We start from the raw sequence: 114,104 nt of genomic DNA on the forward strand, positions 1-114,104 counted from the left end.
CCCGACGTCGAAGGGAGCCATCAGAATCTTCCGAAGCCTTTCTTTACGGAACGCGATTCTGACTATGCTGCCGTACAAAAAAGGAAGCAAGGCTGCGAAGAAGGTGGTTGGTCCTACCAATGCCACCGGCGGATCCTGGTGGAGAACTATAACTACAATCAGAAAAGTCAGCGTGCCCAGGAGGGCCAACCAAGTTACTGCAATTACGAACAGGGCCGCGATGATGGGAGCACTACTCCCGACAAGCTGCATTACAGCAGTCTTGCGCACCCATGGCGTGGGGCGGGGTCCGCATTTCGTTTCTTGGCCCTCGTGGCGGCCGCGATCAGGCGACCGTACCGGGCTGGAGCCTAAATCATCAAACGCCGAGTAGATCCAGCTTGCCCGGAGATCTGCTGCTGCACCAGCTGGCGCCGGATAGGTCCCGGATTCATTCTCCAAGTCCTCCGAACGTCGGTAATCTTCCGGGAGAGTGCTGGCGAGTTGCTTGGCCCTCTTCGCGGTTTCAATCCACAGCCACACGCCGGTGCCGAGGGCGAGAACCAGCGGCATCGCTGTGAAGATTACAGCGGAGATTGACGCAACCGACATGACCGCTTTAGGCACCCAAATAACCGAAGCGCCATCGTCAGGGTTGGCTGGGCCAAATCCGTACTCAACCCTTCCGAGTCCCCATGCCAGAAGTAACATAAGAGAGAGAAGAATCGCGTTAGCAAGGCCGATCGCAACCACGTTTAAGACGACGGGGGCCGCCCAGGGGAAGACATCGAGCTTGGCTCTTGCTCTGTCTCTCATGGCGCCCGCACCCGCCCCTGTAGTTTCACTCTTCAGCTGCTGTTGGCGCCACCGGGAGGCACATGCCCAGGTCTGCTGGAGGATCAACGGGACTAGAAGCGCCAGTGTAAGCCCCCACCCCACGTTGACGGACGTCACGATGCCGGGCAGCACGCCCGGCTGCTGAGCGGACACTGGCACAAGGCCGCTTGATCCGGGGTCAGCAAAGTCCACGGGCAAAGAGATGGCTGTTGTGATTGCGACGATCAGGGCCACCAGGGCTGAGACGAGCAGTCCCCGGGCAAGGTGCTCATGCGCATCATCTGCCTTAAGCACTACTAGCACGGCGGCAACGATCAATATCGAGAGGAGGGTGGTGTACTCGGCCCACACAGATGCGGACCTCAGCAGGGACCGATCCAGGTCAGCGACACACCAGCTCAGAGTCGCCGCGGACACAGCAATGCCTGCTGCCAGATGCAGGTCGGACAGGTGCCTATGCCAGCGCAGCCCCGACCAGAATTCGCTGTGGCGCAGTCCCCCCCTCTGGGCTGCAGCACATCGCTTCGACGGAACGGGATCGGACCTGCCCTTTGTCGGCGGCTGCTCTTTGGTCGGTCGCTCGATTTTTGTCGGCGGCTCGATTTGTTCATAGCGTTGCCGGGAAATACGGGCCAGGAAGAAAAAAAGAATTCCCACAGCGATCGGCGGAACGATGCCCGCCGCTAGCCGCCACCCGGGGTGTCCGTAGGGGGCCAGCACCTCCAGCGCACTCGCGACCCAGAGCTTGCTCCTACACTGAAGTTGTCCGAGGCACTGATACGCGAGCGTGTCCAAGCTAACCATCGTCACCATAACCGCGATGCTGACCGTCAGTGCCAGGGCCGCCAACCTCGCGCACCAACGGAACGCCCCGGTCGAGGGCTCTCGGTCAGCCTCGTCGACGTCAGACGTGACAAGCCGCCGTGCCGTCCACCCGGCCATGTTGGAAAGCATCGCCGGCATAAGCAGCGTCCACAATACTCGAAGCGGTGAGCGAGAGGTCAAGCCGCCCCACGAGTACGCCTCACGATGGCGCCCGTGGGCATCAGTCGTCCGATAAAACCCTGCAATACGGTCACCTGCGACCCTCGTTGGACTAAGGTCACCCAGAAGCTCCTCCGGCCGAGTGCCTCCCACGCCGTGAACGCGAATCTCCGTCAGGCCCGCTAGCTCTACCGGGACCGCAGCCAAGCCACCTGAGTCGTCTATACCGCTCATCACACCGCCTATGTCTTAGCCCGCCCATTGGGTTCAGGCTTTACCAATTCACTGCTTCTCTTTCGTCCGCTTCGAGGTCTCCCCTGAAGCGCTGTGAGCTTCACCCGAGCCATCACCCTGCACACTCAGCTAATTGACGTTTGTAGGAACGCGGCATGTTTCCATAAAAGCTGCCTCGTGGGTGCCCATCAGCAACCCTTGAAGAAGGAAGGATCCAATCGAAAAACCGTTGAAGTTTCCACGTCCACTCCGAAGGGGCAAGGCCCAATGTTGAAAGGAAAAGAGAAAGGACCTATTCCCGGCAGGGATGAAGTTGAGTGAGAACGTCCACCGGACACTTTTCGTCACCCATTCCGCTCACGAAGCCGTTACATGCCGCACCTGAGACGTGACTGCATTTGCCATTCACAGCGTGCAGGCGAAACGGGCCGAATATACCCATGTGGCCAGCCCGACATTACTGACAGGTCCGGATAAGGAGGCTTGGACCGTTATGTTCGCCCCGGGCTGGGCGAGACTACATGTCGATTCAGTTCGCCAAGCCCAACTGGCACTCACGTGACTGGGTCGAGCCTTGGAACTAGGCGCATCCAACTATGAAGGACCGCTGGTCTGCTTTTTTCCGATTTAAGTCTCCGCCTCCATGTGCCCCCATAGCTAAAGCCGCCCCAATATCTAAACTTAATTCGAGCACCGGATCGATGATGGCGTCGAGGGCTCTTCCCCAACTCTCCACACACTGGGTGGACTCATCCACAGTAAAATGGATCCTCAGGTAACTCAGTAGTGCCACAAGCCTCTGTCTGCGTTGCCTCTTGCATTTCTGCGCGGAGCACGACTTGCCTTTTAAGTGCTTCCCATCATCAGCCTAGAGATAGTGCTGGGCTGCGCTTGTCCATTGGCTTCATGACAGGCGACGCGTTTGTCATTCATGATGCAATGCCTGGAGCGTTGACGTCTGGCAATGCCGTTTTGTGCAGAGAAGAGGTGGTGGTGATGCTCCGCGACGTCAGTTCACTGTGCAAAACCATATAGTGCCGGGGGGCTAGTTAACGGACACAGCCCGCGGGACTTTCGTTCACTCCTTGACCTAGCGAACTAGTGCGCCTGTGAGGATGTCGACCATGCCTACGGCTTGGGACCGATTTTCGCACGATGGTACCTAGGTGGTTAGCGCTGCAGATCCAGGTCCTATGCTGCGGTCAGGTGACGCCATACGCACCTTCAGGGCAGACTTAGTCTCATGGCTGATTCTGAGGCAGTGACAACCCAGCGTTCGACGGTTCAGGAGTGGACGCTGGCGTTGGCGGAATCAGTAGGCTCCCCCGGCGGTGGAGCCGGGGCCGGGCTGATGCTTGCCATAGCCGCATCGCTGACATCGATGGTGGCCGGATACACCGACGCCGATGAGCAGCAACGTGCTGAACTCGACAATGTTCATTCCCGGGCCCGTTCGCTGCGGGAGGCTGCTCTGCAGTTGGCCGACGACGACGCCTCGGCATCCAAAGCTTTCGGGGCCGCCTTCCGGCTCGAACCCGGGCCCGAACGCGAGGACGCTATTCAGAAAGCCTCCGTCGAAGCTGCAAAATCCTCCGCCTTGCTCGGCGGACGCGCCATCGATGCCATCGGGGACCTGGAGTGGCTCGCAATCCACGGAAACGCAGCGCTTATCGCCGATGTGGTCGTCGCCTTCGGGGCCCTAAGAGCAGCACTGACAGGAGCCCGCACCAACGTCAGTTACGACCTGTCCACGCTGACCTCGGCCGGCGCCACACTCGAACAGATCCGCCGCGAGCACCAAGACTTGTGGGCGACGGTCAAGCACCTCAACGCCGCCCTTGACCGGATCGACAAGATCACGGCCGACATAGACCACCGGGCAGCCCCCACCGACGCCCACTGACCGGCCGCCCACCGCCGACGCCCGCCGCCGGGCGCCCCGGCCCGCCCGAGCATGTTCGGGCCTTTCGCCCGAAGTTGTTGCTGGTCAGAACACTCTTGTCCCGCTGGGCGTGATCACTCCGTCGACGGGCCGGTCGTGGCTCTCCCGCGGGACCTCATCAAGGAACTCCTCGTCGTAGATGACTGCGAATACCGCAGGGGGCTCTTCCAGAGAAGCCAGGGCCCGGTCAAAGTACCCGCGGCCCCATCCCATCCGCATGCCTGAACGGTCAACCGCGGCAGCAGGGACAAGCAGCAAATCGACGCTTTGGAAGACACTGGCTGGCACCGCCTCACCGACCATCTCCGAAATGCCGAACAACCCAACCTGCTCAGGTCCGCCCGTCGCAGGCACCCAGTCCAGCAGCCCGTCCCGTCTACTCACCGGAACGAGAACGCGCACGCCGTTCGCGGCGGCCCACGCCAGGAACGGCCGAGTGTTCGGTTCGTCTCCACCGGAGAGGTAGCAGCCCACCAAGACAGGGGCCCGGTGACGAACCAGGGCAATCAGCTGCTCCGTCAGACCAGCCTCCGCCGACCCCTGCTCCCCGACCGACCGGGCCCCGCGACGGAGACGAACCTCCGAGCGCAGTTTGGCCTTTGCATCCCTTACTGAATCATCCGAAGTCATGTTCTGACGATAGCTTCAACCGTCCCGGCTGTGTTGCCCCAGCTGCTGTCCTGCACGTTCCGCACGCGGCCAAGGCAGGCGGCCGCTCCGCAGGACACCCAGGTCAGCACACCAGCACCCACTCGGTTGTCCTCTTCTCACTCCCGCCTGAGGAGGACGTCGAGGATCTCACCGACCGCGACTTCGTCCAGACCTTCCCGGCGGATCGGCTGGTTCGGATGCAGCTCGTACGAGTTGCGGCTCCCGACCCGGCGGCGGGTCAGGTAACCGCCCTCGACCAAATCCGCCACGAGTCGGTGCGCCGCCCGCTCCTGGACCCCCACGCTTTCGGCGATCTCACGGATCCGGATGCCGGGGTGGCGCGCGACGCAGTAAAGCGCGTGCATGTGATTAGTTAGAAAGCCCCATTCAGCCATGTCTCCATAATAGCTGTCCTATACGACATGTCCCTATTGACCTGCTTGGTATAACAGCCTACCGTTTCGGGTATCGGCACAGAATGACCCACCGCCGATAGAGTCGCGGACCTGGCCGAACTGGAGAGACCCCGCCCGCCGCTGTAAAACCCACGCCCCCAGTTGGGGCGCCGGTTTTCAGCTCAAGGAAGGGCTTCTCATGGCACAACTGACTTCGTACCCGCTCGTTCTCGACGCCGAGCGTTCCCCGCGCCTGAGCCGTTGGCTGTGGCTCGTCAAATGGCTGCTGATCATCCCTCACATCTTTGTTTTGTTCTTCCTGTGGATCGTTTTCGTGGTGTTGTCGGTGGTGGCGTTCTTCGCGATCCTGTTCACCGGACGATATCCACGGGCAATATTCGACTTCAACGTCGGCGTGCTGCGCTGGACGTGGCGGGTCAGCTTCTACTCCTACAGTGCGCTGGGCACCGACGAATATCCGCCGTTCACACTGGCCGACGACCCTGGCTACCCGGCACGGCTGTCCGTTGATTACCCGCAGTCGCTTTCACGCGGACTCGTGCTGGTGAAATGGTGGCTGCTCGCGCTCCCTCACTACCTGATCGTCGGTGTGTTCACGGGAGCCGCCTTCGGCGGCTATAACCAGGTGCGTGATGGCAACGCCTGGGCGTACGGCAGCGGACTGATCGGCCTGCTGGTCTGCATCGCCGGTATTGTCCTGCTCTTCGCCGGCCGCTACCCCCGCGGCGTGTTCGACCTCCTCATGGGTATGAACCGCTGGGTGTTCCGCGTCACCGCCTACGCAGCGCTCATGACCGATCAATACCCACCGCTCCGGCTCGATATGGGCGGCAGCGAACCACCGCCCAGCGCAGACGCCCCCATCATGGTCGGGCCGAACCCGCTGCCGACGACCTAAAACCGCCCAGACAAGATCGACGTGGCGGGCACCGACAGGCCAGCAATTCGCAGCTTCACGAACCGCTTCGAACCTGAATGAACGCGGCTCCCGTCCATACTTTTCTCGTCCCCACCCCCTCCCCGGGCAGCCCGAGTCATCACAGCCCGGGAGCCACCCAGCTTTGAAGGAGTACGTCATGACGGCCAATATCCATATCAACCCGCCAGTCCGAGGACCCGACCAGCGGCGCGGAATGCAGCCGATGAGGCGGATCTCGCTGGCCGCCGGCATCCTGTACGTACTCACGTTTGTCTCCATCCCCACCCTCGCGCTCTACAAGGCGGTGAAGGATGACGCCGGCGCCTTCGTCCTGGGCGCCGGCAGCACTACGGGGGTGCAGTGGGGAGCCCTGTCCGAGGTCATCGTCGGCCTGGCCGGCATAGGCACCGCCGTAGTGCTCTATCCCGTGGCCAAGCGGGTCAGCCAAACCGCAGCCCTGGGATTCGTGGCCGCCCGCCTCGTGGAAACCTGCCTCACCTTCGTCAGCGTCGTCAGCCTGCTCACGATCCTCACCCTGCGGAACGACGTTGCCGGCACCGCCGGCACGGACTCCGCCTCACTGGTCACAATGAGCCATGGCCTCATCGCAACCTACAACTGGACATTCCTGCTCTCCCAAAGCCTCATGCCTGTGGCCTGCGACCTGCTTTTGGGCTACGTACTCTACCGCTCCGCCCTCGTGCCGCGAATCCTGCCGATCATCGCATTCATCGGCGCCCCGCTGCTCCTAGCCTCCGATGTCGCGATCTACTTCGGCGCCTACGGCGCAGTGTCCCCGATCGCCGTTTTTGCCGCACTGCCCGTCGCCGTGTTCGAACTGTCTCTGGGCATCTATCTGATTACCAAGGGCTTCAAACCAACGCCTCTGACCGCGGGCCACACATGGACCGGCAACGATTACCCCGAAACTCGGGCATCGGCTCAACCGTAACCACCGCACCGGAAGACCCCATACCCGGCCTCGAATTCCGTCAGTGAACGGACGCAGTCACAGCTAATGGCCAATGGACTAAATGCCTCCCCGTCACGCCGTGGCCTGCAATGGAATCCATGCCGCCCGGCACGAATCTTCTCAACTGGACCAACTCATCTTTGAGGGATCACGACATGACCACCAACACCCACACCACTCCGGGTTCCCGGGCTGAGCGAGGCCTGCCGGCGACAGCCTGGATCATCGGGACGTTGTTCCTTGCGGGTTTCCTGACATATGGAGTCGGCAACGCTATCGCCACCACCAGTGCAGGGTCTGCCGACCAAAGCTCCCGGGGCTTCCTCGTCCTGGGCGCATCGCTCATGCTCATCAATTCAGCAGTCGTCATCTGCATCGGCGTCTTAATGCGCCCGATCCTGCAACCGCACAACAAGGCCGTGGCTCTCGGGTACCTGGCCACCAGGGTCTTCGAGGGCCTCGGCCTGGCCACAGGAGTTGGCTGCCTGCTGCTGCTGAACGGCTTCGCCGCGGTTACCGGCAATTTCATCGCCTACAACATCGCCATGGCCGGACTAGGAATCGGCAGCCTCTTCTTCTGCGCGTTACTCTTCCGCTCCGGCCTGACTCCACGATTCCTGGCGGTGTGGGGCTTTGCCGGGTACGCGTTCTTTGCTGCCGGCTCGCTGCTGGAGATCTCCGGGCTCAAAGGTGCCGGCCTCGTCGGGGCGGTTCCCGGTGGCCTTTTCGAAGTGACCTTCGGCATCTGGTTGATCATCCGCGGCTTCCGTCCCAACGTGGTAATCAACGGTGGACGTGAGTTGCAGGAGCGCACCTCGTGAACGCCTACCGGACCCGCAACGGTCCCGTGACGCAGTATCTACCCGCCCCTGGAGGAATGATCGCCTACGACATCCAAGGGGAGGGACCCCTCGTGGTCCTCGTTCCCGGAATGGGTGACCTTCGGGCCACCTACCGGTTTCTTGCACCCGGCCTCGTGCGCGCCGGTTACAGGGTTGCTTCCATGGATCTACGGGGGCACGGGGACAGCGATACCTCCTTCGATACCTACGGTGATGGCGAAACGGCGGCGGACATCACCTTGTTGCTCAACACGCTAGGAGCTTCAGCTGTCATTATCGGCAATTCCATGGGCGCGGGCGCCGCCGTGATCGTAGCGGCGGAGACCCCGAACCTCGTGAACGGACTGGTCCTCGTGGGACCGTTCGTGCGCCAGCCAGCCTCTAGCACCGCGCTCTCTAGGCTGTTCCTGCGCCTGTTGATGGCACCCCCATGGGCCGCGGCGGCGTGGAAGGCCTATCTGCCTAAACTCTACGCAGGCAGACGACCGGACGACTTCCCTGCCTACCGGGACAGCATGATAGCGGCCATCAAACGCCCAGGCCATACCCGAGCATTCAGCCTGACCACACGCACCAATCACGTTCGAGCGGGCGAGAGCCTGCCTGCCGTCATTTCGCCCGCACTAGTCCTCATGGGAGAGAAGGACCCCGACTTCCCTGACCCAAAGGGTGAGGCTGACTGGATCAGTTCGACCCTGGGCGGCACCACCGTGATGATCGACGACGCCGGCCACTACCCGCAGTCACAGCAACCGGACCTTACGTCGGCGGCCATCATTCAATTCCTCCGACCTCGATGAGGCCGCTTTGGGAGTTATGGGAGCACCGAACAGGGCCAGGCCTCGTATGGTCCTGGTAAGAAATTCAAGTGCTCATTCGGCACCTTCGAAAGGAAAGACCGTGAACGCGTCCAAAGGTCTGGCAAGGATTGCTGGGGCTCTGTACCTCGCCGTCGCCATCCTCTCCGGCTTCGCCATCGGAATCGTGCGCCCAACGGTGTACGCAGCCGGTGATGCAGCGGCCACCACCCATAACATCGCAGCGAACGAAGGCCTGTTCCGCCTGGGGTTCCTGGCAGACCTGACACAATCAGCCTGCATGCTCCTCGTCGCAATGACCCTGTGCCTGCTGTTCCAGCACGTCAACAAGAATGTTGCCCGGTCAATCGTGGTATTCGCAGCGGTCAGTGCCGCCATCCAATGCCTGAACCTGGCACCGTACCTTGCAGCACTGAGCCTTGCCACCGACCCCTCCTATGCAACCGCATTCGGCCCCAACGGGGCCGACGCCCTGGTCCTGCTCCTACTGGACCTGCAACATTCCGGATTCCTAATCGCACAAGTCTTCTTCGGCCTCTGGCTCCTGCCGATGGGCTACCTCGCGTTCAAGTCAGGGATGTTCCCCAAGGTCCTGGGCGTAATGCTGATCATCGCGTGCTTCACCTACCTTGCCCATCTGCCCTTCGTATTCCTTTGGCCCGAGGCCGGGAATATGCTCACCCCGTTCGTGGCCATTCCAGCAACACTTGCCGAAGCCTGGATGGTCCTATACCTGCTGATCAGAGGTGTGAAAACACCAAACCAGAACTCTCCGGTTCCGGCCGGGGTTTGAGCCGTGGAGCCGGGACCCAACCCCGGGTTCCATCCCTTGAATCCACTCCCCCCAAAAACCTGCGCAATCCGGCCCTGCCCGGCCAAAGAAGGCCGCACGGTAAAGCCGTCGATGACGGCGCAAAGCCATCCACAAGAGGAACCCGGGCGAGCGCTTGAGCCTGCCAGAGCGCTTTGGGCTGACACCGTGGGCGTGAGCGAGTCCGGGCCACGTCATGAGGGGGAACAATTGCTGTGTAGAGGAGTTCTTCGCAGCCGGAAACGTGAAGCGGTGCCTGCCGCCGGAGCCGCGGGCACATTTTCCAGACCGAAGGCATAACGGCAGGCGATGCCGGCCGGCAACCCCACGCAGTGTCCCACCAGCAGAATCTTCAGGATCCGCTGGCGGCAGTCCATTGCGTCCGGCAGGCAACGTTGCCAGACTGCTGGTAGGAGCACCGGGAATCGAGGGCGGCCATCGTTGGCCGCATACGGTTTTAGGGGGCGAGGTTTTGTCATGAGCGGACGGGCAAGACCCGGGCGGCGTGTCACTGCAGTGCTGCTGCTCTCTTCCTTACCCCTGGCCATCGCCGGGTGCGCCTCAACAGGCATCACCAGGAGCCTCTCAACCCCGGTTGGGGATGCCCGCTCCGCTGTTAACGCCTCGCTTGTTGTTTTAGGGCAGGAGTCGGCGGGGCGTACAACGAAGGCTGCGCTCAAGGTCACGCTCAAGGACGAACTGGACCAGATCAACTCTGCCTACGCCAAGGCTGCAGCGCTTTCGGCGAACAGCCGGGACGATGTCCGGATCCAGCAGGACATGCTCGCACTGCTCCAAGACACAGCCACAACGGTCCTGTCGGTGCAGCAGGGAGCGGACGCCTCGGATGCTGACTCGTTGCAGCGTTCAGCGGAGAAGCTGCAGGGCCAGGCAAAAGCACTGGATGCGGCAGTGCAGTCGCTAAAGGCGGCATCATGAAGCGGCTTTTGGGGCTCGCACTGGGCATCCTCACCGCCATCGGTGGCTTTGTCGACATCGGGGACTTAGTTGTCAATTCCGTTGTCGGCTCGCGTTTTGGGCTGGGTTTGGTCTGGGTGGTGCTGGTCGGGGTCGTCGAAATCTGTCTCTTTGCCCAGATGTCGGGGAAGGTGGCCGCGGTGAGCGGCCGCGCCTCGTTTGAGATCATCCGCGAGCGGCTCGGCGCCCGCGCGTCACTGGCTAACCTTGCCGCGTCCTTCCTGATCAACCTGATGACCGTCACCGCCGAAATCGGGGGCATTGCCCTGGCACTTCAACTCGCCAGCAGCGTGAACTATCTGCTGTGGGTGCCCTTGGCCGTTTTCGCAGTCTGGATAGTGGTCTGGCGGGTCAAATTCAAGATCATGGAGAACATCACGGGCCTGCTGGGTTTGTGCCTGGTCATTTTCGCCGTCGCCCTGTTTCTGCTCCACCCGGACTGGCCGGACCTCGGTCAGCAGGTTCTTGGCATCTCGTCCCCCGGCTCGGAACAGCCCGCTACGTACTGGTACTACGCGGTGGGACTTTTCGGCGCCGCCATGACACCGTACGAAGTATTCTTCTTCTCCTCCGGCGCCGTCGAGGAAGGGTGGGGAACCAAGGACCTCTCACAGTCACGGCTGAACGTGCTGCTTGGCTTTCCCCTCGGCGGCCTGCTCTCGATCAGCATCGCCGCAGCCGCAACCGTGGTACTCCTCCCGGCAGGAATCCAGGTCACCTCCCTCTCCGAGGTGGTACTTCCCATCACAGAGGCGGGCGGCAAGCTTGCTCTGGCGGTGGTACTCCTCGGTATCACCGCGGCGGTCTTCGGAGCGGCCCTTGAAACTACTCTGTCCAGCGGTTACATGGTGGCGCAATTCTTCGGCTGGTCGTGGGGCAAGTTCCGCAGGCCGGTCCGGGCCGCCCGTTTCCATCTGCTGATGATCGCCGTGTTGCTTGCAGGCGTGGCAGTGCTCTTCACCGGCGTCGATCCGGTGCAGGTCACCGAGTACTCCGTCATCTTCTCGGCGATCGCCTTGCCGCTGACCTACATTCCGATCCTGATCATTGCCAACGACCCTGAATACATGGGCCAGGAACACGTGAACGGCAGGGCGCTCAACGCTGCGGCGACGGTCTATCTCGTCATCATCCTGGCGGCATCCATCGCCGCTATTCCCCTGATGATCATGTCCGGGGCCGGGCAATGAACCGCGAAGGGCCGGACGTCTTCGACGCGCGTCTGCACCTGCTCGACCGGCAGGTCGTCGACGTAGACGGTGTGCCTGTGGTGACGGTGGCCGACGTCGAACTCACCGAGCTTCCGGCGGGCAAGGTCCCGCAAGGAACGCCGGCGCCGCGGATCACCGCGCTGCTGTCCGGGCCTTCGCTGGCCACCCGGATCTTCGGCGGAAAATCGCCGGAGCGTCTGCTGCACCGCATTGAGTGGCGGCACCTGCGCCGGCTCGGGACTGCCCTTGAGCTGGACATTCCGGGCGAGGATCTCGATGCCACCTGGGCGGAGCGGTGGGTCAGGGACCGTATCATCCGTAAAATCCCTGGAGGCTCCCATGATCCTCAGTGACATCCTCGGGTCCTCGGTGTATGACCAAGGAGGCCGCCGGGTGGGTTTCGTCGTCGACGCCCGTTTCAGCATGAGCGCAGATCCAGGGAACGGCGGCACCACTGCCACCCTCCAGGGATTCATCGTCAGCCCGCATTCGAAATCCTCAACATGGGGGTATGAGCGCCGGCAAGTAAACGCGCCGTGGCCGATCGGTGCGATCGCGGCATGGCTGCACCGCGGCTCCTTCCTGCTCCGCTGGGAGGATGTGGCACTCCTCAGCGACCGCCGGCTGCAGGTCAGGGAAGGCGCACGGCACGAGGATGCGTCCCTGCATGGAAACAGTGGCCGGGGGCCCCGGGAAAAGGGCCGCGAAAACGGGCGAGGCGCGAAGGACGGGCAGTGATCCCGGGCACGCACTCTTCAGCTGGCCCTTCCGTTCCTGTGGCTCGGGCCGGTCGCCGCGATCTCGTTGATCGAAACGCCGCTCAAGTTCAACGCACCCGGAATCACTGTGCCGGTGGCCGTTGGCATGGGCCGTCTTGTCTTCAGGGCCCTAAACCGAGTGGAACTGGCACTGGCGGGCCAGAACGCGGTCACGTGAGCACACCGTTCGGCAGCACGGCGTGAACGCCCCAGACCTGGTTCGCGACCTGGGTCACCCGCAGATCAACGACAGTGCTCGCGAGAGCGAGTGCCGTGGGCTTGTCCACCGAGTAGATCTGGGTCATCCACATCACCATGGCGTCCAGCGCATCACCCGTCGCGAGGTTGAGGTCTTCGTTGAAACCGAAGGTGATTTTGCCGCCCGGGGACTCGGCGTGGAGCGTCGCGAGCGGCCGGTCCTGCGCGATCTCGACGATGGCCTCGGTGCGCATGGGGCATTCGATGGCTGTGCCGCCGGCCTCACCGTCGCCCTGGGCCGCGTGACCGTCGCCGAGGTAGAGCAGCGCTTCCGGCACCTCGACCGGGATGTAGAGGGTGGAACCGGCGACGAGCTCGCGGCAGTCGATGTTGCCGGCGTTCGCGCCGCGCGGAGGGATGGTCGAATGCTCGCCCTCTTCTGCCGGGGCGAGTCCCATCACCCCGAGGAACGGCGCGAGCGGACGACGGAAGCCGCGGCTCTCCGTGGCCGTACCGAGCTCGGAGTCGAGGTCCCACAGCAGCCACGACGGCGCGTCCGTGCCGATGTCGAGCCGCTTTGTGATCGGGGATTCGCGGGCACCGGCGACGGTCCACCCCCAGTCCCCCGGGCGCAGATCGACGAGGTGCAGCGCGAGCATGTCGCCCGGCATCGCTCCCCGGATCGCGACGGGTCCGGTGAGGCAGTGCCCACGCCGCTCGGCGAACATGCGGGGTTGTTGCTCCCCCGGAGCCGTCTGCCGGGACAGGTAGCCCGACGCGTCCAGGGAGCCTACGACTATCGTGTCCCCCGGATCGACGACGAGAACCGGGCTGTGAGCGCGTGAGTACGAGTCGACGGTGGTTTCGGGCGCGGCGTGGAGCTCGTGGATCGCCAATCGTTTCCTTCTGCATTGCTCGATTGTCGTCAGTTCGACACGGACGTGAGGCGGCCACGCTGATTCTCTTGGAAAGACCAATCAAGCCTTTGCGTTTGTCCCCGTAGTGGGGATTCTAAGCCCCGGGAATCGGTGAGGGCTCTGGCACGCGCGGGTAGTTCTACGCGCACTGACAACAGGACGAACGACGGGGGGACCTCCCGCCGTCGTCCGTTCTAGCTCGACACGTCCTTTTCGATTTCCTCAGCGAGGTCGTCTACCGCTTCGGGCCGCAGGTCGATGCCTGCATCCTCGAGGCGTTCCTCGACCACGTGGCTTACGTCATCTTGGACGTGGCCCAGACGGATCTCATCACGGACGTCTTCGGCGATGCTTTCCACAGTCTCCGCGCTATCAACCTCCTCCACGCTGTCATCATCATGAGGGGCCTCCGGGGTATCAGCTGAATCGGACATACCTCATCGTTGCCGGTCCGCCGCTGGGCGGTCAAGAACCCATTCAGGACAGGCGTGCCAGCTGTTGCTGGCCCCTTGAAGGAGTGGATATGACGGGATGGGACGCCAGCAAGGGCAGAGATACTCAGTAATGTAGCGCGCAGGCCAGTACGGGCAGCCATCCAAGCGCTCCCGGCCATGAGGGGGTACAGCGACACCGCTGTCCAAGTGCAGAGAAGAAGCCGCCAGACCGCAACAGCTACCAACAAAAATAGGCCCCCAACAGGGGCCCATCAGAGAAAATTGTCCAACACTCAGAGGCTCGAAAGCCCCTGACCTGCGGAAACACTGTGCCCGAGGTGGGACTCGAACCGGGTTCCAGGCCCTGAAAAGCCGCCCCTCCCCCGAAAACCTCCGCGATCCGGCCCAGTCCGGCACCAGTACGACCCGATCCGGAGCCTAACGTGTGCACATTGTGCACACCCTCAATTGTTGCTTGGTTCGGCTCCAAGCGGGCGGCCTAAGCGTGCCATCCGGGTGCCATATTCGTATTTCCCGCCCGATTTCACTCCGGCATCAGAGATAGCGGAGCCCTACGCCCCCGAACCAATAACGCTCATGATGGGGACCCCGCCTCATAAGCCGTCGGCCCGGTCAGAATCCATACACGTGCACTGGCCCGCTTGTCGAGAAGTCTACAAAACCGAGGACGGTCCAGTTCCTGATCAGGAGCAACATCCAGCAGAGCAGGGCAGACCCAAGCTGAAACCCAGAGAACTCGATATCCGGGTTTGCGGCGCAATCGCCGCTTCCCGGCTTTCCGTAAGCCCGGGTCGCTCCCCAAATGTGCACATCGTGAGTGTGCTCCGGACCGGACCCGTGGGACCGGTCCGGAGCAGCACATTCTGTTTATCCGACGAGCGGAGTGGCAGACCGCCCCGCGGGTTAGGCGGAAACCCGCTCCGCAATGCTGGGCTGGGCCTCGCGGACCGCGGGCACGCCGTCGCCGTCCTGGCCGTACAGCCAGTCGTTGTACTGGAAGTCGTTGTCCTTCCGGCTCTTGAAGAGCAGGTTGCGCAGGGTCCGTGCCAGTCCGGAGACGTGCCAGGATTCGCCCCAGACGCGGGCGGTGCGCTGGACCCGGGCGGTGCGGCCGGCGCGGGCGTCGTTGAACTCCCTGATGGCACCGTCCCAAGCGTCCGGGTTCACGCCGTCTTCGCTGAAGACCGTGCCCAGGGTGGCGTCCTGCAGCGCGGCGGCGTCTTCGAGTGCCTGGCAGGCGCCCTGGGCGAGGTACTGGAGCATCGGGTGCGCGGCGTCGCCCATCAGCACCATCCGGCCGGCGACCCAGTTTTCGATCGGGTCACGGTCGTACATGGGCCAGCGGATGCCGGTGGCCAGGTTCTTCAGTGCTTCCTGGACGGCCGGGACGCAGTCCCGGTAAGCGGCCTCGAGCTCGTCCACTCCCCCGTACTGCTCTTCGCCGCGCTCGAAGGAGGGGGACTTGAAGACGGCGACGGTGTTCAGCAGCTCGCCCTTGCGCAGCGGGTACTGCACCAGGTGGCAGTCCGGGCCGAGGTAGACGATGACGTCCTCGAGGTCGGCCTTCGGGGTGTCTTCGGTGATCGGGACGGTGCCGCGGTAGGCGACGTAGGCCGAGGAGACGGGCTCGTCATTGGTCACGAGCGGGCGCAGGGTGGAGCGGAGTCCGTCGGCGCCGATCACGACGTCGGCCTCGTAATCCACTCCCGCGGCGGTGTGGGCCACGCCGCGGCCGTTGACGGTTTCGACGCTCTCGACCATCACGTCGTTGACGAGCTTGACGCCGGCGGCTTCGCAGCCTTCGAGCAGGACCCGGTGCAGGTCGCTGCGGTGGATGACGACGTACGGTGCGCCGTAGCGTTCCGCGAATTCCCCGCCGAGGGTCTGGCGGGTGAGTTCCTCGCCGGTGACGGCGTCGCGGAACACGAGGTGCTTGGGCTGGACACCGATTTCCAGGGCCTTTTCCAGTAGGCCCCAGCGCTTCAGGACGCGGGAGGCGTTGGGGGCCATCTGCAGCCCGGCGCCGACCTCGCCGAATTCGGGGGCCCGCTCCACGAGGGTGACGTTGGCGCCGTTTTCACGCAGCGCGAGGGCTCCGGCCAGTCCGGCCATTCCGCCTCCGATGACCAGGACATCGGTGGACGGACCATTGGTGGACAGGACGTGCTCAGACATTGCTTGCTCCTTGCGGGATCGAAAGTTCGGATTTGAGTTTGAGGCCGACGACGACCAGCAGGACCGCGGCAGTGGCGGCTGCGCCGGCGAAGGCGAGGAAATTGGAATTGACGCCCAGCCCGGCGGCCAGCAGGAGGCCCCCGACCTGGGGTGCGGCGACGGCCCCGATGCGGCCCGTCCCCAAGGCCCAGCCCAGCGCGGTGCCGCGCAGGTGTCCGGGGTAGTGGCTGGCGACCGCGGCGATGATCAGGCACTGCGTGCCGTGGGTTCCGACGCCGGCGAGGACGAGCATGACGTAGACGACGGTGACGGACGGGCCGGTCACCAGGACAACGAGTGCACCGGCGGCGACGGCGGCCGCGGCGATCGCCGTCGGAATCGGACCGAAGCGGGTCCCGGCCCAGGCCGTGAGGACCGAGCCGGCCACCGCCCCGAGGTTGAGGGCCAGGGCGAAGGTCAGGGCGGAGCCCAGGTTGTAGCCGGCCAGCTGCATCAGGTTCGGCAGCCAGGTGCCCAGGCCGTACCAGGCGAAGAGCGTGGCGATGGTGGCCAACGCGAACAGCGTGCTAATCCCCAGGTACGGAGCGCGGAGCAAGGATGAGAAGCCGGTCGGGTCCCTGACTATCCGGCCCTTATCGACACCATTTCCGGCGACCATATCAGCGCCAGTCGCCCGGGCGAGGGTTTCCGGCAGGTATTTCAGCCCCAGCGGCACCACAACCAGCAACGCCACCGCGGCGACCAGGAACATCGATTCCCAGCCGAAGGCGGGGATCAGCTGGATCCCGACGAGGGCGGCGATGGATCCGCCGATCGGCACGCCGGACATCATAAGCGTGGCGATCGTGGACCGCCACTTGGTGGGGACCAGTTCCGCCACGAGGGCGTTGGCCGACGGCACCAGGCCGCCAAGACCAATGCCGGCCAGCAGCCGAAGGGCGCCGAAGACGGGGGCGTTGGGGGCGAAGGCGCAGAGGATGGTGAAGACCGAGAAGACGATCGCACAGCCGAGGATGGTGCGGCGGCGGCCCCAGGAATCGGCCATTCGGCCAGCGAAGATCGCGCCGATCATCATGCCGACGAAGGCCATCGAACCGATGGTGCCCGCGGTGGCCTTGCTCAGGCCCCAACCGGTCTCGGACATCAGGGAGGACTGGACGGTGCCATAAACGATCAGGTCGTAGCCGTCGAAGACGACGAGGAGCCAGCAGACGAGCACGGCAGCCGCCGAGGCCTTGGAGAACCGGGAGGCAGGACCGTCAGCTGCGGTAGGGCCGGGAGACCCCGGCGCGGACCGTTGCGGCGCTGCAACAGAGGATGTGTGATTCATGCCACCACTGTCCTAGCCACACAAAGTGAACCACAATACAATTCTGATGTGCAGAACAAGCCATCGTCTCCCTCCGCCCGGAAGCCCGTGCAGAAACGGCCTACCTATTCCATCGAGGCCGTCGACAATGCCCTGCAGCTCCTGCAGCTGCTGCGCGACGGCGGAGCCCTGCGGCTCAAGGACGCCGCCGCGGAGCTCGGCGTCGCCCCTTCCACAGCCCACCGGCTACTGGCAATGCTGGTGTACCGGGGGTTCGCCGTACAGGATGAAAGCCGCCGCTATGTCCCGGGGCCGGCGATGGGCGTCGGGCCCGCGGGGCTGTCCTGGACCAGGCTGCTGCGCACGCTGGCGCAGCCGCACATGGAGCTGCTCTCGGCACGGCTGGACGAAACCGTGAACCTGATGGTGCGGGTAGGCACGAAAGTCCGGTTCCTCGCCACGGTGGAGGGCAACAGCGTCCTGCGCGTGGGTGACAGGCAGGGGACGGTCATGCCAGCCGACAAGACGTCCGGCGGGAAGGCCATGCTTGCCGAACTGGAGCCGGCCATGATCGAGCAGCTGTTCCGCAGCAACAACGCCGAGATCGGCGGGGACAACATTCCGGCCACGGAGTACCCGGCCTTCTTGCGCGAGCTGGAATCCATCCGCAGCAACGGCTTCGCCGCCAATTTCGAGGGCACCGAGGAGGGGGTCAGCGCGCTCGGCATGGCCCTGCACAACCGGCACGGGCACGTCGTTGGTGCGCTCAGCGTTGCCACTCCGGCGACCCGGTTCCGGCGGGTGTTCGACGCCGGACTGGTAGCCGCACTGGGGGAAACTCGCCGGCAGCTGGAGATCGACATCGCAGCCAATCCGGCGGATCCGGACTAGGCACCCGCCGTAGCAATTCTGACAAGCAGAATATGTTGGAGGTCACACTGCCGGCTCCGTATGGTCGAACTACGCCAACGAACTGTTCCGACCTACCGAGGAGGCCCACGTGTCCATCAGCGCAGAGAACACGACCCACGAATCAGTGGCCGCAGCGCACACCGCTCCTGAGCCCACGCCCGAAGAGGCTGTGCAACTGCAGGAGCTGTACCGCGATTTTGACCGGGAGAACCTGATCCCGCTCTGGACCGAGATCGCGGATCTGATGCCGATGGTCCCGTCCCCGAAGGCGGTCCCCCATGTCTGGCGGTGGAGCGATCTGTACCCGCTGGCCGCCCGCGCGGGCGACCTCGTCCCGGTGGGCCGCGGCGGTGAGCGCCGCGCCATTGCGCTCGCCAACCCGGGCCTGGGCAACACCCCGTATGCGACCCCCACGTTGTGGGCGGCCATCCAGTACCTCGGCGCCCGGGAAACCGCGCCGGAGCACCGGCACTCGCAGAACGCTTTCCGCTTCGTCGTCGAGGGCGAAGGCGTCTGGACCGTCGTGAACGGCGACCCGGTGCGGATGTCCCGCGGCGACTTCCTGCTGACGCCGGGCTGGAACTTCCACGGCCACCACAACGACACCGATGAGCCGATGGCCTGGATCGACGGCCTGGACATCCCATTCGTGCACTACGCCGACGCCGGTTTCTTCGAGTTCGGCACCGAGCGCGTCACCGATGAGGCCACCCCGGGCATCTCCCGCTCGGAGCGGCTCTGGGCCCACCCGGGCCTGCGCCCGCTCTCCGGCCTGGACGACACCACGAGTTCGCCCATCGCGGCCTACCGCTGGGAGTACACCGACCGTGCCCTGCGCGAGCAGCTGCTGCTGGAGGACGAGGGCCACCCGGCCACCGTCTCCCAGGGCCACGCGGCCGTGCGCTACACCAACCCCACCACCGGCGGCGACGTGATGCCGACCATCCGGGCTGAATTCCACCGGCTCCGCGCCGGTGCCACCACCGAAGCGGTCCGCGAGGTCGGCTCCAGTGTCTGGCAGGTCTTCGAGGGCCGCGGCTCCGTGGTCCTCGACGGCGAAACCCGGACCCTGGAAAAGGGCGACCTGTTTGTTGTCCCGTCCTGGGCGGCCTGGTCCTTGCAGGCCGAGAGCGAGTTCGATCTCTTCCGCTTCAGCGACGCCCCCATTTTCGAACGCCTGAACTTCAACCGCACCTACATCGAAGGACGCAAGAACGCATGAAACTCCTGACCCTCCGCATCGGAAACGGCTCGACCAAGGCTGTCCGCCAGGACGGCGACACCCTGACCGAGATCGACGGCTTCGCCAACGTCGGTGAGTTGCTGCGCTCGGCAGACTGGGAAGCAACCGCGAAGGCCGCTTCCGGCGCCACCCACCCGCTCGAGGGCGCGGACCTCGACGCCGTCGTCCCCTCCCCCGGAAAGATCATCTGCGTGGGCCACAACTACCGCAACCACATCAAGGAAATGGGCCGGGAAGTCCCGGAGTTCCCCACCCTGTTCGCCAAGTACGCGGAGTCCCTGATCGGCCCGAACGACGACCTGGCCCTCCCGCAGGAATCCGATACCGTTGACTGGGAGTCCGAGCTCGCCGTCGTGATCGGCAAGAAGGGCCGCCGGATTTCCGAAGCCGACGCCGCCGACCACATCGCCGGCTACGCCGTGCTCAACGACGTGTCCATGCGCGACTACCAGTTCCGCACCATCCAGTGGCTGCAGGGCAAGACCTGGGAGAAGTCCACCCCGTTCGGCCCTGCCCTGGTGACCAAGGACGAGTTCAGCGGCGGCCTGATGACCACCGAGGTCGACGGCGAGGTCCAGCAGCAGACTCCCACCAACGACGTCGTCTTCACCCCCGAGTTCCTGGTCTCCTACATCTCCACCATCATCACTCTGAACCCCGGCGACGTGATTGCCACCGGCACCCCGGGAGGTGTGGGCCACGCCCAGGACCCGAAGCGGTACCTGCAGGAGGGCCAGCTCCTGGTCACCACCATCGAGGGCCTGGGGCAGCTGAAGAACCGCGTGGTCAAGGAAGCCTGATGGCTGCCCGCCACGACCAGACGCGCGACCCGGAGCTGCTGGCGGCGCTGCTGCAGGCGCGCCGGGGCACGGCGTTCTTCGCCCGCAAGCTCAACGAGCTCTCCGACGCGGACCTCGACGGCGACTCGCTGCTACCGGGCTGGACCCGCCGCCACATCACGGCGCACATCGGCTACAACGCCCGGGCCATCGCCCGGCTCATCGAGTGGGCGGCCACCGGGGTGGAAACCCCGATGTATCCCTCCACGGACGTCCGGGACCACGAGATCGATTTCGGGGCCACGCTGAGCCCGATCGCGCTGCGGCACCTGTTCGACCACTCCGCGGTGCACCTGAACGTCGAGTGGCGGGACCTGCCCGAGGACGCCTGGCACCACAAAGTCCGCACCATCCAGGGCCGGGAAGTCCCCGCCACGGAAACGGTCTGGATGCGCAGCCGCGAAGTCTGGATGCATGCCGTGGACCTGGACAACGGGGCCGCCTTCCGTGACATTCCGGTTCCCGTCCTCGAACGCCTGCTCAAGAACATCACCGGCGCGTGGAAGACCCGCGGCACCGATGCGGGCCTCGCGGTCAAGGTCACCGACCGCGACCTCACCCTTGGGGAGACGACGTCGGAGTCCCCGACCGTGGTCTCCGGACCGCTGGCAGCCGTCGTCGAATGGGCCGCCGGCCGCGGCCACGGCGGCGTCACCGCCACAGGCCCCGGCACCTCCAACGGCACGGTCCCGGCCGCGCCGAAATGGATCTGAGCCGGCACTTCTAAAAATTGCTAAACCTCGTTGAACCGGAATAGCCCCCTCGCGGAGGGGGCTATTCCGGTTCAATCAGACGTCGTTAGCGGCTGTTCAGCCTTCGTCGCAGAGCAGGTGGTACCAGCTGTCGGCCAGTACCTCCAACGCGTGTTCGCGGTTTGGCTCCAACTTCCGCCGCGTCCAGAGCGTGGCTACGTAGTCGAGCGACGTGAAAGCGAGGGTTCCGCGGATGTGGCGCGTCTCCTCGGTGAATCGTCCGGCGAGCTGCATGCCTCGGACCAGGTCGGAAATGACCTCCTCGTGCCAGTTTTCGACCATGGTGCGGACCTCACGGTCGACGGCGGCGGCCTCGTCGAGGACATCGAGATAGGGGCGGAAGACCGGCCAGAGCGCCGCCCTGGATTCCAACCAGGCAAGAATGCCCGGCAGCTCGCCGGCACGCACCACCTCTACGAGGTCGGCGGCGGTGGAGCCGCTCTCTGGGCCGTCCGCCCGGTCAAGCACCGAGTTGACGCGCGCCATGAAGTCCTTCATCAGGTCACTGCGCGAGGGGTAGTAGGCGTAGAAGGTTACCCTGGTGGTGCCGGCCGCCGCCGCGATCTCATCGATGGTGGTCGCGGCGTAGCCCTTCTCGGTGAAGAGCTCAAGCGCCCGTTCCACGATCATGTCGCGGGTGAGCTTCTTCTGGGCTTCTCGCAACGACGACATGGACCAATCCTAGCGGGGGCGGGCGTCAAACCCGGGCGGGCACGGCCGGCCGCAGCGCCGCCGGACCCGCGTCGGCCAGCCGGCGCAGTTTCGGGATGGGAATCCGGTAGTTCACCGCGGCTGCGGTCCCCGAACCGTCCTGGTTGTCCCAGCGCAGGAGTGCCGACCCGTGTTCCAGGCCGGACTCACTGTAGTCGGGGGCACCCGCCACCGGGGTGAAGCCGACGGCTTTGAGCGACAACCCGAAGCCTTCGGTCCAGAAGTAGGGCTGGAAATTGAACTCGGGTGCGGCGTCGCCCTGCAGCAGTCCGACGGCGGCGACCTTGGCCTGGTCGATGGCACTCGTCCACAGGGGAACGCGCTGAACGCCGCGAAGGGTGGGGAAGAACGCCACGTCGCCGGCTGCCACGATTTCCGGCCGCAGCCGGCCGCGCGAGTCCACGCGCAGCGACCCCTCGCTGAGCAGGCTTGAGCCTGCCAGCCACTCAGTGTTCGGCTCATCGCCGACGGCGGTCACCACGAGATCCGCTTCGAGTTCCCTGCCGTCGGCCAGGGCAACCCTTGCCCCGGCGCCGTGATCGACCAGACGGGCCTTTCCGCCGCGCACCACCCGCAGGCCGCCCAGGATGGCGGCAGTGGTGAACATATCGGCCAGATAGCCGCCGAGCTGTTGCGACAATGGCCTGGCATCGGCGACGAGGGTGACCTCGCAGCCCGAGTACAGGCAACCGGACGCGACCTCCATACCGAGCGGCCCTCCCCCGATCACGATAACCGAGGGGCGCGTGGCGACACGTTCCTTGAGACGGACCGCGTCCTCAATGGTGCGAAGGGTGAACTCCGGGGAGCCACCGTCCGGGCCCGTTCCTGCTGTTCCTGGCGCGCCGGCGAGGCGCCTGGCACGGGAACCGGAGGCGATGACCAGGCCGTCATACGGCAGGTCGCCGCCTCCGTCCAGGAGAACCCGCCGGGCCCCGACGTCCAGGCCCATGGCGCTCACGCCGAGCAGCGCGGTTGCTTCATGGGTCGGCTCGGGGAGCTCGTGCGCGTGGAGGGCATCATCATTCTTCCCATCAACACCATGGAGCAGCGCCTTGGACAGGGCCGGGCGGCTGTAGGGATGGTGGGGCTCGGCCCCAACGACAGTGAGTTCACCGTCGAAGCCGGCCGAGCGCAGCGAGTCGCAGGCCGTCTGCCCTGCAATGCCGTTGCCGACCACCACAATCCTGCGCATCATCAGGCCGCGGCCAGACGCAGTGCGGCGACCGGACAGACCCGCACCGCCGCTTTGGCGGCGTCGAGCTCGGCCCCGTCCACCTCAGCGACATCAATGACCAGTTCGCCGTCGTCGTCGAGGTGCATCAGCTTCGGTGCGGCTTCCTCGCACAGACCGTGTCCCTCGCAGCGCGGCCGGTCCAGTTCGATCTTCATGCTGCCACGACCCTTTCCACCTGGAGCAGTTCGAAGCTCCGGGTGATGTTGCTTGGCTCCCGGACTTCCTCGGTGACCGTCAGCGTCTTCACCCTGCGGGCAAGTGCCTCGATGATCGCATGTGCTTCAAGTTTTGCCAGGCCCTGTCCGGCGCAGCCGTGCGGTCCGTAGCCGAAGGAGAGGTGGTCCACCGGGTTGCGCAGGACGTCGAAGACGTCCGGGTTCTCATAATGCCGCGGGTCCCTGTTGCCGGCGCCAAAGAGGATGCCCACCTGGGCTCCGGCCGGAATGGTGACTCCGTCGATTTCGACGTCGCGGGTCGCCTTGCGGCCCCAGATGTGGACCGGCGACCAGTAACGCAACACCTCGGCAAAGGCCGCGGGGACAAGTTCCGGGTTCTTCCTGACCCGTTCGAACTGCTGGGGGTGGTGCCCGAAGAGCGCAATAGTATTTCCGATCGCGGCGATGGTGGTGTCCACGCCGGCGCCGAGGTACTGGTGGATGATGTGCCCGGCGGTGCCTGCGGGAATCTCTCCCCGGGTCTCCGCGTCGAAGATGCCGCGGCCGATGGAGCCGGGGGCGAGGTCTTCGGCAGTGACGGATGAGCACCAGCCGTAGAGCTCGCCGGCGATCGGGAAACTTTCCTGGGTGCGCTGGTTCAGCGGCCCGATGACCTGCATGGCGGCTTGGCCCCAGCGGAGCATGTTCTCTTTGACGTGGCCCTGGAACCCGATCAGGTCGGCCACGATTTCGATCGGGAAGGCGCGGGCCAGGGAATCGATGGCTTCGAAGCTGCCGCTGGCGGCCAGCTCGGCAACCAGCGCGTCAGCCTTTTCGTCGATGACGACTTTCAGTCCGCGGAGGGCGCGGGGGGTGAGGTTCTGCGACAGCGTCGCACGCAGCTGGGTGTGGAGGGGCGGGTCGGACGCCAGCGAAGTACCCTGCAGCGCCTCATTCACCATGGGGTTGAAGCCGATGCTGGTGGAGGAGAACGTTTCCGGGTCCCCGAGGGCGTCGCGGATGGCGTCATAGCGGGTCAGGACGTAAAGGTCATTCTTGGGCAGGTGGACCACCGCGGCCTGCTCACGGAGTGACGCGTAGGTGGGGTACGGGTCGACCAGGATGTCGTCATCCCAGATGTCGATGTCGGATTCGATGGGTGCGGTCACGGTGTTCTCCCTGTTGATTGATCGGTTGCGTTGAATGGTCGGTTTCCGGGCCGCCGGACTCAGACGGCGGCCTCGGCGTTGGCTTCGGTGGTTTCAGCGATCGCGTCGGGCGTCGGCGCCGAGGACCGGGCGGAAATGAAGAGGGTGAGCAAGGCGGAAAAGGTCGCCGCGATGCCCGCGGCAAGGTAAACAGTCTGGAAGCCCTGGCCCAGGGAGACACCCGCGGCGCCCTGGATCTGCTGCTTCGCAGTACCGAGGGCCTGGACCATGCCATCGACAGCCTGGGCGGGTGCGCCGCCTGCGGCAGCCTGGCCGGAGAACTGCGCGATCACGCCGTCCCAGCCGGAAAGGAAGCCTAGCGGGGGGACGTTCGACAACCCGGTGACAGCCTCGGCGGGCAACCCTGCCCCGCCGAGGATCCCAGCGAGGGGACCGGCGAAGACGCTGGCGCCGACCCCGAACGCGATGGCTGAGCCGATCACCGGTCCCAGTGCGAAACCGAGGTCGCGCAGGAGGTTGGTCGTGGCGGACGCCATGCCGATGTGGTGCGGCGGGACGGTATTGATGGCAACGGCGGTGATGGATCCGACCGTGAGCGCGAACCCGATGCCCAACAGCAGGAGCGGGGTAATGAACGCCGTCCACGGAGTTCCGCCGAAGGCCTCGGGGGCACCCAGGGCGAACGTCGAGAGCCAGAAGGCGGAGACGGCCATGAAACCGAAGCCGGCGGTCAGCACCCAGCGCGGGGCGACATGGTGGATCAGCCAGCCCACCACCGGGATGAACGCGAAGGCCGGGCCCTGGATGAAGACAAACAGCACGCCGACCTTCCAGGCTTCGGCGAGGGCGAGCCCGCCGACCGCGACGCTGGTGCTGAAGCAGACCGCAAGGAAAGCGAACATACCGGTGACCGCAACGATGCCGGTGATGGAGTAGGCGCTGTTACGGAACAGCGACAGGTGGATCAGCGGCTGCGGGGTACGCATCTCGATGACGACGAAGGCCGCCAGTAGAAGGCCGCCGACGACATAGCTGGCGATCACCTCGGCGCTGCCGAAACCGGCGTCGACCGCCTGCACGGTGGCGAAAAGGACAGCGATCAGGCCCAGCGCAAGCGTCACCTGGCCGGGCAGGTCCATCTTGCGTCCCTCGGCGGCTGCCGAATCCTTCGCACGGACCGCAACGATGAGGACGGCGACGGCGATCGCGGCTGCGACGTAATAGGCGACGCGCCAACCACTGAAAGCGTTAGGCGCGCCTGGCCCGGCGCCCGGAACGGTGAAGGCCGCGGCCGTCAGGCCTGCCAGGGTGGGCGAGATGACCGCACCCAGCGAGAGGAACCCGGCCCACGTTGCGATCACTTTCGCCCGGGCGCGGTGGTCCGGGGTGATCGCCGCGATCATGGACAGCGAAATCGGGAACAGAATGCCGGCCCCGATGCCGCCAACCGCCTGCGCCGCGATCATCATTTCGGTGCTGGACGCCAGTGCCGCCAGGACGGAGCCGACGACGCTGACCACGGCGCCTGCGTACAGCAGCTTCTTGCGCCCGAGCATGTCGCCCAGAAGTCCCCAGCTGAGCTCAAACACCACGATGCCCATCATGAACATGCCTGCAATCCAGGTCAGCCCGGCGCCGGAGGTGTGGAATTCGACGGCGAAGGTGCCGTTGAGGGCGCCCGGCAGGGCGTTGGTGATCTGGGCCAACGCGACCGCGCTGTAAGCGGCGACGAACGTGGCCCGCACCGAGCCGCGGCTCGAGACGGAGGGGGTCTGACTCATCGATGAAACTCCTTTGTTTCAAAAGTTGGTGTGGCGCTCACCACAGTTTGGAGTCCATCTTTACAAACTGTCAAGATCACATACGCAACGTTGGCTTCATAAACACTTCCGGTGGAATTCGGCTTGACTTACGTTCCGACTACTTCCTTGACACAATGTAAAGCGTTGTGTGATGCTGACTACACCGCAACGGAGCGACGGTTGGTTAGGCTCCGCGGCGCTCCTGCACTCAGCACCCGAACTTCAAGGGAGAAGCCACGTGAGTTACCCCACACCCTCCGGCTCCGGCAAGGCGATTGATGCCAACGTCGAGCAAACCGTCAACACGGTCCTGGGTCCCGTCCCCGCTTCGGAATTGGGCGTTGTTGCGGTCCATGAGGCGCTGCTGTCCGTACTTCCCGGCGCCCAGTACGCCCCGGACATCTCCATGGACCGGGCAGATATCTTCGAGGCCCTGGCTCGCAAGCTCACCGACTTCCGCAACCACGGCGGCGGCACCATCGTCGACAGCACCGGCATGTTCCACGGCCGCGATCTCAAGCTCTACGAGGCGCTGTCCCGCTCTACCGGCGTCCACATCATCGCCTCCACCGGACTAGGCCCCGAGGAAGAACTCGGCGGATATTTCCTGACCCCGCAGACCAACCCGCCCACCCCGTGGCCAGCCGAAAGGTTCAGCGAACTCTTCGGCACAGAGGTCAGCGAGGGGATGGTGGTCCCCCGCGTGGAGCGCCGCGCCGCTGCCGGCATGGTCGCCACCATCGCGGACCGCGCCGGCATGACTCCGACCGAGGAGAGCCTCTTCCGCGGCTCCGCCCGCGCCGCGAAGAACACCGGCGTCGCGGTCTCCATCCGCTTCGGCGCCGATGCCCTGCACGACCTGGACATCGTTCTGGATGAGCAGCTCGGGGCTGACCGGGTCCTCGTCGGCGACCTGGACCGCAGTGACGCCAAAGGCGCCGCGCTCGAGGTGGCCGCCCGGGGAGCCTTCGTCGGCATCGACCATGTCGGCCTGAACGAGAGTGCGGATTACCTCATCGACCACGAGCGCGCCGACCTGGTGCTTGAACTCGTCAAGGCCGGCCATGCCGACCGGATCATCCTTTCGGGCAACTCGATCGGCGTGGCCAAGGGCCTGCCGGAGTACAACCTGCCCTACAGCCACGTCCTGGCCACGTTCGTGCCGCTCCTCAAGACCCGTGGCCTAAGCGACGACGACGCCCGGCGGATCCTTGTGGACAACCCGCGCCAGCTGCTGACCGTGTGCTAAGCACGCGTCCGCCACCAGACAACAACCTTTCGAACCCCTGAGGTGAACGCATGAGCAAGGTCAATACAGTGCTGGGAACCATCCCGGCCGAAGAACTGGAAATCGTGGCCGTCCACGAACACATCGGCTACGGCATGCCGGGATCCGAACTGGACACCAAGTGGTGGAAGTCCCCGGAGCAGGCCTATGAAGAGACCGTGCCGAAGCTGCGGAAGTTCCGCGAATACGGCGGCGGCACCTTCGTGGACGCCACGGGCATCTGCAACGGCCGCGACGTCGACTACTACAAGTCCCTGTCGCAGAAGACGGGTGTTCACATCGTGGCGTGCACCGGCTTCGTCGGCGGCGACACCGCCCTGCCGCACTTCTCCCGGGCCACCGTGGACTACCTAGCGAAGGTGTTCATCCACGAGATCACCGTCGGCATCGGCAACACCGGCGCCAAGGCCGGCGTCATCAAGGTCGGCGTCAGCCGCGGCGGCCGGATGACGGACCTGGACAAGCGCATTTACCGGGCCGCGGCGCGCGCCGCCGTCGTGACCGGCGCTCCAATCCTGACCCACCTGGCCATCGACCCCGAACCGGCCGTGACCATCTTCAAGGAAGAGGGCCTGTCGCTGGACCGGGTGCTGTTCGGCCACGCCGACGACGGCCTGAACGCGCCGATCACTCCCCACGACTGGATTTACGAACAGGGCGGCCGGATCGGCTTCGACACGTTCGGGTACGACCTGGAACTTCCGGACCCGCCTTTTTGGGGCCGCAAGCGGGCCGAACGCATGCAGCACTTCGTCAACCTGGTCAACAAGGGCTACGCAGACAAGCTCCTCGTCTCGGCAGACGCCAACTGCAGCCCGCTGGGCTGGCCCGGCGTCAAAGGCCACACGATCAACTACATCTTCGAGGACATGATCCCCGACATGCGGGCGGCCGGCATCGACGACGCCACCCTCAAGCTGCTGCTTGAGGACAACCCGTCCGACTTCCTGTCACTGCACACCTGAGCCGCGCACACGCCAGCACAACTTACCCGTTCCAGCAGGCATGGTCCGGGCCACGAGAGACTTAAGAAAGAGATGAAACCATGAAGGCTGAAGAGCTCAAGAACCTCAAGATTGCCATCGTCGGCGCAGGCTACGGCGGCGCTGCGGCGGCCAAGGCCCTGAGCCTGCTCGGCGCGGACGTCACGGTCTACGAGCAGGCTCCCGCGATGGGGGAAGTGGGCGCCGGCATCGGCCTGCGCCCCGCCACGATGGCCCGGTTCCGGCAGTGGGGGATCTTCGACGCCGTCGCCAAAGTCAGTTCACCGAGCGACTACTTCGAAATCCTCACGGCCACCGGCGACCCGATCATGAAGGACAGCTGGCCGGAGTTCGGCGAAGAGAAGCACACGTACCTCATCCACCGCCGCGACTTCATCGAGGCCCTGCTCGGTGTGCTTCCCGAGGGCATGGTGCAGCTCGGCCACAGGTTGGAGACCATCCAGGACAAGGGCGGCCGCTCCGTCCTGACCTTTGCCAACGGCGAGACGGTCGAGGCCGACCTGGTGATCGGTGCCGACGGCATCAAGTCCACAGTGCGGGAGCAGCTCTTCAGCGACAAGGGCCCGGTGTTCTCCGGCGAGCACGCCTACCGGGTGGTGATCTCCGCCGACGACGCCCACGGCATGGTCGTGGACGACAACCTGCGGATGTACATCGGCAAGGGCACCAAGGTCTACCTGCTGCCGCTGCGGCACCGCAACCAGATGTCCTTTGACATCACTGCGCTGAACCCGGACGGGACCTGGGCCCCGGTGATCACGAAGGAAGAACTCCTGAAGACCGTGGACGGATTCGATGAGCGGATCGTGGCGATTGCCCGCGACCTGGACATGGACACCGTGAACATCCGTGCGGTCTACGACATCGACCCCGTGGACACCTGGCACACCGACTCAGTGGTCCTGATGGGCGATGCGGCGCATTCCATGCTGCACCACCAGGGCCAGGGCGCGAACTCGGCCATCGAGGACGCCGGAGCGCTGGCCGAGGCGCTCGCCCAAGCCGTTTCGGTGAAGGAGGCGCTGGCCTTGTTCCAGGCGACCCGCAAGCCGGTGACCGACGAGCTGCAGCGTATCTCCCGCCAAGGGTGGAGCGAGGAAGAGGTCAATGACGTCTTCCCGGGTCAGAAGCCCGCGTCCCAGCAGCCCGTCCAGGTGGAGGCCTAAACCCCATGACCATTCATCCCGAAATCGCCAAGATCCTCAGTACCTTGCCCGCACCCGACGGCTCTCCGCTGAATCCCGAGGCCATGCGGGCCGGCGAGGCCGCGCAGATCCCGCCGGTCGAGGACCGCCTTCCCTTGCACTCGGTCGAGGACGCGACGGCAGCAACGCCCGCAGGAGAGGTGCCCATCCGCATCTACACGCCGGTGGAGGCGGACGCCTATGGCTTCCTCGTCTACTTCCACGGCGGCGCCTTCTTCCTGGGCAGCCTCGACACCCACGATCACGTGGCGCGTTCCTTGGCCAAGGAAACCGGCTTCAAAGTTCTTTCGGTCGGCTACCGGCTGGCCCCGGAGGCTGCCTTCCCGGCCGGCCTTGAGGACTGCTACGGCGTCGTCCGCTGGGCTGCGGAGCACGGTGAAACCCTGAAGTGGGACGGGAAGAACCTCGCCGTCGCCGGTGACAGTTCGGGCGGCAACTTCGCAGCAGCCGTCGCCGGCAAAGCCCACGACGACGGATTCGACGCCATCACCCACCAGATCCTGTTCTACCCGTCCCTGGACCTGGACTTCGACGTCGACCGCTACGCCTCACTGCGGGAGAACGCCGAGGGCTACGGGCTGGAAACGGCTGGCCTGCTGCCGTTCAACTCCTCTCTACCTGGACAGCGGCGCGGATCCCGCCGATCCGCAGGTCTCCCCCATCAAGCGCCAGGACGTTTCCGGCCTGCCGCCGGCCCTGATCGTGACCGCCGAGCACGATCCACTGCGTGACGAAGGCGAGCTGTACGCCCGGCGGCTCAACGACGCCGGCGTGGAAGCGCTGGTGCGCCGGTACGCAGGCGCCAACCACGGCTTCGTCCAGAACTTCTCCTGGATCCCGGAGTTCTACGATGTGTTCGAAGAGGCGGCCGGGTTCCTGGGCAGGGACGCAGCCAGCAGGGGCGCAGCCAGCGGGGGCTCAGCACAATGACCAAACCGGTCGCCGTCCACCCCCTGGTCTCGCCCTGGGGGCGGTTCGGTCTCTACAGCTTCTTCATCGACGCCCCCGAACCCGCGATCGTCGATACGGGCATCGCGTCCTCCCCCGCCGAAGGCATGGCCCCAGCCCTGGCGGCAATTGGCCGACGGATCGAGGACGTCCGCTGGATCCTGCTGACCCACGGACACATCGACCACATCGGCGGCGCATATGCGCTGTGGGAGCTAACCGGACGCCGCGCACGGGTGGTCATCCACGAGGCCGACGCCCCGCTGCTACGCTCCCGCCGCGCCCACGTGGACGAATACCTCGCCGGACGGGGACAGTACCTGCACGACCCCGACGGCGAAGCGAAGCTGACAGCCGCCACGAACGCCGTAATTTCGGGCGAGCTGGAGCCGGACCTGTTGATGCGCGGCGGGGAGACCATTTCCCTTGGCGGCGACGTCACCATCTCGGTCCACTCGATCCCGGGACACACCCCCGGATCCGTGGCATACGTCCTCGACGGGCAAAACGACGTCTTCGTCGGCGACACCGTCCAGGTCCACGGTGCCGCTAACGGATTCCCCGGCTTCGTGGACCCGGCCGGCTACCGCTCCAGCCTGCAGTACCTCAGCGAGGAAATACGGCCGCGGCACCTCTATTTGGGCCACCCGTACCGACGTGCGGACGGCACACCATACGGTGTGGAGCTCGACGCAGGGCAGGCCCGCGAAGCGCTGCAGGGCAGCCTGGCGATCGAGGCCCGGGTCCGCGAGGCGGCCTGCAGCTGCCTGGCCGACGGGCTTCAGGAGACGAATTCGCCGTACTCCCCGTTCGCCCTTGCGGCAGCGGAGCTCGGCTACGAGTCAGACCCCACCCTGGAGCCGTCCCCCTTTTTCACAACGCTCCACGGCTACCGCACGGCATCGGACCAGACGAAAGAAAATGAGGAGATCAACACTCATGGATGACTTCCAGCTACTGAACGCCGGCGGCGAAAAGATCGCCGTGCGCAAAGACCTCCGGGTTCCGATGCGCGACGGCGTCGAGCTCGCCGCGGACGCCTACCAGGGCCCCGAGGACAAGCCCCGCCCTGCCCTGGTGGCCTTGAGCCCCTACGGCAAGGAACTGCAGGCCCTCGCCCTGACCACCCCGCCGCAGCGGCGCCCCAGCCCGATGTGGGACGGCTGCATCGAGGCCGGCGATATTGCCCGCATCGTCAAGGAGGACTACGTCCACGTCATCGGCGACCTGCGCGGCTCCGGCCATTCCGGCGGGGAGCACATCGGCAACTACAACGCCGGCGGCGTTTCGCTGGGCGAGGATGCGTACGACTTCATTGAGTGGGTCGCCGCGCAGCCCTGGTGCGACGGGAACGTCGGCATGGTGGGCATCTCCTACTTCGGGTCCATGCAGGTGCTGGCCGCGGCCGAGCGGCCGCCGCACCTGAAGGCGATCTTCGTCTCCGGCGGACACTACGACTTCTACGAGACGACCTACCACGGCGGCATCATGTGGTTCATGCCGCGCGCCGCACGCGAGGGCCGCGGCGGCGACTCCGGCTGGGCCTTCACCGATAACGTCAAGTCCCGCATGATCGAGAAGCACTCCCCCGCGGAGCTCAAAGAACTCGTCGCGAAGCGCCTTGAGGATCCCGACGTCGCCGCCTGGCCCAACCTCGTCCACGTGCTGCACTACCCGAAGAACCACGAAGCCTGGTTCGACATCGTTCTGAACGAACTCGACGGTGACTGGTACGAAGAGCGCAACCCGATCACGGTGGCCCCGAACATCGACATCCCGGTCTGGCTGCAGATCGACCAGGGCCGCGGCTGGACCATGGACGGCACGATCGAGCTGTTCAAGGAGCTGAAGGGGCCCAAGAAGCTGGACATCGGCCCATACCCGCCGATGCAGTCGCGGCCCTTCATCGAGGAGCACGACAAGATGTTCCGGTGGTATGACTACTGGATCAAGGGCGTCGACAACGGCGTGATGGATGAGCCTGCCGTCAGCGTCTTTGTGGAAGGTTCCCGCGAGCTGGTGACCGCCGGGCAGTGGCCGCCCAAGGACGTTGAGTACAGGCCGCTGTACCTGCACCCGCGGCACAAGCTGTCGACCGAGCCGGAGTTGATGGGGTCGGAATACGCCGTGCCGGATGGTTTCTACCAGGCGCCGCTAACCGTTACGGACAAGGTGGAGATCCTCAGCTGGTCCACGCCTCCGTTCGAGGAGGACACGGAGATGATCGGCACCGGAGCCGCGCACATCTTCGCGGAGATTGACCAGCCGGACACCAACTTCATCCTGCGCCTCTGGGACTATGCTCCCAACGGCAAGCGCCAGCTCATCACCAGCGGGTACCTCAAGGCCTCGCACCGTGAGCTTGACGAGCGCAGCACCGAGGGCAGTCCGGTCCATCCGCACACCCGCTCCGTTCCGGTGGAACCGGGGGTGATCGAGGAATACGTGCTGCGCCTCTACCCGTTCGCGAACACCTTCAAGCCGGGCCACACACTCACCGTTGAGCTGTCGAACGATGAGCCGCTGGCCGACGAGCACAACGCGCTGCTGCCGCCGGACGCGTTCCACCTGCCGGTGGGCCGCCCGGTCACGCACAAGATCTACCGGGACGCGGTCCACCCGTCCCGTCTGGTGCTGCCCTTCACCACAAAACGGTCGAGTAGCTGAAGCCGCCCACTCTAACGAGAAGTTGACAAGACATGACCCTTCGAACGCACCGAATTGTTCCACCTGCCCCAAGCCGGGAAGACCGCTCACACCATTCGCGGGAGCCCGGGCCGATAGCCGGGGAAACGCCGAGCAAATTGGCAATTGCCGTCGACATAGATGAAATTGTTGCCTCGCCCTGGATTGGCCTCCACCATAGGCACGAGTTCCTGCTGCACCACCGGCACGAACACTTAGTAAAAGCAAACGTAAGCCGTTGCTGAACCGGAAAGTCGGTACGGCGCTGTTCCCCCGGTTCTGTCAACAATGAAGGCTCCGCCCGCGCTGTGAACTGCTCCCCGGAAGTTGGACTGAGAAATTCAGTTCCGACTTCCGGGGAGCATTTTTATGCACGCATCTAGTTCGTTATCCGAGGATCAGCGCGAGGCCGCTGTAGCGTGGTTTGAGAAGGGCATCGCGGATAGTGCGGCAGCGAGGTTACTGGGCGTGCCTCGTGGACCGGTAAAGCTTCTCTATCGGCGGTGGAGGATCCATGGTCGAGGAGCGCTGGTGGCCAAGCCTACGAGACAGGCGTACTCGTTCGAATTCAAGCTCGCATTGGTCGAACGGTTCATCGCGGGTGAGACTGCCCCGGACCTCGCGGCGGAGGTGGGCTTGTCCTCTCCCGGGTTACTGAAAACGTGGGTGCGCGTGTATCGCCGCGAGGGTGCGGACGCCTTGCGCCCCAAGCCGAAAGGCAGACCCAACGCGCCCCACGCTCCACAGCCGGCGGAGATACCGGAGCTGGAACGGTTGCGGCGGGAGAACGAACGGCTGCGGGCGGAAGTGGCCTACCTGGGAAAATTGCGGGCCTTGAGGGCGCAGGAACGACGGTGAGGGTCCAGACCGTCATCGCCCTCAAGGCTGACTTCCCCCTCCCGGTTCTGCTGCAGGTTGCCCGTCTTGCCCGGTCCACGTTCTTCTATCACCAGGCCCGCCTCCAAGCCCCTGACCCGCAGGAGGCTATCAAGACTGCGGTGACGGCGTTTTTCGCGAAGAACCGTGGCCGGTACGGGCACCGCCGCATCCACACCGAGCTGGTCAAGCAAGGGTGGACGGTCGCGAAGAAGACCGTGCTGAAGCTCATGCGTTCGCTGCGGCTGGTCTGCAAGGTCAGGCGAAAGAGGCGCTACAACTCTTATCAGGGCGGGCAGGGCGCGGTTGCCCCGAACGTGCTGAACCGCGAGTTCGAAGCCACTGCTCCGAATGAAAAGTGGGTGACGGATGTGACCGAGTTCAGCGTTGGCGACCGGAAGCTCTACCTCTCACCGGTCATGGACCTCTTCGACCGGCAGATCATCTCTTACGCGGTGGGCCTTTCCCCGAATCTGGACCTCACCAACACATCACTCCGCAAGGCGCTGGCAACGCTCGAGTGCGAGCAGACACCGCTCGTGCATTCGGACCAGGGTTTCCAGTACCAGCATGTCTCGTGGCGGAACCTTCTGCAGGGCGCCGGCGCAATCCAGTCGATGTCACGCAAGGGCAACTGCTACGACAACGCGGTGATGGAGAACTTCTTCGGACACCTCAAGGAAGAGTTCTTCCACCGCGTCCGGTTCATCAGCACCGACGCCCTGGCAGCGGGACTGCACGAGTACATCCACTGGTACAACACCGACAGGATCTCGACAAACCTAGAGGGCCTGAGTCCGGTGCAATACCGGGCTCAGGCCCTCGCAGCCTAGGCTCTTACTTAGCCAGTCCAACTTTCAGGGACCAGTTCAGCTGCGGACGGAGCCTTCATTGGTACTGTGAGGACGACCTGCACGTCCGACCCTGGAGCCACCGCACGCATGAGGCTCCTACTTTGGGGTGCAGTTCATGTTCAGCGACCTGGGGCCGCTTCAACGACGGGTCAACGATGACCGGCCAGGGCTTCGGCGGACTCCTCGAGCACAGTCCCGATGTTGTGGTGTTTCGGCTCGCGTATGGCGCCAATGACCAATGCGGCGATGACCGAGCAGAAGGCTGCGGCGACCCATAGTCCTATGTGCATCCCATCGATGAAAGCCCCGTTAACGCCGGGGAACCCCTCAAAAACAACTCCGGCCGATGCCCCTTCGATTGCGTCGGCTGGAAGGCTGGTCTTAGCCACGGCGGGGATCACCTGGCCGGCAACGATTGCGGACAAAATGGCGGTACCGATAGCGCCACCAACCTGTATGCAGGTCGTCTGGAAACCGCTGGCCACACCGGCCAGGTGCACCGGCGCGCCGCCCACGATGAGGTCCGCCCCTGATGGAATGGCGAAGCCGGAACCGAACGCGATGATCACGAACGGCACCGCCATCATCCAGTAAGGCGTGTCGACACCGACCAGCGTCAGCAGCGCCAGGCCCGCAGCCATCAAGCCAAGGCCCATGGCGGCGACCCTGCGGGGGCCGATCTTCGCCGTGAGCAACGCCCCGATGGGCGCGGACGGAATCGCAAAAAAGCTCATCGGCAGCATCATCAAGCCAGCCGTAGCGGTGCTATTGCCCAGGGAGTTCATCAGGAACAGAGTCAGCAGGAACGTGACGCCAAGGATCGAGAAGAAGTTGGCAACAAACACGAGACCACCAACACTGACGCCGGCCGACCTGAAGAGGGCCAGTGGGAGGAGCGGGCTAGCCACACGGCTCTCGACGATCACAAACAGGGCAAACAGCACGACAGCAGCGACGAACACGCCGATCGTTGGGGCACTCCCCCAGCCCCAACCCTGAGCCTGAACCACGGCGAAGACGACAGCAAAGAGCGCTCCCGCCAGCAGAACGATACCGAGTAGGTCGATGCGGCCTCCCTTTTCCATGGCCGTTTCACGGACAACCAGAGCTGCCATCACGACACCCGCAATAGCAATGGGGACATTGATATAGAAGACCCACTGCCAGCCGGCGCTCTGTACCAGCATGCCGCTTACGAGCGGGCCGCCAGCGATGGATACAGACGAGACGCCACCCCAGATGCCTACCGCCATGCCGAACTTTTCCCTCGAGAACGTTGACCTAAGCAGAGCGATGGTCTGCGGCATGAGTAGCGCTGCGCTCACGCCCTGCAGAGCACGAAATACCAGCACGCCTTCGATGCTTCCGATGAGGCCGATCGCAACACTGGTGATACCGAACAGGATGACACCCAGAATGTAGACCTTCTTGCGCCCGAATCGGTCGCCGAGCTTGCCAGCCGGTATAAGGCAGACGGCAAGCGCGAGAAGGTACGCGTTAATGACCCACTGCAAATCGCCGAAGGTGGCATGGAGGTCGGCCTGAATTGCAGGGTTGGCGATGTGAACGACAGTGGAGTCGAGCCCGACCATGAAGAGGCCGAAGCACACGGCTATCAGGGTCAGCGCAGGTTTGCCCTTGGCTCGAAAAGGCGGAGTACCGGTTTCGAGGGGGGCGGATACAGATGCCACAGAAACACTTCTTTCCTAGAGGAGATACATATGGTTATACAAGTATAACTACGCTCGAAGAAAACTCGATCCAGAACGAGGGAACTATGAGGGTGCTGCGGCGGGAAGTGCCTGCCGGCCTACTCCGGCTCGGCGAGAACTGCAGCGAGCCGCCGCAGCGCCGGAAGACAGGCGGCAATCTGCCCACGCTCTTCGGGCGTCAGCCGCGCACTGGCCGCCTCAAGAGCGTCGGCCCAGGCACCCTCCATCAGCACTTTGATCCGCTGCGACTCCGCAGTGGGATGAAGGGAAACGTAACGCTTGTCAGCGGCATCGCGGATCCGCGTGACCAGGCCCGCGGCCACCAGTTCACGGAGCTGGACGCTGACGTTGCTGAATTGCCTCCCCAGGCGGGCTGCCACCTCCGCGACAGTGATGCCCGGGTGATTCTCGATCACTCGGAGGATTTCCAGCAGGCCGTTGGATAGCGGCCGGACACCGGTTTCATTGTGCGACTTCCGTCGGACGTCGGAGGAGATGTCGATGATAGAGACAGCCACATCCCGAAGGGCGGCGACGTCTGCCGCCCGGGACGACCGGTCCACACTTTCCATTTCATAAGCATAGGCGTGTGAATTGGCCGCAGCGGTCGCGTAGCAAACCGCGCAGCCCTTGACTGTCGCTTTACGCCATGTAAGTGTTATATACGAAGTGACGGACACAACATGCGGGGCGTCGTGCGGCGCCCCAGCCCGCGCGTCCTCCCTACCCGCTTCCGCGTCTCCCCGGAACGCTCATCGCGTGCCCGCTAGGGCCCTTACCTCTTGGACGACATCCCATGGCAACAATCGATCTTCGGGACTTCATTGGCGAAGCCCGCTTCAATCGCTTCCAGGCGGGCATGCTTTTCTGGGCCTGCTTCATCATTACCTTCGACATGTATGACCTGGTGGTCTACGGATCGGTCCTACCGGTCCTGATGAAACAATGGTCCCTGGGCCCGGTGCAGGCAGGGGCCATCGGAAGCTACGGGCCTGTTGGCATGATGGCCGGCGCCATCCTCTTCGGGATTCTGGCTGACCGTTTCGGCCGTAAGAAGATCCTGACCGCAAGCATCATCCTTTTCAGCGTCGCCACCGCCCTCAGCGGCTTCGCGCCCGGACCGACAGAGTTCTCGGTCCTCCGGGCGCTGGGCGGCCTCGGGATCGGCGGCATCCTGCCGACCGTCATTGCCATGTTGACCGATTACGCGCCGAGGAAGCGCGCCAACACCATGGTGGCAGTGGTGATGTGCTTCTTCTCGGTGGGCGGAATCCTCGCAGCCTTCGTCGCCATGCTCCTCCTGCCCGCGTTCGGCTGGCAGAGTACCTATTGGGTTGCCGTGCTTCCCCTGCTTTTCCTGCCGTTCATGATGAAATACTTCCTCGACTCCCCCGCCATGCTCCTGCAGAAGGGCAACGTCGGGGAGCTTCGGTCCGCGCTGTCGAAAATCAGCGGCCAGGCCGCACTCCCCGCTGCAGTGGAATTCACCGGGCTGCAGGAGCGGGAACCCGGCAGCCCCATCGGCGCGCTGTTCACGAATCGCCGTGGGCTGGGGACCCTCATGATCTGGGTCGCCTTCTTCATGTGCCTGCTGATGGTCAACGGACTGACCACCTGGCTTCCCAAGCTGATGGTCGAGGCCGGGTACGCGCTGAACTCAAGCCTTACCTTCACGATCGTCCTCAATGTGGGTGGCATCGTCGGCACCCTGGTCCTAGGGAGGCTCGCGGACGCCTGGGGCGTCAAACGGGTACTCGTCCCCATGTTCGTGATTGCCGCCGCGTCGCTGGCCCTCCTGGGCTTCGGCAACAACATGACGGTGCTTCTTCTCCTCGTGGCCATTACCGGCGCCTGCACCATGGGGGCACAGAATATCTCCTATTCATTTGTGTCCCAGTACTACCCGTCCTTCATGCGTTCGACGGCCATCGGGCTCGCCTCCGGTGTCGGTCGGATGGGCGCCATCGTGGGGCCGACATTCGGCGGCATTCTGCTAACCCTCAAGCTGCCGGTGGCAATGAACTTCCTGTTCTTCGCCATCCCGGGCGTCATCGCCGCCCTGGCCTTCCTGTTCGTTCCGCTCGCAGCCAAGGCAGGCGGCCGCTCCGCAGGACACCCAGATCAGCACACCAGCAACGGTGCGCCGGTCCCGGCAGACGCGGCGTCCGCTTCCCCGTAACGGCCTGACGGCCTCGGGCCGCCCCTCCATATCGGGGCGGGGCGGCCCGACCAGCCCAACTGAGGGGCAGCGGCTGGAAGGGCTAAAGGCGGCACACATCGGATCTAAATTGGGTGCGCTGACGGTCGTTGCTACACGCTTCATAGGGAGTTAAGACGACCGTGCCTATGTCGGCGAGAGCCGTCTGAGGAAGGTTGACTGGACCGTCCCGTGGTCAGCTGGCGATCGCCTTGCCTACCTGGCTTTTCGGCCGTAGCTGCCGTTCTGCTGTATCCCATGCCGACTGGCCAAGCTTCAGCGAGGTAGCGAGGGTCACTCTTGCTTTCGCATCTCGGGGTTCAGCCAGCGGCCGTAAAGCATATCGGTCATCCGATTATTGGAGCCGTAATGGCTGTGACCTGCGGAAACACTGTGCCCGAGGTGGGACTCGAACCCACACACCTTTCGATACCGCATTTTGAGTGCGGCGCGTCTGCCAATTCCGCCACTCGGGCGCGGAGACACCGGTTGTCATAATCGCCTGCCCCACGGTGCTGTGAGCAACGCGATCGCTTCCGGTGCGCGAAATTACTCTACATGCAGATAGGCTGAATTCCAGAATCGCGCCAGTGACGCCGCATCGATCCCAACCGGCCCCCAGTACACCAGCGGACGAACCTTTGATGGTCCAGTTCCCGCCGTACCTTTGCAAGGAGTTCCCGTGTCAGAACAGACGGAGTCAACCCAAACGTCCCAGCCGGCGCGCCGCGTCGTGGTCGCCGAGGATGAGACGCTCATCCGCCTGGACATCATCGAGATCCTGCGCGGCGAAGGCTACGACGTCGTCGGCGAAGCGGACAACGGCGAGAAGGCGGTGCAGCTCGCGGAGGAGCTGAAGCCGGACCTGGTTCTGATGGACGTGAAGATGCCCGTCATGGACGGCATCTCCGCCGCCGAGAAAATCGTCAAGGCCCGCATCGCCCCGGTGGTGCTGCTGACCGCTTTCAGCCAGAAAGAGCTCGTCGAGCGCGCCCGCGACGCCGGCGCCATGGCGTACGTCGTCAAGCCGTTCACGCCGGCCGACCTGATCCCCGCCCTGGAGATCGCCCTGTCCCGCCACGAGGAAATCAAAGCCCTCGAAAGCGAGGTCAGCGACCTGCAGGAGCAGTTCGCCACGCGAAAGCTGGTGGAGCGCGCCAAGAGCCTGCTGACCACCAAGATGGGCCTGACCGAGCCGGAAGCCTTCCGCTGGATCCAGAAAACGTCCATGGACCGCCGCCTGAGCATGCGCGAGGTCGCCGAGACGATCATCAACCAGGTCAACTAAGCACCTAAGCAACCAAAAAGGGAGGGTTCCCGCCGCTGGCTACCAGCGGCAGGAACCCTCCCTTTGCCTTGGTGGAAGAGGAACTAGTTCTTGCTGTTCTTCTTTTTCTTTTCCGGCCACGGGCCCAGCTTGTCCTTGGTGACGCCGTTGCCGCCCTGGCTGCCGGCGTCGGCGAGGTCGCCGACCCGGTGGACCTTGAGCATGTTGGTGGAACCGGCCTTTCCGGGAGGCGAACCGGCGGCGATGACCACCATGTCACCGTCCGAGACCAGATCCATCTCGAGCAGGTTGCGGTCCACCTGCGCGGTCATGGCATCGGTGTGGCCCACCATCGGGACCAGCATCGGCTGGATGCCCCAGGTCAGCGCGAGCTGGTTCCAGACGTGCTCCACCGGCGTGAAGGCGAACACCGGACGGGTCGGCCGCAGACGCGACAGGCGGCGGGCGGAGTCACCGGACTGGGTAAAGGTACAGATGTACTTCGCATCCAGCTGGTCGGCAATTTCGACGGCGGCACGGGTGATGGCGCCGCCGCGGGTCTTGGGTTTGGTGCCCAGCGGGGGGACGCGCTCCAGGCCGTGGACCTCGGTGGATTCGATGATCCGGGCCATGGTCTTGACGGTCTCGATCGGGAACTTGCCCACGCTGGTCTCACCGGAGAGCATAACCGCGTCCGCACCGTCGAGCACGGCGTTCGCGCAGTCGGAAGCCTCGGCGCGCGTCGGGCGCGGGTTGTCGATCATCGATTCCAGCACCTGGGTGGCGACGATGACCGGCTTGGCCCAGCGGCGGGCGAGCTCGACGGCACGCTTCTGCACGATCGGCACTTCCTCCAGCGGCAGCTCCACGCCGAGGTCGCCGCGGGCGACCATGATGGCGTCGAAGGCGTCGATGATTTCGGGGAGCTGTTCCACGGCCTGCGGCTTTTCGATCTTGGCGATCACCGGCACGCGCCGGCCCTCTTCGTCCATGATCTCGTGGACGCGCTTGATGTCCGAGGCGTCGCGGACGAAGGAAAGGGCGACCATATCGACGCCGCGGCGCATGGCCCAGCGCAGGTCGTCCTCGTCCTTTTCGCTCAGCGCCGGCACGTTGACGGCCACGCCGGGCAGGTTGATGCCCTTGTTATTCGATACGTAGCCGCCCACGATGACCTGCGCGACGACCTTGACGTCGTCGACGTCGATGGCGCGCAGGGCAACCTTGCCGTCGTCGATCAGCAGCGCGTCGCCGGGCTTGACGTCCTCGGTGAGGCTCTTGAGTGTCGTGGAGCAAATGTCCTTGGTGCCCGGGACATCCTCCGTGGTGATCGTGAAGGTGTCACCGACGGCGAGCAGGTGCGGCCCGTCGACGAAGCGGCCGAGGCGGATCTTCGGACCCTGCAGGTCGGCCATGATCGCCACGGCCTTGCCAAGCTGCCCGGCGGCCTTACGCACGTTCTCATACGTGTTGTCGTGGACCGAGTAATCCCCGTGGCTCATGTTCATCCGGGCCACGTCGACGCCGGCTTCCAGCACGGCGAGCGTGTTCTCGAAGCTCGCGATCGCCGGTCCGAAAGTGGCCACAATTTTAGCGCGTCTCATATACCTACCCTAGTTGTCTCTTGGTTGTTTAAGTTGTCGCGGGCGGAAGAACGGCCGGCGTCGGTCCCGGGTCCGAAAATGGGCCCGGGACGGAGCTACAGGACCGCGATTGCCCGGTCGGTCGGCGCAACGGGCGCCGGAAGAATGGTGCTTCCCATCAGGAACTTGTCCACCGCTGCGGCGCACGCGCGGCCCTCGGCGATCGCCCAGACGATCAGGGACTGCCCGCGGCCGGCGTCCCCGGCAACGAAGACGCCCTCGGTGTTGGTCATGTAGTAGCCGTCCCGGGCCACGTTGCCGCGGCCGTCGAATTCGGCGTGCACCTGCTCGGTGATGCCAGCCGGCTCCGCGCCGGTGAAGCCCAGGGCCAGGAAGACCAGATCGGCCGGAATGATCCGCTCGGTGCCGGCCTTGGGGACGCGCTTGCCGTCCACGAACTCGGTCTCGGCGACCTTCACCCCGGTCAGCTTGCCGTCCTCGCCGACGAACTCGACGGTGGAGGCCAGGTAGGTCCGTTCGCCGCCTTCCTCGTGCGCGCTGGCCACCTCGAACAGGGTGGGGAACGTCGGCCACGGCTGGTGCGCGGCGCGCTCGGCGGACGGCTGCTTGCCGATCGCCAGCGTGGTCACCGACGCCGCGTGATGCCGGTGGGCGGTGCCCAGGCAGTCCGCGCCGGTGTCGCCGCCGCCGAGGATCACCACGTGCTTGCCGGCCGCGTTGATCTGGTTCTCCACCGTCTCACCGGCCACGGCGCGGTTGGCGGGGACAAGGTAGTCCATCGCGAAGTGCACACCCTCTAGCTCGCGGCCCGGGATCGGCAGGTCACGCGGCACGGTGGCTCCCGTGGCGACCACAATGGCGTCGTACCGCCGGCGCAGCTGCTCCCAGGTCACGTCCTTGCCGACCTCGACGCCGGCCCGGAAGCGGGTGCCTTCGGCCTTCATCTGGTCCAGGCGGCGGTCCACGTGTTCTTTTTCCATCTTGAAATCGGGGATGCCGTACCGCAGCAGCCCGCCGATCTTGTCGTCGCGCTCATAGACGGCGACGGTGTGGCCGACCCGGGTCAGCTGCTGCGCGGCAGCGAGCCCGGCCGGGCCGGAGCCGACGACGGCGACCGTCTTGCCGGTCAGGCGTGCCGGCGGCAGCGGCGTGACGAAGCCGTTGTCGAACGCCTGGTCCGCAATGGACACCTCGACCTGCTTGATGGTCACGGCGGGCTGGTTGATGCCCAGCACGCAGGACGCCTCACAGGGCGCCGGGCAGAGCCGGCCGGTGAATTCGGGGAAGTTGTTCGTGGCGTGCAGCCGCTCGATCGCTTCCTCCCCCTTGTCCCGCCAGATCAGGTCGTTCCACTCTGGGATCAGGTTGCCCAGCGGGCAGCCCTGGTGGCAGAACGGCACGCCGCAGTCCATGCAGCGGCCGGCCTGGGCCTTCAGGACACCCTTCTCCTGGGCTTCGTACACCTCTTTCCAGTCCATGATGCGGACCGGAACGGGACGGCGCGGCTGGGTTTCACGCTGGCGTACTTTCAGAAATCCGCGTGGATCAGCCACCGGTCACCTCCAGGATTCGAGACCAAACTTCTTCGCCGTCGGGGTCCAGGCCCTCTTCGATGGCGTCAAGACGGGTTTGCAGTACTGCCGCGTAGTCCCGCGGCAGCACCTTGGTAATGCGGGCAGCGGTGTTGTCGAAGTCCTCGAGCAGCCGGGCCGCAAGCAGCGACTCGGTTTCCTCAAGGTGCTTGACCAGCAGCCCGCGGACAATGTCGCGGTCCTCGGCGTCCAGTTCACGCAGCTGCAGCTCGCCGGCGTCGAGGGCCTGCTTGTTGACCCGCTCGGACTGCAGGTCCAGCACGAAGGCCGTGCCGCCGGACATGCCGGCGCCGAAGTTGCGGCCGGTGCGCCCGAGAATGAGCGCCTGGCCGCCGGTCATGTACTCGCAACCGTGGTCACCGATGCCCTCGACGACGGCGGTCGCACCGGAGTTGCGCACCATGAAGCGCTCCCCCACCTGCCCGCGCAGGAACAGCTCACCGCTGGTGGCGCCGTAACCGATCACGTTGCCGGCAATGACGTTCCGTTCCGCCGCAAAGACGTTGCTGCGGTCCGGCCGGACGATGATCCGGCCGCCGGAGAGGCCCTTGCCGACATAGTCGTTCGAGTCACCGAACATCCGCAGCGTGATGCCGGCCGGCAGGAAGGCGCCCAGCGACTGGCCGGCGGTGCCGGTCAGGCTGATGTCGATGGTGTCCGGGGCGAGCACGTCGGTGCTGAAGGTCTTGGTGACCGCGTGCCCGAGCATGGTGCCGACGGAACGGTCGGTGTTGATCACGTTCACGGCGATCTTCACCGGAGTGCGGTCGCTGAGGGCTTCGGCAGCCATCGCGATCAACCGCTGGTCAAAGTGCTTGTCCAGCTCGTGGTTCTGGCCGGTCAGGTTCCGCAGCGGGGCGTCGTCGTCGAACTCCAGTCCGTGCAGGATCGGGTCCAGGTCCAGCCCTTCGGCCTTCCAGTGGCTGATCGCGTCGCGGGCGTCGAGCATTTCGGCGTGGCCGATCGCTTCCTCGAGGCTCCGGAAGCCGAGTTCGGCGAGGATCTCGCGGACCTCCTCGGCGAGGAACTCGAAGAAGTTGACCACGAACTCGGGCTTGCCGGTGAAGCGTGAGCGCAGCTCGGGGTTCTGCGTGGCGACACCCACCGGGCAGGTATCCAAGTGGCAGACGCGCATCATGATGCAGCCGGAGACCACCAGCGGCGCGGTCGCGAAGCCGAACTCCTCGCCGCCGAGCAGCGCGGCGATCACAACGTCGCGGCCGGTCTTGAGCTGGCCGTCCACCTGGACCACCACGCGGTCGCGCAGGCCGTTGAGCATCAGCGTCTGCTGCGTCTCGGCGAGGCCCAGTTCCCACGGCACCCCGGCGTGCTTGAGCGAATTCAGCGGCGAGGCGCCGGTGCCGCCGTCGTGCCCGGAAACCAGGACGACGTCGGCCTTGGCCTTGGTGACGCCGGCCGCAACGGTGCCGATGCCGACCTCGGAGACCAGCTTGACGTGGACCCGCGCCGAGGGGTTGGCGCGCTTTGCATCGTAGATCAGCTGCGCGAGGTCTTCGATCGAGTAGATGTCGTGGTGCGGCGGCGGGGAGATCAGTCCGACGCCGGGCGTGGAGTGCCGGGTCCGGGCCACCCAGGGGTAAACCTTCTGGGCCATCAGCTGGCCGCCTTCGCCGGGCTTGGCACCCTGGGCCATCTTGATCTGGATGTCGTCGGCGTTGGTCAGGTACAGGCTGGTGACGCCGAAACGGCCGGAAGCGATCTGTTTGACCGCGGAACGGCGCGTGGGGTCCAGCAACCGCTCCACGTCCTCGCCGCCTTCACCGGTGTTGGACTTCCCGCCGAGCCGGTTCATCGCGATCGCGAGGGTCTCGTGGGCTTCCTGTGAGATGGAGCCGTAGCTCATCGCGCCGGTGGAGAAGCGCTTGACGATGCTGGAGACCGGCTCCACTTCCTCAAGCGGAACCGCGGGGCGCAGCCCGCCCTTGAACTTGAGCAGTCCGCGCAGGGTCATCAGGTTCTGGGACTGGTCGTCCACGCCGCGGGTGTAGGCCTTGAAGATGTCGTAGCGGCGTTCACGCGTGGCGTGCTGAAGCCGGAACACCGTCTCCGGGTTGAACAGGTGCGGTTCGCCGTCGCGGCGCCACTGGTACTCGCCGCCGCCCAGCAAGGGCTGGTGCGGCTGCTCGATGCCGTTTTCGGGGTACGCCATCCGGTGCCGCGCCGCGACTTCCGCGGCGATGACGTCCAGGCCGACGCCGCCGAGCTGGGAGTGGGTGCCGGCGAAGTACTCGTCCACGAGCTCCTGGCCGAGGCCAAGCGCCTCGAAGGTCTGGGCGCCGGTGTACGAGGCGACCGTGGAGATGCCCATCTTGGACATGATCTTCAGGACACCCTTGCCGAGGCCCTTGATCAGGTTGTACACCCCGTCATGCGCGCTGACGCCGGTGACGTCGCCGGCAGCGATGAGCTGTTCGACGGATTCCATCGCTAGGTACGGGTTGACGGCCGAGGCGCCGTAGCCGATGAGGACGGCGATGTGGTGGGTTTCGCGGACGTCGCCGGCCTCGACCACGAGGGCGGTCTTGGTGCGGTTGGCGCTGCGGAGCAGGTGGTGGTGCACCGCGCTGACCAGCAGCAGGGACGGGATCGGCGCCCACTGGGCGTTCGAGTCGCGGTCCGAGAGCACGACGTACTGCACGCCGCGGTTGATTGCACCGGAGACCTGCTCGCAGATTTCGGTCAGCCGGGCTCGGAGCGCGTGTTCGCCGCCCTCGGGGCGGTACAGGCCGCGGACCTTCATCGCGACCCGGTCGCCGTCGGCGTTCTCGATGTTCGCGATTTTGGCCAGTTGGTCGTTGTTGATCACCGGGAACGGCAGCGAGACCTGCGGTTGGCGGACCTGCTTGGTATCCAGCAGGTTGCCGTTGGGTCCGATCGCGCAGGTCAGCGATGTAACGAGTTCCTCGCGGATTGCGTCCAGCGGCGGGTTGGTGACCTGCGCGAAGGACTGCACGAAGTAGTCGAAGAGCAGCCTCGGCCGCTTGGAGAGCACGGCCACCGGGGTGTCCGAACCCATGGCGCCCAGCGGTTCGGCGCCGGTGCGGGCCATCGGGCCGAGCAGGATCTTCAGTTCCTCGGTGGTGTAGCCAAAGGTGCGCTGGCGGATGTTGACCGACGCGGCGGTGTGCACGACGTGCTCGCGCTCGGGCAGGTCCTTGAGGTCGATCAGGTTTTCTTTGACCCATTCGGCCCATGGGTTCGCCGCGGCCACCTCGGCCTTGACCTCGGCGTCGTCGATGATCCGGCCCGCCTCGGTGTCCACCAGGAACATTTTGCCCGGCGAGACGCGGCCCTTCTTGACCACTCTGGAAGGTTCGACGTCGATGACGCCCACCTCGGAGGCGAAGACGACCAGACCGTCCTCGGTAATCCAGTAGCGGCCCGGGCGCAGCCCGTTGCGGTCCAGGGTGGCGCCGACGAGGTCCCCGTCGGTGAAGGACACGGCGGCCGGGCCGTCCCACGGCTCCATCAGCATCGAGTGGTACTCGTAGAACGCACGCCGCGCCGGGTCCATCGTGGCGTGGTTCTCCCAGGCCTCCGGGATCATCATCATGATCGAGTGCGTGATGGGCCGGCCGGAGAGCCAGAGCAGTTCCGCGACCTCGTCGAACGAGGCCGAGTCGGAGGCGCCGGGGGTGCAGATCGGGTACAGCTCCTCGGGGCTGTCCCCGAGCAGCGGGTTGGCCAGCTGCGACTGCCGGGCCCGCATCCAGTTCCGGTTGCCCTTGACCGTGTTGATCTCGCCGTTGTGCGCGATGGTGCGGAACGGCTGGGCCAGCGGCCAGGACGGGAAGGTGTTGGTGGAAAAGCGCGAGTGGACGATCGCGAGCTTGGTCTTGAACCGCTTGTCCGACAGATCCGGGTAGAACGGTTCCAGCTGGGCGGTGGTGAGCATGCCCTTGTAGACGATGGTCCGGGAGGACAGCGAGGGGAAGTACACGCCGAACTTGTTCTGCGCGCGCTTGCGGATCCGCCAGGCGCGGGAGTCGAGTTCGTTCCGGGAGAGCGTTTCGCCCGTCGCGGAGGCCAGGAACGGCTGGGAGAAGTACGGCATGCAGGCGCGGGCCATGGCTCCGACGAGGTCGGCGACGATCGGGACTTCGCGCCAGCCGAGGACGGTGAGCCCCTCGTCGGCGGCAAGGCCCTCGATGCCGGTCCTCGCGGACTCGGATTCGCGCTGTTCGGCCGGAAGGAACGCGGTGCCGACGACGTATTGTCCTGCGGCGGGCAGTTCGAAGTCGGTGACCGCGCGGAAGAATTCGTCCGGGACCTGCATCAGCAACCCGGCGCCGTCGCCGGTTCCCTCGTCCGCGCCGACGGCGCCGCGGTGCTCGAGGTTGCGCAGGGCGGTGAGGGCAGCGTCGACGATGTCGTAGCCCGGCTCGCCGCGCAGGGTGGCGATGATGGCCAGCCCGCAGGCATCCTTCTCTTGCTCAGGGTTGTAGAGGCCGGCGGCCGGCGGCAGTGCCGCGAATCGCTTGAACGGCGATACTGCGGCCGCGGGCTCTTCCGGGCCGGACCAACTGGGGCTAGGCAGGGTTTGGGTCATGAGAGACGTCCTTCCTCCTGATCGTGCGTATGGGAGGGACAACATTGGCCCGATCGGTGCGCCGGTGTGACGGGCACAACAACGTGAATTTAGCTACTCGAATTGTAGGCCAGCACCGCATTCTGGACGAACAGTTACGCGGGCCGCTGGCCGGGGTTGCATGGCTGCAGTTGTCTGCTGTCCCCTGCAATCCCTGGTGCCACGACGTTGTGGACCCGGGCTCCACTGGCGGTCGCCGTGTAGCCCGGTATACGGGGCTGACCTACTTGATCTTGTCAGCGTCCGGCGCGGTTCCGGCGGCCCGGCGGCCGGAGCGCCCGACTGCTGGTTCTCCGGTGGCGGGCTTTGCTTCGCCGGTAGTTTCCCCGCCGGCTTCGGTCTGCACCGAGGCGCGGTCCGCACCGTTTTGATTCTCCGGGAGATTATCACGGGATTCAGATTCTGAGACAGCAGAGTCCGAATGGTGGATGGCCGGCACCGGGGCTTTTTCCGTCTTCACTTCGCCGGTGCGACGGTCTTCGGCGTCGCCGGCCAGGTCAGCGTCGCTGGCCTTGTCTGCGTCGGCTTTATCCGCGTCAGCCTTATCCGCGTCAGCCTTATCCGCGTCTGCCACTGCCTTGCCGTTGTCGGCGTCGGCCGGTTCGCGGCCGGGCAGGTACACGTTATCCGGAACGTCGCGCTTTCGCAGCCCGAGCACGATGAACGCCACCAGGGCGGCGGTGAGCACGAGGACGCTGGTCCAGACGTTAAGCCGGGTGGTGATGCCGAAGAGACTGATCTGCTCGGCGTCGTCAATCCGCATGGCCTCGATCCAGACGCGTCCGAGGGTGTAGTAGATGGCGTACAGCCAGAACAGCCGGCTGCGGCGGAAGTTGAATCGTCGGTCCAGTGCCAGCAGCAGCAGAACTCCGACGAGGTTCCACAGAGATTCGTAGAGGAAAGTGGGGTGGAACAGCGTGTCCGCGGGCATGCCCGCCGGGAAGTTGGGGTTGTCGGCGTCGACCTGCAGTCCCCAGGGCAGCGTGGTGGGGCCGCCGAAGAGTTCCTGGTTGAAGTAGTTGCCCCAGCGGCCGATCGCCTGGGCCAGCAGCAGCCCGGGCGCCGCTGCGTCCACGAAGGCGCTCAGTTTGACCCCCGCGCGGCGGCAGCCGATCCAGGCGCCGACGGCACCCAGCACCACGGCTCCCCAGATCCCCAGGCCGCCGCGCTGGATCTGCGGAATCAGCGACAGGTCGCCGGTGCCGTCGAAGCCCGGGCCGAAGTAGGCGTCCGGGGAGGACACCACGTGGTAGAGCCGGCCGCCGATGATGCCGAAGGGGATCGCCCAGATGGCGATGTCCCAGACGCTGCCTTCAGGTGCGCCGCGGCGGGCCCACCGCACGGAGGTCAGCCAGAGCCCGGCAATGATGCCGGCGAGGATGCACAGCGCGTACGCGTGGATGCGCAGCGACCCCCAGGGCAGCGGGATATCGAACCCGGACCAGTCCGGGCTCGGAATGCTGGCGGGAACCATCGCTGCCGCTCGGAGGACTGACTGCATCGCTTACGCTTCTTCCTTGCTGAGACCGGTGCTCAGCTCCTTCGTCAGGGACGCTACCGCATCAACGCCGCCCTCACCGATCGCCGCGACGAGGGCGGTCCCGACGATCACGCCGTCGGCATAGGCGGCGATTTCGCGGACGTGGCCGGCGTTGGAGACGCCCAGGCCGACGCAGACGCGCTCGGCGCCGGCGGCGTGGGCCGCGGCAACGACGTCCTTGGCAGCGGAGCTGACCGAGGTGCGGGCGCCGGTGACGCCCATGATGGAGACGGCGTAGACGAAGCCGCGGCTCGCGTCCACGGTGCGTTTCATCCGTTCCGGGGTGGAAGACGGCGCCACCAGGAACACCCGGTCCAGGCCGTGTTTGTCCGAGGCCGCCATCCATTCAGCGGCCTCGTCGGGGATCAGGTCCGGGGTGATCAGACCGGCTCCGCCGGCTTCGGCGAGCCGGCGGGAGAATTCGTCCACGCCCATCCGGACCACGGGGTTCCAGTAGGTCATGACCAGGACCGCGGCGTCGGTCCTGCTCGTGATGCCGCGGACGACGTCGAACACCTGGCTGACGTGGAAGCCCTTGGCAAGCGCTTCGGTCGTGGCTGCCTGGATGACCTGGCCGTCCATCACCGGATCCGAATACGGAATGCCAATCTCGATCAGGTCGGCGCCGTTTTCGGCCAGGGCGATGCCGGCGGCAATGGTGTCCTCGACGCTCGGGTATCCGGCGGGCAGGTAGCCGATCAGCGCGGCGCGGCCCTGGGCCTTCGCGCGGTCAATCGCCGCGGCGGACTTGCTGGCGTACGGCGCGTCGCTGGTTCCGGCGCTGTTCTCTGCGCTGGCTCCGGCACTGTTCTCTGCGGTGCTCACAACTGTTCACCCTCCTGGGCGATCTCGGCTTCGGGTGAATCCTTGTCCAGCAGGTCAAACCATTCAGCGGCGGTCGCCACGTCCTTGTCGCCACGGCCGGACAGGTTGACCAGCACGATTTTCTCGGCCGGGTCGCCCGTGCCGTCCCCGGCGTCGGCGGCGAGCCGCTGGCCCACCTTGATGGCCCCGGCGAGGGCGTGGGCGGACTCGATGGCGGGGATGATGCCCTCGGTGCGGCACAGCAGGCGGAAGGCCTCCATGGCTTCGCTGTCCGTGATCGGTTCGTAGCTGACCCGGCCGATGTCCGCGAGGTAGGAGTGCTCCGGTCCGACGCCGGGGTAGTCCAGCCCGGCCGAGATGGAGTGCGACTCGACGGTCTGGCCGTCCTCGTCCTGCATCAGGTAGGACCTTGCGCCGTGCAGCACGCCCGGCCGGCCGAGGGTGATGGTGGCGGCGTGGCGGCCGGTTTCGACGCCGTCGCCGCCTGCCTCGAAGCCGTAGATCTTCACCGACGGGTCATCAAGGAAGCCGTGGAAGATGCCGATGGCGTTGGAGCCGCCGCCGATGCAGGCGCAGACAGCATCCGGCAACCGGCCGGTCTGGTCCAGGATCTGGGCGCGAGCCTCTTCGCCGATGACCTCGTGGAAGTAGCGCACCATCGCCGGGAAGGGGTGCGCTCCGGCGGCGGTGCCCAGCAGGTAGTGGGTGCTGTCCACGTTGGCGACCCAGTCGCGGAGCGCTTCGTTGATGGCGTCCTTGAGCGTCTGGGAACCGTTGGTCACCGGGATGACGGTGGCGCCGAGGAGTTCCATCCGGGCCACGTTGAGGGCCTGCCGGCGGCAGTCCTCGGCGCCCATGTAGACCACGCATTCAAGGCCCAGCAGGGCGGCGGCCGTGGCGCTGGCGACACCGTGCTGGCCGGCCCCGGTCTCGGCAATGACCCGCGTCTTGCCCATGCGCTTGGCCAGCAGCGCCTGGCCCAGCACGTTGTTGATCTTGTGCGAGCCGGTGTGGTTCAGGTCTTCGCGCTTGAGGAAGATGCGCACTCCCCCGGCGTGCTCCGCGAAGCGCTTGGCTTCGGTGAGCAGCGACGGGCGGCCCGAGTAGTTCTTGTTCAGCTCCGCGATCTGGGCGGTGAACTCCGGATCGGCCTTGGCCTTCTCGAAGGTGTCCTCGAGTTCGTCGAGGGCGGCGATCAGGGATTCAGGCATCCAGCGGCCGCCGTAGGAGCCGAAGTAGGGCCCCGGGGCGTGCCGCAGGGAGGGTGTGCCCTGCGGTCCGTTGTCGTCGGGTCGGTTGCCCTGCAGGAACGCGTCCGCGGGGCTTTCCTCTGAGCCGGCTGTTGGTGCATCGACCATCAGTCTCACCATCCTGTTCCACTGCTAACTAGATCTTTGGTGCCGCACTGACACGCCGCGGTGCCCGGCCGGTGGTCCGGTCCGGCCTCGAGTCAGGAGCGTGCGGCGATTTCTTCGGCCCCGGCGGCCATGAATTGCGCGATCCGCTCGCGCGGGGTTGCGTCGCTGACCAGCGCTTCGCCCACCAGGACAGCGTTGGCGCCGTTGGCCGCGTAGTGGCGGACGTCGTCGACGCCGCGTACTCCCGACTCGCCGACCACAAGGGCCCCGGCGGGGATCGCGGCGGCGAGTTCGGCGAAAACGGACCGGTCGACGTCGAGCGTCTTGAGGTTGCGGACGTTGACGCCGATGATCCTGGCGCCAGCGGCGACGGCACGGTCCACTTCGCCGGGCGTGTGCGTCTCGACCAGCACGTTCATGCCCAGTTCCCGGCTGAGCGCTGCATACTCGCGCAACTGCTCATCGGAGAGCGAGGCGACGATCAGCAGGATCAGGTCGGCGCCATGCGCGCGCGCTTCCCAGATCTGGTACTCGTCGATCATGAAGTCCTTGCGCAGCAGCGGAATGTCCACCGCCGCCCGGACTGCGTCCAGGTCTGCGAGCGAACCGTTGAAGCGCCGCTGTTCGGTGAGGACGCTGATCACGGCCGCGCCGCCGTCGGCGTACTGCACCGCAAGCGAGGCCGGGTCTGCGATGCTCGCCAAAGCGCCCTTGGACGGACTGCTGCGCTTGATTTCGGCAATCACCTTCAGCCGGTCCCGGGCGGTGTTCCCGCCCAGGGCGGCCCAGGCGTCGCGGGCCGGCGCTGTCTGGGCAGCGCGGTCTTTCAGTTCGGCAAGCGGAACGAGCCGCTGACGGGCCTCCATATCCTCCCTGACACCGGCATTGATGTCATCGAGAACAGTCACCCTTAGTGGCCGGCGTTCTTCAGCTTGCTGCCGCCGACGCCGTAACCGGCTTTGCGCATGATGAAGCCGACGACGAGGCCGATCAGCATGACGACCACTCCGGCGATGAAGATCGGGGTGTTGGCGATGACGAAGGCGATGGATGCGATGAGCGCGCCGACCAGCATGATGGCAACGGTGGTCCAGGCGGCGGGGCTGTTGCCGTGGCCAATCGGCTCGCTGTGGTCAACGTGGTCGTAGATTCCGGGGCCGGCGGCCTGGCTTGCGGAAACAGGGGCTTTGCTCATGGAAATCTCCTCAGGATCAATACTGCTTATATTCTGCCATTCATTGGCGGAGCTGTTGGCCGCGCGGCTACCGGGTGTCGCTCAGGTGGGATCGTCGCCGCGTGAGAGACGGTCCCAGCTGTCGATCTCGTCGGTCGGCCGGTCTGGGTCCGGGACGCTGCCGGTAGCGGCGGCGTCGTATTTGGTCCGGCTCTTCCAGTGCCGGCCGGCCGGGACGAGCACAAGGGCGCTGAGCCCCAGCAGCGCACCGGCGACGACGGCGAGGACAGGGAAAGCGGTGACCCCGACCTGGACGTTGCTGCCGCTGATCCCGGTAGCGGCAGCGATGGAGCCTTGAGCGGCCGCGAGCGGGTCGGCCAGTACGGTGGCTGCGGCGGCGACGATCCCTGCGGCAGCGAGCACGATGATGGCGGTGATCACCCAGCGCGCGATGCGGCCGGCGATCGAGGCGGCAAGCCCGCCGGCGAGGGCGACGAGGGCGAGGGCGGTGACCGTGGTGGCGGCCTTGCTGCCCTGGACCTGGAGCCCGTCCTGGCTGCTGACGCCCTGGCCCAACTGGCTGGGGTCAAGGTGCACGGTGAGCCAGGTCTGGGTGGTGGTGCCGAACACGGCCAGGGCCAGCGCGGCGATGACCAGCACCAGGGTGGACTTGCGGGCCCAGCGCGGAACAGCCGGGCTGGTGCTCCTGACCGTGCTGCCGGCTCCGCTGGTTGCAGCCCCGCTCATTTCTGCTCCGCTCGATTCCGCCGCGCTCATTTCTGCTCCGCTCACTGCTGCTCTGCTCCGGCGGCCGGCACCGTCTCGGCCGTGACGTTGTGCAGCGACTGGGCGGTGTGGACGGCCCGCATCGGGGCGGCGGCCTTGTTGATGGTTTCAATCGCCTCGGTGGCGTTGACCGAATCGGCCACGATCCCGCCGCCAGCCTGGACGTAGGCGCGGCCGTCGCGCAGAAGCGCGGACCGGATGGCGATTGCCATGTCCATGTCGCCGGCGAAGTCGAGGTAGCCGACCACGCCGCCGTAGATGCCACGGCGGTGAGGTTCCAGCTCGTCCAGCAACCGCAGGGCGCGCGGCTTCGGGGCGCCGGAGAGCGTTCCGGCCGGGAAGGTCGCCTTGAGGACGTCGTAGGCGGCGGATTCGGGGGCGAGCTTGCCGACCACGGTGGATACCAGGTGCATGATGTGGCTGAAGCGCTCCACCTCCATGAACTGGGTAACGTCCACGGTGCCGGCCACGCAGACCTTGGAAAGATCGTTGCGGGACAGATCCACCAGCATCAGGTGTTCGGCGCGTTCCTTCTGGTCCGCGAGCAGTTCCTCGGCCAGGGCCTTGTCCGCCTCGACGGTCTTGCCGCGCGGGCGGGAGCCGGCGATCGGATGGGTGATGACCTCTTCGCCCGTGACCGTCACGAGGGCCTCCGGGGAAGAGCCGACGATCGAGTACTGGCGGCCGTCGGCGTCCTCGAGGCTGAACAGGTACATGTACGGGCTGGGATTGGTGTTCCGCAGGACGCGGTAGACGTCCAGCGGGTCGGCGCCGCAGTCCATTTCAAAGCGCCGGGAGATGACCACCTGGAAGACTTCGCCGTCGACGATCGCTTCCTTGCTGCGGTCGATGGCGGCGAGGTAGTCGTTCTCGTCCCAGCGTTCCTGCACGCTTGAGGCGAAATCGAGGGCGGCGGCCTCGAGCACGGAGACGGGCTGTTCGGTGGGGGTGCTGACCTTCGCGAGGAGGTCCTTCACCCGCGCGACGGCGTCGTGCCAGGCTTCATCCACCCGTTCGGAGCTGTTGTCGAAGTTGATCGCGTTGGCGATCAACAGCACGGTCCCATCCATGTTGTCGTGTACGGCCATGTCCTTGACGAGGTTGAGCGCCATTTCCGGCAGGTGGAGGTCATCTTCCGGCGGGCTGGTGAGCTTTTCCCAGTGTCGGACGGTTTCCCAACCGAGGAATCCGACAAGTCCTGAAGTGAAGGGCGGCAGACCTTCGAAACGTTCGGTGTGCAGGGCCTGGATGGTGTCCCGAATGGCGTCGACGGGGCTGCCGTCCAGCGGTACGCCCACCGGCGGCTCGCCGAGCCAGTGCGCCTGCCCATCCCGGGTGGTCAGCGTGGCGCGGGACTTCGCGCCGATGAAGGAATACCGGGACCAGGCTCCGCCTACCGCGGCGGACTCGAGCAGGAAGGTTCCGGGCTGGCCGTGGGCGAGCTTGCGGTACAGCCCGATCGGGGTCTCGGCATCAGCCAGCACCTTCAGCCGGACCGGGATGACGCGGCTGCCAACGGCGAGTTCCCGGAATTCGTCCAGGCTGGGGCTGATGATTCCGAGGTCCTGCATGGCTGGGTCGTTCCGCCTGTTCTCTAGGTCTGGGGTCTCTGGGTCTGGGGCTTCGGATCTGGTTCTACGGGCGTGATGGGTCGAAGTACTTGGCGCCGGGCCGTGGCCGGGTCAGTCGGCCTGGCCCACGACCGCGTCCAGGTCCCGGCCGTCGAAGCACGTCCTGGTCCCGGTGTGGCACGCGGCGCCGACCTGGTCGACCCGGACCAGCAGGGCATCGCCGTCGCAGTCCAGGGCGAGGGACTTGACCCACTGCACATGGCCGGAGGTGTCGCCCTTGCGCCAGTATTCCTGCCGGGAGCGCGAGTAGAAGGTCACCCGGCCGCTGGTCAGCGTACGGTGCAGCGCCTCGTCGTCCATCCAGCCCAGCATGAGCACCTCGTTGGTGTCATACTGCTGGACGATCGCGGCCACCAGGCCGGCACCGTCCCGTTTCAGGGATCGGGCAAGGTCCGCCGGAAGAGGCGTCTCGCTGGCGGGGGCGGGGGCAGGCTGCTCAGACATCAGCTCAAGTCTAGTGCCTTCGGGATGGGCACCACGCGGCGGGGTAAGGCAGCCCAGCCTTCGATGAGCCCGCCAAACGCCGCCGCGGGCCGAAACCACGCCGCTTTGTGTCCTCGCGGGCGGGCGTCTCGTGCTAGTTTCACAAGTGATGCATTTCGTCGACCCGTCCCGAGAAGTCCTGGCCGAAACCTTGCTGGCGGCCGGTCCCGATTCCCCCACGCTCTGCAAGGGGTGGCAAACCCGTGATCTTGCCGCGCACCTGTACCTGCGCGAACGCAAAGCCCGGGTGGGGCTGGGCCTGCTGGTCAAGCGTTTGGCCAAGGCCTCGGACCAGGCCACCGCGGAGCTCGCCGCCAAGATCGAGAGCGCCGAGGCCTACGCCAAGCTGGTCAACACCTTCCGGGCCGGACCGCCGCCCCTCTCCCCCATGCGTATCAAGGCGTTGGATGAGAGTTCGAATCTGACCGAATACTTTGTGCACACCGAGGACGTCCGCCGCGCGGTCGACCGATGGGCGCCGCGGGCCCTCGACGCGGCCTACTCCGACGCGCTTTGGGACGATCTGGTGAAACGCGCCGCCATTCTCTACCGGGGCGTGGATCTGGGCATCGTGCTGGTCAGCCCGTCCGGTCCCCGGCACGTGGCCAAGCGCGCACCCGTCTCAGTCGCCATCGTCGGCGAGCCCGGTGAGCTGCTGATGCACGCCCACGGCCGCACCCGGCATGCCCTCGTGACTTTCGAAGGCCAGCCGGACGCCGTCGCCCTGCTGCAGTCCGCAGAGGTAGGACTCTAGTCACCGCACCTACGGGCACAGCGCAGCATACGTTGGTCCCACGCCCGCAGGGTTCCCTGTCCGAGCTTGCGAGGATAGGGGGCGGGCGGCCCGTTTAGCGGACTTCGAAGCCGGCCGCGCGGATCGCGGCCTTAACCTGGCCGATCATGTCGAGCGGGCCAAAGTGGAACACTGAGGCTGCCAGCACGGCGTCCGCGCCGGCGGCCACGGCAGGCGGGAAGTGCTCGGGCTTGCCGGCGCCGCCGGAGGCGATCAGCGGCACCTTCACTGCCGCGCGGGCCAGCCGGATCAGTTCCAGGTCGAACCCGTCCTTGGTGCCGTCGGCGTCGATCGAGTTCAGCAGGATCTCCCCCACGCCGCGGTCCGCGGCTTCACGCGCCCAGGCCAGGGCGTCGATTCCGGTGCCCTGGCGGCCGCCGTGGGTGGTGACCTCAAAGCCGGAGGGCGTCGGCTGGGAACCGGGACGGGTGCGGCGCGCATCGAGGGAGAGCACCAGCACCTGGGAACCGAAGTGCCGGGTGATCTCATCGATCACTTCGGGCCGGGCCACCGCCGCGGTGTTGATCGCGGCCTTGTCCGCGCCGTAGCGCAGCAGCTTGTCCACCTCGGTCACGCCGCGGACGCCGCCGCCGACGGTCAACGGAATGAAGACTTCCTCGGCGGTGCGGCGGACGACGTCGAAGGTGGTTTCGCGGTTGCCCGAGGATGCCGTCACGTCAAGGAAGGTCAGCTCGTCGGCGCCCCCGTTGTCGTACCGGTGCGCCAGCTCCACGGGATCGCCGGCGTCGCGCAGACCCTCGAAGTTGATCCCCTTGACCACGCGCCCGGCGTCGACGTCAAGGCACGGGATGACGCGGATGGCTACAGACATGGCTGCTCCTGATCTGGGCCCAGGGATACTGGGCTTACGGGCATGGGTGTTACGGGCGGGCCGCTAGATCCGGCAGGCGTGGATGCTGCTGACCAGGATGGCGCGGGCGCCGAGGTCGTAAAGTTCGTCCATGATCCGGTTGGTGTCCTTCTTCGGAACCATGGAGCGGACAGCCGCCCAGTCCGAGTCACGCAGCGGCGAGACCGTGGGCGACTCAAGGCCGGGGGTCAGCTTCGCGGCCTGCTCGACGAGTTCGTTGCGGATGTCGTAATCCATCAGCACGTACTGCCGGGCGACGAGGACGCCCTGCAAGCGGCGGATCAGCACCTCGGCGGCCGGGTTCTGCTCGCCTTTGCGGCCGATCAGGACCGATTCCGAGTTCAGGATCGGGTCGCCGAAGATTTCCATCCCGGCGGCCTTGAGCGTGGTGCCGGTTTCGACGACGTCGGCGATCGCGTCGGCGACGCCGAGCCGCACGGAGGATTCCACCGCGCCGTCGAGCCGGACCACCTTGGCGTTGATGCCGCGCTCGGCGAGGTAGGCGCGCAGCAGCCCGTCGTAACTGGTGGCCAGGCGCTTGCCTTCGAGCTGGTCGATGGCGGTGAAGTCCCCCACGGGGCCGGCGAAGCGGAAGGTGGACGCGGCGAAACCGAGCGGGAGCAGCTCTTCGGCGTCGACCTGGGCATCAAGCAGCAGGTCCCGGCCGGTGATGCCGACATCCAGGGTGCCCTGGCCGACGTAAACGGCGATGTCGCGGGGACGAAGGAAGAAAAACTCGATGTCGTTGTCCGGGTCCACCATGACCAGTTCGCGGCTGTCGCGGCGCTGGCGGTAGCCGGCTTCGGCGAGCATGGCGGAAGCGGCTTCGGACAGGGATCCCTTGTTCGGGACGGCAACTCTCAGCATGGGAAGTTCTTTCTGGTTGGAACGTCGTTGGTACAGGCACAGCGGGCCACGATGTGCGCGGTGCCGGGAATGGAGTCCCGGAACGGATCCGGGTCCGCCCCGGACGAGGGCGCGGCGTGGCTAGAGATGCTTGTAGACGTCCTCCAGGCTCAGCCCTTTAGCGAGCATCAGAACCTGCAGGTGATAGAGCAACTGGGAGATTTCTTCCGCGGCGGCCTCGTCGGATTCGTACTCGGCAGCCATCCACACCTCGGCTGCTTCCTCCACGACTTTCTTGCCGATGCCGTGGACTCCGGAATCAAGTTCGGCGACGGTGCGGGAGCCCTCCGGGCGGGCGGCAGCCTTCTCGCTCAGTTCTGCGAACAGCGACTCGAAATTCTTCACGCCCTCCAGCCTACTTGTTCCCGGCCGGACCTCGCCCGCCGGGCCGCTGGATGACGGCCCCGATGTGAGCGAATGCACACGCTCAGGAGTACTGCTTGAGCGTGACGGCGGTGGCGAGGGCGGCGGTGACGGCCTCGTGGCCCTTGTCCTCGGTGGAGCCGGGAAGGCCGGCGCGGTCGATGCCCTGTTGTTCGGTGTCGCAGGTCAGGACACCGAAACCGACCGGCACACCGGTCCGGACGCCGACCTCGGTCAGACCCAGGGTGGCGGCCTCGCAGACGTATTCGAAGTGCGGTGTACCGCCGCGGATCACGACGCCCAGTGCCACGACGGCGTCGAAGTGCGGCGCCAGCCGGGCCGCCGCGACCGGCAGCTCAAAGGTCCCGGGCACGCGCAGCACGGTGGGCTCGCTGATGCCGGCGTCCTTGGCGGCACGCAGCGCGCCGTCGAGCAGGCCGTCCATGATCCGGGTGTGCCAGCTGGCGGCCACGATGGCCAGCTTGAGCTGTGCGGTTTCCTCCGGCTGGAAGGTGGAAAGGTCAATCTGGGGGGCGCCATGGCCGCTCATTCGGATTCCTTGCTGTAGATGCTTAATCGGGGGTGGCTGTGGCTTAGCCTTGGTCTGGCTCGAGCCGGCGCTGGGCCGCAGCTGGTTCCGCGGCGGCCGGCAGCATGTCGAGGACCAGGCGGTGGTCCATCCGGTCCTTCTTGGTCTGCAGGTAGCGCAGGTTTTGTTCCCGGGACGGCACCTCGGTGGGGACCATTTCGACGACGCTGACGCCGGCCTGGGCCAGCCGGTCCTGCTTGTCCGGGTTGTTGCTCAGCAGCCGGATCTCCTGCAGGCCCATTTCGGCGAGGATCTGCGCGGCGGCCCGGTAGGAGCGGGCGTCCACGGGGAGGCCTAGCTGCTCGTTGGCCTCGACGGTGTCGAACCCGGCTTCCTGCAGGGCATAGGCCTTGATTTTGTTGGCCAGGCCAATGCCGCGGCCTTCCTGGCCGCGCAGGTACAGCAGGGTACCGCCGTACGCGTGGATCATCTCCAGGGCGTAGGCCAGCTGTTCGCCGCAGTCGCAGCGGTAGGAGCCGAAAACGTCGCCGGTGAGGCATTCGGAGTGCAACCTGACCAGGGGCGCCTGCCCGTCCGTGGCCGGCAGCGGGGAGCTGACGGCGAGGTGCTCGGCCCCGGTCTCGAGGTCGGTCCAGGCCTGGGCCACGAAGTCGCCGTAGGCGGTGGGCAGCTGGACGATCGGTCCGCCGCTGACCGGATGCGGCTGCTGAGCCGGGGTGGCCGGCTGTGCTTCAGAAGTCGTCATTGTTTTTCCTCACTCCAGGGTGTCAGGCGGATTCCGCTGTGTGGCTGCCGGTGTTCCCGGCTTCAAGGTACGCCACCAGGTCGGCAATCGAGATCAGCGGGCAGCCATGTTCCAGCGCGAAGCCGCGAAGTCCGTCCAGCCGCATCATCTCTCCGTCGTCGTACACTACTTCAGCGATCACGCCCACAGGTTCGAGGCCCGCCAGCCGGCACAGCTCAACGGCCGCTTCAGTGTGGCCGGGACGCTCACGCACACCGCCGTTAACGGCGCGCAGCGGAAAAACATGCCCCGGCCGGGTCAGGGAACCGGGCTGGCTGGCGGAATCGGCCAGGATCCGGGCGGTCAGGGCCCGGTCCGTGGCTGAGATTCCGGTGCTGACACCCACGCCCGCGTCGCAGGAGACCGTGTAGGCGGTCCCTTTCGCATCCTCGTTGACTGCCGCCATGGGCGGCAGCGCCAGCGCGTCGGCGCGTTCACCCGGCAGCGGCACGCAGATCACGCCGGAGCTGTAGCGGATGGTCCAGCCCATCAGCGCCGGGGTGGCGTGCTGGGCCGCGAAGATGATGTCGCCTTCGTTTTCGCGGTCTTCGTTGTCCACCACCAGCACCGGACGGCCGGCAGCCATGGCACGGATGGCGTCCTCGATAGGGTCCAGCCTCGGCGCGTCCATCGCGAGTCCTTTGGCGTCCTGCAGCCGGCTCATGATGCAGCCTCCCCGTTGCGTGCGGCCGGAGCGAAGGCGAGCAGGCGTTCGGTGTACTTGGCCAGCACGTCGACCTCCAGGTTGACTGGGCTCCCGATCGATTTTGCGCCCAGGCCCGTCTCGGCCAGCGTTGTCGGGATCAGCCCGACCTCGAACCAGGGGGCCCGGTCCGGCGCGGGGCTCACGGCAGTGACGGTCAGGGAGACGCCGTCGACGGCGATAGATCCCTTTTCCGCGATGTAGCGGGCCAGCGGGGCGGGAACACCGAAACGCAGCCGGTCCCAGTTGCCGAGCGCCTCGCGTTCGAGAAGTTCACCGACGCCGTCGACGTGGCCCTGCACGACGTGACCGTCAAGCCGGCCGCCGGCCGGCACGCAGCGTTCGAGGTTGACGGGATCGCCGGCGGCCAGCCCGCCGATGGTGCTACGGACCAGGGTCTCGCCCATGACGTCGACGCTGAAGTCGGTGCCGTCGATCTCGGTGGCGGTCAGGCACACCCCGTTGACCGCGACGGAGCCGCCAAGGGCCAGGCCGTCGGTGCTGGCCGGAGCGTGCAGACGCAGCGTGGCGCTGGTCTCGCCGTCTCGCTCGACGGAGAGCACCTTCCCTTGTTCGGCAATAATTCCGGTAAACATCAGTTGCCTCCTGCGGCGGTGTCCGCGGCGTTGCGCGGGGTGGAATCGGGTGAAGTCTTGCTCGGAGAAACGGTGCCCGGTCTCAGGTGCAGCCGAAGGTCGCGGCCCAGCAACTGGACGGCGCCGCCCGAGGCCTGGTCCCAGTCCCAGAGTTGGGCGTCGGCGAGGGTGCCGATGCCGAGGTCTTCCAGGGCCGGGGTGCCAGAGCCGAGGAGGGTGGGGGCCAGGTAGACGATGAGTTCGTCGACGAGGCCGGCAGCCAGGAAGGCACTCAGTATCCGCGAGCCGCCCTCGACCATGAGGTGCCGGACACCGGCGTCGAACAACTGCTCCAGCGCCTCCCCGGGGACACGGGTCGGCAGGTGCAGCACCTTGCCGTCAGTCCCGTTGACCGCGGCGTCCTCGGGGATACCGCGCAACCCCATTACCGCGCGCAGCGGCTGGCGTCCGGACGGTTCCCCGTCGGCGTTGCGGGCGGTCAGCCGGGGGTTGTCCACCAGGACCGTCTGGGTGCCGACCAGGATGGCGTCGATCCGGCCGCGCAACGCGTGGTTGTCGGCAAGCGACTCGGGGCTGGAGATCCACTGGCTGGTCCCGTCGCTGGCCGCGATCCGGCTGTCCAGGGTCTGGGCAATGTGCAGGGTGACGAAGGGCCGCTTGGCGGCCACCGCGTCGAACCAGCGCCGGTTGAGGTCCAGGGCAGCGACGGCGCCGAGGCCCGAGCGGACCCGGACGCCGGCGGCCCTCAGGGTGGCCGCTCCTCCGGCTGCCGGATCGTGCGGGTCATCGACGGCGTAGACGACGTCGGCGATGCCGGCGTTGATGATGGCCTGGGCGCAGGGGCCGGTGCGTCCGCAGTGGTTGCAGGGTTCGAGCGTGACCAGCATGGTGGTTCCGTGCAGGTCCACGCCCGCCGCCGTGGCCTGGGCGATGGCGTCGACTTCGGCGTGGGGAGTGCCGGCGCCCCGGTGGTAGCCAGTGACGACCGGTGCGCCGTCGCTTCCAATGACGACGGCTCCCACCAACGGGTTAGCTCCGCGGGGGCCGAGCGCGGCTGCGGCAAGGGCGGCGTCCATGGCGGCCGTCTCTGCCGCGCTGAAGCCTGCGGCGGTGAAGTCGTCCGGGAGTTCCGGGGCCTGCGGCTCGTGGCGCTGGGCGCGCTGGTCAACGGCGGCTGCGTTCTTCGGCAGCCCGGCGGCCGCCTGCCGAGCGCTCATTTGCCGTCCGCCCGGTCCTGCCGGGCCCGCTGGGCCTGCTCGGCGCTGGTGGCGGCTAAGAGCCATCGCAAGGGGTTCATGCGTGTCGTTCCTTCCCTCAGAACCGCGATGGCTCCGGGGGTATACGACAGCGAAATCCCGCAGCGCTCGAGGGCGCCGCAGTAACAGCTGTACGTGCTTCTCTCATCCAGACTTTAACTGTCGGTACCGGAGTTCCACCGGTTCAACCGTCCGCCGTCACCTTCACGGGGAAGGAGCCGGCTCGCGGGTCGCGGACTATAACCGCCGGTTCGGACTTACACCGACCCCGGAGCACGTATGTGTGTAGCTATTCTGACACAACCGACGCCGCTGACCGGCTATTCCCGCTTCCCGGCCGTGCCACTCTTCGTCATGTTCGGCTTGGCTCCCGCTTAGCGCCGACCGCTTGGCGCCGACTTCGCGCCCGCCTAGCGCCGACCGGCGGAGCGCAGCTGCTCGATCGCCTGAGCCGGGTCGTCGGCGCCGTAAACCGCTGACCCGGCCACGAACACGTCGGCGCCCGCCTCGGCGGCACGCCAGATGGTCTCCTCGGTGATGCCGCCGTCGACCTGCAGTTTGACGTCCAGCCCCGACGCGTCGATGGCCGCCCGCGCCCGTCGGATCTTCGGCAGGGTCAGATCGAGAAACTCCTGGCCGCCGAAGCCCGGCTCCACCGTCATGATGAGGATCATGTCCAGCTCACCCAGCATGTCGAAGAAGGGCTCGACGCCGCTGCCGGGCCGCAGCGCCAGCCCGGCCTTCGCGCCCCGGGCGCGCAGCTCGCGGGCGAGCTTCACCGGCGCAATCGACGCCTCGGCGTGGAACGTCACCGACGCGACGCCGGCGTCGGCGTACGCGGGAGCCCAGCGGTCCGCGTGCTCGATCATGAGGTGCGCGTCCAGCGGAATCGGGCTGATTTCCTGCAGCCGCTGAACCACCGGCAGGCCCAGCGAAAGGTTCGGGACGAAGTGGTTGTCCATCACGTCCACATGCACGGCGTCCGCGGTCTTTATCTTCTGTAGCTCAGTCTGCAGGTTCGCGAAGTCCGCCGAAAGGATGCTGGGGTTGATGCAGGAGTGGGCCATGGATGTCCTTCGTCGTCGGGCCGGTCGGAAAGTCGAAGCGCTGGTGCCAGTATGGCCGGAAGCTCAGGCCTTTTTGTGGATGAGGGCCAGGAACATGGCATCGGTCCGGTGCAGGTGCGGCCACAGTTGGGCCGTCAGTTCGTGCCCGGCCTCAAGGTGGCCGGAAAGACTTACCTTGTCCAGGGCGTCGCCGGCGTCGAGCAGTTCAAGATCATCGCGTTTGCGGAGCGCGTCAGTGACGACGGCGGTGGTCTCGGCCGGGTGCGGTGAGCAGGTCACGTAGGCGACGACGCCGCCGGGCTTGACCGCGTCCAGGGCCGACTTGAGCAGGTCGCGCTGCAGCGGGCCAAGGTCTGCCAGGTCCTTCGGGGTACGGCGCCACCGCGATTCCGGCCGGCGGCGCAGCGCGCCCAGTCCGGTGCACGGCACGTCCACCAGCACCCGGTCAAAGCCTTCGGACATTTCCGTCCCGACCTCCCGGCCGTCCCCGGTGCGGACGTGCCAGACCTCGTGCGGGACAGCTGCGAGGGCCTGACGGACCAGTTTCGCCCGGTGCGGTGCCGGCTCGTTGGCCAGCAGGGTGGCGCCGTGCTGCCGGGCCAGGGCGCCGAGCAGCGCGGCCTTTCCGCCGGGACCTGCGCACAGGTCCAGCCAGCGTTCGCCGTCGGCGTCGTGGTCATGGTCCGCCGCGTTGCCGAGGTCCACGGAGGCCAGGGCCCGTGCCACCAGCTGGGAGCCCACGTCCTGGACCCGGGTGCTGCCGTCCCGGACCGACGCTAGCCGGCCGAGGTCGCCGCCGCTGGAGAGCGCCGATCCTTCGACGAGCTCGCCCGGGGTGGCGCCGCTTTCGAGTGCCTCGTCAAGGCTGCCGAGGCCGGGAAGCGCCACGAGGTTCACCACCGGGGCGGCGTTGTCGGCTTCGAGGAGTTCGTTGATCTCAGTGACGGGGCGTCCGTGTGCCACGAGGGACTGGCGGAAGGCCCGCACAATCCACTCGGGGTGGGCGTGGCGGATCGAGGCCAGCTTGGTCTCGTCCTGTTCGTCGCGAAGCAGCAGTTCGAGCCATTCGTCCAGCGTATGTGCGGACACCTTTCGCAGCACGGCGTTGATCAGCCCGGACGGCCCGGCACCAATCACTGCGCGGGCCAGTCCCACCGTCTCGTCGAGTGCGGCGTGCGCCGGAACGCGCATGGCGAGCAGCTGGTGCACGCCGATCCGCAGCGCGTCGAGGATGGCGGGGTCGAGCTGGTCGAGCGGGCGGTCCACGCAACGGGCGAGAATGGCGTCATACGTGCCCTGGCCGCGGAGGGCGCCGTAGCTAAGTTCGGTGGCGAAACCGGCGTCGCGCTTCTCCAGCCCGTGGTGCCGGATCCGGGCCGGCAGGACAAGGTTGGCGTAGGCGTCCTCGGCTGCCACTGCGCGCAGCACCTCGAAGGCGACCAACCGGGCCGGGTCGGCGCGCCGGGTCCGCTGCGAGGGGGCACTCTCGGTGAAGCCGCGCTGCGGGCCCCGGTTCCGTTCCCGTCCCTGCGCATTCCGCCGCACGCCGGCCCGCGGGCTCTGCCCGCCGCGGCCGCCCTGACCGCCCTGACCGCCTTGGCCGCGGGAGCCCTGCTCGCCGCCCTGACCGCCCTGGCCGCCGCCTCCCTGGCCGCGCCCGCCCTGGCCGCCTCGACCGTTGCGGTTGGATCCGGATTCGCTCATTCGAAGACCACGCTTTCCAGTGTTGCCTGTCCGCGCGCCCAGTCGGCGGCGGTCATCATCTTTTTGCCCGATGGCTGCACCCGGGTCAGTTCGACCGGGTGCGAGCCGGTCCCGACCAGGACGGCCTTGCCGTCGATGGACAGCTGTCCCGGAGGCAAGGCCTCGGCCCCGGGCCGCAGCAGCACCGGTTCAAGTTTGATGCGCTGCCCGTCGAGCATGGTCCAGGCGCCGGGTTCCGGCGTGACGCCGCGGGACCGGCGCCCGACCGCGAGGGCCGGCTGCCTCCAGTCCAGGCGGCCGTCCTCGAGGGTCAGTTTAGGCGCGAGGCTGACCTCGCCCTGCTGCGGTACGGCGGTGGCCTTCCCGGCGTCGACGGCGGAAAGCGTCTGGGTCAGCAACACCGCCCCGCTGTGCGAGAGGCGTTCCAGCAGCTCCCCCGCCGTGTCGGCCGGCCCGACGGCCTCGGTGAGCGTTCCGAAGACCGGGCCGGTGTCCAGGCCCTCCTCGAGCCGGAAGGTCACGGCGCCGGTAATGTCGTCCCCGGCGATGAGGGCGCGCTGCACCGGCGCGGCGCCGCGCCAGGCCGGCAGGAGCGAGAAGTGCAGGTTGATCCAGCCGTGCCGCGGAATGCCGAGGGCGGCACGGGGAATGAGCCCGCCATAGGCGACGATCGCGGCAACGTCGGGCGCTGCTGCCTCGATCCTGGCGGTCACGGCGGCATCGACTTTGGCTGCATGGATGACCTCGATGCCAAGCTGCGCGGCTCGGGCCGCGACCGGCGAGGGCGTCAGCACGCGCTTGCGTCCCAGCGGCGCATCCGGCCTGGTCAGCACGGCGACGACGTCGAACCCGGCTGCCACCAGCGCGTCCAGCGACGGCACTGCGACAGCCGGAGTCCCTGCGAAGAGAACCCTCACTGGCCGGTTCCGAAGGATGACCCCGCGCCGAAGCTGGAGCCTACCGTCTTGGCGCGCTTCGACGTCGTCTGTTCGGTAATCGAGTCGTAGTTGGCGTTGCGGATGGCGCGCAGCGCGGCTTTGCGGTTGTCGCCCTCCAGCCGGTCGGTGAACAGGATCCCGTCGAGGTGGTCTGTTTCATGCTGGAAGACGCGGGCCAGCATGCCTTCGCCTTCCAGCACCACCGGGTTGCCGTGCAGGTCGACGCCGGTGACGCGGGTGCTGCGGCGCCGGCGGACCGGGAAACCGAGGCCGGGGATGGAGAGGCAGCCCTCCACCTCGTCCGGCTGGAAATCGTCGCTGTTTTCCAGCACCGGGTTAATGATGTGCCCCTCAACTCCACGGATGCGGTAAGTAAAGACGCGCTGGCTGATGCCGACCTGGGGTGCGGCGAGGCCGGCGCCCTCAACGTCCTCCATGGTCTCCGTCATGTCAGCGACGAGCTTCTCCAGCTCAGGCCCGAACTCCGTCACGGGATCGGCAACTGTGCGCAGCACAGGGTCCCCGATGATGCGGATATTCAAGATGGCCATGGGTGATGTGTCCTCACAGTGGGCGTACGGGATTCCCGTCCAGTTTAGTGCCAGAACCGGGTTGGTATCTCTGGGGGCGCTTCAGCGGTGCGGCAAGAATGTCACACCCTGCCGCCAGACTTGTGTCATGGAAGCCGCCGAGGATTTCATCGCTTTGCCGGACACCGGGTTACCAAGCATCCCGGTGCCCGGCCGGGGCGTGGAAGGGGCGCTCTCCCTGTTGCGGGCGGCAAGTGTGACGGCCATCGGGGACGCAGCGGCCATGGGGTTCCGGGCTGCCGCGGACTTCGCCGGGGCAGTCGAGGAGCTTTCCCGGCTGACGGACTATTTCCAACTGGTGGCGGCCGCGGCCGTCGACCGGACCCGGGCAGAGGCCACGGCTCGAGCCAGCAGCGCAACCGCCACCGGCGGCGCGCACTGGACGACGGGCTGGCGGGAGGAGCCGGTGCCGGCTGCGTCAACGTGCGCCGCTCCGGGCGGAGCAGACGAGGGGATTGGGGGGATTGCCAGCCCCGACGGTCCGCCGATTTGCGCCGACGACGGCTACCGCAACACCACGGAGTTCCTCCGGGCACGCCTGCAGATCAAAGCAGCCGAAGCCAGGAGCCGGTTGTCCCTGGCCAGCAAACTCCTGCCCCGCTGGGGCCTGGCAGGAGCCGTGGTCCCGCCGGTACGCGAGGAACTTGGCACCGCTGTGGCCGCCGGCGAGCTGTCGGCGTCTTCCGCAGGTTTGGCGGTGGCGGCGCTGGACCGGGTGACCCACATCTGCGACGCCGGGACACTGGCCCGGATGGAGCATGTACTGACGCGCACTGCCGTGGAAAATGACCCGGATTTTCTCGCCCGGGTAGCCCAGGGGTGGGTCGAGGCGCTGAACCAGGAGGGCGCCGAGCCCTCCGAAGAGCTGCTCCGGCAACTACAGGGCGTTTTTGTCCGCAAGCCACGCCATGGCCTTCAACATGTCGAGCTTTTCGCTACCACCGAGCAGTTCGAACACTTGTTGACGGTCATGAATGCTGCCAGCAACCCACGCCTCGGCACAGTAGCTGAGTCCGACGGCACCGGCAAAGCTGCATCTGGCGGCACCAGCAGCGGCAGCGAGGCCGGCAGCGAGAAGCCGGACGCGACGCATTCCTGGGACAAGGAACCGGCTGCTGCTCCACTCGATCTCCGTTCCCGGCCGCAGAAACTCCTCGACGGCCTCGTCGGCGCCTGCAAAGTGGCCCTGGCCTCCGGCGGATTGTCCGCCTCGGGAGGACTCCGGCCCCAGGTCATGGTCACCATCGACTACCGCGACCTGCTTGAACGCCTTGGCGGTCCGAGTGGCCCCGCCGGGGCCGGAACAATGCTTTTCACCGGTCCGATCAGTGCCGCTACCGTTCGAAAGATCGCCTGCGACGCCGACATCATCCCGGTCCTGCTCGGTGGCCAGGGCCAGGTCCTGGATATCGGCCGCACTGCCCGGGTCTTCCCGCCGCATATCCGGAAGGCACTCATCGCCCGCGACCAAGGCTGCGCCTTTCCCGGATGCACCATTCCGGCATCCTGGTGCGAGGCCCACCACATCGACTACTGGTCCCGCGGCGGGAGCACCGGAACTGACAACGGGACTCTGTTGTGTTCGCATCACCACCACGTGATCCACAAGGAAATGTGGTCCATCCGGATTCAGGCCGGCATCCCGTGGTTCATTCCGCCGCCGCACGTCGATCCGCGCCGGCAACCCAGGCGCAACTGCTTCTTCCGCCCCGCCCGCGGCGGGTTCCCTGAACCGGCCCTAGCTTCCCAATAAGCGGCGGCGAACCCAGCTATTCCCAGTTCGTTGGGCGCTTCGGGGCCGGAGCCGAAGCGCTGTGGCCTTAGCGGGCCACCGGCGGCGCGATGGGCAGCAGTGCGGGGCCGGCGGCGAGCGTGTCCGCGGACATCTCCCAGACGCGGCGCAAGGCGCAGAACTTCCACCAGTGGTGCTTAAGCACCTCCGGGTTGGCCCGCTGCGGACGGACTTCCGTCTCGCCGATTGCCACGGCGAGGAGAACCGGGGAATCGCCGTGCTGCCAGGCTTCCCACTCCCCTGCCACCGGGTCCAAGAGGCTTTCCTCGGCCTTCATTCCTGCCACCAGTTGCATGACCACCTTGGCGTCCAGCGGCTTGACCGTTCCGTCCCGCGTCGTGCCCTTGGTCTTGTAATCGATAAGGCAGGTCCTGCCGTTGATCCGGGCTACCAGGTCCAGGGTGCCCGCGTAACCCACCGTTTTGTTCCAGACGGTGATCTCCGGGGCGATCGGCTCCACCTGGAACAGTTCCCACCATTCGTCGAAGCGCGCGGCGAAAGCTTCCTCGCCATTGGCCGCCAAAGCCTCGCGGGTTTCCTTCATCTGGTGCGGGCGGCCCAGGGCACGCAACGCCACCTGCTCGCAGTAGTTGTGGACGCGGTCGCCGCGCCGGGCAGCGTCGTCGCGATGCATCTCGGCTGCCTTCGCCGCACGGCTGACGGCCTGCCGCACCTGGGCCGGGCTGCCGAGGATACTCGGAAGCAACGGGTCAGCAGCCAGGCTGTTGGCCCCCATGTAGCCGAACCAGCCGTCCAGCCCGTGGGGCTGCTGGCCGATCACCGTAGTGATCGAAGGAACGGTGAACGGCTCCGAGGTGGAGCGGGCGTACATCCGGCCGTATTCGGTGGCGTGGGCAAGAAGCGGGGCGGTCATAGAAAAACTCTTTCACAGGGGTCTGACGCTGGCGGAAAACAAAATGGTCCGCTCCGCTCTGAGAGCGGAACGGACCATCTTCCGGGTGGGCGATACTGGGTTCGAACCAGTGACCTCTTCGGTGTGAACGAAGCGCGCTACCACTGCGCCAATCGCCCCGGTGCCCTTGAATGCTAGCCCACCCCGAGGGAATTTAGAAATCGGCGCATTCGACGGCGGCCGGGCGCCCGGAAGCGGCGCTGAAGAGCAAACTCTTCAGCAGGCCGGAGCCGGCCCACCCCCAGCCGTTTGACGAAGACGGCCGCTTCCGGTGTCACCTTAGCGGCCACTTTCGGCGAACCGGTGGTGGGGGCGCCCGGCACAGGCCCGTGCCGGCCGACGCCACACCCAACGGACGAACCCCGCACCCAATGGACGACGACGGCCGCCTCCCGGGTCGGCTTAGCGGCCATTTTCGGCGACCCGGTGTGGCGGGCGGTCGGGAGCAGGCCCGAGCCGGCTGACGCCGCACCCAATAGACGAACCCCGTACCCAATGGACGAATACGGCCGCTTCTAGGGTCGATTTAGCGGCCATTGTCGTCGAACCGGTGGTGGCGGGGAGCCCGGTGCAGGCCCGAGCCGGCTGACCCCGCACCCAATAGACGAAGACGGCCGCTTCCGGGGTCGACTTAGCGGCCATTTTCGGCGAACCGGTGTGGCGGGGAGCCCGGCAGGGCCGAGCCGGCCGACCCGCCCCAACGGACGAAAATGGCCGCTTCTAGGGTCGATTTAGCGGCCCCTTTCGGCGAATCGGTGAATCGGCGGCGGCACACCAGCGATTCGCAAACTGAACCCGGTGTAGCCCCGCCTCGCTGGCATGCACCGCCGCCGCTAAGACACCCCCGCCCTTAAACACCTCGCCCTGGGACCATCTGAAGCGGGGCAAACTACACGACTGTAATTAGCGACATCCCCTAGATTGCAGGCAACGACGGGGGTGCCGGGACACAGACCTGCTGCCGATTTGTAGATCGCCTGAACCTCCTATAGAGTTCTTACTCGTTGGAACGCGAGGAAATGCCGATTGGGGCGCCGAATCGCAGGCAACAATGCGGACGTAGCTCAGCTGGTAGAGCACCACCTTGCCAAGGTGGATGTCGCGAGTTCGAATCTCGTCGTCCGCTCGCAGGACACTGTCACGGCCACGGTTTTTCGGAATCGTGTCTACACGGTGGGTTGGCCGAGAGGCGAGGCAGCGGCCTGCAAAGCCGTATACACGGGTTCGAATCCCGTACCCACCTCGGTGAAAACCCTGGTTTCCGGTTCCGGCCGGATGCGAAAGGGGCGATTGGCGCAGCGGTAGCGCGCTTCCCTGACACGGAAGAGGTCACTGGTTCGATCCCAGTATCGCCCACCAAAGCAAGGCAGCTTGCTTGATCCAGTACCGCCGGCTATGCCGGAACGGACTAAAATGCGGACGTAGCTCAGCTGGTAGAGCACCACCTTGCCAAGGTGGATGTCGCGAGTTCGAATCTCGTCGTCCGCTCTCTGTTCACCGATTCACACAACTCCACACCGGACCCTTCCGGTTGCGGGCGATTGGCGCAGCGGTAGCGCGCTTCCCTGACACGGAAGAGGTCACTGGTTCGATCCCAGTATCGCCCACCACGAACGCAGCTCCCCTGGGAGCTGCTTTTTTGTTGCGCTACCGCTGCTTGGGTTGCCTTCCCCGCCTTGCTTGCCTGCCCGTTCCGGCCCGGGAGTTACAGGCCAGGGGTCAGAGACTTTCTCCTCTGGGCGTACACCCTTGGCACACCCGTGCGGCGGCCGTTAAGATCGAAAGCGCTAGGAGCGATCTGGCTCCGCGACCGAAGGGAGGTGCCCGTGGGTTTACTTGACGATCTAAAGGGCAAGGCTCAGCATCTGATTGGTGGCAACGAACAGGCCATCAAGGACGGGATCGCCAAAGCGGGTGATTTCGTCGATTCGAAGACCGGCGGTAAGTACGCCGACAGGGTCGACACCGTTCAGCGAGGCGCCTCCGACTACGTCGACAACGCGAATGGGCGGCCGGGAACGGCCCCCGCCGCCGAGCCGCACGTCGCGGAAGTGCCACCCGTCGCCGGGGAACCCCGGCAGCAGGGCCTCTGACCCAGGTACGTCAGCGAGGTGCCGGTCCCGCCGAGAGGCGGCGCCGGCACCTTCGTCGTTTAAGCACCACTTTGCCCTCGCGCGTCATCAACCGCCGCGGCAGCCTACGGAGCTTGAAGGAGGTCAGCCAAGGCGCGGAAAGGACCTAGGACGGCTCGTGGTTCTGGCCCTCGCGGGCGAGGGCGGTGAGGCGGGATACCGCGCGGAAGTACTTTTTCATGTACCCGCCGGTCATCATTTCCTCGGTGAAGAGCTGGTCGAAGGGTACGCCGCTGGCGAGGATGGGAACGTCCTTGTCGTACAGCCGGTCAGCCAGGACGACAAAGCGCAGTGCCACGGCCTGTTCGGTGATGGTGTGGACGTTACGCCACACCACGCCGTCGATTCCGTCGATCAGCTGCCGGTAACGGCTCGGGTGGACGCCGGCCAAGTGATTGATCAGGGTGCTGAACTCGTCCCTCGCGACGGTCTTGCCGTCGAACTCGGCCTTCATATGGTGCGCCAGTTCGTCGTTGCGCAGCGGCGCCGGCGCCGTGGGCAGCCCGCGGTGCCGGAAGTCCTCACCGTCGATCCGGACGACGTCGAATTGGTCGGCCAGGACCTGGATTTCGCGCTGGAAGTCGACGGCGGCAAACCGGCCGTCGCCCAGCGACCCGGGCAGCGTGTTGGATGTCGCTGCGAGCTTCACGCCGGCGTCGGCAAGCTCGCGCATCAGCCGGGACATCAGGACCGTGTCGCCCGGATCGTCGAGTTCGAACTCGTCGATGCAGACCAGCTTGTAGGAGCTCAGCGCCTCGACGGTCTTGCGGAACGACAGCGCACCGACGAGGTTGGTGTATTCCACGAAGGTGCCGAAGGCCTTGGGCCCGGGGGTCGCGTGCCACAGCGAGGCGAGCAGGTGGGTCTTGCCGACGCCGAAGCCGCCGTCGAGGTAGATCCCCGCCCGGGAGGCCTCCTGCTTTTTGCCGAAGAACCGCTTGAAGAACCCGTCCCCGTCGCCGGCGCCGACACCGGCGGCGAAGCTCTCCAAGGCGCGGACGGCGTGGGCCTGGCTGGGCTGGGCCGGGTCCGGGCGGTAGCTGGCAAAGGACACCTCACCGAAGCGCGGCGACGGATAAAAACCCTTGAGGAGTTCATCCACGGAAACCGCCGGTGTTCTGGCGGCGAGCTGTTCGATCTGTACCAAGGTGGTCCGTTCTGCTGGTCTCGTGTCCCCAGAAAGACTACCGGCAAAGGCCGCCCAGCCTGCCGGACCCGGAAACGGACGTGACCAAGGCCATATTTCCCGGTACCGACCCGGGGGAGCAATCCCGCCGGGCCGTGGCTAGTGTGGTAACAGGCCCGGTGCCGCATTCCAGCCACCGCCGGCCATCCCGACAGCCCAGTGAAAGGCCAGTTATGCCCTACCCCGTTGAGCAGAACGAGAAGTTCGCCGGCTACGCCCACCCGGAACGCCTGGTCTCTACCGAGTGGCTCGCTGCAGCGATCGAAGACGGCGCGCTCGACGGCGGCAAGCTGGTGGTCGTCGAATCCGACGAAGACGTGCTGCTGTACGAGATGGGCCACATCCCCGGGGCCGTGAAGATCGATTGGCACACCGACCTGAACGATGAGGTCACCCGCGACTACGTGGACGGTGAGGCATTCGCCGCCCTGGCCGCGGCCAAGGGAATCTCCCGGGACAGCACCGTGGTCATCTATGGCGACAAGTCGAACTGGTGGGCCGCATATGCGCTCTGGGTTTTCACGCTCTTCGGCCACGAGGACGTCCGGCTGCTCGACGGCGGCCGGGACAAGTGGATCGCGGAAGGCCGCGCCGTCACCACCGACAAGCCGGCCGTCACCCCGGGGAACTACCCCGTGGTGGAACGCAACGACGCCCCGATCCGCGCCTTCAAGGAAGACGTTCTGGCGCACTTCGGCAAGCCCCTAATCGACGTCCGCTCCGCCGAGGAATACACCGGCCAGCGCACGCACATGCCCGCGTACCCGGAAGAGGGCGCGCTGCGCGGCGGCCACATCCCCACCGCCGCGTCGATCCCGTGGGCCCGCGCGGCCGCGGAGGACGGCACCTACCGCAGCCGTCCCGAGCTGGAGGCCCTGTACCTGGACGAAGCAGGGCTCAAGGAAGGCGACGACGTCGTGGCCTACTGCCGGATCGGGGAACGTTCCAGCCACACCTGGTTCGCGCTGAAGTTCCTGCTGGGTTTCGACACGGTCCGCAACTACGACGGTTCCTGGACCGAGTGGGGCAACGCGGTGCGCGTCCCGATCGTCAAGGGCACCGAACGCGGCTCGGTACCGGCCGGACGATAGCCGGCCTGCACCCCGGCCGGGACACAACCGCCGGGCGTGCGTAAGCTGGAAGTGATATGAATACTTCTCCCCTCCCCGCCGCCCTCGCGGAAATTGTCGATGACTTCCAGGCCCTTGAGGAAGCCGAGCGGCTGCAGCTCCTGCTCGAGTTTTCGCGCGAGCTGCCGGATCCTCCCGCCCGGCTCCAGGACCACCCCGAGCTGATGGAACAGGTGGTGGAATGCCAGTCGCCGCTGTTCCTCACCATCGAGACCGAACCTGCCGCCGCGGCTGAGGCGGGCGCTGCGGAACGTGTCCGGCTGTTCTTCAAGGCTCCGCCGGAGGCGCCCACCACGCGCGGTTTTGCCGGCGTGCTGCACGAAGGACTGGACGGCCTAAGCCCTGCCGAGATCCTCGCCGTCCCGGACGACATGCCCGAACTGCTGGGCCTCACCCGCGCTATCACGCCACTGCGGATGCGCGGCATGACGGCAATGCTCGGCCGGATCAAGCGCAAGGTCGCTGCTCTGCCGCAGCACAGCTGAGCCGGCCCGGTGGCCCGCAAACACGCATCCCAGGGAACCCCTGCCACCGCGGCCCTCGCGGCGGCCGGGGTTTCCTTTGTTGCGCACCCCTACAGTCACGACCCGGCCGCAGCCAGCTACGGGCTTGAGGCCGCGGAAGTGCTGGGGATTGATCCCGCTCGGGTGTTCAAGACGCTGATGGTCGAGGTTGACGGCCGGCTCGCCGTCGGCGTCGTTCCGGTCAGCGGAAGCCTGGACCTGAAGGCGATGGCAGCGGCGCTCGGCGGCAAAAGGGCGGCCATGGCGGATCCGGCGACGGCGGAGCGCCGCACCGGCTACGTGCTGGGCGGCATCTCGCCGCTGGGCCAGCGCCAGCCCTCCCCTACCGTCGTCGACGATAGTGCCCTGGGCCTGGAGACCCTGCTGGTGTCCGGCGGCCGGCGCGGCCTGGACCTGGAGCTCAGCCCGGCCGACCTGATCCGGCTCACCGCCGCGCGCACCGCGCGGATCGGCACGCCCCGGGGCTGACCGATGGGCCGGGTATCAGCCGGCCGGGGTGGGCCGCGGCGCCAGCTGTTGCCGCAGCCACGCCGCAACCAGGGCCTCCCAGCGTTTGGGGTCCACGTTCCATTCCTTGGTGTGCCGGGCGGTGCTGAATGCTTCGAAAGTCACCATTTCCGGGTTCTTTTCCGCAAGCGCGGCGGAGGGGCCGTAGGGAACGTATTCATCGTCCACCGAGTGCAGGATCAGCGTCGGCGTCCGCAACTCCACAGCGCGGGACACCCAGTCCATCGCCTTCAGGTCCACCGGGGCGGCGAGCCCGGTCAGCCGGCGGCCCAGCGGGTGGCTCATCATCAGCTGCCCGTACTGTCCGACGGCGGACGGAATCCGGTTCAGCTGCGCGTGGTGGGCCAGCACGTCGACCCAGTTGATTACCGGGGCGTCCAGCACCATGGCGCGGATCAGGTGGTGGAAGCGGGACAGATCGGCTGTTTGCAGGCAGATCGCCCCGCCCATGGACCAGCCGAAGAGCACGACCTCGCTGGCGCCGTGGTCGAGCGCGTAGCTGATGGCCGCCTCGACGTCCCGCCACTCGGTAGAACCGAGGCCGTAGCGGCCGTCCTCGGCAGAGGGAGCGAGCCCGTCGTTACGGTAGGAAATCAGCAGGCTGGACAGGCCGAGGCCGCTGGCCAGCCGGGCGGCCCGGAGGCCTTCCTGGCGTGACGCCCCGCGGCCGTGGACCATGATCGCCCAGACGTCCGACGCCGGCGTCCCCACACCGGCGGCCGTGCCCGCGCCTGCGCTGGCGCCCGGGGCTGCGGAAGCGGGCGCGGGAGCGGGAGGGACCAGCCAGGCCGGGGCCATGCCGCCGTCGACGGCGATCTGCACTTCCTCGGCGGGCAGTTCCAGGGCCGCGGGATCGGGGTGGACGACTCCGCTCCAGTAGCCGCGCCGTGCCGTCGCCAGATCGCCGCTGTAAACCGCTTCGACCTCGCGGAGCACCGTCTGTTCAGGCGGTGAATAGGACACGATGCGGCCCAGCCGCGCGTGCCCGCGTCCGCCGTCGAAGATAAAGCCGTACACCCCTTCCACGGTGGAATCCGGGGTTGCCTTGAGAATGACCTGCTGCCTGCCGCCGTCCCGGATCACCGCCAGCACCTCCTGGTCCTCTTCCCGGACGCTGACCGGGGTAATGACGCGCCGCGCGAAGTAGAGGGCCAGTGCCGACGAGCCGGCGGCAAGCAGCCCGGCCGCCGCGCTGCCGCCGACCAGGCCGGCGAACGCCCACTTGGCGTTCCCCGGCACTTTGGCATCCGGCGCCCCTGGCCTGCCGACACTACGCCGCGCCGCGCTACGCCCGCCGGCGCTACTCCCGCCGACGCTGCGCACGCCGACGGCAAGGGCCGCGGCGCGCAGGCGGAAGGGGTGCCGGGAAGCGGGCATCCGGTGCAATGGCAGGACAGGGCGCGGGGTGGAGACCATGGCACCATTCTTACCGCACTCCCGGCGAACCCCGGCATCCGCCGCTGCCCGTGCCGCCGCCCCTTCCGTGCGGCCGCCGTTGCCCGGGGGCTAGGCTGGGGACATGAGCGACCCAATCGTCATCCTGACAGAAGAGCCCCTCGGCGCGGACGACCGCGTCAACATCGAAACCCTCGTGGCCGACGGTGATTCGCCGCTGGTAGTCCTGGTCCCGGCTAACACCGAGCGGCACCTGCTGGTGGACTTCCTGGAGAACCTGTCGTTGCTGGACATCGCCAAGGCGTTCCGTGACCTGACCGCCAAGCAGCCGGATCCCGCCGTGGAACGGACCGCCGCGGCCGAAACCCTCGCCGCGTCGCTCGCCGCCCTCGGTGGTCTGGGCGGGGGCGTCACCGGGGAGATCGTGGAGGGCCGGGCCGTGGACGGGCTGGTCGCCAAGGTCAGGGAACTCAACGCCGGCCAGGCCGTGGTCATCACCCGCCCGCACGCCGTCGCCGACACCTTTCACACCGACTGGGCCAATGAGGCGCAGGACAAGCTGGGCTTGCCGGTGCTGCATTTGTACGCCGGATCGGGATTTATCGGCGACTCCTGAGCGTTGTTGAGGTCATGAGCATCTTTAGTAACAAGCCCAAAGTTTCCCCCGTACCCGCCCCCGCCCCCGCCTCCGACGCCGTCGCCGGGGCAGCGCCTGCCGGTCCGGCGCCGGTCGAAAAGACCGACGCGCAATGGCGTCAGGAGCTGAGCCCGGAGGAATACCAGGTGCTGCGCCAGGCCGGGACCGAGCGGCCCTACACCGGCGAGTACTGGGACACCCACACCGAGGGCACCTACCAGTGCCGGGCCTGCGGGACCGAACTGTTCACGAGCCGGGAAAAATTCGATTCGCATTGCGGGTGGCCCTCGTTCTGGGCCCCGCTGGCAGAAGGTACGGTGCGCTACATCCACGACCGGACCCTGGGGATGGAACGCATCGAGGTGCGCTGCGCTGCCTGTGATTCGCATCTGGGCCACGTGTTCGAGGGCGAGGGGTACGGCACACCCACCGACCAGCGCTACTGCATCAATTCCGTCTCGCTCAAGCTGGTTCCGGCGGACGGAGCGACGGCGGGAGCGGACGACTAACGCACCCCCGGGCCCGCTGGAGCTGAAAAGCCTGGACCAGCACTCGTGCCCCAGAGTCTCTTATGCTTGGCCCGTTTTTGAGTTAGGGCTCCTATTTGCTTGCTACGCTCGCCGTAGATCCTCTCAGCAAACAGAAAGGCCCCCGACGATGACCGTAACTGCACTCACTGCCCCGGCCCGTACCACAGCCGACTCCCCCGAGTGGCAGCGGCTCAAGGCCGCCGCCACCGCAATGCAGTCCCTGCAGATCCAGGACGGTTCGGTACCGGACGCGGCCGACCACCAGGCCGCCGCGGAACACGTGAATACCATTGCGGCAGCAGTTTCGGCGTTGGCGCCCGCCTTCCCGCACGATGAACGCTACCTGGACCTCCTGGTGGCGGACTTCCAGCGCTGGGCCGAGGGCGGCTTTGGCGTTCCCGATTTCCTCGACTCGCTGCAGGCGTTCCAGCCTCAGCAGCAGCGCGTCAACGGCCTGCAGCACCTCGTGGTGTTCCCGATGTACACCCAGAACGGCAGCCGCAGCCGCCTGGTGGAAGCCGTCCTGATCGAGGTGCTCTGGCCGGAGTTCATCGACGGCCTGGAGGCGGGCGAATACTCCAACAAGCTCTTCGTTCCGATCCGCTTCCTCGATTTCACTCCCGGCTACGACACGAACTCCGCAGTGCTCTTCCCGGAAACCGTGGCCGTCCGGGAGACGCCGACCTTCACCTGGGGGGCGATTTTCGCCGACCGTGAGGCGGCCCGCTTCCGCCGTGTGGTGCATGCCGCCGCGGACATCACCTCGCTGCAGCTGCCCGACGACGCCGCGGCCCTGCTCGAGGACCAGGAACTGACCGAGGAAACCTTCGTCATGTGGGACCTCATCCACGACCGCACCCACATGCGCGGGGATCTGCCCTTTGACCCGTTCATGATCAAACAGCGCATGCCGTTCTTCCTCTATTCGCTCGAGGAACTCCGCTGCGACCTGACCGCCTTCCGCGAATCCGTGAAGATTGAAAAGGACGAGGACGCGGATCCCGACGCCCGGCGGCACGCCAAGCTGGTCCAGTACGCGGTCATCTTCGACCGCATCTTCCGCTTCGCGATCACCGGCAGCCGCGTCCGTAACTATGACGGCCTCGGCGGCCAGCTGCTCTTCGCCTGGATGCACCAGCACCATGTGCTGCACTGGACCGACAGCAAGCTCAGCATCGACTGGGACGAGGCAGCCGACGTCGTTGTTGAACTCGGCGCGAAGATCGAAGAGCTCTACTGGCGCTCGATCGACCGCCCCAAGATGGCTCACTGGCTGGCCGCGTACGAGCTGATCTCCGGCACCGTCACGCCCAACCCGGCGTCCGTCTGGGCCAAGGGTCCGGGCGCGTTGCCGCTGGACGGGCCGCCGCGCGGCCTGACCGACCAGGTGCTCGACGACGAATTCCCGCTCTCCATGTTTTACGAGGCGCTGGAGAAGAAGATGCGCACCGTCATCGAATCGACTACCGGCATCACGGGGACGACAGATGCCGCTGCAGCCCCGGCCACCGAGCCCGCCGGCCGGGCCATGAACGCCGGATGAGTGACGGAGTGAACGTCCTCGTCGCCGGCGGCAGCAGCCCGTCCGGGATTGCCGTGGCCCGCGCCCTCCGGGGCGCCGGGCACACGGTCTTCACTGTCGGTTCGGACGCAGCCCGCATCCGCGCCGCCGCCGCTGCGGCCGGCGACGGCGTGGTGCCACTAGCCTGTGACCTGTCCGACCCGGCGGCGGTCCGGGAGCTGCAGAGGGACCTCAGCGAGCGGGCCGGGCGGATCGACGGCGTCATCCATCTGGTCGGCGGCTGGCGCGGGGCCAAGGGCATTCCGGACCAAAGCGACGCAGACTGGGAATTCCTGGAACGCAACGCCGTCTCGACGCTGCGCAACGTCAGCCGGGCCTTTTATGACGATCTGGCCGGCTCGGACAACGGCCGCCTGGCCATCGTCTCCTCCACGGCGGTAGCGAACCCGACGGCGGGCGGCGCCAGCTACGCGGCGGCCAAGGCCGCGGCGGAGGCCTGGACGCTCGCTGTAGCCGACGGATTCCGGCGCGCCCAGTCCGGCACCCCTGACCCGGGAGTGACAGCCGAACCCGTTCAGCAGCGCAGCGCCGCTGTTATCTTCGTCGTGAAGGCCCTCGTGGACGATGCCATGCGCGCGGCTGCGCCGGAACGGAAGTTCCCGGGTTTCACCGACGTCGAGGACCTGGCGGCCGCCGTCGCGGATCTCTTCCAGGCCCCGGCCGCAGAAGTAAATGGCCGGCGGTTGCCGCTTAGCCGATGACCCCGCACCTGCCTAGACTGAAAGCGTGAGCAAAGCGATGACCAGCATGGTCGAAACAAACACGGTCCGATCCACCTCAGATGACGCTTCCGCCGGCGCTGCGCGGTTGCACGACCCGTCGGTCCGGGGCTTCGCCTCGGACAACTACTCCGGCGTCCACCCGGAGGTGCTGGCGGCCCTGGCCGCAGCCAACGAAGGCCATCAGGTCTCCTACGGCGAGGACGACTACACCGCCCGCCTGCAGGAGCTGATGGAGGAACACTTCGGTGCGGGCATTGAATGCTTCCCGGTCTTCAACGGCACCGGCGCGAACGTCCTCTCACTCCAGTCCCTGCTCCCCCGCTGGGGCGCCGTCATTTGCGCCTCGACCGCCCACATCAACATGGATGAGAACGGCGCTCCGGAGCGGATCGGCGGGATCAAGCTGCTGCAGGTCCCGACGCCGGACGGCAAGCTCACTCCGGCCCTGATCGACCAGGAAGCGTGGGGCTGGGGCGATGAGCACCGGGCACAGCCGCTGGCCGTTTCGATCACGCAGACTACCGAGCTGGGGACCTGCTACACCCCCGAGGAGGTCCGCGCCATCGCCGAGCACGTCCACTCCAAGGGCATGAAACTGCACATGGACGGCGCGCGGCTGGCCAACGCCGCAGCACACCTGGACGTCCCGCTGCGCGCCTTCACCCGTGACGCGGGCGTGGACATCCTCTCTTTTGGCGGCACCAAAAACGGTCTGCTCTTCGGCGAAGTCGTGATCGCACTGAACCCGGAGGCAGCGCACGGCCTGGTCTACCTGCGCAAGATGAACATGCAGCTGGCCTCCAAGATGCGGTTTATGTCCGCACAGTTCATCGCCCTGCTCGAAGGCGACCTGTGGCTGCGGTCGGCCGCGCACGCCAATGCGATGGCGGCCCGGCTGCGCGCCGGCGTCGAATCCATTCCGGGCGTGGAACTGAGCCAGAAGACCGAGTCCAACGGCGTGTTCGCCGTCCTGCCGGCCGGCTCCGCGGACCGGCTGCGGCAGTCCTTCCGCTTCTATGACTGGAACGAAGCGGCCCGGGAGGTCCGCTGGATGTGCTCCTTCGACACCACCGAGGAAGATGTTGATTCGTTCATCGCCGCTATCAAGCGCGAACTGGCGGAGAACTAAGCCGGTCCCCGCCGGGCGGCGAGCCTGCCCGGCCGGGACCGCCCCTGTGCATACCCTGTCCCTGTGAACCCCCTCGACCAGGTCCCGGCGGATTTTCTCTTCGCCCTGGGAACCCTTCGAAAAGCACGGTGCCGCAGCGAGCTGCGCCTCAACGAGATCCCGGCCCCGGGCAGGCTCGCGCCCTATGCCGTGGCACTCGGCGCGGAAGTCATGGTCCCCGACGGGGCCGCCCCCGGTGCGTTGCACGGCCCGGCAGCCGCCGCGTTCGCGCCGGCGTCCGGCGGTGACGACGTCGAACTCGCCAGCGGCCGGTTCATTCTGCTGCACGATCCCGACGGTTCGGCGGTGTGGGACGGCGAATTCCGGGTGGTGACCTACATCCGCGCCCAGCTTGAGCCCGACATGGGCAACGACGAAATGCTGGGCTCGGTGGCCTGGACCTGGCTCGTGGAGGCGCTGGAAAACCACCGGGCGCCCTACCGTTCGGCCGGGGGCACGGCCACCCGGGTGCTCTCCGAAAGCTTCGGCACGCTCGCCGGCCGGCCCGGAACCATCGACATTGAACTGCGTGCCTCGTGGACACCGGCTGGCAGGGACATCACGGCCCACCTGGAGGCCTGGTCGGATATGGTGTGCACCTTTGCCGGCCTGCCGCCGCTTCCCGACGGCGTCTCCGCACTGCCGCGCCGGCGTCCCGGGCAGGCGTGAGCGGACCCCGCAGAGCGCCGCTTCGGCCGGTAACAGCGGCGTTGTCGGTAAACTGAACTCATCATGACCCCTCATAATCCGGAAATCAGCACCGCGGGCACCCCCACCGCGACCAGCAGCACAGAGGCCGGCGCCGCCGCCCACATCACGGTGGAAGGCTTTGACAGCCTGGTGCCCGAGGTCATCGACCTCGACGCCCCGCGGGACGGCGTGCCGCTCGTCATAGAGACCCACGCCGGACTCGAGCGATGTGCCGCAGCCCTGGCGGCCGGCCACGGCCCCGCAGGCGTCGACGCGGAACGCGCTTCCGGCTTCCGCTACGGCCAGCGCGCCTTCCTCGTCCAGATCCGCCGCGAAGGCGCCGGCACCTGGCTGATCGACCCGGAGCCCTTCGGGGACCTGCGCATTATCAACGACGCGCTGCGCGGCGTCGAATGGATCCTGCACGCGGCCAGCCAGGACCTGCCCTGCCTGTCCGAGCTCGGCATGTGGCCGGACAAACTCTTCGACACCGAACTTGCCGCCCGGCTGGCAGGGCTGCCCCGGGTGGGCCTCGCCGCCGTCATCGAACAGCTTCTGGGCTTCGGCCTGGCGAAGGAGCACTCCGCCGCCGACTGGTCGACCCGGCCGCTGCCCGAGCCGTGGCTGCGCTACGCCGCGCTCGACGTCGAGGTCCTCACCGAACTGCGCGAGGAGCTGATCGAGCTGCTCACTGCCGACGGAAAACTCGAATACGCCGAACAGGAATTCGCGGCCATCCTTGAGGCCGGTCAGGCTCCCCCGCGCGTTGACCCTTGGCGCAAGACCTCCGGGTTGCACCAGATCCGTGACCGCCGCCAGCTCGCCGCAGTCCGCGAACTCTGGCTGGAGCGCGACTCGCTGGCGCAAAAGCGCGACGTCGCCCCGGGACGGCTGATTCCCGATTCCTCCCTGGTGGCCGCTGCCAAGGCCATGCCCGCCACCGTCCCGCAACTGCTCGGCACCAAGGGTTTCCATGGCCGTGCCGCGCAGCGGGAGGCGCCGCGCTGGCTGCGCTGCATCACCGCGGCCCGCAACCTCGAGGAACTGCCGCCGCTGCATCTTGCCACCAACGCTCCCCCGCCGCCGCGCGTCTGGGCCGACCGGGATCCCGAGGCCGCGGCCCGGCTCGCCACCGCCCGGCCGAAGCTCCAGGCGCTGGCCGAGCAGCTGAACCTGCCGGTCGAGAACCTGCTGACCCCTGATTATCTGCGCCGTGTGGCGTGGCGTCCCCCGGTGGAGGTTAGCGAAGAAGGCATCGCCGAGGAGCTCCAGAACCTTGGGGCCCGGCAGTGGCAGGTTAAGCTCACCGCGCCGCTGATCGCTGAGGCGTTCCTCAATCCGCAGCCCCTGCCGCCCAAGGAAGCCAAGGCGCCCACGACCGCGGGGCCCGGAACGGCAGCCCCGTCCGGCACGCCCGAAGCTCCGGCCGCCGCCGCTTCCTGAGCCTCACCGCCTCCTTGCCAGCCATGTTACCGGCGAGTAACATGGCTAGGGATGCCGCCAGGATCGCGCGCCGTCCCATTCCAGCCGTTACCGGCTGCGGGCCGCGGTCCGGCACCCCTGTCTCAATGAGGAGTAACACGTGAGCCAAGCCCGCCCAAGCGGAACATCCAGCCGCGGAAACGCACGCACAGTCCGCGACGTCGTTTTTGTTGACGGCGTCCGCACCCCGTTCGGCCGCGCCGGCGAGAAGGGGATCTACGCCGGAACCCGCGCCGATGACCTCGTGGTCAAGTGCATCCGTGAACTCCTGCGCCGCAATCCGTCCCTGCCGGCCGCCCGCGTCGATGAGGTGGCCATTGCCGCCACCACCCAGACCGGCGACCAGGGCCTGACTATCGGCCGCACCGCCGCCCTGCTGGCCGGGCTGCCGCGGACCGTCCCGGGTTTCGCGATTGACCGGATGTGCGCCGGTGCCATGACCGCCGTAACCACCACGGCCAGCGGCATCGGTTTCGGCGCGTACGACGTCGTGATCGCCGGCGGCGTCGAACACATGGGCAACCACCCGATGGGCGCAGGCGCGGACCCCAACCCGCGGTTCATGTCCGAACGGATCGTGGACCCGGCCGCCCTCAACATGGGCAACACCGCGGAGAACCTGCACGACCGCTTCCCCGCCATCACCAAGGACCGCACCGACGCCTACGCGGTCGCCTCCCAGGACAAGCTCGCCGCGGCCTACGCCAAAGACCAGATCCAGCCGGACCTGGTGCCGGTGGCCACGATGAAGCCGGGCCAGGGCTGGACCGTGAACACCGTGGACGAACCTCCCCGCCCGGGAACGTCCGTCGAGGACCTGGCCGCGCTCCGGACCCCGTTCCGCGCACATGGCCGCGTCACCGCCGGCAACGCCGCCGGCCTCAACGACGGCGCCACCGCGGCGCTGCTGGCCTCCGCCGACGCGGCCGAAGAACTCGGCCTGCCGGTCAAGATGCGACTGGTCAGCTACGCCTTCGCCGGCGTCGAACCGGAAGTGATGGGCATCGGCCCGGTCCCGGCCACCGAAAAGGCCCTCAAGAACGCCGGCCTCGGCATCGACGACATCGGCCTGTTCGAAATCAACGAAGCCTTCGCCGTGCAGGTCCTCAGCTTCCTGGACCACTTCGGCATCGCCGACGACGACCCCCGGGTCAACCGCTACGGCGGCGCGATCGCCGTTGGGCACCCGCTCGCCTCCTCGGGCGTCCGGCTGATGAACCAGCTGGCCCGCCAGTTCGAGGAAGACCCTGCCGTCCGCTTCGGCATGACCACCATGTGCATCGGCCTCGGCATGGGGGCCACCGTCATTTGGGAGAACCCGCACCACGCCGATTACGGCACCGATTACACCACCGAGACTGGAGCCGCAGCATGAGCGCCGCCGATTTCCGCAAACTTGCCGACCTGTTCCCAAACGAAACGGTGACGCACTCCTACGTCCAGGACATCCAGCTCCCCGCCGTGAACGGGAAAAGCCCGGGCACCTTCGCCTTGGTGACGCTGGACAACGGCCTGGACCACTCCAAGCCGACCACCTTGGGCCCGAACACCCTGATCGAGCTCGGCTCCGTGCTTGAGGGGCTGCGGGACCGCGCCGCCCGCGGCGAGATCGCCGGCGTCGGCGTCACCGGCAAACCGTACTTCCTGGTCGCCGGTGCCGATCTGTCCACGGTCAAGTCGGTCAGCGGCCGCGAGCAGGGGCTGTGGATGGCCCAGCTGGGCCACGACGTCTACGCGACCCTGGCCAACCTCGGCGTGCCCAGCTTCGCGTTCATCAACGGTCTGGCTCTGGGCGGCGGGCTGGAGATCGCGCTGCAGTCCACCTACCGCACCGTGTCCACCGGCGCCGGCGCACTGGCACTGCCGGAGGCCTTCATCGGGCTGGTTCCGGGCTGGGGCGGCGTCTACATCCTGCCCCGGCTGATCGGCCCCGAGAACGCCGTCAAGGTGATGATCGAGAACCCGCTGAGTAACAACCGCACGCTCACCGGCCCGCAGGCTTACGAACTTGGCGTCGCCGACGCACTCTTCGAGCCGGCGGACTTCGTCGAGCAGTCCGTTGCCTGGGCCGCCCGGGTGATCGCCGGGGACGTTGCTCCCGAACGTGCCAACGCCGTCGACCCGGCCGCGCCGGAGGTGGCAGAGCGCTGGGACGCTGCGGTTGCCGCAGGACGTGCCTTCGTGGAAGCCAAGACCTCCAACGCCTCCCCCGCGCCGGCCAAGGTGCTTGAGGTGCTCGAAGCCAACCGCACCATGACCCAGCAGCAGTCCGCGGAGCTCGAATGCGAAACCCTCGCCGACCTGATGCAAACCGACGAGTTCCGCTCCACGGTGTACGCCTTCCTGGACCTGGTCCAGCGCCGTTCCAAACGCCCCGCGGGCGCCCCGGACCGCAAGCTCGCCCGGCCGGTGACGAAGATCGGCGTCGTGGGCGCCGGCCTGATGGCCAGCCAGCTCGCGCTGCTCTTCGCCCGCCAGCTCAAGGTGCCGGTGGTGATGACGGACATCGACCAGGCACGCGTGGACAAGGGCGTGGACTACGTGCACGCCGAGGTGGACAAGCTGCTGGCAAAGAAGCGGATCAGCGCGGACGCCGCCAACCGGACCAAGGCCCTGGTCAGCGGTTCGGTCTCCAAGGAGGCCTTCGCCGACGCCGATCTCGTCATCGAGGCCGTCTTCGAAGAGCTCAACGTCAAGAAGCAGGTGTTCAAGGAGGTCGAGGCGATCGTCTCGCCCGAGTGCATCCTGGCCACCAACACGTCCTCACTTTCGGTCACCGCGATGGCGGAAGACCTGGAGCACCCCGAACGGCTGGTCGGCTTCCACTTCTTCAACCCGGTGGCCGTGATGCCGCTGCTGGAGATCGTCCGGGCGCCGAAGACCGACGACGCCGTGCTGGCCACCGCGTTCGAGCTCGCCAAGGGCCTCAAGAAATCCGCGGTGCTGGTCAAGGACGCCGCCGCGTTCGTCGTCAACCGGCTGCTGCTGCGGCTGATGGGCGAGGTGACCGCCGCCTTCGACGAGGGCACCCCGGCCGAGGTGGCGGACAACGCGCTGCGCCCGATGGGGCTGCCGATGACGCCCTTCACCCTCGGCGCCATGGTGGGACTGCCGGTCGCCCAGCACGTCCAGGAATCCCTGCACACCGCCTTCGGAGACCGCTTCACGGTCTCGAAGAACCTGCAGGCGCTGATCGACAACGGCATTAAGTCCGTCTGGGATCCGGCCTCGGTGAAGGCCGGCAAGCCCGTCATTCCCGCCGAAACCCTGGCCCTGATGTCCTTTGGCAACTCGCCCTCCACCGCCGAGGAAGTGTTGCGCCGGACGCAGGACGCCCTCGCGGAGGAGATCGGCCTGATGCTGGATGAGGGCGTCGTTGCCGGACCGGAGGACATCGACCTTTGCATGATCCTCGGCGCGGGCTGGCCGATGTTCCTCGGCGGCATCACCCCGTACCTGGACCGGGTGGGCGCCTCCGAGCGGGTCACCGGCAAGAAGTTCCTGGCACCGGGGGTTGCTTCGGCGCCGGCTGTTTAGGGCCCGCTGCCTAGCCGTAGCGAAGACGCAGCAGGCGCCGCCGTTCCCAGCGACGACGCGGGGACGGCGGCGCCTTTGTTCGTCCGGCGAGCCGGATACTATCCCCACGCAGGCGGCAGCGGTGACCGGTCGGTAATCGACGGGTCGGACGGAAGGCTGCTGTTGCGGAAGTGCAGGCGTGACGCGGGAAGCCAGACCAGGACGGCGGCGGCCGCACCGCCGAGCAGCGGAAGCCCCTGCGAGAGAACGGTGAGAAGGACCGCCCCCGGCAGCCCGCCCGGAGGCGTGCTGCCGGGGCTCATGGAGGAAACGCCGGCGAGTGTGGCGAGCACCATAAGCCCAAGGCCGGCCAGCGGGATCACCGTAACGATGTAGCGGCTGAACGGCTTCGCCCGCCGGACCGCCCTCGCGCAGACAAGGTCGGCTGCGGCCGCCGCGGCGAGCGTCAGCCACAACAGCAGCGCCGGGGCTGGGTTCGCACCGGAACCCAGGGTTCCCGCCAGGAGGGTCATGCCCAGCACGGCCTGGAGTGCGGCGATGACACCGGAAACAACCAGGAGCCAGACTGCACCAGCCAGCGGCCACGGCAAGCGGCCGCTCCCGGCGCCGGAAGAGGCCGGCGGCTCCGGCAGACCCGCCCTGCGCCGGGCAAGGTACCGGTGGGCAGGGGGCAGCCACATGAGCACCGTTGCGGCCAACGCACCGGCACAGACCGCCCCGACGGGCGACAGCAACACCTGCGCCCACGGCACTTCACCGACGGGCGGACCGCCCCGAAAGAAGATGACTGCCGGAAGGATCAACGCGAATAGAGTCAGGACAAGCCGCGCCGGCCGCACCCCGCGCCCGAGGAGGACCGACAGGACGCCGGCTGCGACGAAGACGGCCTCGCTGCCAAGGCTGAGCGCAAGGGCCGGGAGGTACGTCGCCACGGGTATCGTCCCGCCGAAGGCGAGGACGATCAGCAGCCCCATGAGGGACCAGAGCGTTCCAAGAATGCCGAGAAACAGCCAGACGGCGGCGGAAATTCTCAGGACTACCGGAACATCGACCGGCCGGCTTTCATCGTTCCCCATGCCGCCATGGTTCGTTGCGGGCGCCGTTCCGGGTAGGGTCCCAAGACCCGTCAGGCGTTCCGCAGTTTCCCCCCGTCGAGCTCAAGGACGCGGTGCGCCAAGGCCCGGGCGTACTCACGGTCGTGGCTGACCAGAACGACGGCCGCCCCCCGGGCCGCGGCGGCGGCCACCGCCTCGTGCAGCAGTTCAAGCCCGTGCCGGTCCAGTCCTACTGTGGGCTCATCCAGCGCGATGACGGCGGGCTGGCGGGCCAGGACTGTCGCCAGCGCCAGCAGCCGCTGGCTGGAGGAGGGCAGCTCCGCCGGGTGTGCGTGCGCGGCGGCGGCGAGGCCGACGGCGGCCAGCGCCCCCCGGGCACGGCCGGCAGCCGCCTCCGGTGCCTCCGCGCCGGGAAGCCGGCGCAGCCCGAAGCTGACCTCCCGCAATACCGTCCGTTCGAAGAGCTGGTCACGCGGCTGCTGGAAAAGCAGCCCCACCGAGGCGGCGGTGCGGCCGGTCGGAATGCCCTCAATGCTTGTGCCGTGCACGAGCACCTCGCCCGCCTGCGGTCGCAACAGCCCGTTGAAGTGACGCAGCAGCGTGGATTTGCCGGTGCCGTTGGGGCCGGTGATGGCGACGATTTCCCCCGGCCGGACGGTCAGGTCAAGGTCCCGCAGCAGAGCGGTGGGCCCGTACCCAAAGCTGACGCCCCGCAGTTCGAGGAGCGGGGCCGCGGCGCTTGCAGCCGCGGCGCTTGCAGCCGCGGTGGTGGCAGCCGCGGTGGTGGCAGGGGCGGGCACGTGTGTTCGGTCTAAGGCCCAGGGGGCGGCCTCCGTCACGACACCGGCGTCCCGGAGAGCGGCGCCGCCGGCCAGCCCGGCCGGAGCCCCGGCCGCGGTCGCGGTGCCGCCGTCCAGCACGAGCCAGTGTCGGGCGCTGCGGGCCAGAGCGTCGGCCGTCTGGCTCAGCAGCACGACGGCGGTTCCGGCGTCGAGCAGGCCCCTCACCAGCTCCTCCAGTTGGCCGGCCCCTGCAGCGTCCAGGGACGCCAGTGGGTCGTCCAGGATGAGTACTTCGGGTCCGCAAATCACCGCGCAGGCGACCGCCAGCCGGCGCAGCTCCCCACCGGAGAGCTCGGCGGGGTTCCGTTCCAGCAGTGCGCCCAGGCCTGTCCGCTCGGCGGTCCGCGCCACCTGCCGGATCATGTCCGCGCGGGGCACGGCCCGGTTCTCCAAACCGAAGGCCAGTTCCTCCGCCACGGTGGTGCGCACCGTTGACAGGATCGCCGCGGCGTCCTGCGGTACGTAGCCGACCCGGCCGGACCAGGCAGCCGGGTCGATTCGGGGGTCCGCGCTGCGGCCGAGGAACGTCAGGACGTCCGCGCCCAGGGCAAGGGATCCCTGCAGGGTCCCGGAATGGCCGGCGCGGAGCCAGCCGGCGAGCAGTTTGCCGAGCGTAGTCTTGCCGCTGCCCGACCCGCCGAGCACGGCCGTGAGGGTGCCCGGCCGGACAGACAGCTGCACGTCGCGCAGCACAGCCACGGATTCGCCGTGGTAACGGAAACTGTCGATCCGCGCAGCCGCGGCCGGTGGCGGCGGGTTGGCGTCCGAGGCCCATGCGCCGCGCCGCCAAGGTTCCGGTGCGCTCATCCCCGCACGGGCCAGCTGGAGCTAAGCCGCAGCACGACGGCGGACGCGGCGAGCAGGAGCGCTGCGGCGCGGAACAGCCGCTGCCCGGGCGGGTCAGCGACTTGCCGGTAGCTGGTCCGCGGCCCCTTGTTGCTGAAGCCGCGCGCGTCGAGGGCCTGGGCGCGCACTCCGGCGTCCTCCACCAGGCCCAGGACCAGCGGGACCGACTGCAACCGCACCGCAGCGACCCGGGACAGCAGCCCGCCGCCGACGACCAGACCGCGCGCCTCCTGGGCGTGCCGGATCCGCTCCAGCCGGCGGGCGATCTCCGGGACCAGGGTCAGGGTGGAGGCGAGGACGAAACTGAACTGCGGCGGGATCCGCCGTGCCACCAGGGCGGTCAGCAGATCCGGCACGCTGACGGTCAGGGAGAACAGCAGGAACACCAGGACAGAGGCGCCGGTCCGGGAGGCAAGCTCCAGGGCGAAACCGAGCCCCTCGGCAGTGACCCGCGCCGGGCCCCACTGCGCCAGCACTGTGCGGCCTTCCGGGAAGAACAGGCCGTGCAGCACCAGCAGGGACAGGAACAACGGCGCAAGGATGACCGCCGCCGCCCCCAGCATCCGCCGCGCTACGCCCGCGCGCGCGGCAAGCAGCACGGCAGCCAGGGCCACGGTAACGGACAGCGGCCAACTGGCGGCCGCCGTCGTGATGACAGCGGCACAGCAGGCCGCCGTGAGCGCCGTGAGCGGGTGCAGGCGCACGGCCTACGCTTCGGCGGTGGCCGGTGCCTTGCCGGCGAGCACCCGGAAGCGGCGGACGAAGGCGAACTGGAACGTGGTGCGCCGCGGCAGGGCATAAGCCAGCAGGGCGGCGATGGTGAAGACGATCGCCTTGTCCATCGGGTCCGAGATGAGGGCCTGCTTGGTGATGGCTGCCAGCAGGGTGTCACCCATGGCCCGGAAGGCACTAACTACCGCGCCGGTGCCCAGGCCGGCGGTCCCGCCGTACACGAACGCGGCGATCGGCGCGGAGACGACGCCGGCGAGGATGCCGGTGACGAAGCCCGCCACCGGGGCGAGGTAGAACCGGCGGAACAAGCCGCTACGCGCGGCGAGGCCGGCGAGGCAGCCGATCAGCGCCGCACCGGCGGCGAACGGCAGGACGGTGGGGTTGAAGAAGGACCAGACGATGCTGCCGAGCACGCCCGTGGCGGCGCCCGCGGCCGGGCCGGCGAGCACGGCGATCAGGACCGTTCCGACGGCGTCGAGGTAGAACGGCAGCCCGGTGGTGCCCATCAGCTGGCCGAGGACCACGTTGAGCGCGATCGCGACCGGCATCAGCACGAGGGTGGACGTGGGCAGCACCGGCAGCACCGCGACGAGCAGCAGCACCGCACCCAGCAGGAAGCCGCCGAGGGCGACGAGGGCCGAGAAGCTGGCCGGACCATCGGCGAGCTCCACCGGCTGGGTGAGGACGAGGAATACGTAAGTCGCGGCAATCGCGGCGGCACCGGCGATTTCGAGCAGCCGGCGGCGCGGGCCGCCGCTGCGGGAGCCGGCGTCGGGAAGGGTCAGGGACGGGGATGACATGGGATGGTCCTTCGGCAGGGGTGTACAGACATCCGCCTCATGTCACCTCGGCGCGGGTACCATCTTAGCCGTCCGCAGTGGTTCCCGGTTCCCGGCGCTGGGCCGGTGGCCGCGGCTGCCCGCCGGGCAGGGAACGGGCCAGTGCCCCCACCGAGGAAATTAACTCGTCGAAGCAGGCCTCCGGGTGGTTGCCGGTCACGATCCTGGCGTTTGGCGGCAGCCCCCACAGGCCGCGGAAGTCGGCCACCGTAGTGCCGGCCAGCAGCGGCGAGTCCGTCTCGACGTCGACGGTGGCCGCCCGGGTGCTGAAGGGAGTCCGGCCGACGGCGGCACAGGCGGCGAATGCGTCGTGCATGTGCGCCACGTACCCCTGGTCGTAGAGCCGGTGGAACTCCAGGTAGAACCGGATCGCGTCGGAGAGGCAGGCCACCAGCGGATTGCTGGACGTGCTCCGCAGGCCTTCGGGCTGCTCCGGGAGCACCAGTTCGGGTTCCGCGGCCCCGGCGGCGTCGCCGAGCCGACGCAGATGCTCCGGCTGCATTTCGATCCGTTCCGTGGTCTCCAGCGCGCAGACGACCGGCAGTTTGTCCTCGGGCATCCCGCGGTAGGCGGCGTAGACCTCCTTGGCCGCGTGCGGGTCCACTGAGGTGTTCCACTCCGCCGTCGGCGTCGTGTTGCCCTGGTAGTAGAAGCTGCCGCCCATGATGACGAGGCCCTTGAGCAGGCGCGGCAGCTCCGGTTCCCGGCGCAGCGCGAGGGCGAAGTTGGTCAGCGGTCCGGTGATCAGCCCGGTGATCTCCCCCGGGTGCGCCCGGACTTCCTCCACCCAGACGTCGACGGCGTGCCGGGGTGAGATGGCCTGGGCGGGGTCCGGCAGCCTGGCGTAGCCAATCCCCTGCGGCCCGTGGGTCTCCTCGGTGGTGACAAGGGGGATCTCCAGCGGGACCTCGGCCCCGACGGCGACCTCGATGCCTTCGCGCCCGCACAGCTCCAGCAGGGACAGGCTGTTAAGCGCGACCTGCCTGGCCCCGACGTTGCCGGCGGTGCAGGTGATGGCAGCCAGCCGCACCTCCGGCCGGGACAGCAGGTAGACGATCGCCAGGGCGTCGTCGATGCCGGTGTCGACGTCGATCAGGATCGTATGCGCGGCGGAGGACATGCCGGTCACGCCTCCGCCGCTCCCCTCCGTCGGGCTTCCGTCTGTGCCGATCAGAACAGGGCGACCTTGGGCGTGCGGGGGAAGATCTCGTCGAGTTCGGCCAGTTCGGCGGCGTCGGGTACCCAGGCGATGGCGGCTGCGTTTTGCCGGACCTGCTCGGGCCGGGTGGCGCCGGCGATCACGCTGCTGACGGACGGCTGCGCAGCGAGCCAGGAGAACGCGACCTGGATTTCGCTCAGGCCCCGTTCAGCGGCGAAAGCGGAGAACTTCTCCAGCTGGTCCCAGTCGGCGTCGTGCACCAGGTTGGTGCGGGTGTGGCTCAGGCGGGACCCTTCCGGCGCCTGCCCTGGGGAGTACTTGCCGGTGAGCAGGCCGTTGGCCAGCGGGAAGTAGGGCAGCACGCCCAGGCCGTAGGCCTCGGCGGCCGGGGTCACCTCAAGCTCGGCCCGGCGGTCCAGCAGGTTGTAGTGGTTCTGGCTGGAGATGAAGCGGGCGCCGCCGCGGGCGCGGGCGACGAACTCGGCTTCCGCGATCTGCCAGCCGGCACGGTTGGAGTGGCCGATGTAGCGGACCTTGCCGCTGGTGACGAGCTCATCGAGGGCCGCGAGCGTCTCATCGATGGGCGTGAGCGGGTCCGGAGTGTGGAACTGATAGAGATCGATCCAGTCCGTGCCAAGCCGCCGCAGGGACGCCTCCGCCGCGCGGATGATGTAGCTACGCGAACCGCGGGCCCCGAAGTCGTTGCCGTTGGCACCGCCCATGTCCAGGCCGAACTTGGTGCCGATCACCGCGTCATCCCGGCGGTTGCCGAGGGCCTTGCCGAGCATGGTTTCGCTCAGCCCCGGCTCGCGGCCGTAGGCGTCGGCGACATCGAAGAAGGTGATCCCGGCGTCCAGCGCCGCATGCACGACGGCGTCGGTTCCTTCCTGCGACTCGGTGGCGGTGTTGGCCCGGCCCAGGTTGTTACACCCGAGTCCCACGGCAGATACGGTCAGTCCGGAATGTCCTACACGGCGGTAATCAGTCATGGGAGTCAGCCTATAACGGCTGCACCGATGTTCTGGCCAGCCTAACCGGCGGGGAGTTCCAGCCCGCGTTCGTCCATCGCTTCCTGGAGCTGGGCGAGGGTCCGGGGGCAGATTCCGGGCATCGCGGCCAGCCTGCGCTGACCCAGGGGTACGAGGTGTTCGAGGGTCTCGACCCCGGCGTGGGCGAGTGAACGGCGTGCCGGCGCCGCCAGGCCTGCGGGAAGCGGGGTGCTGCCGGGTTGTGGGAATTTTCGCGTCATTGCGGTGCCTTCCGTTGGCTTGCCCCCAAACTGATGTGAATCCAGGTCCGGCTTCGGGCCGGCGCCTCAGAGCGTGAAGCTGCCGGCCGGCCGGGCCGAGTGCTTGAGTTTGAAGTCCTTCCCGTCGAACGGCGCGGCACCGATGCTCAGCTTGGTGAAGTCCAAGTCCTCGCCGCGGATGCAGACCTTGATGGCATTGACCGTCTTGTTGACGTCCGGGGTGAGGCAGAAAATGTTGAGCTTGGACTCGGAAAACTCGGAGCGGTCCACGACGCCGAGGCCGCGCCAGGCGAGGTGGCTGATCAGCGCGTCCTTGGCCTTTTCCTCGAGGTACCGGTCGCGGCTGGTGCCGCCCTTGGTCTTGAGCGCGTACTGCGCCACCACCCAGAACTGATCCTGCTCCAGGATCTCCGCGTAGCCGTCCTCCGCACACTGCGCCGCGAACGCCGCCATGAGACCCTCTCCCGCCGCCGCGTCCGGCGCCTCGGTCTCCTCGGTGCTGCTCTGGTGGCCGACGACGCCGTGGTTCATCACGAACTCGGAGTACTCCTCGTCGATCCAGGCCTCCCGGAAGTGCAGGACTCCCTCGTCATCGCGCTTATAGACCCGGATGATGCCGCTCATGGACGTCCCTTCGTTGTCAGTCACAAAATCGGCAGGCTGCCGGTGCTGGGGTGTTCCTGGCCGGGCAGGGGCCGCGCGAACGGCACCTTGGTCCCGAGGACCTGCGCGACGACGTCGTGCGTGATCTGTTGCGCGGTCAGTCCGACACGTTCCAGCACCTGGCTGCGGCTCCCGTGGTCCAGGAACTCCACCGGCAGGCCCACCTCGTTCAGCGCGGTGTCCACGCCGGCAGCCCGCATTTCCTGCCGGATCCGCGAGCCGACACCGCCGGCCCGCACACCGTCCTCAATGCAGATGACGAGGCGGTGGTGTGAGGCGAGGGCGATGACGGACCGAGGAACGGGAAGGACCCAGCGGGGGTCGATCACGGTGGAGCTGATCCCCTGGGCACCGAGCCGGTTGGAGACGTCGAGCGCCAGTTCGGCCATCGCGCCGACGCTGACGATCAGCACGTCGTTGTCGCTTGAGCCTGAAGGCCTGCGGGCCAGCACGTCGACGCCGTCGCTGAGCCGCTCGAGCGCCTCGACTTCGGCGCCAACCGTTCCCTTGGAGTAACGGATCACGGTGGGTGCGTCTTCGACAGCGACGGCCTCGCGGAGTTCTTCGCGCAGCCGGCTAGCGTCGCGCGGCGCGGCCAGGTGCAGGCCGGGGACGATCTGCACCATCGCCATGTCCCACATTCCGTGGTGGCTGGCGCCGTCGGGACCGGTGACGCCGGCGCGGTCCAGCACGATCGTGACACCGGCTTTGTGCAGCGCTACGTCCATCAGCAACTGGTCGAAGGCACGGTTCAGGAAGGTGGCGTAGAGGGCGACCACGGGGTGCAGTCCGCCGAACGCCATGCCCGCTGCGGAGGTGAGGGCGTGCTGCTCGGCGATGCCGACGTCGAATACCCGCTCCGGATGCCGCGCGGCGAACTTGTGCAACCCGACCGGGATCAGCATGGCACCGGTGATCCCGACGATGTCTTTACGTTCGTCGGCGATGTCCGCGATCTCATCGGCGAAGACGGAGGTCCAGGACTTGGCACCGCCGGCTTCCGTGGGTTCCCCGGTTTCCGGGTCGATGATGCCGACGGCGTGGAACTGGTCCGCTTCGTGCGCGCGGGCCGGCGCGTAGCCGTGCCCCTTTTCGGTCATGGCATGCACGATGACGGGACCGGCGTAGTTCTTGGCCGTTGCGAGGGCGTTTTCCATCGCCTGGAGGTTGTGGCCGTCCACCGGTCCGATGTACTTCATGCCAAGGTCCTCGAACATGCCCTGCGGCGCCCACCAGTCTTTGATGCCCTTCTTCATGGCATGCAGGCTCTTGTAGGTGAACTGGCCGGCCGGGCCGCCGCTCTGCAGCCGCTTCTTCCAGGAGTCGAGGGCGCGCTCGTAGGCAGGGGCGGCACGGAGCGAGTCGATGGTGGGGCGCAGCGAGGCGAGATAGTCGGCGACGCCGCCCACGGTGGGGGCGTAGGATCGGCCGTTGTCGTTCACGACGATCACGACGCGGCGCTTCTTGTCCGCAGCGATGTTGTTGATGGCTTCCCAGGCCATGCCGCCGGTGAGGGCGCCGTCACCGACGACGGCAATCACGTAGCGGTCACCGTCGCCGGTCAGGCGGCGGGCACGCGAGATGCCGTCGGCCCAGGACAGCGAGGAGGAGGCGTGGGAGCTTTCGACGATGTCGTGCTCGGATTCGCCGCGGTCGGGGTAACCGGAGAGGCCGCCCTGCTGGCGCAGCGTGCTGAAATCCTGGCGGCCGGTAAGGAGCTTGTGCACATAGGACTGGTGGCCCGTGTCGAAGACGATGCTGTCGCGGGGGGAATCGAAGATCCGGTGCAGCGCGATGGTCAGTTCAACGACGCCGAGGTTCGGCCCGAGGTGGCCTCCCGTCTGCGAGACGTTGCCGATCAGGAACTCCCTGACCTCGGCAGCCAGCTGGGCGAGCTGCGCCTCGGACAACTTGCTCAGGTCCTGCGGACTCCGGATGGTCTCCAAGATTCCCAACGGCCCTCCTTGCGGGGTAGTAGACATGCCTTCTAACTGTAACGCCTAACGGGAAAGCCCCGGTCCGTCGGTAACGGGCCGGGGCTTTCACGTGGTGTTGCTGGGTTAATCTGCCTTGACTTAGCTGGCGGAGACGATCTCCGCACCCCCGGGGTAAACCCGACGGAAAGGCGTTGCCGGGCTTACCCCGGGTCCCTACGCGGAGATCTGGCGCAGCACGTACTGCAGGATGCCGCCGTTGCGGTAGTAGTCGGCTTCACCCGGGGTATCGATGCGCAGGACCGCATCGAAGCTCGTGGTGGTGCCGTCTTCGGCCGTTGCAGTGACCTTGAGCGTCTTGGGCGTGGTGCCTTCGTTGAGGGCGGTGACGCCCTCAACGGCGAAGGTTTCCGTGCCGGTCAGGCCCAGGCTTTCGGCGTTCTCGCCGGCCGGGTACTGCAGCGGCAGGACGCCCATGCCGATCAGGTTGGAGCGGTGGATGCGCTCGTAGCTCTCCGCGAGGACAGCCTTGACACCCAGCAGTGCGGTGCCCTTGGCCGCCCAGTCACGGGACGAGCCGGAGCCGTACTCCTTGCCGGCCAGGACGACCAGCGGGGTGCCGGCGGCCTGGTAGTTCTGCGCGGCGTCGTAGACGTAGGCCTGCGGACCGTCAGCCTGGCTGAAGTCGCGGGTGAAGCCGCCCTCCACGCCGTCGAGCAGCTGGTTCTTGATCCGGATGTTGGCGAAGGTGCCGCGGATCATGACTTCGTGGTTGCCACGGCGCGAGCCGTAGGAGTTGAAGTCCTTGCGCTCCACACCGTTGGCCAGCAGGTACTGGCCCGCCGGGGTGTCGGACTTGAACGAGCCGGCCGGGGAGATGTGGTCGGTGGTGACCGAGTCGCCGAGCTTGAGCAGCACACGCGCTCCGGTGATGTCCTGGACGGGCTCCGGCTTGGCCTGCATGCCCTCGAAGTACGGGGGCTTGCGGACGTAGGTGGACTTCTCGTCCCAGGCGAACGTGTCACCGGCAGGGGTGTCGAGCGCCTTCCAGCGGTCGTCACCTTCGAAGACGCCTTCGTAACCGCGGGCGAACATTTCCTTGTCAATCGAGGAATCGATGACCTGCTGGACCTCTGTGGGGTTCGGCCAGATGTCCTTGAGGAAGATGTCGTTGCCCGCTTCGTCCTGGCCCAGGGCGTCGGCTTCGAAGTCGAAGTCCATGGTGCCGGCCAGGGCGTACGCGATGACCAGCGGCGGGGACGCCAGGTAGTTCATCTTGACGTCCGGGTTGATCCGGCCTTCGAAGTTGCGGTTGCCGGACAGGACAGCGGTGACCGAAAGGTCGTTGGCCTGGATGGCCTCGGAGATTTCGGTGTCGAGCGGTCCGGAGTTGCCGATGCAGGTCGCGCAGCCGTAGCCGACGATGTAGAAGCCCAGCTTCTCCAGGTACGGCGTCAGGCCCGACTTGTTGTAGTAGTCGGTGACGACCTTGGAGCCGGGGGCGACGGAGGTCTTGACCCAGGGCTTCGAGGTGAGTCCCTTCTCCACGGCGTTGCGGGCCAGCAGCGCGGCGGCCAGCATCACAGACGGGTTGGAAGTGTTGGTGCAGGAGGTGATCGAGGCGATCGCCACGGCGCCGTGGTCCAGTTCGAATTCGCGTCCGTCCTCGGCGGTCACCTTGACCGCGTTGGAGGTCCGGCCAGCCGCACCGTGTGCTGCCGAATAGAGCGGCGGCTCGCGGTCCGTGTCGGTGACGTGAGTCTCCGACTGGGTGAAGGAGGGCGGGTCCGAAGCCGGGAAGGACTCCTCGAGCGACTCGTCCAGCGTGCCGGCGTCGGCGTTGTGCTTGACGTAGTTGAGCAGATCGTGGCGGAACTCGTCCTTGGCCTCGGTGAGGATGATGCGGTCCTGCGGGCGCTTCGGTCCGGAGATCGACGGAACAACCGTCGACAGGTCCAGCTCAAGGTACTCGGAGAACTTGATCTCCTTGGCGGGATCGTGCCACAGGCCCTGTTCCTTGGCGTACGCCTCCACGAGGGCGACGTTTTCCTCGGATCGGCCCGTAAGGCGCAGGTACTCGAGGGTCACGTCGTCGATCGGGAACATGGCGGCGGTGGAACCGAATTCGGGGCTCATGTTGCCGATGGTGGCGCGGTTGGCCAGCGGCACGGCCGCGACGCCTTCGCCGTAGAACTCCACGAACTTGCCCACCACACCGTGCTTACGCAGCTGCTCGGTGATGGTGAGGACGACGTCGGTGGCGGTGGCACCGGCCGGGATGGAGCCGGTCAGCTTGAAGCCCACGACGCGCGGGATCAGCATGGAGACGGGCTGGCCGAGCATGGCAGCCTCGGCTTCGATACCGCCGACGCCCCAGCCGAGCACGCCCAGGCCGTTGACCATGGTGGTGTGCGAGTCGGTGCCGACGCAGGTGTCCGGGTAGGCGCGGAGGACGCCGTCGATTTCGCGGGTCATCACGGTGCGGGCCAGGTACTCGATGTTGACCTGGTGCACGATGCCGGTTCCCGGCGGGACGACTTTGAAGTCGTCGAACGCGGTCTGGCCCCACCGCAGGAACTGGTACCGCTCACCGTTGCGCTGGTACTCGATCTCCATGTTGCGCTCCAGTGCGCCGGAGTTGCCGAAGGCGTCGATCTGCACGGAGTGGTCGATGACCATTTCCGCCGGTGCTAGCGGGTTGACCCGCTTGGGGTCACCGCCCAGTTCCTTGACGGCCTCGCGCATGGTGGCAAGGTCGACAACGCAGGGAACGCCGGTGAAATCCTGCATGATCACGCGCGCCGGCGTGAACTGGATTTCAGTGTCGGGCTCTGCGTTGGGATCCCAACCGGCTAGGGCGCGGACGTGGTCGGCGGTAATGTTGGCGCCGTCCTCGGTCCGCAACAGGTTTTCAAGCAATACCTTGAGGCTGAACGGAAGGTTTTCTGCACCTTCAACGGAGTTCAACCGGAAAATTTCGTATTCGGTACCGGCTACATTAAGTTTGCCTTTTGAACCGAAGCTGTCCACAATGCTCATCGCAGGACTCCTCTCGCAACAGTTTCATCTTTGTCGCGCCGCAGACCCCTAGCTAGTTAGGCCATCCTAACCAAGCGGGGAAGATTCAAACCATGTCAGGGACTGCAGTGCACGATGTCGGACTACTCCGCCCATCCTAGTGGCCTCAGCCCCGGGGAGTCAGTAACGCCACAGTCTCCAGGTGGTGGGTGTGCGGGTACAGGTCGAAGCCGCGCAATCCCTGCAGGCTCCAGCCGGCCTGCTGGAAGTAGGCCACGTCCCGCGCGAACGATGCCGGATCACAGGAAGCATAGGCAACCGCCCGCGGACCGGCGGCCACCAGCTGGTTCACAACGGCCTTGCCGGCGCCGGCGCGCGGCGGGTCCAGGATCAGCGCGTCGAAGTTGCGTGGCTTCTGCCGCAGCACCCGTTCCACCTTGCCCTGGATGATTTCGACCTGCGGCGCACCGTGCAGGTTTTTGCGGGCGTCCCGGCTGGTGCCCGGCGCGCCTTCCACCGACAGCACGGAGCCGGTGACACCGACAGCGTCGGCCAGGGACGCGGTAAAGAGCCCGGCGCCGGCATAGAGATCCGCCACAACAGAGCCGGGGCCGAGGTAGCCGCCGTCGTGCAGGAAGCTCGTGACTGCTCCGACCAGGGTTTCGGGGGCGGCGCGGTGGATCTGCCAGAAGCCGTCCCCGGTCACCCGGTAGTCGTGCCCGACCGCGGTTTCCTGCACCCAGGTGCGGCCGCGCAGCTGGGTCACCGCGCCAGTGCCGGGGTCCAGCCGGGCCACCGACACGTCGTCCGGGAGCTGGGCGACGACGGCGTTGAGCCGCTTGGCCCGGGTGTCGGCGGACGGGACCAGTAGCACCAGCGGCCGGGACCCGTTGGCCGGCGCCGCCACCTCAAGGCGCTCAATGCCTTGCAGGTCGAGGTCCCAGAGCTTCAGGGCGTTGATGCCGTCGACTGCCAGCGGCATCTCGCGGACAGGGAACACCGCGTCGGAGCGGTGGGCGTGCATGCCGAGTTTGCCGCCGGCCGTCATGGCGAAACCGGCCCGGGTGCGCCAGGCCAGCCCGGTGCCGGCAGACCCTGCCGCCTCCCCGACGGCCTCGACGATCGACTCCCCTGGATCCACCTGCAGGCTTGCCACGTCCACCCCGGCGAGCCTGCGCAGCTGTTCGGCCAGGACCTCGGCCTTGAGCCGGCGCTGCCGGCGCAGCTTAATGTGGCCCAGTTCGGCGCCGCCGACGGGCGGATGGCCATGCGACCAGGCGCGCTGGGCGTCGGCGGCGTGCCAGAAGTGCTCCATCCGGTCCGGGGAGGCCTCCAGCACCTCCACGACGTCGGCGCGCCAGAATTTGGCGCTCTCGCCGTCCTCGGTGAGCCTGACGCGTACCTTTTCACCGGGAATGCCGTGGCGGACGAAGATCACCCGGCCCTCGTGCCGGGCCACGCAGTGTCCGCCGTGGGCGACCGGACCGACGTCGACGACGAGCTCGGTGCGGGCGGGTGTCCGGGTGTCGGCGCTCATTGGATGTCCTGCAGTCTCTTTGCTTCTTCGGAGGATTTAAGCTGCCAGGGCACGCTGGCGACCATGACCCCGGGCTCAAAGTGCAGCCGCGTTTTGATCCGCAGCGCGGTCTGGTTGTGGACCAGCTGCTCCCACCACTTGCCGACGACGTACTCGGGGATGTACACGACGATCAGGTCGCGCGGTGAATCGCGCCGCATGTTCTTGATGTATTCCATGATTGGCGTGATGGTCTCCCGGAACGGGCTGGCGAGCACCGTGATCGGGACCGGGATGTCCAGTTTCTCCCAGTCCGCCAGCGTCTGCTCTGTCTCTTCCGGGCTGATGTCCACCGTGATGGCGTCGAGTTGGGAGGGCCGTGACGCGCGCGCGTAGGCCAGCGCCCGGAGCACCGGCTTGCGGACGTGCGAGACGAGCAGCACCGCGTGCACCCGGGTGGGCAGGGCCCGGGGCGAGGAGTCTTCATCCACGGCGAGTTCCTTGGCCACGTTGTCGTAGTGCGCCCGGATGCTCCACATGATCAGGAACAGGATGAACATCGCCAGCAGGGCGATCCACGCGCCCTGCTCGAATTTGGTGATCAGCACGATCACCAGGACCAGCCCGGTCATGCCGAACCCTATGGTGTTGATGGTGCGGGATTTCACCATCCGCAGCTTCGCGGCCGGGTCCTTGGCAAGTTTCAGCTCGCGGCCCCAGTGCCGGATCATGCCCAGCTGGCTCAGCGTGAACGAAATGAAGACGCCGACGATGTACAGCTGGATGAGCTTGGTGACGTCGGCGTCGAAGGAGATGATCAGCACCAGCGCGCCGGCGGCCAGCGCCAGCACGCCGTTGCTGAACGCGAGCCGGTCGCCGCGGGTGCGCAGCTGGCGCGGCAGGTAGCCGTCCTGGGCGAGGATCGAACCCAGGACGGGGAAGCCGTTGAACGCCGTGTTCGAGGCGAACACCAGGATCACGCCGGTGGCGGCCACGACGACGTAGAACGGAATGGAGCCGGCGCCGAAGACCGTCTGCGCGATCTGGCTGATGGCCGGGTTCTGAATGTAGTCCTCGGCCAAGGGTTTGCCGTTGAGCAGGAACTCCTTCGCCGGGTCCAGCACAATGTGCACCTTGGTGGCGTTGGCCAGGTAGATGATGCCGGCGAGCATGCTGGCGGCGATGACGCCCAGCAGCAGCAGCGTGGTGGCGGCGTTTTTGCTCTTGGGTTTCTGGAAGTTCGGCACGCCGTTGCTGATGGCCTCGACGCCGGTCAGCGCAGCGGCGCCGGAGGAGAACGCCCGCAGCAGCAGGAACGCACCGGTCAGCCCCACCAGCCCGTCGTCGAAGCCTGCGGCCGGGATGATCTGGAACTCAGCGGACGGCGCCTGGCCCAGCTGGCCGGTGGCGGCCTGGAAGATGCCGACGGCGGTCATGCCGAGGATGGAGAACATGAAAATGTACGTGGGGACCGCGAAGACGCTGCCGGCTTCGCGGATGCCGCGCAGGTTGACCAGGGCCAGGATGATGACGCCGATCGTGGCGATCGCCGCCTGCTGGCCGTGCAGCGACGGGACGGCAGTGGTGAGGTAGGCGGCAGCCGAGGACATCGATACGGCGACGGTGAGCACGTAGTCCACCAGCAGCGCCGAGGCTACGGTGAGGCCGGCGTACTTGCCGAGGTTTTCATTGGCGATCTCGTAGTCGCCGCCGCCGGAGGGGTAGGCATGAACGTTCTGGCGGTAGGACGCGACGACGGTCAGCAGCACCACCATGACGGCCAGCCCCACCCAGGGCGAGAAGGCGACGGCGCTGACGCCGGCCAGCGCCAGCGTGAGCAGGATTTCGTCCGGGGCGTAGGCCACGGAGGAGAGTGCGTCGGAAGCGAAAATGGGGAGCGCGATCCGCTTGGGCAGCAGGGTGTGGGCCAGGCTGTCGTTCCGGAAGGGCTTGCCGACCAGCACCCGCTTCACGGCATTGAAAATTGTCAGCACCAGACAAAGCTAGTCTGATTCGGACGCGATGTCATGACGGCGAAGCCCGGCGGCCGGAGGCCTGGCCGGGCTCACCGCCACCCCGCTGGCCGCACCGCCGTCGCCCGGGCGGGTGGCCGGTAGAGTTTTACCCAGCAGTAGTAGACGCAGACGCTTGAGGAGGCACGTGTGGCGCACTTCGTGATCATGGGTTGTGGCCGGGTGGGTGCAACCTTGGCGCACACGTTGGAGGACGCCGGCCATTCGGTCGCCATCATCGACCAGGACGACCGTGCCTTTCGCCGGCTCCGCACCGGGTTCTCCGGCCGCAAGGTCACCGGCGTCGGTTTCGACCGAGAAACCCTCAAGCAGGCCGGCGTCGAGGAGGCCTACGCTTTCGCCGCGGTGTCCAGCGGCGATAACTCCAACATCCTCGCCACCCGGGTGGCGCGCGAAACCTTCCACGTACCCCACGTTGTGGCGCGGATCTATGACCCGGGCCGCGCCGAGATCTATCAGCGGCTGGGAATCCCCACGGTCGCCGCGGTGCGTTGGAGTGCGGACCAGGTGTTGCGCCGGATCCTGCCGGAGCAGCACCTCGCGGGCGATTTCCGCGACCCCTCCGGCCGGCTGGTGCTGGCCGAGGTGGACCTGGACGCCGCCTGGGTCGGCCAGCCGCTGTCCGCGATTGAAAAAACAGCGGACATCCGGATCGCTTACCTCACCCGGTTCGGCGAGGGCATTCTCCCCGGGCCGGGCACGGCGTTCCAGGACGGCGATACCATCCACGCCATGCTGCCGGTGGACCGTACGTCGGAGGTCGCCCACATTCTTGCCAAGCCCCCCGTCAAGGAGTCCTAAGTGAAAGTCGTCATCGTCGGGGCGGGCAGCGTCGGTTCCTCGATCGCCCGCGAACTGCTGGCTCACAAACACGAAATCCTGCTGATCGACCTTAAGCCGGAGGTGATCGGCCGCAGCGGGCTGCGCGGCGCGCACTGGCTGGTGGGGGACGCGTGCGAGCTGAGCACGCTGAAGGACGCCCGGCTGGAGGACGCTGACGTCGTCGTCTCAGCCACCGGCGACGACAAGGTCAACCTGGTGGTTTCCCTGCTGGCCAAGACCGAGTTCGGCGTCGGGCGCACCGTCGGACGGGTCAACAACCCGAAGAACGACTGGATGTTCGATGATTCCTGGGGCGTCGACGTCGCTGTCAACACCCCTCAGCTGATGACGGCGCTGGTCGAAGAGGCCGTGGAAATCGGTGACCTGGTCCGGCTGCTGACGCTCCAGACCGGGGTGTCCTCGCTCGTTGAGTTCACCGTCCCGCACGATTCGCATGTGATCGGGCTGACGGTGGGCAGCATCGACTGGCCCGAGGACGCCACTCTGGTGGCGATCCTGCGGGACCAGGCGCCGATCACGCCGAGCCGGGATGATGTGATCGACGGCGGCGACGAACTGTTCTTTGTCACCACCATCGCGGCCGAAGACGGGCTGCGCGCGTTGCTCTCGGCGCCGGACTCCGCCGTCGAGCCCTCCACAATAGAGTCCTCCACCCAGGCCTCCGGCGCTCTAGCCGCGGACGACGGCTTCGACGGCTAAGCCATGCAGCCCGCAGCTGAGGCGGGTCAGGCCGGGTCGACAGACTCGGCCGGAGCCGGCGCAGGGCGGGTGAGCAGCCACGCGACCCACATGCCCAGGATGTACAGCGGCGCGCCCATGATCAGCCGCGTAGTCGCCAGGCCCGCGAGGCCCTGCTCCCCCATGAAGTAGAGCGGCACCTGCACCAGCAGCCGCAGGGCAAGGACCGAGATGATCACCCACGTCCCGATCCGGTAGGCCTTCACCCGTGCCGGGTGCTTGCGCCAGTCCAGCCCTTCGTTCCGGATGAAACCGAACAGCAGCCCGGCGAACGGCCAACGCACCGCGATGGAGATGCTCATCGCGACGATGTACCCGAGGTTGGTGAAGAACCCGAGCACGTAGAAGTCCTCGGCCTTGCCGGTTGAGTTCGCGAGCCAGGCTGAAAGCCCGACACCGAGGATGCCCGCCAGCGCCTGCGTCAGCGGTTTGCGCTGGATCAGCCGTGCGACGGTGAACGCGGCGGCCACCGCCAGCGCGCCGGCCAGGGCCGGCGTAAGCTCCCGGGTCACGGTGAACGCGACCAGGAAGACCAGTCCCGGGAGGATGCTTTCGGCCAGGCCCTGGACCCCGCCGGCGCTCTTGAGCACATCAATGTTGCCGTTGCTGGAGCGGTGCAGGCCTGCCTTGGCGGCATAGCTCTCGGCCAGCTGGGCCGCCGTGGGCTGCGGGTCTTCGGGCGTGCTCATTGCTCCTCCTGGCGGGAGAGTATCTCGTAGCGCGGATTGAACATCGTGGGCAGGCCGTCGCGGACGGTGACCATTCCCTCGAGCCGGAGCTCCAGGCCGGCGTTGACACCGGGAATGCGGCGTCGTCCCAGCCAGATCACCCGGAGCCGGTCCGCGGCCACGGGCGTGCCTTTCCGGCGGGCACCGGCCTGCGCGGTGGACTGGACGCCCGACTGGGCGCCGGGTACGGCTGTCGAATGGCCGGCCCGGGCTCTGGTCGGCGGGGCGTCGTGGTCGGTGACCATGGCGGTGAAAGCGGCTACTTTGCCGGCCGGGGCGTAAGTCACCGATTCGATGAAGCCGCGGCAAAGCACGCGTCCGCGTTCCGGCAGTCCGCGCACCGGGACGGCAGCGCCGGGTTTGCTGGCGGGGGCATCAGCCAATCTGGGTTATCTCCGGCCCGCGCTCTGGTTGCTCGAACTCCGGGGCGCCCTGGGGCGCCGCCGCCGCGGTGTCGCGGGGCAGCCGGAGCTGCAGCAGGTCCCGCGGTGGCATGGGGTTCTCCCCCCGCACCACGACGATCTGGCGGAACAGTTCCTCCAGCCCCGCGGCGGCGGCACGGTCGAGCGCGGCTTCGCCGCCCAGGACGCCGCGCAGGAACCAGCGCGGACCGTCGACACCGATGAAGCGGGCCACGCGGTAGCCTTCGCTGCCGTCACCGGCCGGCAGCTTGGCCACGAGTTCGATGCCGAAGTGGCCCTCGATCTCATCGACCTGGCCGCCCTGGCTTCCGACCGACTGGCCGATCTGTTCGCGGATTTCATCCCAGAGGCCCTCGGACCGGGGCGCAGCGAATGCCTGCAGCTGCAGGCTGGAGCCCTCCAGGTCCATGGTCACAGCCACGACCCGCTGCGTCGCCTCCTCGACCTCAAGCCGCAGCTGCAGCCCTTCGCGCGGTGCAATCAGCAGTGCGCCGAGGTCGACGTAGCCGTCCTGGCTGTCGATTTCGGAGACGTCGTAGGGCCCGGCGCCGCGGACCGCAGCGTCCGGAGTCCCTGCGGCGCCGGTCTCGGCAGCCCCCGGCTCCTGGCTTTCGCCGGCATCCACTGGCTGCTCCTGCTTGGCTTTCCTGCCACGCCCAAAAACCATGGTGTTGTCTCCTTAGTTGTGATCCGGTGCGGGGCGCCTGGCCGCTGCACCGGGTTCAGCTGGGTCAAAAGGGCCGGGCTCAGGCCCCGGGGGCGCCGAATCCGCCGGTGGAGCCGAAACCTCCGCCGCCGCGGACCGAGTCGCTGAGTTCCCGCACTGGCACGAACTCCGCGTATTCCACGCGCTGGATGACCATTTGTGCAATTCTATCGCCGCGGCGGAGCTCAATCGCCTCGTCGCGGTCGGTATTAAGCAGCGTCACGGCGATCTCTCCGCGGTAGCCTGCGTCAACGGTGCCGGGGGCGTTCACGACGGTCAGACCATGCTTCGTCGCCAGGCCCGAGCGGGGGTGGATCAGCGCGACAAAACCGTCGGGCAGGGCGATAGACACACCGGTGGGGACGAGCCGCCGCTCCCCCGGCTGGAGGACAACGTCCTCACGGGCCCGCAGGTCCGCGCCAGCGTCGCCCGGGTGGGCATACGACGGCGGCTCCAGGCCGTCGTCGAGCATCCTGAGCTGCACGGCCAGCGTCGGCGCTCCGTAAGCGGGGCGCCCGCCCGCCGGCACGTCGCCGGCTGCTTGGGCTGCCGGGGCGGGATTTACGGCAGTAGTTTCTTCAGTCACAGTCCCCCACTGTAACGCCCGCGGGAACGATCGGCCTACCGCCCCCGCTGCCCAGCGGGGCCGGTCCCGGCCAGCTCGGCCAAGGTGAAATAGCCCGGGAAAAGTGGAAAGCTGGGCTCATGCCCGAATCCAGCCCAGCCGCGCCTGCCCCTAACAGCACCCCCGGTGACACCACAGTCCTGTTCAGCGAAAAGCTCTGGCCGAGCTTCTGGATCTGGCTGGTGGCGGCCGGGCTGTCCGGGGCAGGGATCCTGGTCTTCGCGCCGATTAGCATGGCCGCCGGCATCACCGCCGCTGTGGTGCTTTTCGTGATTCTGGTGGTCCTGCTGGTGCTGTCCACCCCCACCATCCAGGTAACGGCCGGAACCCTGCGGGTCGGGCGGGCGACCATCGAACGCCGTTTCGTCGGCGCTGCTGTCTCCTACCGCGGTGCGGAAGCGACGGCGGAACGCGGCGTCCGGCTAAACGGCCTGGCCTTTCTGTGCATCCGCGGCTGGATCGACCCGGTGGTTCGGATGGAGATTACGGATCCCTCGGACCGCACCCCCTACTGGCTGGCCTCCACCCGGCGCCCCGAGCAGCTGGTCGCCGCACTTTCCCGCTAGCGGGGGGACGGCCCAGGAACGGATGACCTTGGCTCCCGGGTTGCTTTAGCCTTCGCAGTCCTTGCAGTACTTAAGGCCGTCTTTTTCGCGGGCGATCTGCGACCGGTGGCGGACGAGAAAGCAGGAGGCGCAGGTGAATTCGTCGGCCTGGGCAGGCATCACCCGGACCAGCAGCTCCTCACCGGACAGGTCGGCGCCCGGGAGCTCGTAGCCTTCGGCGAGGTCGGTTTCGTCTTCATCGACCACCGCCGACGGCTTATCCGTACGCCGCGACTTCAGCTCCTCAATGGAATCCTCGTTGAGGTCTTCTTCGGTCTTGCGTGGCGCGTCGTAGTCTGTTGCCATTAGTTGTCGCTCACACTCCGCTTGTTGTGGTGGTTCGCCGCCTCCGGGCCGGCCGGGGCTGGTAACCCAGGAGCCGGTCGGGTTTGGTTCACCGATGACAACGCCGGACAAGCGCTTTTTGTGCCCGATGTCGGGTCATTTTTACGCAAACCCGCCCCGAATGCCAGAGGCCAGTGGTTTGAGCGTGCCACCGGCGGCGCCGGCCGGCCGGGAGCGGCCGGAAAGTCACGGAATATCACGGCGCGCCCTCCCTCCTAACCCGAATTGCGGCCCATCGGTGGCAGAGTTTTGGGTGTTAGTAATGCCAGGGTGGAGGATTTGGATGCAGGATCTACGGCTTGTAGGCGTCCACGACGACGGGAAGCATTTCCTGTTGAGTGGCACCGGCGGCGAGATGTTCCAGCTGCCGATCGATGAGGCTCTGCGGGCGGCTGCGAGCCGGACGCCCGCGAAGGCTCCTCCGGGCGCAGGCGCGGAGCCCATTTCGATGTCCCCGCGGGACATCCAAGCGAGGATCCGCGGCGGCGCCACCGCGGCGGAGGTGGCCGAACTTTCCGGCATTCCGCTGGCGAAAGTGCAGCGCTATGAAGGGCCGGTCCTCGCGGAGCGGGAGTATGTTGCCCAGCAGGCCCGCAAGATCGAGGTCGCTTCCCCTACTGCGGGGCACGACAGCTACCGTTCCTTCTTCGGCGACCAGCCCGCGACGCTTGAGGAGATGGTGATGCACCGGCTCCGGGCGTACGGGGTTGAGCCCTCCAGCGTTGAGTGGGACTCCTGGCGGCGCCAGGACGGCAGCTGGAACGTGGTGGCCCGCTTCGCAACGCAGCCCGGCGCGCACGCCGCAATCGGCGAAGAACCGCCGGCGATGTGGACGTTCAGCCCGCCGCGCAAGTCGCTGCAGAACGCCAACCGCTGGGCCCAGCAACTCAGTGAACTCGAGCCGATGGACGGCCCGGTTCCGTCCCGCCGGCTCTCGGCGGTTTCGGACCGCCCCTTCGATTTTGAGACCGATGCAGAGGCGGCGGCGCGCACGGCGACCGCCCAGCTGAGCGTCATCCATTCCAACAGCGCCCAGTCCCACGGCGTCCAGGCCACCGGCCAGCCGGACAAGGATGCCGACGGCCTGCTGGATATGCTCCGGTCGCGGCGCGGCCAGCGCCTCGGCCTGGATGAGGACGCAGACGACGCCCTGGCGCTGCTGCTCACCAACGGTGTGCCGGCCGCCCACCCGCGCCCGTCCGAGGTTCCGCCCGCCGCGGAAAGCACGGACGAGAGCGCCGCCGGCGATTCGGGCCAGCCCGCGCCGGCCCTCGGCGAAGCCGGGGAGCCTGCAGCCGCGGCGACGGTTGAACCGCACGCCATTCCGGACGCAGACGCCCTGAGCCGTCGCCGGGATGCCCGTCCTTCCATGCTGTCCCGCCTAAGCATGGCGCCCCGGCACCAGCAGCCCTCGGAGGGCGACGACGCGCTGACGCTCCATGAAGGGGTCAGCACGGAGACCCGGGAAATCACCATCGCCGCTTCGCAGCTGCGGCCGGTCCGTACCGGTCCGCCGGCGGGTTCCGCGCCCGGGCCCGGAGCGGGCGCCGGGCTGGACGAACTGCTGGGCGGCGGGCAGCCGCGGCGGTCGCGGCACGAGTCCGGCGAGGGCTCCCGCGGCGACGATTCCCAGCAGGACCCGTCCCGTACCGACCCGTCCCGTGCTGAGCGGGAACCGGAGACGCCGGAACGCCAGCCCGCCAAGCCGAAGCGCTCGAGCGTGCCGAGCTGGGACGAGATCGTCTTCGGTACCCGCGGCGACTAACCCCGGTTAGCAGCACCGGTCAGCGGCGCTGGGCCTTCTTCCCGGTTTTTCCTTCCGCTTGGAAGCAGAGCAGCGGAACCTCCCGCTCGGCCTTGGTCAGCGACCCGTGCTGCCCCACCACCTCAAGCGCCCTGGCCGGGACCCGGCGGGTGTCATAGAAGGCCAGCGCGTCGCGGGCGGCGATCATCACATCGCCGATCCGCGGTCCAACCGGGCCGCGGACTTCGCCAAACAGCCCAGCGGCCACGGCCTCTTCCCGGGTGAAGGACCAGATCCGGTCGCCGAAACGGGTCCGCCACGCGTCCAGCAGGTACCGCCGGCCGGCGTCGTCTGCGCCGTCTTCCAGGTAGAGGTGGACCATGCGGGGTTCCCCGGCCGTGTGCCGGACGCCTGCGATGAGCTCCGGTTCAGCGGAGTAGTCGATGCGCTGCGATTCGGGCACGTCCAGCATGCCGTGGTCGCCCGTGACCAGCACGGTCGTGCCGGCCGGCAAGGTGGCGTTGAGCCGGCGCACCGTAGCGTCGAGCTCTTCGAGCTGGTGTTCCCACTGCGGCGACTGGCAGCCGTAGCGGTGGCCGGCCTTGTCCAGTTCGTGGACGTAAAAGTACATCAGGGAGCTCTCCGCACCGGCCATCGTCTCTGCCGCTGCGGCGGTCCGCGCGTGCGAGGTGGTTCCGGCGACAAAGCGTCCGCCGCGCAGCGCGGCCTGGGTCAAGGCGGAATCACTGAACCGCGGCAGGCCGACGGTGCTGACGTCGACGTACCCGGCCGCCCGTTCAAAGACAGTGGGCAGCGGCTGCCACTGGTGCGGGTCGACGCCGTCGTCCCAGTTGTTGAGCATGTTGACCACGCGGTCCTGGTCCGGGTCGAGGACGTCGTAGCCCACCATCCCGTGCTGCCCGGCAGGCAGCCCGGTGCCCAGGCTCGCCAGCGAGGCGGCCGTGGTGGACGGGAACGCCGCATCGAGTCCGGCCGGTACGGCGCCCTGGCCCGACTGCAGCACTGACCGCAGGAAAGGAGTGTGGGCGGACTTTTGCTTGAGCAGTTGCCGGCCCAGCCCGTCGGCCAGGACCACGCACACGTGCTTGGCGGCGGGCAGCTTCAGCCGGTTCTCAAGGCCCGGGACGCCCAGGCTCGCGGCGGCGCTGCTGAGCACCTCGGCGATGGAACGGTGCCCGTAGGCCGGGGGCGCGGGCATCCCGCCCGGAACCGGGGCTGACGGCTGGCCGGGATGCCCTCCGGGCGCCGGCACGGTGGATTCGGGGGACTCGACGGCGTGCTCCGGCCCCATCTCAGCGCTGGTGGCCGCGGCTGAGGCGGGTGCCGAAAACACCGGGGCGCGGGCGCTGTGGCAGCGACGAGACGCCGTGCGGGGCCAGTGCCGTGGAACCGGTGTTCACCGCGCGGAGGGCCCGGGCGAAAAGTTTGGCGTCCTGGACTGCTTGCAGGCCGTCCGCTTCGGCGCTGATCCGCAGGACGATGTCCTCCTGGGCGATCGTTCCGCTGTACCCGTGGTCCGCCTCGCACTGCGGGTCGCCGCAGCTGGCGGGGCCCATGTCCAGGCGCTGTCCGCCGGACCAGGCGATCGAGAGGGTCAGTTCGCGGACCGGGTCGGAGGGCTTGTAGTCCTGCGGCTGGGCGTAGACGTAGCTGAGGACCACGGAGCGGATCTGCGTCACCGGGACGGACTCGGTGGAGACCTGGGCGACGATCTGCTCACCGGCGTCATCAAGCTGCTGGTCATCGACGTGGGTGATGACGAGCATGTCCTCGGTGAGCACCAGCACGGTGATGTGCCGACGCACCTCGGCCCGGTCGAAGTGCGTTTCGAGGTGGACCAGGTGGGCCACGCAATCGCGGCCGTCCAGAGCGTCGGCGACGACGTCGGCCACCAGGCGGGGATAGAAGCCGGCCTGCTGCAGTGCTTCCTCCAGGCTGTGGCCCTGCACGCTGTGGTCGTGCGGACCGGGGTGCTGCGAGCCGTGGCGGCCGGCGGCGGGCGTCTGGGGCTTGGATGCTGGAGGCTGGGAGCTCATGGGTTCCATTTTCACAGATCGGCAGTGGACTTGCTAACCTGCGCGTCCGCGTCCGCCGCCCGGCGCGGGCGTTCGCGGCTAGCTGCGCATCGCACGCCGCGCCGTGTCCGTGCGCTGGGCGGCGTTGGCGATCCGGACATCGGCGGCCAGGATCACCGCACCTTCGGGTCCTGCCAGCACCGGGTTGAATTCGACCAGGGCGATCTCCGGGTGGTTGTCCTTGAGCCGGGTGAGCCGGGCCGCCAGGTCCTCGAGGGCTGCGGCGTCGACGGCGGGCAGGCCCTGGTAGCCGAAGAGTTTGCGCGAGGCCCGGGGAGCCCGGATGAAGTCATGGACGTCGGAGCCGGAGAGCGGCGGGACCCGGTGGGCCCAGTCATCGAGCAGGTTCACGGCGTCCCCGGCGAGCCCGAAGGACACCACCGGCCCCAGCAGCGGGTCCTCGATGGCCCGGAAGGTGCAGGCCTGGCCCACCGGGGCCATCGACTGCACTTCGAGCGACGGCGATCCATAGCGCTGCAGGGACTTGCGCATCTGTGTGATATTGCGCCGCAGCGAGTCGGCGTCCTGGATGTCCAGGCGCACCCCGCCCAGGTCCAGCCGGTGTCGCAGTGCGGGGTCGGTGGTCTTCAGGGCGACCGGCCAGCCGAACCGGTCGGCGGCCGCGACGGCTTCCTCGTCGCTGCGGAAGCCTGCGGAGGGCAGCACCCGGATGCCGTAGCGGCCCAGCAGCTTCGCCGCCGCCTCGGGGTCCAGCCGGACCAGCTGTTCGCCGCCCACCGGCCGGAGCAGCTCCTCGAGGTCCTCATGCGCAGCTTCTGGGTCGCAGCCTTCGGGTTCCACGAAGAGGCCCTGGTCCCGGACCACCCACTGGGCGTAGCGGACCACGGCGGCGAGGGCCGCGACGGCGGCACCGGGGTTGGAGTAGCAGGGCACCGCGGCGGCGTGCCCGGCGTCGTCGGCCGCAGCCCCAACCATGCCCTCGACGTAGACCGACGGATCCAGGATGCCGGTGAACGCGGCCACCACCGGTTTCCCGGTGGCCGCGGAGCATTCGGCCAGCACAGCGCCGATCTTCTCGACGGTCAGCCCGCGGGCCGGCAGCAGGGACACGACGACGGCGTGCACCGACTCAAGGGTCAGCGTCTCCTGCAGGCTGCGCCGCAGCGCCGGCAGGGCCCGGGACATGCCGGCGTCCAGGTCGACGTCGGTGACGATGCGCTCGACGCCGAGCCCGGCGGCGGCCGCGCTGTCCGCTACCACCTTGCCCAGCGCCCGGGAGTTGCTGAAGACAGCCACGCCGGGCCCCTGCGGCAGCGGCTGGCTGGCGACGATCTGGGCGACGTCCATCAGCTCTTCGATGGTCTCCACCCGGATCACCCCGGCCTGGCGCATCATGGCGTCCAGCGCCTCGGCCGGCGCCTGCGTGGTGCGCACCGCATGGCCCGGCGGCAGGTCAAGGCCCATGGCGTTCGTTTTGGCCACGATGACCGGCTTAGTGCGGGCCAGCCGCCGGGCCAGCCGGGAGAATTTGCGCGGGTTGCCGATCGATTCCAGGTACAGCCCGACGGCGGTGGTGTCGGCGTCGTCCTCCCAGAACTGCATCATGTCGTTGCCGGAGACGTCCGCGCGGTTGCCGGCTGAAAGGAACGTTGAGATGCCGACCCGGCGGCGGCTCGAGGCGGCGTACAGGGAGACGCCGATCGCCGCGGACTGGCTGAAGAGGCCCAGTCCCCCGCGGCGGGCCAGCGACGGCGCCATCGAGGCGTTGAGGGACACGGCCGGATTGGTGTTGACGATCCCAAGCGAGGCCGGGCCGATCACGCGCATGCCGTTGGCGCGGGCCTGGCGGACCAGGTCCCGTTGCCGGGCGAGGCCGCGTTCGCCGTCGTCCGCGTACCCGGCGGTCGCCACCACGATCCCCTTGACTCCGGCTTCGCCGCATTCCCGGACCACACCGGGGACCTCGTCGTACGGGACGGCGATGATGGCGAGTTTAACCGGCCCGGGCACGTCGGAGAGTTTGGCGAAAGACAGCATGCCGGCCAGTTCCAGGGCTTCGGGGTTGATGGCGTAGACCGGGCCGGTGAAGCCGCCCTCAATGATGTGTTCCAGCAGCTGGTAGCCCACGGTGCCCCATTTGCGGCTGGCCCCGATCACGGCCACGGAGGACGGCGCGAGCAGTTCCTGGATGCTGCGGGCCTCGGCGCGGTGTTCGCGGGATTCCATCACCGCCCGGGACTTGTCCGTGGGGTCGATATTGAACTCCAGGCTCACGACGCCGTCGTCGAAGTGCCGTTTGACGTCGTACCCGGCGTCGGAGAAGACCATCAGCATCTTGCGGTTCTCCGGGAGCACTTCGGCGCTGAACTTGCGGATGCCGTTCTCACGGGCGGCGGCGCCGAGGTGTTCGAGCAGGATGGAGCCGATGCCGCGGCCCTGATGGGCGTCGGCGATGTTGAAGGCGACCTCGGCTTCTTCCGGGTCATCGAGCC

At 67.1% G+C, this 114,104-nt stretch carries 103 protein-coding genes, 7 tRNA genes, 1 pseudogene and 1 riboswitch (2 of these 112 only partly in view); of the genes and pseudogenes, 49 read left to right on the forward strand and 62 right to left on the reverse strand.

What is annotated here, in order from left to right; genetic code table 11:
* A protein-coding gene (locus QFZ61_RS13175; protein WP_307036722.1) for a hypothetical protein crosses the window boundary here: on the reverse strand, positions 1-1,779 show its 5' portion. 723 nt of this gene lie to the left of the window's left edge; only the first 1,779 of its 2,502 coding nucleotides appear in the window; it begins with the start codon at positions 1,777-1,779; its stop codon lies beyond the left edge, outside the window.
* A 1,498-nt stretch (positions 1,780-3,277) separates the two neighbouring features.
* Between QFZ61_RS13175 and QFZ61_RS13180 the strand changes: the two genes are divergently transcribed.
* Positions 3,278-3,937: a cyclodeaminase/cyclohydrolase family protein gene (locus QFZ61_RS13180; protein ID WP_307036724.1), complete on the forward strand. Its 660-nt coding sequence runs from the start codon at positions 3,278-3,280 to the stop codon at positions 3,935-3,937.
* A gap of 84 nt (positions 3,938-4,021) precedes the next feature.
* On the opposite strand, the gene QFZ61_RS13185 is transcribed toward QFZ61_RS13180, so the two are convergent.
* Entirely contained in the window at positions 4,022-4,606 is a 585-nt protein-coding gene (locus QFZ61_RS13185) for a 5-formyltetrahydrofolate cyclo-ligase (RefSeq protein ID WP_307036726.1), read from the reverse strand.
* Positions 4,607-4,743: 137 nt separating this feature from the next.
* Positions 4,744-5,022 carry a helix-turn-helix transcriptional regulator gene (locus tag QFZ61_RS13190; protein ID WP_373427157.1) on the reverse strand — a complete coding sequence of 93 codons (279 nt, stop codon included), beginning with the start codon at positions 5,020-5,022 and terminating at the stop codon, positions 4,744-4,746.
* A 199-nt stretch (positions 5,023-5,221) separates the two neighbouring features.
* On the opposite strand from QFZ61_RS13190, the gene QFZ61_RS13195 reads away from it, so the two are divergent.
* From QFZ61_RS13195 to QFZ61_RS13235, 9 genes are all read left to right on the forward strand, one after another.
* Positions 5,222-5,941, forward strand: a complete 720-nt coding sequence (locus QFZ61_RS13195) for a DUF4389 domain-containing protein (protein WP_307036730.1) — start codon at positions 5,222-5,224, stop codon at positions 5,939-5,941.
* 178 nt (positions 5,942-6,119) lie between these two features.
* A complete protein-coding gene (locus QFZ61_RS13200) occupies positions 6,120-6,914 on the forward strand; it encodes a DUF4386 domain-containing protein (RefSeq protein ID WP_307036732.1) in 795 nt (264 codons plus the stop codon).
* Between the two features lie 176 nt (positions 6,915-7,090).
* On the forward strand, positions 7,091-7,756 hold the full coding sequence (locus QFZ61_RS13205; RefSeq protein ID WP_307036733.1) for a DUF4386 domain-containing protein: 666 nt from the start codon (positions 7,091-7,093) through the stop codon (positions 7,754-7,756).
* 56 nt (positions 7,757-7,812) lie between these two features.
* The gene (locus QFZ61_RS13210) at positions 7,813-8,577 is read left to right on the forward strand and encodes an alpha/beta fold hydrolase (RefSeq protein ID WP_307036735.1); all 765 of its coding nucleotides are present in this window, start codon (positions 7,813-7,815) and stop codon (positions 8,575-8,577) included.
* Positions 8,578-8,677: 100 nt separating this feature from the next.
* Positions 8,678-9,388 carry a DUF4386 domain-containing protein gene (locus QFZ61_RS13215; protein ID WP_307036736.1) on the forward strand — a complete coding sequence of 237 codons (711 nt, stop codon included), beginning with the start codon at positions 8,678-8,680 and terminating at the stop codon, positions 9,386-9,388.
* A 495-nt stretch (positions 9,389-9,883) separates the two neighbouring features.
* Positions 9,884-10,345 carry a hypothetical protein gene (locus QFZ61_RS13220; RefSeq protein ID WP_307036738.1) on the forward strand — a complete coding sequence of 154 codons (462 nt, stop codon included), beginning with the start codon at positions 9,884-9,886 and terminating at the stop codon, positions 10,343-10,345.
* Positions 10,342-11,574: an NRAMP family divalent metal transporter gene (locus QFZ61_RS13225; RefSeq protein ID WP_307036741.1), complete on the forward strand. Its 1,233-nt coding sequence runs from the start codon at positions 10,342-10,344 to the stop codon at positions 11,572-11,574. Before QFZ61_RS13220 ends, QFZ61_RS13225 begins: the two co-directional genes overlap by 4 nt.
* Positions 11,571-11,948 carry a hypothetical protein gene (locus QFZ61_RS13230; RefSeq protein WP_307036743.1) on the forward strand — a complete coding sequence of 126 codons (378 nt, stop codon included), beginning with the start codon at positions 11,571-11,573 and terminating at the stop codon, positions 11,946-11,948. The genes QFZ61_RS13225 and QFZ61_RS13230 overlap by 4 nt, the downstream gene beginning before the upstream one ends.
* Entirely contained in the window at positions 11,935-12,333 is a 399-nt protein-coding gene (locus tag QFZ61_RS13235; protein ID WP_307036745.1) for a PRC-barrel domain-containing protein, read from the forward strand. The genes QFZ61_RS13230 and QFZ61_RS13235 overlap by 14 nt, the downstream gene beginning before the upstream one ends.
* Before the next feature lie 190 nt (positions 12,334-12,523).
* On the opposite strand, the gene QFZ61_RS13240 is transcribed toward QFZ61_RS13235, so the two are convergent.
* The 4 genes from QFZ61_RS13240 to QFZ61_RS13255 form a co-directional block, all read right to left on the reverse strand.
* Positions 12,524-13,447, reverse strand: coding sequence for an acetamidase/formamidase family protein (locus tag QFZ61_RS13240; protein ID WP_307036747.1), 924 nt, complete (start codon positions 13,445-13,447; stop codon positions 12,524-12,526).
* Positions 13,448-13,662: 215 nt separating this feature from the next.
* Entirely contained in the window at positions 13,663-13,854 is a 192-nt protein-coding gene (locus tag QFZ61_RS13245) for a hypothetical protein (RefSeq protein WP_307036750.1), read from the reverse strand.
* Positions 13,855-14,826: 972 nt separating this feature from the next.
* Entirely contained in the window at positions 14,827-16,098 is a 1,272-nt protein-coding gene (locus tag QFZ61_RS13250) for an FAD-dependent oxidoreductase (protein ID WP_307036752.1), read from the reverse strand.
* On the reverse strand, positions 16,091-17,428 hold the full coding sequence (locus QFZ61_RS13255) for an aromatic acid/H+ symport family MFS transporter (protein WP_307036754.1): 1,338 nt from the start codon (positions 17,426-17,428) through the stop codon (positions 16,091-16,093). The genes QFZ61_RS13250 and QFZ61_RS13255 overlap by 8 nt, the downstream gene beginning before the upstream one ends.
* A 48-nt stretch (positions 17,429-17,476) precedes the next feature.
* Here QFZ61_RS13255 and QFZ61_RS13260 point away from each other — a divergent pair, with 48 nt between their 5' ends.
* From QFZ61_RS13260 to QFZ61_RS13275, 4 genes are all read left to right on the forward strand, one after another.
* Positions 17,477-18,298, forward strand: a complete 822-nt coding sequence (locus tag QFZ61_RS13260) for an IclR family transcriptional regulator (protein ID WP_307036756.1) — start codon at positions 17,477-17,479, stop codon at positions 18,296-18,298.
* Between the two features lie 109 nt (positions 18,299-18,407).
* Positions 18,408-19,541, forward strand: a complete 1,134-nt coding sequence (locus QFZ61_RS13265; protein ID WP_307036758.1) for a cupin domain-containing protein — start codon at positions 18,408-18,410, stop codon at positions 19,539-19,541.
* The gene (locus QFZ61_RS13270; RefSeq protein ID WP_307036760.1) at positions 19,538-20,362 is read left to right on the forward strand and encodes a fumarylacetoacetate hydrolase family protein; all 825 of its coding nucleotides are present in this window, start codon (positions 19,538-19,540) and stop codon (positions 20,360-20,362) included. The genes QFZ61_RS13265 and QFZ61_RS13270 overlap by 4 nt, the downstream gene beginning before the upstream one ends.
* Positions 20,362-21,114 carry a maleylpyruvate isomerase family mycothiol-dependent enzyme gene (locus QFZ61_RS13275; protein ID WP_307036762.1) on the forward strand — a complete coding sequence of 251 codons (753 nt, stop codon included), beginning with the start codon at positions 20,362-20,364 and terminating at the stop codon, positions 21,112-21,114. Before QFZ61_RS13270 ends, QFZ61_RS13275 begins: the two co-directional genes overlap by 1 nt.
* A 96-nt stretch (positions 21,115-21,210) precedes the next feature.
* Here the strand turns inward: QFZ61_RS13275 and QFZ61_RS13280 are convergent, their stop codons facing one another.
* Genes QFZ61_RS13280 through QFZ61_RS13300 form a run of 5 tightly spaced genes read right to left on the reverse strand, consistent with a single transcriptional unit; the run spans position 21,211 to position 26,206 of the window.
* Complete coding sequence (locus QFZ61_RS13280) at positions 21,211-21,825, reverse strand: TetR/AcrR family transcriptional regulator (RefSeq protein WP_307036764.1); 615 nt, start codon at positions 21,823-21,825, stop codon at positions 21,211-21,213.
* Positions 21,826-21,850: 25 nt separating this feature from the next.
* A complete protein-coding gene (locus QFZ61_RS13285; RefSeq protein WP_307036766.1) occupies positions 21,851-23,062 on the reverse strand; it encodes an NAD(P)/FAD-dependent oxidoreductase in 1,212 nt (403 codons plus the stop codon).
* Positions 23,062-23,256 carry a ferredoxin gene (locus QFZ61_RS13290; protein WP_307036768.1) on the reverse strand — a complete coding sequence of 65 codons (195 nt, stop codon included), beginning with the start codon at positions 23,254-23,256 and terminating at the stop codon, positions 23,062-23,064. Before QFZ61_RS13290 ends, QFZ61_RS13285 begins: the two co-directional genes overlap by 1 nt.
* Positions 23,253-24,425, reverse strand: a complete 1,173-nt coding sequence (locus tag QFZ61_RS13295) for a cytochrome P450 (RefSeq protein ID WP_307036770.1) — start codon at positions 24,423-24,425, stop codon at positions 23,253-23,255. The genes QFZ61_RS13290 and QFZ61_RS13295 overlap by 4 nt, the downstream gene beginning before the upstream one ends.
* A 59-nt stretch (positions 24,426-24,484) precedes the next feature.
* Entirely contained in the window at positions 24,485-26,206 is a 1,722-nt protein-coding gene (locus tag QFZ61_RS13300; RefSeq protein ID WP_307036772.1) for an MFS transporter, read from the reverse strand.
* Between the two features lie 259 nt (positions 26,207-26,465).
* Between QFZ61_RS13300 and QFZ61_RS13305 the strand changes: the two genes are divergently transcribed.
* From QFZ61_RS13305 to QFZ61_RS13345, 9 genes and pseudogenes are all read left to right on the forward strand, one after another.
* On the forward strand, positions 26,466-27,476 hold the full coding sequence (locus QFZ61_RS13305; RefSeq protein WP_307036774.1) for a phosphotriesterase: 1,011 nt from the start codon (positions 26,466-26,468) through the stop codon (positions 27,474-27,476).
* A gap of 50 nt (positions 27,477-27,526) precedes the next feature.
* Positions 27,527-28,480 (forward strand): phosphotriesterase, encoded by a 954-nt coding sequence (locus QFZ61_RS13310; protein ID WP_307036776.1) that lies wholly within the window; start codon positions 27,527-27,529, stop codon positions 28,478-28,480.
* A gap of 80 nt (positions 28,481-28,560) precedes the next feature.
* Positions 28,561-29,685 carry an NAD(P)/FAD-dependent oxidoreductase gene (locus QFZ61_RS13315; protein WP_307036778.1) on the forward strand — a complete coding sequence of 375 codons (1,125 nt, stop codon included), beginning with the start codon at positions 28,561-28,563 and terminating at the stop codon, positions 29,683-29,685.
* 83 nt (positions 29,686-29,768) lie between these two features.
* A pseudogene (locus tag QFZ61_RS16975) lies at positions 29,769-30,161 on the forward strand (alpha/beta hydrolase); the annotation flags it as partial.
* On the forward strand, positions 30,142-30,654 hold the full coding sequence (locus QFZ61_RS16980; protein WP_373427203.1) for an alpha/beta hydrolase fold domain-containing protein: 513 nt from the start codon (positions 30,142-30,144) through the stop codon (positions 30,652-30,654). The pseudogene QFZ61_RS16975 and the gene QFZ61_RS16980, both read left to right, overlap by 20 nt.
* A complete protein-coding gene (locus tag QFZ61_RS13330; RefSeq protein WP_307036782.1) occupies positions 30,651-31,619 on the forward strand; it encodes an MBL fold metallo-hydrolase in 969 nt (322 codons plus the stop codon). The genes QFZ61_RS16980 and QFZ61_RS13330 overlap by 4 nt, the downstream gene beginning before the upstream one ends.
* Positions 31,612-33,339 carry a CocE/NonD family hydrolase gene (locus tag QFZ61_RS13335; protein WP_307036784.1) on the forward strand — a complete coding sequence of 576 codons (1,728 nt, stop codon included), beginning with the start codon at positions 31,612-31,614 and terminating at the stop codon, positions 33,337-33,339. The genes QFZ61_RS13330 and QFZ61_RS13335 overlap by 8 nt, the downstream gene beginning before the upstream one ends.
* A gap of 549 nt (positions 33,340-33,888) precedes the next feature.
* Complete coding sequence (locus QFZ61_RS13340; protein ID WP_307036786.1) at positions 33,889-34,215, forward strand: helix-turn-helix domain-containing protein; 327 nt, start codon at positions 33,889-33,891, stop codon at positions 34,213-34,215.
* The gene (locus QFZ61_RS13345) at positions 34,212-35,066 is read left to right on the forward strand and encodes an IS3 family transposase (protein WP_307036789.1); all 855 of its coding nucleotides are present in this window, start codon (positions 34,212-34,214) and stop codon (positions 35,064-35,066) included. The genes QFZ61_RS13340 and QFZ61_RS13345 overlap by 4 nt, the downstream gene beginning before the upstream one ends.
* A gap of 170 nt (positions 35,067-35,236) precedes the next feature.
* On the opposite strand, the gene QFZ61_RS13350 is transcribed toward QFZ61_RS13345, so the two are convergent.
* Together QFZ61_RS13350 and QFZ61_RS13355 are read right to left on the reverse strand one after the other, a co-directional pair.
* The gene (locus QFZ61_RS13350; RefSeq protein WP_307036791.1) at positions 35,237-36,778 is read right to left on the reverse strand and encodes an MFS transporter; all 1,542 of its coding nucleotides are present in this window, start codon (positions 36,776-36,778) and stop codon (positions 35,237-35,239) included.
* 119 nt (positions 36,779-36,897) lie between these two features.
* Positions 36,898-37,371, reverse strand: a complete 474-nt coding sequence (locus QFZ61_RS13355) for a MarR family winged helix-turn-helix transcriptional regulator (protein ID WP_307036793.1) — start codon at positions 37,369-37,371, stop codon at positions 36,898-36,900.
* A 224-nt stretch (positions 37,372-37,595) separates the two neighbouring features.
* Between QFZ61_RS13355 and QFZ61_RS13360 the strand changes: the two genes are divergently transcribed.
* Positions 37,596-38,978: an aromatic acid/H+ symport family MFS transporter gene (locus QFZ61_RS13360; protein ID WP_307036795.1), complete on the forward strand. Its 1,383-nt coding sequence runs from the start codon at positions 37,596-37,598 to the stop codon at positions 38,976-38,978.
* Positions 38,979-39,390: 412 nt separating this feature from the next.
* Here QFZ61_RS13360 and QFZ61_RS13365 read toward each other — a convergent pair.
* A tRNA-Leu gene (locus tag QFZ61_RS13365) sits at positions 39,391-39,472 on the reverse strand.
* Between the two features lie 206 nt (positions 39,473-39,678).
* Between QFZ61_RS13365 and QFZ61_RS13370 the strand changes: the two genes are divergently transcribed.
* Positions 39,679-40,284, forward strand: a complete 606-nt coding sequence (locus tag QFZ61_RS13370; RefSeq protein ID WP_307036797.1) for an ANTAR domain-containing response regulator — start codon at positions 39,679-39,681, stop codon at positions 40,282-40,284.
* Positions 40,285-40,367: 83 nt separating this feature from the next.
* Here QFZ61_RS13370 and pyk read toward each other — a convergent pair whose 3' ends face one another.
* From pyk to hisI, 11 genes are all read right to left on the reverse strand, one after another.
* On the reverse strand, positions 40,368-41,867 hold the full coding sequence (gene pyk, locus QFZ61_RS13375) for a pyruvate kinase (protein ID WP_307036800.1): 1,500 nt from the start codon (positions 41,865-41,867) through the stop codon (positions 40,368-40,370).
* 95 nt (positions 41,868-41,962) lie between these two features.
* Positions 41,963-43,420: a glutamate synthase subunit beta gene (locus tag QFZ61_RS13380; RefSeq protein ID WP_307036802.1), complete on the reverse strand. Its 1,458-nt coding sequence runs from the start codon at positions 43,418-43,420 to the stop codon at positions 41,963-41,965.
* Positions 43,413-48,029 (reverse strand): glutamate synthase large subunit, encoded by a 4,617-nt coding sequence (gene gltB / locus QFZ61_RS13385; protein WP_307036804.1) that lies wholly within the window; start codon positions 48,027-48,029, stop codon positions 43,413-43,415. The genes QFZ61_RS13380 and gltB overlap by 8 nt, the downstream gene beginning before the upstream one ends.
* 262 nt (positions 48,030-48,291) lie before the next feature.
* Complete coding sequence (gene lgt, locus QFZ61_RS13390) at positions 48,292-49,569, reverse strand: prolipoprotein diacylglyceryl transferase (RefSeq protein WP_307036808.1); 1,278 nt, start codon at positions 49,567-49,569, stop codon at positions 48,292-48,294.
* Between the two features lie 3 nt (positions 49,570-49,572).
* On the reverse strand, positions 49,573-50,343 hold the full coding sequence (trpA, locus tag QFZ61_RS13395; RefSeq protein WP_307038198.1) for a tryptophan synthase subunit alpha: 771 nt from the start codon (positions 50,341-50,343) through the stop codon (positions 49,573-49,575).
* Between the two features lie 86 nt (positions 50,344-50,429).
* Positions 50,430-51,791, reverse strand: a complete 1,362-nt coding sequence (gene trpB, locus QFZ61_RS13400) for a tryptophan synthase subunit beta (protein WP_307036810.1) — start codon at positions 51,789-51,791, stop codon at positions 50,430-50,432.
* 92 nt (positions 51,792-51,883) lie between these two features.
* Entirely contained in the window at positions 51,884-52,699 is an 816-nt protein-coding gene (gene trpC / locus QFZ61_RS13405; protein WP_307036812.1) for an indole-3-glycerol phosphate synthase TrpC, read from the reverse strand.
* A 2-nt stretch (positions 52,700-52,701) separates the two neighbouring features.
* Complete coding sequence (locus QFZ61_RS13410; RefSeq protein ID WP_307036814.1) at positions 52,702-52,986, reverse strand: HGxxPAAW family protein; 285 nt, start codon at positions 52,984-52,986, stop codon at positions 52,702-52,704.
* 81 nt (positions 52,987-53,067) lie between these two features.
* Positions 53,068-53,712, reverse strand: coding sequence for a Trp biosynthesis-associated membrane protein (locus QFZ61_RS13415; RefSeq protein WP_307036817.1), 645 nt, complete (start codon positions 53,710-53,712; stop codon positions 53,068-53,070).
* A 41-nt stretch (positions 53,713-53,753) separates the two neighbouring features.
* Positions 53,754-55,322 carry an anthranilate synthase component I gene (locus QFZ61_RS13420; protein WP_307036819.1) on the reverse strand — a complete coding sequence of 523 codons (1,569 nt, stop codon included), beginning with the start codon at positions 55,320-55,322 and terminating at the stop codon, positions 53,754-53,756.
* Positions 55,323-55,433: 111 nt separating this feature from the next.
* Positions 55,434-55,826, reverse strand: coding sequence for a phosphoribosyl-AMP cyclohydrolase (gene hisI, locus QFZ61_RS13425; protein WP_307036821.1), 393 nt, complete (start codon positions 55,824-55,826; stop codon positions 55,434-55,436).
* Positions 55,827-55,974: 148 nt separating this feature from the next.
* Between hisI and QFZ61_RS13430 the strand changes: the two genes are divergently transcribed.
* Positions 55,975-56,619, forward strand: a complete 645-nt coding sequence (locus QFZ61_RS13430; RefSeq protein ID WP_307036824.1) for a TIGR03085 family metal-binding protein — start codon at positions 55,975-55,977, stop codon at positions 56,617-56,619.
* Positions 56,620-56,713: 94 nt separating this feature from the next.
* On the opposite strand, the gene hisF is transcribed toward QFZ61_RS13430, so the two are convergent.
* From hisF to def, 12 genes are all read right to left on the reverse strand, one after another.
* Positions 56,714-57,490: an imidazole glycerol phosphate synthase subunit HisF gene (hisF, locus tag QFZ61_RS13435; protein WP_307036826.1), complete on the reverse strand. Its 777-nt coding sequence runs from the start codon at positions 57,488-57,490 to the stop codon at positions 56,714-56,716.
* A 63-nt stretch (positions 57,491-57,553) separates the two neighbouring features.
* Positions 57,554-58,396 (reverse strand): ATP phosphoribosyltransferase, encoded by an 843-nt coding sequence (gene hisG / locus QFZ61_RS13440; RefSeq protein WP_307036828.1) that lies wholly within the window; start codon positions 58,394-58,396, stop codon positions 57,554-57,556.
* 120 nt (positions 58,397-58,516) lie between these two features.
* The gene (locus QFZ61_RS13445; RefSeq protein WP_123254457.1) at positions 58,517-58,780 is read right to left on the reverse strand and encodes a phosphoribosyl-ATP diphosphatase; all 264 of its coding nucleotides are present in this window, start codon (positions 58,778-58,780) and stop codon (positions 58,517-58,519) included.
* 82 nt (positions 58,781-58,862) lie between these two features.
* A complete protein-coding gene (ribH, locus tag QFZ61_RS13450; RefSeq protein ID WP_307036830.1) occupies positions 58,863-59,348 on the reverse strand; it encodes a 6,7-dimethyl-8-ribityllumazine synthase in 486 nt (161 codons plus the stop codon).
* Between the two features lie 43 nt (positions 59,349-59,391).
* A complete protein-coding gene (ribA, locus tag QFZ61_RS13455) occupies positions 59,392-60,093 on the reverse strand; it encodes a GTP cyclohydrolase II (protein ID WP_307036832.1) in 702 nt (233 codons plus the stop codon).
* Positions 60,094-60,115: 22 nt separating this feature from the next.
* Positions 60,116-60,796 (reverse strand): 3,4-dihydroxy-2-butanone-4-phosphate synthase, encoded by a 681-nt coding sequence (gene ribB, locus QFZ61_RS13460; RefSeq protein ID WP_307036834.1) that lies wholly within the window; start codon positions 60,794-60,796, stop codon positions 60,116-60,118.
* Positions 60,793-61,431 carry a riboflavin synthase gene (locus tag QFZ61_RS13465; RefSeq protein WP_307036836.1) on the reverse strand — a complete coding sequence of 213 codons (639 nt, stop codon included), beginning with the start codon at positions 61,429-61,431 and terminating at the stop codon, positions 60,793-60,795. Before QFZ61_RS13465 ends, ribB begins: the two co-directional genes overlap by 4 nt.
* Positions 61,431-62,507: a bifunctional diaminohydroxyphosphoribosylaminopyrimidine deaminase/5-amino-6-(5-phosphoribosylamino)uracil reductase RibD gene (ribD, locus tag QFZ61_RS13470; protein ID WP_307038199.1), complete on the reverse strand. Its 1,077-nt coding sequence runs from the start codon at positions 62,505-62,507 to the stop codon at positions 61,431-61,433. Before ribD ends, QFZ61_RS13465 begins: the two co-directional genes overlap by 1 nt.
* A 311-nt stretch (positions 62,508-62,818) precedes the next feature.
* A riboswitch (FMN riboswitch) is annotated at positions 62,819-62,968 on the reverse strand.
* Positions 62,969-63,097: 129 nt separating this feature from the next.
* Positions 63,098-63,754: a ribulose-phosphate 3-epimerase gene (rpe, locus tag QFZ61_RS13475; RefSeq protein ID WP_307036838.1), complete on the reverse strand. Its 657-nt coding sequence runs from the start codon at positions 63,752-63,754 to the stop codon at positions 63,098-63,100.
* Positions 63,755-63,817: 63 nt separating this feature from the next.
* Entirely contained in the window at positions 63,818-65,458 is a 1,641-nt protein-coding gene (locus tag QFZ61_RS13480) for an RsmB/NOP family class I SAM-dependent RNA methyltransferase (protein WP_307036839.1), read from the reverse strand.
* Positions 65,455-66,375: a methionyl-tRNA formyltransferase gene (gene fmt, locus QFZ61_RS13485; protein ID WP_307036842.1), complete on the reverse strand. Its 921-nt coding sequence runs from the start codon at positions 66,373-66,375 to the stop codon at positions 65,455-65,457. The genes QFZ61_RS13480 and fmt overlap by 4 nt, the downstream gene beginning before the upstream one ends.
* Positions 66,372-66,947, reverse strand: a complete 576-nt coding sequence (gene def / locus QFZ61_RS13490; protein WP_307036844.1) for a peptide deformylase — start codon at positions 66,945-66,947, stop codon at positions 66,372-66,374. Before def ends, fmt begins: the two co-directional genes overlap by 4 nt.
* A gap of 127 nt (positions 66,948-67,074) precedes the next feature.
* Here def and QFZ61_RS13495 point away from each other — a divergent pair, with 127 nt between their 5' ends.
* Positions 67,075-68,739: an HNH endonuclease signature motif containing protein gene (locus QFZ61_RS13495; protein ID WP_307036846.1), complete on the forward strand. Its 1,665-nt coding sequence runs from the start codon at positions 67,075-67,077 to the stop codon at positions 68,737-68,739.
* 67 nt (positions 68,740-68,806) lie between these two features.
* Here the strand turns inward: QFZ61_RS13495 and QFZ61_RS13500 are convergent, their stop codons facing one another.
* Together QFZ61_RS13500 and QFZ61_RS13505 are read right to left on the reverse strand one after the other, a co-directional pair.
* Positions 68,807-69,652 (reverse strand): cytochrome, encoded by an 846-nt coding sequence (locus QFZ61_RS13500; protein WP_307036849.1) that lies wholly within the window; start codon positions 69,650-69,652, stop codon positions 68,807-68,809.
* Between the two features lie 86 nt (positions 69,653-69,738).
* Positions 69,739-69,810, reverse strand: a tRNA-Val gene (locus tag QFZ61_RS13505).
* 934 nt (positions 69,811-70,744) lie between these two features.
* On the opposite strand from QFZ61_RS13505, the gene QFZ61_RS13510 reads away from it, so the two are divergent.
* The 6 genes from QFZ61_RS13510 (at position 70,745) to QFZ61_RS13535 (ending at position 71,784) form a co-directional block, all read left to right on the forward strand.
* Positions 70,745-70,817 (forward strand) — tRNA-Gly (locus QFZ61_RS13510).
* A 46-nt stretch (positions 70,818-70,863) separates the two neighbouring features.
* A tRNA-Cys gene (locus QFZ61_RS13515) sits at positions 70,864-70,934 on the forward strand.
* Positions 70,935-70,975: 41 nt separating this feature from the next.
* Positions 70,976-71,050: transfer RNA gene (locus QFZ61_RS13520), tRNA-Val, on the forward strand.
* Positions 71,051-71,106: 56 nt separating this feature from the next.
* Positions 71,107-71,179: transfer RNA gene (locus QFZ61_RS13525), tRNA-Gly, on the forward strand.
* A 47-nt stretch (positions 71,180-71,226) separates the two neighbouring features.
* Positions 71,227-71,301, forward strand: a tRNA-Val gene (locus QFZ61_RS13530).
* Between the two features lie 216 nt (positions 71,302-71,517).
* Positions 71,518-71,784 (forward strand): antitoxin, encoded by a 267-nt coding sequence (locus tag QFZ61_RS13535; RefSeq protein WP_307036850.1) that lies wholly within the window; start codon positions 71,518-71,520, stop codon positions 71,782-71,784.
* 145 nt (positions 71,785-71,929) lie between these two features.
* Here QFZ61_RS13535 and zapE read toward each other — a convergent pair whose 3' ends face one another.
* A complete protein-coding gene (gene zapE, locus QFZ61_RS13540) occupies positions 71,930-72,970 on the reverse strand; it encodes a cell division protein ZapE (protein WP_307036852.1) in 1,041 nt (346 codons plus the stop codon).
* Between the two features lie 212 nt (positions 72,971-73,182).
* Between zapE and QFZ61_RS13545 the strand changes: the two genes are divergently transcribed.
* The 3 genes from QFZ61_RS13545 to ybaK are packed head-to-tail and all read left to right on the forward strand — an operon-like array spanning position 73,183 to position 75,131.
* Positions 73,183-74,100 (forward strand): sulfurtransferase, encoded by a 918-nt coding sequence (locus tag QFZ61_RS13545; RefSeq protein WP_307036854.1) that lies wholly within the window; start codon positions 73,183-73,185, stop codon positions 74,098-74,100.
* A gap of 56 nt (positions 74,101-74,156) precedes the next feature.
* On the forward strand, positions 74,157-74,624 hold the full coding sequence (locus tag QFZ61_RS13550) for a SufE family protein (protein ID WP_307036856.1): 468 nt from the start codon (positions 74,157-74,159) through the stop codon (positions 74,622-74,624).
* Positions 74,625-74,633: 9 nt separating this feature from the next.
* Positions 74,634-75,131 (forward strand): Cys-tRNA(Pro) deacylase, encoded by a 498-nt coding sequence (ybaK, locus tag QFZ61_RS13555; protein ID WP_307036858.1) that lies wholly within the window; start codon positions 74,634-74,636, stop codon positions 75,129-75,131.
* Positions 75,132-75,146: 15 nt separating this feature from the next.
* On the opposite strand, the gene QFZ61_RS13560 is transcribed toward ybaK, so the two are convergent.
* A complete protein-coding gene (locus QFZ61_RS13560) occupies positions 75,147-76,586 on the reverse strand; it encodes a S9 family peptidase (protein WP_307036860.1) in 1,440 nt (479 codons plus the stop codon).
* Between the two features lie 103 nt (positions 76,587-76,689).
* Between QFZ61_RS13560 and QFZ61_RS13565 the strand changes: the two genes are divergently transcribed.
* The 9 genes from QFZ61_RS13565 (at position 76,690) to QFZ61_RS13605 (ending at position 86,913) form a co-directional block, all read left to right on the forward strand.
* On the forward strand, positions 76,690-77,181 hold the full coding sequence (locus QFZ61_RS13565; RefSeq protein ID WP_307036862.1) for a hypothetical protein: 492 nt from the start codon (positions 76,690-76,692) through the stop codon (positions 77,179-77,181).
* A gap of 14 nt (positions 77,182-77,195) precedes the next feature.
* On the forward strand, positions 77,196-77,711 hold the full coding sequence (gene msrB / locus QFZ61_RS13570) for a peptide-methionine (R)-S-oxide reductase MsrB (protein WP_307036864.1): 516 nt from the start codon (positions 77,196-77,198) through the stop codon (positions 77,709-77,711).
* 148 nt (positions 77,712-77,859) lie between these two features.
* Positions 77,860-79,275: a DUF6421 family protein gene (locus tag QFZ61_RS13575; protein ID WP_307036866.1), complete on the forward strand. Its 1,416-nt coding sequence runs from the start codon at positions 77,860-77,862 to the stop codon at positions 79,273-79,275.
* Positions 79,272-80,015, forward strand: a complete 744-nt coding sequence (locus QFZ61_RS13580) for an SDR family oxidoreductase (RefSeq protein ID WP_307036868.1) — start codon at positions 79,272-79,274, stop codon at positions 80,013-80,015. Before QFZ61_RS13575 ends, QFZ61_RS13580 begins: the two co-directional genes overlap by 4 nt.
* A gap of 46 nt (positions 80,016-80,061) precedes the next feature.
* Positions 80,062-81,165, forward strand: coding sequence for a low specificity L-threonine aldolase (locus QFZ61_RS13585; protein WP_307038201.1), 1,104 nt, complete (start codon positions 80,062-80,064; stop codon positions 81,163-81,165).
* Positions 81,166-81,228: 63 nt separating this feature from the next.
* Complete coding sequence (locus QFZ61_RS13590) at positions 81,229-81,873, forward strand: DUF3000 domain-containing protein (protein WP_307036870.1); 645 nt, start codon at positions 81,229-81,231, stop codon at positions 81,871-81,873.
* 63 nt (positions 81,874-81,936) lie between these two features.
* A complete protein-coding gene (locus QFZ61_RS13595) occupies positions 81,937-83,337 on the forward strand; it encodes an HRDC domain-containing protein (RefSeq protein WP_307036872.1) in 1,401 nt (466 codons plus the stop codon).
* 139 nt (positions 83,338-83,476) lie between these two features.
* Positions 83,477-84,751: an acetyl-CoA C-acyltransferase gene (locus tag QFZ61_RS13600; protein WP_307036874.1), complete on the forward strand. Its 1,275-nt coding sequence runs from the start codon at positions 83,477-83,479 to the stop codon at positions 84,749-84,751.
* A complete protein-coding gene (locus QFZ61_RS13605) occupies positions 84,748-86,913 on the forward strand; it encodes a 3-hydroxyacyl-CoA dehydrogenase NAD-binding domain-containing protein (RefSeq protein ID WP_307036876.1) in 2,166 nt (721 codons plus the stop codon). The genes QFZ61_RS13600 and QFZ61_RS13605 overlap by 4 nt, the downstream gene beginning before the upstream one ends.
* 98 nt (positions 86,914-87,011) lie before the next feature.
* Here QFZ61_RS13605 and QFZ61_RS13610 read toward each other — a convergent pair whose 3' ends face one another.
* From QFZ61_RS13610 to QFZ61_RS13665, 12 genes are all read right to left on the reverse strand, one after another.
* Positions 87,012-87,989, reverse strand: coding sequence for a hypothetical protein (locus QFZ61_RS13610; protein ID WP_307036878.1), 978 nt, complete (start codon positions 87,987-87,989; stop codon positions 87,012-87,014).
* Positions 87,990-88,039: 50 nt separating this feature from the next.
* Positions 88,040-89,617 carry an ATP-binding cassette domain-containing protein gene (locus tag QFZ61_RS13615; protein WP_307036880.1) on the reverse strand — a complete coding sequence of 526 codons (1,578 nt, stop codon included), beginning with the start codon at positions 89,615-89,617 and terminating at the stop codon, positions 88,040-88,042.
* Positions 89,614-90,360, reverse strand: a complete 747-nt coding sequence (locus QFZ61_RS13620; RefSeq protein ID WP_307036882.1) for an energy-coupling factor transporter transmembrane component T — start codon at positions 90,358-90,360, stop codon at positions 89,614-89,616. Before QFZ61_RS13620 ends, QFZ61_RS13615 begins: the two co-directional genes overlap by 4 nt.
* 3 nt (positions 90,361-90,363) lie before the next feature.
* Positions 90,364-91,188: an ECF transporter S component gene (locus QFZ61_RS13625; RefSeq protein ID WP_307036884.1), complete on the reverse strand. Its 825-nt coding sequence runs from the start codon at positions 91,186-91,188 to the stop codon at positions 90,364-90,366.
* A 64-nt stretch (positions 91,189-91,252) separates the two neighbouring features.
* Positions 91,253-92,347, reverse strand: a complete 1,095-nt coding sequence (locus QFZ61_RS13630) for a nucleoside hydrolase (RefSeq protein WP_307038203.1) — start codon at positions 92,345-92,347, stop codon at positions 91,253-91,255.
* 50 nt (positions 92,348-92,397) lie between these two features.
* Positions 92,398-93,375: an aldo/keto reductase gene (locus QFZ61_RS13635; RefSeq protein ID WP_307036886.1), complete on the reverse strand. Its 978-nt coding sequence runs from the start codon at positions 93,373-93,375 to the stop codon at positions 92,398-92,400.
* A gap of 41 nt (positions 93,376-93,416) precedes the next feature.
* On the reverse strand, positions 93,417-93,635 hold the full coding sequence (locus QFZ61_RS13640) for a hypothetical protein (protein WP_307036888.1): 219 nt from the start codon (positions 93,633-93,635) through the stop codon (positions 93,417-93,419).
* 66 nt (positions 93,636-93,701) lie between these two features.
* The gene (locus QFZ61_RS13645; protein WP_307038205.1) at positions 93,702-94,259 is read right to left on the reverse strand and encodes a hypothetical protein; all 558 of its coding nucleotides are present in this window, start codon (positions 94,257-94,259) and stop codon (positions 93,702-93,704) included.
* A gap of 20 nt (positions 94,260-94,279) precedes the next feature.
* The gene (dxs, locus tag QFZ61_RS13650; RefSeq protein ID WP_307036890.1) at positions 94,280-96,253 is read right to left on the reverse strand and encodes a 1-deoxy-D-xylulose-5-phosphate synthase; all 1,974 of its coding nucleotides are present in this window, start codon (positions 96,251-96,253) and stop codon (positions 94,280-94,282) included.
* Between the two features lie 195 nt (positions 96,254-96,448).
* Positions 96,449-99,271: an aconitate hydratase gene (locus tag QFZ61_RS13655; protein ID WP_307036892.1), complete on the reverse strand. Its 2,823-nt coding sequence runs from the start codon at positions 99,269-99,271 to the stop codon at positions 96,449-96,451.
* A 145-nt stretch (positions 99,272-99,416) separates the two neighbouring features.
* The gene (locus QFZ61_RS13660; protein WP_307036894.1) at positions 99,417-100,787 is read right to left on the reverse strand and encodes a class I SAM-dependent RNA methyltransferase; all 1,371 of its coding nucleotides are present in this window, start codon (positions 100,785-100,787) and stop codon (positions 99,417-99,419) included.
* Positions 100,784-102,760 (reverse strand): APC family permease, encoded by a 1,977-nt coding sequence (locus QFZ61_RS13665; RefSeq protein WP_307036898.1) that lies wholly within the window; start codon positions 102,758-102,760, stop codon positions 100,784-100,786. The genes QFZ61_RS13660 and QFZ61_RS13665 overlap by 4 nt, the downstream gene beginning before the upstream one ends.
* Positions 102,761-102,928: 168 nt before the next feature.
* Between QFZ61_RS13665 and QFZ61_RS13670 the strand changes: the two genes are divergently transcribed.
* Both QFZ61_RS13670 and QFZ61_RS13675 read left to right on the forward strand, forming a co-directional pair.
* Positions 102,929-103,600 (forward strand): TrkA family potassium uptake protein, encoded by a 672-nt coding sequence (locus QFZ61_RS13670; protein WP_307036900.1) that lies wholly within the window; start codon positions 102,929-102,931, stop codon positions 103,598-103,600.
* The gene (locus QFZ61_RS13675) at positions 103,601-104,341 is read left to right on the forward strand and encodes a TrkA family potassium uptake protein (protein WP_307036903.1); all 741 of its coding nucleotides are present in this window, start codon (positions 103,601-103,603) and stop codon (positions 104,339-104,341) included.
* 26 nt (positions 104,342-104,367) lie between these two features.
* Here QFZ61_RS13675 and QFZ61_RS13680 read toward each other — a convergent pair whose 3' ends face one another.
* From QFZ61_RS13680 to dut, 4 genes are all read right to left on the reverse strand, one after another.
* Positions 104,368-105,069, reverse strand: a complete 702-nt coding sequence (locus QFZ61_RS13680) for a DUF3159 domain-containing protein (protein WP_307036905.1) — start codon at positions 105,067-105,069, stop codon at positions 104,368-104,370.
* Entirely contained in the window at positions 105,066-105,491 is a 426-nt protein-coding gene (locus QFZ61_RS13685) for a hypothetical protein (RefSeq protein WP_307036907.1), read from the reverse strand. The genes QFZ61_RS13680 and QFZ61_RS13685 overlap by 4 nt, the downstream gene beginning before the upstream one ends.
* The gene (locus QFZ61_RS13690; RefSeq protein WP_307036909.1) at positions 105,484-106,197 is read right to left on the reverse strand and encodes a DUF3710 domain-containing protein; all 714 of its coding nucleotides are present in this window, start codon (positions 106,195-106,197) and stop codon (positions 105,484-105,486) included. The genes QFZ61_RS13685 and QFZ61_RS13690 overlap by 8 nt, the downstream gene beginning before the upstream one ends.
* A gap of 79 nt (positions 106,198-106,276) precedes the next feature.
* Entirely contained in the window at positions 106,277-106,822 is a 546-nt protein-coding gene (dut, locus tag QFZ61_RS13695; protein ID WP_373427158.1) for a dUTP diphosphatase, read from the reverse strand.
* A 119-nt stretch (positions 106,823-106,941) separates the two neighbouring features.
* Between dut and QFZ61_RS13700 the strand changes: the two genes are divergently transcribed.
* Positions 106,942-107,427 (forward strand): DUF3093 domain-containing protein, encoded by a 486-nt coding sequence (locus QFZ61_RS13700; RefSeq protein WP_307036911.1) that lies wholly within the window; start codon positions 106,942-106,944, stop codon positions 107,425-107,427.
* Positions 107,428-107,472: 45 nt separating this feature from the next.
* Here the strand turns inward: QFZ61_RS13700 and QFZ61_RS13705 are convergent, their stop codons facing one another.
* Positions 107,473-107,772 carry a DUF4193 domain-containing protein gene (locus tag QFZ61_RS13705; protein WP_307036914.1) on the reverse strand — a complete coding sequence of 100 codons (300 nt, stop codon included), beginning with the start codon at positions 107,770-107,772 and terminating at the stop codon, positions 107,473-107,475.
* A gap of 322 nt (positions 107,773-108,094) precedes the next feature.
* Here QFZ61_RS13705 and sepH point away from each other — a divergent pair, with 322 nt between their 5' ends.
* Positions 108,095-109,576 carry a septation protein SepH gene (gene sepH / locus QFZ61_RS13710; RefSeq protein WP_307036917.1) on the forward strand — a complete coding sequence of 494 codons (1,482 nt, stop codon included), beginning with the start codon at positions 108,095-108,097 and terminating at the stop codon, positions 109,574-109,576.
* Between the two features lie 19 nt (positions 109,577-109,595).
* Here sepH and QFZ61_RS13715 read toward each other — a convergent pair whose 3' ends face one another.
* From QFZ61_RS13715 to QFZ61_RS13725, 3 genes are all read right to left on the reverse strand, one after another.
* The gene (locus tag QFZ61_RS13715; protein ID WP_307038209.1) at positions 109,596-110,774 is read right to left on the reverse strand and encodes an alkaline phosphatase family protein; all 1,179 of its coding nucleotides are present in this window, start codon (positions 110,772-110,774) and stop codon (positions 109,596-109,598) included.
* A 94-nt stretch (positions 110,775-110,868) separates the two neighbouring features.
* Positions 110,869-111,612, reverse strand: a complete 744-nt coding sequence (locus QFZ61_RS13720; RefSeq protein ID WP_307036918.1) for a DUF5998 family protein — start codon at positions 111,610-111,612, stop codon at positions 110,869-110,871.
* Positions 111,613-111,690: 78 nt separating this feature from the next.
* Positions 111,691-114,104: the 3' portion of a GNAT family N-acetyltransferase gene (locus QFZ61_RS13725; RefSeq protein WP_307036920.1), read on the reverse strand. The gene runs 289 nt beyond the window's last position; only the last 2,414 of its 2,703 coding nucleotides appear in the window; its start codon lies off the right edge, out of view; its stop codon occupies positions 111,691-111,693.

Origin of the sequence: Arthrobacter sp. B3I4 (assembly GCF_030816855.1) — a bacterium.
In the GTDB taxonomy this organism is placed as follows: domain Bacteria; phylum Actinomycetota; class Actinomycetes; order Actinomycetales; family Micrococcaceae; genus Arthrobacter.

Bases quoted from the DNA above. Each gene is read 5' to 3' on its own strand.
- QFZ61_RS13180 (WP_307036724.1), top strand. From the start codon at position 3,278: ATGGCTGATTCTGAGGCAGTGACAACCCAGCGTTCGACGGTTCAGGAG.
- QFZ61_RS13185 (WP_307036726.1), bottom strand. From the start codon at position 4,606: ATGACTTCGGATGATTCAGTAAGGGATGCAAAGGCCAAACTGCGCTCG.
- QFZ61_RS13190 (WP_373427157.1), bottom strand. From the start codon at position 5,022: ATGGCTGAATGGGGCTTTCTAACTAATCACATGCACGCGCTTTACTGC.
- QFZ61_RS13195 (WP_307036730.1), top strand. From the start codon at position 5,222: ATGGCACAACTGACTTCGTACCCGCTCGTTCTCGACGCCGAGCGTTCC.
- QFZ61_RS13200 (WP_307036732.1), top strand. From the start codon at position 6,120: ATGACGGCCAATATCCATATCAACCCGCCAGTCCGAGGACCCGACCAG.
- QFZ61_RS13205 (WP_307036733.1), top strand. From the start codon at position 7,091: ATGACCACCAACACCCACACCACTCCGGGTTCCCGGGCTGAGCGAGGC.
- QFZ61_RS13210 (WP_307036735.1), top strand. From the start codon at position 7,813: ATGATCGCCTACGACATCCAAGGGGAGGGACCCCTCGTGGTCCTCGTT.
- QFZ61_RS13220 (WP_307036738.1), top strand. From the start codon at position 9,884: ATGAGCGGACGGGCAAGACCCGGGCGGCGTGTCACTGCAGTGCTGCTG.
- QFZ61_RS13225 (WP_307036741.1), top strand. From the start codon at position 10,342: ATGAAGCGGCTTTTGGGGCTCGCACTGGGCATCCTCACCGCCATCGGT.
- QFZ61_RS13230 (WP_307036743.1), top strand. From the start codon at position 11,571: ATGAACCGCGAAGGGCCGGACGTCTTCGACGCGCGTCTGCACCTGCTC.
- QFZ61_RS13235 (WP_307036745.1), top strand. From the start codon at position 11,935: ATGATCCTCAGTGACATCCTCGGGTCCTCGGTGTATGACCAAGGAGGC.
- QFZ61_RS13250 (WP_307036752.1), bottom strand. From the start codon at position 16,098: ATGTCTGAGCACGTCCTGTCCACCAATGGTCCGTCCACCGATGTCCTG.
- QFZ61_RS13255 (WP_307036754.1), bottom strand. From the start codon at position 17,428: ATGAATCACACATCCTCTGTTGCAGCGCCGCAACGGTCCGCGCCGGGG.
- QFZ61_RS13270 (WP_307036760.1), top strand. From the start codon at position 19,538: ATGAAACTCCTGACCCTCCGCATCGGAAACGGCTCGACCAAGGCTGTC.
- QFZ61_RS13275 (WP_307036762.1), top strand. From the start codon at position 20,362: ATGGCTGCCCGCCACGACCAGACGCGCGACCCGGAGCTGCTGGCGGCG.
- QFZ61_RS13280 (WP_307036764.1), bottom strand. From the start codon at position 21,825: ATGTCGTCGTTGCGAGAAGCCCAGAAGAAGCTCACCCGCGACATGATC.
- QFZ61_RS13285 (WP_307036766.1), bottom strand. From the start codon at position 23,062: ATGATGCGCAGGATTGTGGTGGTCGGCAACGGCATTGCAGGGCAGACG.
- QFZ61_RS13290 (WP_307036768.1), bottom strand. From the start codon at position 23,256: ATGAAGATCGAACTGGACCGGCCGCGCTGCGAGGGACACGGTCTGTGC.
- QFZ61_RS13300 (WP_307036772.1), bottom strand. From the start codon at position 26,206: ATGAGTCAGACCCCCTCCGTCTCGAGCCGCGGCTCGGTGCGGGCCACG.
- QFZ61_RS13310 (WP_307036776.1), top strand. From the start codon at position 27,527: ATGAGCAAGGTCAATACAGTGCTGGGAACCATCCCGGCCGAAGAACTG.
- QFZ61_RS13315 (WP_307036778.1), top strand. From the start codon at position 28,561: ATGAAGGCTGAAGAGCTCAAGAACCTCAAGATTGCCATCGTCGGCGCA.
- QFZ61_RS13330 (WP_307036782.1), top strand. From the start codon at position 30,651: ATGACCAAACCGGTCGCCGTCCACCCCCTGGTCTCGCCCTGGGGGCGG.
- QFZ61_RS13335 (WP_307036784.1), top strand. From the start codon at position 31,612: ATGGATGACTTCCAGCTACTGAACGCCGGCGGCGAAAAGATCGCCGTG.
- QFZ61_RS13355 (WP_307036793.1), bottom strand. From the start codon at position 37,371: ATGGAAAGTGTGGACCGGTCGTCCCGGGCGGCAGACGTCGCCGCCCTT.
- QFZ61_RS13360 (WP_307036795.1), top strand. From the start codon at position 37,596: ATGGCAACAATCGATCTTCGGGACTTCATTGGCGAAGCCCGCTTCAAT.
- pyk (WP_307036800.1), bottom strand. From the start codon at position 41,867: ATGAGACGCGCTAAAATTGTGGCCACTTTCGGACCGGCGATCGCGAGC.
- gltB (WP_307036804.1), bottom strand. From the start codon at position 48,029: ATGACCCAAACCCTGCCTAGCCCCAGTTGGTCCGGCCCGGAAGAGCCC.
- lgt (WP_307036808.1), bottom strand. From the start codon at position 49,569: ATGCAGTCAGTCCTCCGAGCGGCAGCGATGGTTCCCGCCAGCATTCCG.
- trpB (WP_307036810.1), bottom strand. From the start codon at position 51,791: ATGGTCGATGCACCAACAGCCGGCTCAGAGGAAAGCCCCGCGGACGCG.
- QFZ61_RS13410 (WP_307036814.1), bottom strand. From the start codon at position 52,986: ATGAGCAAAGCCCCTGTTTCCGCAAGCCAGGCCGCCGGCCCCGGAATC.
- QFZ61_RS13415 (WP_307036817.1), bottom strand. From the start codon at position 53,712: ATGAGCGGGGCTGCAACCAGCGGAGCCGGCAGCACGGTCAGGAGCACC.
- QFZ61_RS13420 (WP_307036819.1), bottom strand. From the start codon at position 55,322: ATGCAGGACCTCGGAATCATCAGCCCCAGCCTGGACGAATTCCGGGAA.
- hisI (WP_307036821.1), bottom strand. From the start codon at position 55,826: ATGTCTGAGCAGCCTGCCCCCGCCCCCGCCAGCGAGACGCCTCTTCCG.
- QFZ61_RS13430 (WP_307036824.1), top strand. From the start codon at position 55,975: ATGCATTTCGTCGACCCGTCCCGAGAAGTCCTGGCCGAAACCTTGCTG.
- hisF (WP_307036826.1), bottom strand. From the start codon at position 57,490: ATGTCTGTAGCCATCCGCGTCATCCCGTGCCTTGACGTCGACGCCGGG.
- hisG (WP_307036828.1), bottom strand. From the start codon at position 58,396: ATGCTGAGAGTTGCCGTCCCGAACAAGGGATCCCTGTCCGAAGCCGCT.
- ribH (WP_307036830.1), bottom strand. From the start codon at position 59,348: ATGAGCGGCCATGGCGCCCCCCAGATTGACCTTTCCACCTTCCAGCCG.
- ribA (WP_307036832.1), bottom strand. From the start codon at position 60,093: ATGACGACTTCTGAAGCACAGCCGGCCACCCCGGCTCAGCAGCCGCAT.
- ribB (WP_307036834.1), bottom strand. From the start codon at position 60,796: ATGAGCCGGCTGCAGGACGCCAAAGGACTCGCGATGGACGCGCCGAGG.
- QFZ61_RS13465 (WP_307036836.1), bottom strand. From the start codon at position 61,431: ATGTTTACCGGAATTATTGCCGAACAAGGGAAGGTGCTCTCCGTCGAG.
- ribD (WP_307038199.1), bottom strand. From the start codon at position 62,507: ATGGACGCCGCCCTTGCCGCAGCCGCGCTCGGCCCCCGCGGAGCTAAC.
- rpe (WP_307036838.1), bottom strand. From the start codon at position 63,754: ATGGCCCACTCCTGCATCAACCCCAGCATCCTTTCGGCGGACTTCGCG.
- QFZ61_RS13480 (WP_307036839.1), bottom strand. From the start codon at position 65,458: ATGAGCGAATCCGGATCCAACCGCAACGGTCGAGGCGGCCAGGGCGGG.
- def (WP_307036844.1), bottom strand. From the start codon at position 66,947: ATGGCCATCTTGAATATCCGCATCATCGGGGACCCTGTGCTGCGCACA.
- QFZ61_RS13495 (WP_307036846.1), top strand. From the start codon at position 67,075: ATGGAAGCCGCCGAGGATTTCATCGCTTTGCCGGACACCGGGTTACCA.
- QFZ61_RS13500 (WP_307036849.1), bottom strand. From the start codon at position 69,652: ATGACCGCCCCGCTTCTTGCCCACGCCACCGAATACGGCCGGATGTAC.
- QFZ61_RS13545 (WP_307036854.1), top strand. From the start codon at position 73,183: ATGCCCTACCCCGTTGAGCAGAACGAGAAGTTCGCCGGCTACGCCCAC.
- QFZ61_RS13550 (WP_307036856.1), top strand. From the start codon at position 74,157: ATGAATACTTCTCCCCTCCCCGCCGCCCTCGCGGAAATTGTCGATGAC.
- QFZ61_RS13560 (WP_307036860.1), bottom strand. From the start codon at position 76,586: ATGGTCTCCACCCCGCGCCCTGTCCTGCCATTGCACCGGATGCCCGCT.
- QFZ61_RS13565 (WP_307036862.1), top strand. From the start codon at position 76,690: ATGAGCGACCCAATCGTCATCCTGACAGAAGAGCCCCTCGGCGCGGAC.
- msrB (WP_307036864.1), top strand. From the start codon at position 77,196: ATGAGCATCTTTAGTAACAAGCCCAAAGTTTCCCCCGTACCCGCCCCC.
- QFZ61_RS13575 (WP_307036866.1), top strand. From the start codon at position 77,860: ATGACCGTAACTGCACTCACTGCCCCGGCCCGTACCACAGCCGACTCC.
- QFZ61_RS13580 (WP_307036868.1), top strand. From the start codon at position 79,272: ATGAGTGACGGAGTGAACGTCCTCGTCGCCGGCGGCAGCAGCCCGTCC.
- QFZ61_RS13585 (WP_307038201.1), top strand. From the start codon at position 80,062: ATGGTCGAAACAAACACGGTCCGATCCACCTCAGATGACGCTTCCGCC.
- QFZ61_RS13595 (WP_307036872.1), top strand. From the start codon at position 81,937: ATGACCCCTCATAATCCGGAAATCAGCACCGCGGGCACCCCCACCGCG.
- QFZ61_RS13605 (WP_307036876.1), top strand. From the start codon at position 84,748: ATGAGCGCCGCCGATTTCCGCAAACTTGCCGACCTGTTCCCAAACGAA.
- QFZ61_RS13610 (WP_307036878.1), bottom strand. From the start codon at position 87,989: ATGGGGAACGATGAAAGCCGGCCGGTCGATGTTCCGGTAGTCCTGAGA.
- QFZ61_RS13615 (WP_307036880.1), bottom strand. From the start codon at position 89,617: ATGAGCGCACCGGAACCTTGGCGGCGCGGCGCATGGGCCTCGGACGCC.
- QFZ61_RS13625 (WP_307036884.1), bottom strand. From the start codon at position 91,188: ATGTCATCCCCGTCCCTGACCCTTCCCGACGCCGGCTCCCGCAGCGGC.
- QFZ61_RS13630 (WP_307038203.1), bottom strand. From the start codon at position 92,347: ATGTCCTCCGCCGCGCATACGATCCTGATCGACGTCGACACCGGCATC.
- QFZ61_RS13635 (WP_307036886.1), bottom strand. From the start codon at position 93,375: ATGACTGATTACCGCCGTGTAGGACATTCCGGACTGACCGTATCTGCC.
- QFZ61_RS13640 (WP_307036888.1), bottom strand. From the start codon at position 93,635: ATGACGCGAAAATTCCCACAACCCGGCAGCACCCCGCTTCCCGCAGGC.
- QFZ61_RS13645 (WP_307038205.1), bottom strand. From the start codon at position 94,259: ATGAGCGGCATCATCCGGGTCTATAAGCGCGATGACGAGGGAGTCCTG.
- QFZ61_RS13655 (WP_307036892.1), bottom strand. From the start codon at position 99,271: ATGAGCATTGTGGACAGCTTCGGTTCAAAAGGCAAACTTAATGTAGCC.
- QFZ61_RS13660 (WP_307036894.1), bottom strand. From the start codon at position 100,787: ATGAGCGCCGACACCCGGACACCCGCCCGCACCGAGCTCGTCGTCGAC.
- QFZ61_RS13680 (WP_307036905.1), bottom strand. From the start codon at position 105,069: ATGAGCACGCCCGAAGACCCGCAGCCCACGGCGGCCCAGCTGGCCGAG.
- QFZ61_RS13690 (WP_307036909.1), bottom strand. From the start codon at position 106,197: ATGGTTTTTGGGCGTGGCAGGAAAGCCAAGCAGGAGCAGCCAGTGGAT.
- QFZ61_RS13700 (WP_307036911.1), top strand. From the start codon at position 106,942: ATGCCCGAATCCAGCCCAGCCGCGCCTGCCCCTAACAGCACCCCCGGT.
- QFZ61_RS13705 (WP_307036914.1), bottom strand. From the start codon at position 107,772: ATGGCAACAGACTACGACGCGCCACGCAAGACCGAAGAAGACCTCAAC.
- sepH (WP_307036917.1), top strand. From the start codon at position 108,095: ATGCAGGATCTACGGCTTGTAGGCGTCCACGACGACGGGAAGCATTTC.
- QFZ61_RS13715 (WP_307038209.1), bottom strand. From the start codon at position 110,774: ATGCCCGCGCCCCCGGCCTACGGGCACCGTTCCATCGCCGAGGTGCTC.
- QFZ61_RS13720 (WP_307036918.1), bottom strand. From the start codon at position 111,612: ATGAGCTCCCAGCCTCCAGCATCCAAGCCCCAGACGCCCGCCGCCGGC.